The organism is Enterobacter sp. IF2SW-B1 (assembly GCF_001743375.1).
Lineage (GTDB): Bacteria > Pseudomonadota > Gammaproteobacteria > Enterobacterales > Enterobacteriaceae > Enterobacter > Enterobacter bugandensis.
Genome location: NZ_MJAA01000003.1, coordinates 344,790 through 458,271, shown reverse-complemented (window position 1 = coordinate 458,271; position 113,482 = coordinate 344,790). Strand labels below are relative to the sequence as shown.

Sequence of the window (113,482 nt, the reverse complement as noted above, 5' to 3'; positions counted from 1 at the left end):
AAGCTCACGGTACCGGATTTTGCCGTCAACTGGGATGAGGTCCGTGCGGCAATCACCCCGCGCACGCGCATGATCATCATCAATACGCCGCACAACCCGAGCGGCCAGGTCTTCTCCGCTAATGACCTGCAGCAGCTGGCGGCGCTGACGCGCAATACCGACATCATTATTTTGTCTGACGAAGTGTACGAACACGTCGTGTTTGATGAGGAACCGCACCACGGGATGGCCACGCACCCGCAGCTGGCGGAGCGTAGCGTGATTATTTCTTCTTTCGGAAAAACCTATCACGTCACCGGCTGGCGCGTGGGTTATTGTGTGGCACCCGCAGAGCTGATGGACGAGATATGTAAAGTCCATCAATTTTTGATGTTCTCTGCCGATACGCCAATGCAATACGCGTTTGCAGAACACATGACCGATCCGCAAACCTGGCTGTCGCTGTCGGCGTTTTACCAGCGTAAGCGCGATCTGCTGCACGGCCTGCTGTCCGATTCGCCGTTTACCCTGCTGCCGAGCGCCGGGTCGTTCTTTATGCTGGCGGACTACAGCCAGTTCAGCGACGAGCGCGACAGCGAGCTGGTGAAGCGGCTGATTGTTGAGTACGGTGTTGCCACCATTCCGCTGTCGGCGTTTTATGCCGACGGCACGGATAATAAATTGATTCGTCTCTCTTTTGCGAAAGATGAGGCGACGTTACGGGCAGGTGCCCAGGCCCTGTGTCGGGTTAAACCACGCTAAGGAGTATGAAATGAAATTACGCGCGTTAGTTGTCGGCATGGGATTGCTGTGTACCTTTTCCTCCTTCGCGGCCACCGAGCTGCGCTACGGTCTGGAAGCGGAATATCCGCCGTTTGAAAGCCGTAATGCGGCAGGCGAACTGGAAGGGTTTGACGTTGAGCTGGGAAATGCCATCTGCAAAGCGGCAGCGCTGAAGTGCAGCTGGGTCGAAACCTCGTTTGACGCGCTGATCCCGGGGCTGGTGGCGAAGAAGTTTGACGCCATCAACTCGGCGATGAATATCACCGAACAGCGCCGCAAGAGCATCGATTTTACCCAGCCGATCTACCGCATTCCGTCTCAGCTGGTCGGCAAGGCCGGTACGGCGCTCGAAGCGACGCCTGAAGGGCTGAAGGGGAAAACCATCGGCGTGCTGCAGGGGTCGATTCAGGAAACCTATGCCAAAGAGCACTGGGAAAAGCAGGGTGTCACCGTGGTGTCGTATAAAGATCAGAATATGGCCTGGGGTGACCTGCTGAATGGCCGCATTGATGCCTCGCTGGTCATGTCCGCGGCCGGGCAGGCGGGTTTCCTCAGCAAGCCGCAGGGAAAAGGGTTTGGCTTCATCGGCAAACCGGTGTCTGACGACACTATCCTCGGCAGTGGGATCGGCTTTGGGTTGCGCAAAGGTGACGAGGCCACCAAAAAGCAGCTTGATGCCGCCATTGATAAAGTACGTGCCGACGGCACGATCGCCAAACTCGCTGATAAGTACTTCCCGGGTATCGATGTCAGCGTAAAATAACCGCCTCATTGGCCCCGTCAGCTGATGTCCTGACGGGGCATTTTTCTACACATTTTCCAGGCTTTCTTTACACCACTTTCGGGCCGTTCTGGTCGACAGAAAATATTTCTCACTTTGTTCAGATAATCACCGGCCAACAATTGGATTCTTAACCATTTTTGTTTAGGCTGTGCGTTCTTTCTTGCCGTCATTTCGCCGAGCGCGAAACACATTCACACGACCATAAGGACGTTTTTCCAGGCATGAATCGCAGACGTTTTCTAAAAGGCTCGCTGGCTGTGGCAGCCCTGAGCGGCACCTCCGGCCTTGCTTCCCTGTTTTCCAAAGCGGCATACGCAGCTGACTCTGACATCGCTGACGGTCAGAGCCGTCGGTTTGACTTCTCCGTACTGCAATCCATGGCGCATGACCTGGCGAAAACCCCGTGGGGTGGCGCGCCGCGTCCGCTGCCGGAGACGCTGGCGACCATGACGCCGCAGGCGTATAACGCCATCCGCTACGATGAAAAACAGTCTCTGTGGAACAACATTGAAGGGCGTCAGCTGGACGTGCAGTTCTTCCATATGGGAATGGGGTTCCGCCGCCGCGTGCGGATGTTCTCGCTGGACCAGTCTACCTCTATGGCGCGCGAGATCCACTTCCGCCCTGAGCTGTTCAGCTACGGTGACACGGGTGTCGATACCAAACAGCTGGAAGGGCAAAGCGATCTCGGCTTCGCGGGCTTCCGCGCCTTTAAAGCGCCTGAGCTGGCGCGCCGCGATATCGTCTCTTTCCTCGGGGCGAGCTATTTCCGCGCGGTGGACGACACCTACCAGTACGGTCTTTCCGCGCGCGGTCTGGCGGTAGATACCTTTACCGACACCCCGGAAGAGTTCCCGGACTTCACCTCCTTCTGGTTTGAAACCGTCAAGCCTGGCGATACCACCTTTACCGTCTATACGCTGCTGGACAGCCCGAGCGTCACCGGTGCCTATAAATTCGTGATCCACTGCGAGAAGAGCCAGGTGATCATGGAGGTGGAAAACCACCTCTACGCACGTAAGGACATTAAGCAGCTGGGCATCGCGCCGATGACCAGCATGTTCAGCTGTGGCAACAACGAACGCCGCATGTGCGACACCATTCACCCGCAAATCCACGACTCTGACCGCCTGGCAATGTGGCGCGGCAACGGGGAGTGGATCTGCCGTCCGCTCAATAACCCGCAGAAGCTGCAGTTTAATGCCTATCTGGACAAAAACCCGAAAGGGTTCGGCCTGCTGCAGCTCGATCGCGATTTCTCCCACTATCAGGACGTGATGGGCTGGTATAACAAGCGCCCGAGCCTGTGGGTTGAGCCGCGCAACGACTGGGGGAAAGGATCTATCGCGCTGATGGAGATCCCAACCACCGGTGAAACGCTGGATAACGTGGTCTGCTTCTGGCAGCCGGAAAAACCGGTGAAAGCGGGCGACGAGCTGGACTTTAAATATCGTCTCTACTGGAGCGCGCAGCCGCCGGTGCGTTCCCCGCTGGCCAACGTTTACGCGACCCGTACCGGCATGGGCGGCTTCCCGGAGGGCTGGGCGCCGGGCGAACACTATCCGAAAGTGTGGGCCCGTCGCTTTGCAATTGATTTCGTCGGCGGCGACCTGAAGGCCGCTGCGCCGAAGGGCATCGAACCGGTGATTACGCTCTCCAGCGGTGAAGCGAAGCAGGTTGAGATCCTTTACGTTGAGCCGTTTGACGGGTATCGCATTCTGTTTGACTGGTACCCAACGTCGGATTCGACGGAGCCGGTGGATATGCGCCTGTTCCTGCGCTGCCAGGGCGATGCCATCAGCGAAACCTGGCTGTATCAGTATTTCCCGCCAGCGCCGGATAAACGTCATTACGTTGATGACCGGGTAATGCGTTAACGATCGATTCCCTCTCCCTGTGGGAGAGGGTTAGGGTGAGGGGCAATGACCGCAACACAATCCGAAACTATTCCCGTATCTGACGCTCTCGAGCTTCGCGCCGTCGAAGAGCGCTACACCGCCGAACTGCATAACCTCGTCGTCAAAAACAGAGCCTATCTGCAAACCGCCTTTGACTGGGCGCAGCACGTGGGGACTGAAGATGACACCCGACGCAACGTGCAGAGTAACCAGATGTTGCACCAGCGCGGCTACGCCAAAATGTTTTTGATCTTCAGGGAGGATGCGCTGGTCGGCGTACTGTCGTTTAATGCGATTGAGCCTGCCAACAAAGCCGCGTACATCGGCTACTGGCTGGATGAAGCGCACCAGGGGCAGGGGATCCTCTCGCAGTCGCTGCAGGCGTTTATGCGCTACTACGCTGAGCGCGGTGAGATCCGCCGATTTGTGATCAAGTGTCGGGTGGCGAATCAGCACAGCAACAGCGTGGCCCTGCGCAACGGTTTTACGCTGGAAGGGTGCCTGCGGGAAGCGGAATATCTGAATGGCGCCTATGACGATGTGAACATCTACGGCAAAATTTATACCCTATAGCGCCCCCAGCAGCGGCGTGCGGGTGATGCGCTGGTCGCCGTTGATCACCTTTTCACCGCGCAGGTGAATGCTCTCACCAGCAAAGGCCTCTATCACCGCATCGTCGGTGATTTCTACCCGATGCTCAATCAGCACGTCGCCGCTGATCCGCGCGCGTCCCTGAATCACCACTTTATCATCCAGCATGATCGGCCCGCCGCGCAGCCATGCCTGACCGCCGATCAGGACGTGGTGCTTGATGATGCAGTTTCCTTCCACCACGGCGTTCTCGGCAATCTGAGAGCTGTAGCGCACGGTAGGGATGGCGTCATCGTCGAAACCGGCTATCACGCGGGCGTTGCCGTACACTTTGGCGCAGTCGCACACCCAGACGTTGTTGAGTTCGTTACCTTCGAGGATCGCGCAGTCGAACACTTCGGCGCGGTGCTCAACAAACGCGTTATTTACCATCGCCTCGCCGTATATTTGTGCCTGATGCACAATGCGCGACCGGCTTACCGTCGCCTTGCCGTAAATTTGCAGGATCTGGTCGTGGTCCGGCGTGAGGCCTTTAGCGGCAATGATAACGCTGTTGTGCAGGACGCGCGCGTCGCCGTAAAGATGGCACTCACCCCGCACGCAGGAGTGCTGAATGGTGACGTTGTCACTTATTCGCGCCCCGTGGCTGACCTCTGCGGCGTCAAGCCAGCAGTTATCGCCGATATGCGCGTCATGGCTGACGGTGCACGGCAGGGTCAGGCGCGCGTTGCCGGACACGGTTGCGCCGGCGAATACCACGCTGTTTTCATCGTAGATCCAGCAGTCTCCGTCCTGCGCAAGGGCGCGCTCATCGTCAATCCAGCCGCCTTTCGTGCCGGCCTTCACATCGTTAAAGTCCACCGTAGCGATAATCTGCCGCAGCGTCGTTGAGTGGGATGTTTCGCCATTTTTCCATTGCCAGAGCCGGGTTTCATCGCTGAGCCGATACTTATTCATCGTTGGGTCCCTGATATGCGTCTTCACTAAACGTAGCAAACTTTCGGCTTTCCGTTGTGCTGGCATCCGTTGCTGAAACCCCTTAAAATGGCATTTAAAATACATTTTAAAAATTCAAATTAATGGATAAATTAAATAAACCTGAACAGGCGCTTAACCTTCCCGCCGGCTATTTTGGCATGGTGCTGGGCATCATCGGCATGGGTTTCGCCTGGCGATACGCCAGCACCCTGTGGCCGGTGACGCGCTGGCCGGGTGAGATTCTGGTCGCTCTCGCAGTTGCCTGCTGGTTTTTACTGACGACGGCGTTTATTACCCGTGCGATCCGTTTCCCGCACAGCGTGCTGGCAGAGATGCGCCACCCGGTAATGAGCAGCTTCGTCAGCCTTTTTCCGGCCACCACCATGCTGGTCGCCATCGGTTTTGTGCCCTGGTTCCGCCCGGTATCGCTGGCGCTGTTCGGCGTGGGTGTGGTGTTACAGCTTGCTTATTCCGCCTGGCAAAGCGCCGGGCTCTGGCGAGGCAGGCACCCGCAGGAGGCCACCACGCCCGGATTGTATCTGCCGACGGTGGCGAATAATTTCATCAGCGCGATGGCGTGCGGTGCTCTGGGGTTCAACGATGCAGGGCTCGTTTTTCTCGGCGCGGGCGTCTTTTCCTGGCTCAGCCTGGAGCCGGTGATCCTCCAGCGTCTTCGCAGCGCCGGGGAGCTTCCCACCGCGCAGCGCACCGCTTTAGGCATTCAGCTGGCGCCCGCGCTGGTGGCGTGCAGCGCCTGGTTTAGCGTCAACGGTGGGGAAGCCGACACCTTCGCCAAAATGCTGTTCGGCTACGGCCTGTTGCAGTTGCTCTTTATGCTGCGCCTGCTGCCGTGGTATGTGTCTCAGCCGTTTAATGCCTCCTTCTGGAGTTTCTCGTTTGGCGTGTCGGCTCTGGCTACTACCGGGCTGCATCTGGGTCACGGCAGTTCGTCTGGATTCTTCCACGCCATTGCCGTGCCGCTGTTTATCTTTACCAATCTCATCATTGGGATGCTGTTGGTCCGCACGTTTATTCTGCTGATTCAGGGCAAACTTCTGGTGCGCACTGATAAGGCACTGCTTATGCAATCTGAGGAAAAATAATGGCTGTCGATGAAAATTACTTCACAGAGAAATATGGCTTAACCCGTACGCATTCAGAGGTGCTGTACAGCGCGGGGATCGTAAAGCCCGGCAAGACATTGGATCTGGGCTGCGGAAATGGCCGCAACAGCCTTTACCTGGCGGCCAACGGCCACGAGGTGACCGCCTGGGATAAAAACCCGATGAGCGTTGATAACATTGAGCGTATCAAGGCGGCAGAAGGGATTGAGAATCTGCACACTGCCGTCAAAGATCTTAACAGCCTGAGCTTTGACGGCGAGTACGACTTTATTCTCTCCACCGTGGTGCTGATGTTCCTGGAGGCGAAAACCATTCCGGGCCTTATCGCCAACATGCAGCACTGCACCAAACCCGGCGGCTACAACCTGATCGTTGCCGCGATGGACACGGCGGATTACCCGTGCACCGTCGGCTTCCCGTTTGCGTTCAAAAGCGGTGAGCTGAGCAGCTACTACGAAGGCTGGGAGCTGCTCAAATACAACGAAGAGGTTGGCGAACTGCACCGCACCGATATAAACGGCAACCGCATCAAGCTGCGCTTTGCCACCATGCTGGCGCGCAAGCCCGCTTAACGGGCGGCCAGCAGGCAGATCTGCAGGGCAGTCTTGTAAGACGCCTCGAACGACGACAGCGGCAGGAACTCAAACTTCGAGTGGAAATTATGCGCGCCGGTGAAGAAGTTCGGGGTGAGTAGCCCTTTTGCCGACAGCGCCGCACCGTCCGTGCCGCCGCGCATAGGGATCGGTTTTGGGGTGATGCCGAGCGATTCCATCGCCTCAAACATCAGGTCGATGGCGCGCCGGTCTTCACCAATCGCATTGCTGATGTTGCTGTAGGTATCTTCAATGCGATAGTCGACCTTCGCCGTCGGGTGTTGGGCGGCAATCAGCGCGGCGACGTCCGCAATCTGCTGCTTGCGGGCGTCAAAGCTGTTTTTATCAAAATCGCGAATATTAGCCTTTAGCACGGCGTCGTTCTGTCCGGCCTGAATGCCGTTAAACCAGATATAGCCCTCGCGGCCTTCGGTACACTCCGGGGTTTGCTGGCGGTCGAAATGGCTGATGAAGTCGGTCGCCATCAATAACGGGTTCACCAGTACCCCTTTGGCGGACATCGGGTGCGCCGTCACGCCGGTGAAGTGGATCTCTGCCGCTGCCGCGTTAAAATTCTCGTAAACAATTTCTCCCAGCTCGCAGCAGTCGATGGTCCAGGCAAAGTCAACGTCGAAGCGTTTCAGATCCAGCGCCTTGGCGCCGTTCAGGCCAATCTCTTCGTCGGGCACAAACGCGACCACAATGTCGCCATGCTGATGCTCAGCGGTTAGGTTTTCCAGTACGGTCATTACCACCGTCACCGCCGCTTTATTGTCTGCGCCCAATACGCTGGTACCGTCGCTGAAAATAATCTCCTCATTCGGATAAGCCAGAATTTCCGGGTGCTCGTTCACGCGCAGCCAGATGTCTTTTTCCTTATTCAGACAGAGATCTTCACCATTAAACGTTAATATTTGTGGATGAATATTCGGTGATAAACCGACGTCAACGGTATCAATGTGGGTAATAAAGCCGATGCGCGGCGCGCCGGGCACGTTGCCTTTTTTCACTGCCGTCACGGTCGCGAATTCGTCAATCACGATGTCGTCTAACCCCAGCTGCGCCAGCTCCTGCGCCAGCTCTCGCGCCATGTCGTGCTGGCCCGGCGTCGAGGGCAGAGTTTTCACTTTCGGATCGCTCTGGCTGGTAATTGCAAGATAGCGGAAAAAACGGTGCGTTAATTGTCTGGAAAGCGGCGAGCCCATAGTGTTTTCTTCCTTATTTATTTTTCGGGTGTTTGCCACTTCACTTTAATGTTATTTATGAAATGGCAAAAGAATTAATTAGCCGTCGAATTAAAAAGACAGGAATAAATGATGACAAGCAAACGCACAACGTTAACGCTGGCACTCGCTGCGCTCACGGTCAGTTCCACCGTAGCCGCGAAAACGCTGGTGTATTGCTCCGAAGGGTCACCGGAAAACTTTAATCCCCAGTTATACACCTCGGGCACCAGCGTGGATGCCAGCGCAGTGCCGGTCTACAACCGGTTGGTCGATTTCAAACCCGGCACCACGGAGCTGGTGCCGAGCCTGGCAGAGCGCTGGGAGGTGAGCGACGACGGCAAGGTTTATACCTTCCATCTGCGTAAAGGAGTGAAGTTTCAGAGCAATAAATTCTTCACGCCGACCCGCGATTTTAACGCCGATGACGTGATCTTCTCGTTTATGCGCCAGAAGGACGTGAACCATCCCTATCACAACGTCTCAAACGGCAGCTATTCCAACTTCGAAAGCCTGGAGTTTGGCAGCCTGATTACCGCTATTGATAAAGTCGATGACCACACGGTGCGCTTTACCCTGGCGCACCCTGAAGCGCCGTTTGTTGCGGATCTGGCATGGTATTTTGCCTCGATCCTCTCCGCGGAGTATGCCGATGCAATGTTGAAAGCGGGCACGCCGGAGAAGGTGGATATGCAGCCCATTGGCACCGGGCCGTTTAAGCTGGCGCAGTATCAGAAGGATTCCCGCATTCTGTTTACGGCGTTTGCCGACTACTGGCAGGGGAAATCAAAGCTGGACAGGCTGGTCTTTACCATCACCCCGGATCCCTCCGTGCGTTTTGCCAAAATTGAGAAAAACGAATGCCAGGTGATGCCGTTCCCGAACCCGGCGGATCTGCCGCGTATGAAGGCCAATAAAGATATTACGCTGATGAGCAAGGCCGGGCTGAACACGGGTTTCCTGGCGTTTAATACCCAAAAGCCGCCGCTGGATAACGTGAAGGTTCGCCAGGCGCTGGCGATGGCGATCAATAAGCCGGCCATTATCGACGCGGTGTTCCACGGCACCGGCACCGCGGCGAAAAATCTGCTGCCGCCGGGCGTCTGGAGTGCCGACAGCGAACTTAAGGATTACGACTACGATCCTGAGAAGGCGAAAGCTCTGCTGAAAGAGGCCGGTTTTGCCAGCGGCGTCAGCATTGATTTATGGGCGATGCCGGTCCAGCGGCCCTATAACCCGAATGCGAAACGCATTGCGGAGATGATTCAGGCGGACTGGGCGAAAATCGGCGTGCAGACCAAAATTGTCACCTACGAATGGGGCGAGTACCTGAAACGCGTCAAGGGCGGAGAGCATCAGGCCGCGCTGATGGGCTGGACGACGGCCACCGGCGATCCGGACAACTTCTTTGGCCCGCTGTTTACCTGCACCTCGGCCAACGGCGGTTCGAATTCGGCGAAGTGGTGCTATAAGCCGTTTGATAAAATTATCGCGGAAGCAAAATCAACCACCGATCGCGACAAGCGCGTAGCGCTGTATAAAGAAGCGCAGCAGATCATGCATGACCAGATGCCGGCGGTTATGATTGCGCATTCAACGATCTTCGAACCGGTGCGCAAAGAGGTGACAGGTTACGAAATCGATCCGTTTGGTAAACATTTGTTCTGGCAGGTGGATATTAATCAGTAATTTTCTCTGCCCGGTACGCCGCCGGGCACTCTTTTCGCAATTTGTGCTCCCCACGTCATTTTTTGTCACAACAAACCCACCGAACTTTTGCTATAACTTCAAATGCATACTTGCAGATTACATGGAAAACTATCATGCGTACTCAAACTTTTTTTAAAGTTGCAGTGCTTACGGGTTTATTGGCAGTGGCGGGCTGTTCTTCAAAAGTCGCGGCTCCAGAACAATATTCAGGCTTTTTAAAAGATTATTCCGGCTTGCAGCAGACGACGTCTGCAACGGGTAAACCAACGCTGCGTTGGGTTGACCCTTCCTATAACGAAGCCAACTATGACAGCATTATCTGGACGCCAATCACCTATTATCCAACGCCAAAACCGACGACTCAGATCGGGAAACAAACCCTTGATGAGCTGCTGAATTACACCAATAACAAAATGAAAACGGCTATTGGTACCCGTAAGCCGATTGTGACCACGCCGGGTAAACACAGCCTGATTTTCCGCGGTGCTATTACCGGGGTGAGTTCGCAGAAAGAAGGCCTGCAGTTCTATGAAGTGGTGCCGGTCGCGCTGGTGGTAGCAGGTACGCAGATGGCTACCGGCCATCGCACCATGGATACCCATCTCTACTTTGAAGGTGAGCTGATCGACGCGGCCACCAATAAACCGGTGATGAAGGTGGTTCGTAAAGGTGAAGGTAAAGAGCTGAATAACGAAAGTACGCCGATGACCTTTGCGACGCTGAAGCAGGTTGTTGACGACATGGCGACGGACGCCACCATGTTTGACGTGCATAAAACAGCGAAATAACGTTAAGCGGCCTGCATTGCGCAGGCCGTTTTTTTACGCCGTACGCAGGCGCCTGAACCAGGTCTCTGGTTTCGTGAACATCACCATATTCCCGCCCAGAATCAGCAGCAAACCGACGATACCGTTGATGTGCCAGACGTAACCTTCATACACCGTTGAGATAGAGAGCGCCACCAGCGGGAAGAGCAGCGTACTGTAGGCCGCTTTCCCGGGGCCGATACGTCCCACCAGCGTGAAGTAGGCGCCAAAGGCAATCACCGAGCCGAAGAGGGCCAGATAGAGCAGCGCGCCCATATAGGTGACCGTCCATTCCGGGGTAAAACTGTCGCCTCTGAAGAGCGCAATACCCCCCATCACCAGCGTGCCGTAAAGCATAGCCCAGGCGTTGGTAGTCATTGTTTCCAGACCTCTGCGCTGATGGCGCATGCTGATCATATTGCCCAGCGAGAAGCCGTACGTGCCGAGGGCGGAAAGGCCAATGCCCGTCAGGAGCGATACGCTCCAGCCGCTGGCCAGCAGGTCGTCCCAGAAAAGGGTCACGATCCCTACAAGACCCAGCGCCGCCGCCGTCCAGAAACGCGCGGGCGGGCGCTGTCCAAAGAAAATAAAACAGTTAATGGCGTTGTAGAGCACCGCCATGGAGAAGATCACCGATTCCAGCCCGGTGTTGATGTGTGCCGCCGCGGTATAAAAACACCAGAAGTTAAAGCAGAAGACGCAGCATCCCTGAAGCATGCAGAACAGATGATCCCGCAGCGCCAGCTTACGCAACCGGCGCAGGGCAAGTAACACCACCATCATCGTGGCGCTGGCCACCGCGAAACGCCAGAAAATAGAGACGGGGGCGGGTACGGGACCCTGCTGCAGGAAAATGGCAATCCAGGTGGTTCCCCAGATGATCACCACCAGTCCGTATAATAACGCGTTCATATTTTTTCTCTTCTCAAACCACGGAAGCCCGCAGTATGGCGCTGTCATCGCTCTGGGGCTTTCACCGGCTTGCGGTAGACTTGCAAAATCTTGCGCTTTTTTCTTTTCCGGGGGCTGGCAACGGGGAACAACAGTTCTTAGACTGACAGTTCACTCAATAACGCGCTAACGGTTATGTCTCACGCTTACGATACCTTTGAAACGCTTCGCCAGCAGAATGCGGTCCTGCGGGAAACGGTCGCGCTCAATTCCGGCATTCAGCTGGCGGCCTGGTACAACAAGCACGATACGATAACGGTTAAAAGCAATCATCATACCCTTAGTCTGTACGTCGCCGACGGTTACGAGAGCTATCAAAAGACGCCGGGCGGCTGGAAGAACGGCGGGGGACCGGACCGTTTCTGTCTGATGCCGAAAGAGAGCGAATCGACGTGGGACATCCGCGATGACCTGTCGTTTGTCCATCTCTACTGCACCGATGAACACCTGCGCGATGTGGGCGAAAAAATCTGGGACAAGCGGCCCCTGTCGCTGACTCTGGACGAGCGCATTTTTGGCAGCGACCCGAAGATCACCGCGCTGTACCGCCAGTTTCTGCTCGGCTGCGACTGGCAGCAGCAGGCCAACCAGCTCACCCTGAGCACGGCCTCTACGCTGCTGTTGACCCACCTGCTGCAAAACTACGCCAACGTTCAGTGGAAGCTCCCGGTCGTTACCGGCGGGCTATCGCCGTTTGTTCTGCGCAACGTGCTGGCATTTATTGAAGAAAACCTCGGACAGCCCCTGACGCTGGCCGATCTGGCGGCGCAGGCTGCACTCAGCGAATACCATTTTGCCCGCATGTTCCGCCAGTCGACGGGGCTGGCGCCGCATCAGTACGTTATGCAACGGCGCATGGAAAAAGCGAAAAACCTGGTGCAGCATACCTCGACGCCGCTGACGGATATCGCGCTGGCCTGCGGGTTTAACTCCGCCAGCCACTTCAGTAACCGTTTTCGCAGCGTCATGGGCATCACGCCGTCACAGCTGCGCGCGGCGAGCGCGTGAAAACAGGGCATAGCTCACGCCGCCCAGCACCAGCCCCCAGAATGCCGAGCCGATGCCCAGGATCGTGACGCCGCTTGCGGTCATCAGAAACGTGACGATAGCCGCGTCGCGCTCCGCTTCATGATTCAACGCCTGATATAAACTCCCGCTGATGGTACCCAGCAGCGCCAGACCGGCCAGCGTCTGGATCCAGCTGAGCGGCAGCGCAGCCATTATCCCGGTGATGGATCCGCCGAACACTCCCGCCAGCAGATAAAACCCGCCGGCCGCGATGGCCGCCAGCCAGCGTTTACCGGCATCGGGGTGGGCATCCGGGCTTTGACAGATAGCGGCGGTAATGGCGGCTATGCAGATGGAAAAGACGCCGAAGGGGGACAGCAGCAGCGCCAGCCCGCCCGTAAAAATAATGAGCGGTGAGACCGCCAGCGGATAGCCGGACGCTTTCATGGTCGCGAAACCGGGCGCATTTTGCGAGGCCATGGTCACCAGGAAGAAGGGCAAGCCGATGCTCACCAGGCTGGTGAAGGTGAACGTGGGCGCAATAAACTCAGGTGTCACGAAGGAAATGGTGATTTTATCCGTGACAACGTCACCTCCCGCCCACGCCACGATCCCGCCCACCAGCAGCGTGACGACGATCGCATAGCGCGGTGCCAGCGCTTTCGCCAGCAGCCACGCGGCAATCATGCTGCCGCACAGCAGAAAGTGCCCGTCCAGATGGGCAAACGCATGCAGCCCAAACTGCAGGAGTACGCCTGCCAGCATGGCCGCAGCCAGTGAGTGTGGGATCAGCTTCATCATGCGGGCGAAAAGCCCGGTCATGCCGCAGAGTAAAATGACCGCGTTGGCGAAGATAAACACGCCTATTGTCTCGGCCAGCGTCACGCCGTGCAGGCTGGTGGCGAGTAGCGCCGCGCCGGGCGTAGACCAGGCGGTCAGCACCGGAGCTTTATACCACCAGGAGAGCGCCAGCGTGCTGACGCCCATCCCAACCCCCAGCGCGGTCATCCAGCCCGCAATCTGCTGCGCGCTGGCGCCTGCCGCCGCGGCGGCCTGCCAGATGATGGCTGCCGAACTGGCGTAACCGACCAGAACGGCGACAAATCCAGCCAGTACGACTGGAACGAGATGAGAGGTAGGGCGCATAGAAACTCCGCTGTGCGTTATAACGTCCGCGATAAGGTAACACTGTGCGCTATAGCGTACAAGTGGTATGCTCAGGGCCATCAGGAGGGAGCATGGACATTACACAACATCTTGCAGCAACGCTGAAAACGCTGCGCCAGGCGCGCGGCTGGAGTTTGTCGAAGCTGGCGGACGAAACGGGCGTGTCGAAAGCGATGCTCGGGCAAATCGAGCGCAATGAGTCCAGCCCGACGGTGTCGACGCTGTGGAAAATTGCCACCGGGCTGAACGTCCCGTTTTCCGCTTTCATTACGCCAGAGGCGGACAGGCCAGCTGTGTTTGATTCACAGCAGCAGGCGATGGTGGTCAAACCGCTCTTTCCCTGGGATGAGACGCTCCGGTTCGATCATTTCTCCATCACGCTGGCACCGGGAGCCCTGAGCGAGTCCACGCCGCATGAGGCAGGCGTGATTGAACATGTGGTGGTCATCAGCGGCGAGCTGGAGATGAACATCAACGACGAGTGGCAGACAGTGCATGCCGATTCTGGCGTCCGTTTTGCCGGCGATAAACCGCACGCCTACCGCAACAGCAGCGACCGGCCGGTGCATTTTCACTCTCTGATCCATTATCCCCGCTGAGGCTACGCAAAACTGTTTCGCTGGCGCATACTTCTGACTACAATAGCCGCCATTTTGACCATAACGGATAACGACGAAGTATGCGCCTGCAATCCCATCATCTTGAACTTTTAAGCCCGGCCCGCGACGCCGCCATTGCCCGTGAAGCGATCCTTCATGGTGCTGACGCCGTCTACATCGGCGGCCCTGGCTTCGGTGCCCGCCATAACGCCAGCAACAGCCTGCGCGATATTGCCGATCTGGTGCCGTTCGCCCACCGTTTCGGGGCGAAAGTGTTCGTGACCCTGAACACCATTCTTCATGATGATGAGCTGGAGCCCGCGCAGCGTCTGATTACCGATCTCTACCAGACCGGCGTCGATGCCCTGATTGTTCAGGACATGGGCGTGCTTGAGCTGGATATTCCGCCTATCGAGCTGCATGCCAGCACCCAGTGCGATATCCGCACGGTTGAGAAGGCGAAGTTTCTCTCCGACGTGGGCTTTTCGCAGATCGTTCTGGCCCGCGAGCTGAACCTCAATCAGATCCGCGATATTCATCAGGCAACCGACGCGACGATCGAATTCTTTATCCACGGCGCGCTGTGCGTGGCCTATTCCGGCCAGTGCAACATTTCCCACGCCCAGACGGGCCGCAGCGCCAACCGCGGCGACTGCTCGCAGGCCTGCCGTCTTCCGTATACCCTGAAAGACGATCAAGGTCGCGTGGTGGCGTTCGAAAAACACCTGCTTTCCATGAAGGATAACGATCAGACCGCCAACCTGGGCGCGCTGATCGACGCGGGCGTGCGTTCCTTTAAGATTGAAGGGCGCTACAAAGATATGAGCTACGTGAAGAACATCACCGCGCACTATCGCCAGATGCTGGACGCCATCATCGAAGATCGCGGTGACCTGGCGCGCGCCTCGGCCGGTCGTACCGAACATTTCTTTATTCCGTCAACGGACAAAACCTTCCACCGCGGCAGCACGGACTATTTCGTGAACGCCCGCAAAGGGGATATTGGCGCGTTTGACTCACCGAAGTTTATCGGTTTACCGGTCGGTGAAGTGCTGAAAGTGGCGAAAGATCACCTGGACGTTGAAGTGACCGAGCCGCTGGCGAACGGCGACGGCCTGAACGTGATGATTAAGCGTGAAGTGGTGGGCTTCCGCGCCAACACGGTCGAAAAAACCGGCGAGAACCGCTACCGCGTCTGGCCGAATGAAATGCCTGCCGATCTCTACAAGGCAAGGCCGAACGCGCCGCTCAACCGTAACCTGGATCATAACTGGCAGCAGGCGTTGCTGAAAACCTCCAGCGAGCGTCGCATCGCGGTGGACATTGAGCTGGGCGGCTGGGAAGAGCAGCTGATCCTGACCATGACCTGCGAAGACGGCATCAGCGTAACGCATACCCTTGATGGTCTGTTCGAGGTGGCAAATAACGCGGAGAAAGCGCTTAACAGCCTGAAGGACGGCGTAGCGAAGCTGGGCCAGACGATTTACTACGCGCGCACCATCGAGGTTAATCTGCCGGACGCGCTGTTCGTGCCGAACAGCCTGCTGAACCAGTTCCGCCGCGAAACGGCAGAGATGCTGGATGCCGCACGCCTGGCGCAGTATCCGCGCGGCAGCCGTAAGGCCGAATCCGTTCCTGCGCCTGTTTATCCGGACACCCATTTATCGTTCCTGGCCAACGTTTACAACCATAAAGCGCGTGAATTCTATCATCGCCACGGCGTGCAGCTTATCGACGCGGCCTATGAAGCGCACGAAGAGAAGGGCGATGTGCCGGTGATGATCACCAAGCACTGCCTGCGCTTTGCTTTTAACCTGTGCCCGAAACAGGCGAAAGGGAATATTAAAAGCTGGAAGGCCACCCCTATGCAGCTGGTCAACGGTGACGAAGTCCTGACCCTGAAGTTTGACTGCCGTCCTTGCGAAATGCATGTTATCGGAAAAATGAAAAACCACATTTTCAAAATGCCACCGCCGGGCAGCATCGTTGCGTCCGTGAGCCCGGACGATCTGATGAAAACCCTTCCGAAACGCAAGGGCAGTTAATTACCTTACGTGCGTGTCCGGTTTGCGCGATTTCTGCCACAGGTGGTGTTCGCGCAAACCCTCCGCTGACTCTTCCGCTACACTGCGTAACTCGTCACTGTCGGCCTCATGCCGCAGCTGATGCTCCACATTCTTTACCCAAACATATTCATGCCCTTTGTGCCCGGCCATCAGCTGGCCAGAAAAGAGGGCACAAATAAGCATGATAAAAGATAGCCCTTTTTTGAACATAAATTCACCCAATAAGAACAGCGCGGGGAAATCATGCCAATTATTGTTTAGGGTTATTATTCAAAATTTCAAAATAGCGCAAAGAAAATGTCAAATAACGTGGGTTCATAATACCGATTAGGATTTTTCTTAAAATATATGTGCGTTTTTGTAAACCTCCTATTTCTGGTCCATAGTTGGATGTTCGCTTTAAGGATAAATCCTATATAATAGTGAATCTCTGGCTAAGGAATGGGTCATTCATAAATGAAAAAAATAATAGCGTTTTCGCTTCTGGCTGTTGCGGTAGGTGCCGTTGCAGCGATTCGTTATGCAGGTAATGACGAACCAGAATATATTCAGTCCGCTGAAATTCGCGTTGGTTCCTATTTAACCAGCGACTATGGACGCGTAGCCTGCACTAGTAAAAGAGTAAATGAACAGCGCTGGGAATTAGACTGCACCCATCCGGCACGGGGAAAAACATTCCAGTTTGCGGTTTATCCCTCTGAAAAGGCTCCCTATGGCGTATCGCGATCGTTTTATCTCGAGGCCCTTAACGATGATGCCAGGCAGAGCGCTGAGCAGGGCCTGATGCGCTATTTGCAAATCAACACCAGCGCGAGTTAATCAGGCTGTTTAGCTTTCGTTGAGACAGCCAGTGTTAGTTTGTATGAGATCCGCTGCCCGACCATGGAGCGTCGGGGACGTAGAGACCAAAATACAAATCTATCCATGCAAGCATTTACCGCCAGATAATGGCGGTTTTTTTTGCGCTTTTGCCGCTAGCGGGCAGTATCAGAACGTGAAAATTGTTTGCGATACTGAGCCGGGGAAAGCGCAAACTGCTGACGAAAATGATGACGCAGCGTCGACGCCTGACCAAACCCGGTCTGTTCCGCGATGCTGTCGATGCTTAAACGGCTGCTCTCCAGATAATCTTTTGCTCTCAGCAGGCGTTCATTAAGCAGCCAGCGAGCAGGCGTCGTGCCCGTTGCCGCCTCGAAGCGACGAAGAAAGGTGCGCTGGCTCATGCCGACCCGACGAGCCAGGGAGTCGACGCTGTGCGGCTCGACAAGATGCGTGTGCAGAAAATCAAACAGCTGGCCCAGGCGCTGGCTCTCACGCAGTTGCGCCACCGGGCGGCTCAGCTGCTGCGGCTGTGAACCATCCCGGTGAGGGGGGATCACCAGCCGACGCGCCACGCTGTTGGCGGTTTCCATGCCATAGTCCCGCCGGACGACGTGCAGACAGAGATCGATCCCCGCCGCGCTGCCCGCGGAGGTCAGGATATCGCCCTCGTCCTGGTAGAGCACATCCTCAACCACCTCGATGTCAGGGTAGCGGACCTTAAGCGCGTCAATGTAGCGCCAGTGCGTCGTGGCTTTACGTCCGTTCAGCAGCCCCGTAGCGGCCAGCACGAACACGCCCGAGCAGATGGACAGCAGCTGACATCCGCGCGCGCTGGCCTGGCGCAGCGCCTCGCAGAGCGCCGGAGGAACCGCTGAGTCCAGCCCCCGCCAGCCGGGAACCACGATCAGGTCCGCCGACGCAAGCAGGCTCAAGTTCCCATCGGTAACGATGCGGATCCCGCCGGTCGCCCGCAGTTCTCCGCTATCCACGCTCGCCACCGCAAAACGATACCAGTCGTCGCCCAGCTCCGGACGCGGCAGGCCAAAAATCTCAACCGCCACGCCAAACTCAAAGGTACATAGCCCGTCATACGCCAGCACCACCACCTGCGGACGGGTAACCTGTCTTAAGTTTGTCATCTTTTTGCTGTTTTCTGGCATAAGCGAGCGCATTCACGGGCTGAATTTGTGGATAGAGTAGTGTTAACACAAACGCCAAAGATGAGGAAGGATCATGAGCTATGTTACTGAATTTCCGGCTGCCGAGCCGCAGGAAGCCGTTACCCATTTTCTGCGTCGCCTGAGCGTCGAAACCGACTGCGCCGACGTGCATCACGCCATCGCCAATAATGAGCAGGACTTCGTGCTGCTGCACGTGGTGGGGAGCCCGGAGCAGTTTGCTCGCCGCCATGTGCCGGGCGCACTGCATATGCCCTGGAGCCAGATGACCGCTGAGCGGATGTCTCAATGGCCGGAAGGGACGCTGTTTGTCGTCTACTGTGCGGGGCCACACTGTAACGGCGCGGACAGGGCGGCGCTGAAGCTGGCGCGTCTCGGGCTGCCGGTCAAAATCATGCTCGGCGGCATCACCGGCTGGGAAGATGAACGCTACGCCTTTGCCAGCCAGGCGCACGCTGACGCGCTGTGAAGATGAATTTTTTTCAACACCCGTGAAATTTTCTCGTTTGCCGGAAACGGTAAGGTATGACATCTTTTTTGGACATTTAGACATCCAGAAGTCTAAAAATTCAAATAATGAATTATCACTGCGGGCAATTAATACCGGTAGACTGAGGAGATTTCCATGCAACGACAGCACGCCCCATACCGCGCCGACGTAGTCGGCAGCTTTTTACGCCCGGATGCCATCAAGCAGGCTCGCCTGAAGTTCGCCAGCGGCGAGATTGATGCCGGACAGCTTCGCGCGGTGGAGGACGAGGCTATTCGCCACGTCGTCGAGCAGCAGTGCGCGTGCGGCCTGCATGTGGTGACCGACGGTGAATTTCGCCGTGCCTGGTGGCACTTCGATTTCTTCGACGGTCTTCAGGGCGTTGAGCGCTACGATTCACAGCAGGGAATTCAGTTCAACGGAGTACAAACCAAAGCCCACGGCGTGCGCGTGACCGGCAAGCTGGGCTTTGGCGACCACCCGATGCTGGAAGACTTCCGCTATCTGAAAAGCATCAGCGGCAATGCCCAGCCGAAGATGACCATTCCCAGCCCAAGCGTGCTCCATTTCCGCGGCGGGCGCAAAGACATCGACGCGACGGTGTACCCGGATCTGAACGACTATTTCGACGATCTGGCAACCACCTGGCGCGACGCCATCCGCGCATTCTACGACGCGGGCTGCCGTTATCTGCAGCTGGACGACACCGTCTGGGCCTATCTCTGCTCGGACGACCAGCGCCGTCAGATCCGCGAGCGCGGCGACGATGCCGATGAGCTGGCGCAAATCTATGCCCGCGTACTGAACAAGGCCCTGGAAGGCAAGCCGGAGGATCTGACCATCGGGCTGCACGTCTGCCGCGGTAACTTCCGTTCAACCTGGATTTCCGAAGGCGGCTACGAGCCGGTGGCGGAAGTGCTGTTCGGGACGGTCAACGTTGACGCATTCTTCCTGGAATACGATAACGACCGCAGCGGGGATTTCGCGCCGCTGCGCTTCGTTCGCCCGGGCAAGCAGCAGGTGGTGCTGGGCCTGATTACCACGAAAAACGGTGAGCTGGAGAACCCGGAAGGCGTGAAGGCCCGTCTGGAAGAGGCGGCGAAATACGTGGCGAAAGAGCAAATCTGCCTCAGCCCGCAGTGCGGTTTTGCCTCCACCGAAGAGGGCAACAGCCTGAGCGAGTCCCAGCAGTGGGATAAGGTCCGTCTGGTGACGCAGATCGCCAGCGAAGTCTGGTAAAAGCGCTTCCTCAGCGCTGCATTATAAAAGTGCAGCGCTGTGCCATTCTGAGTCGTTCTCTTTACATCCTGCCGTCTGTCTCCTGCAATAGCGCTTCCTCCATTCTGGCATCCTTTTTGCTCCTGCTTCGCTGACACCTTTTTTCCGCGTCCATGCCGTAACGGACGTTTTCGCACAGCGTTCTTTTTCAGGAGTGAAAATATGCAGCGTCGTACCTTATTAAAAGCCTTTGCGTTATCCGCGTCCGTCGTGGCGATGGGAATGAGTTTTGGCGTGCAGGCGGCCGACACCATCAAAGTGGGGATCATGCACTCTCTGTCCGGCACGATGGCCATCTCCGAAACCCCGCTAAAGGACGTCGCCCTGATGACCATCGACGAGATCAACGCCAAAGGCGGCGTGCTGGGTAAGAAACTGGAGCCTGTGGTGGTGGATCCAGCCTCAAACTGGCCGCTGTTTGCCGAGAAGGCACGCCAGCTACTGAGCCAGGATAAAGTGGCGGTGGTGTTCGGCTGCTGGACGTCGGTTTCGCGCAAATCCGTGCTGCCGGTGTTTGAGGAGCTGAACGGCCTGCTGTTCTATCCGGTGCAGTATGAAGGCGAAGAGATGTCGCCAAACGTTTTCTATACCGGCGCGGCGCCGAACCAGCAGGCCATCCCGGCGGTGGAATATCTGATGAGCGAGGACGGCGGCGGGGCGAAGCGCTTCTTCCTGCTGGGTACCGACTACGTTTACCCGCGCACCACCAACAAGATCCTGCGCGCGTTCCTGCATTCGAAAGGGGTTGAGGATAAGGACATCGAAGAGGTTTACACCCCGTTTGGTCACAGCGACTACCAGACCATCGTCGCCAGCATCAAGAAATTCTCCGCCGGCGGCAAAACCGCCGTGGTGTCGACCATCAACGGCGACTCCAACGTGCCGTTCTACAAAGAGCTGGCTAACCAGGGGCTGAAGGCCACCGACGTGCCGGTGGTGGCGTTCTCCGTCGGCGAAGAAGAGCTACGCGGAATCGACACCAAACCGCTGGTGGGTAACCTGGCGGCGTGGAACTACTTTGAGTCCGTGGATAATCCAACCAACCAGGCGTTCGTCGCGGATTACAAAGCCTATGCGAAGGCGCACAAGCTGCCGAATGCCGATACCGTGGTGACAAACGACCCGATGGAAGCGACTTACGTGGGGATCCATATGTGGGCGCAGGCGGTGGAAAAAGCGGGCACCACCGACGTGGATAAGGTGCGCGCGGCGATGGCCGGTCAGCCATTTAAGGCGCCGTCTGGCTTTACGCTCACCATGGATGCCACCAACCATCATCTGCATAAGCCGGTCATGATCGGTGAAATTGAAGGCAACGGCCAGTTCAACGTGGTCTGGCAGACGGAACAGCCGGTGCGCGCCCAGCCGTGGAGTCCGTTCATCGCCGGGAATGACAAAAAGCCCGACCAGCCGATAAAAACCGCCAGCAACTAGGCCATTGCCTCAGGGAGAAACGTCATGAACGCCATGCGCATGTTCATCGCTCTTGTATGGCTTTCCGGACTGCTGCCAGGGATGGCGCAGGCATCGGATGCCGATCGTTTTGTTGCCGCCAGCCGCGGCCAGCAGGCGGAGCTCCTCACGCAGTGGGCCGCCGCGCCGGATGCCGCCAGGCTTCCGCTGCTTCAGTCCCTGCAAAAGGAAAACCTGTATACCGACAGCCAAAAGCACGCCTTTGCGAAGCGTAATGGCGAAATGGTTTCGCTCGGTGACGCCCGCGCGGCAGTAGGGCAAACCAAAGCCGTACGCCTGACAAACCGGCTGCGCGTGCTGGCTGCAACGGCCATTGCCACGCATCAGCTTGTTAGTGACAGTGTCACCGAAAGGCGGGCGGCAGCCCGTCAGCTCCAGCGTGATGCTCAGCCCGACATGCTCGCTTTTCTGGAAAAGCGCGCCGGGGATGAAGCGGACGCTGTGGCGCGTCAGGCGCTGCTGCTGGCGGTGGCAAGCCTCCAGCTGGCGAGCCCGCAGCCGGAGGTGCGCCGCAGGGCCGTCGAACTGCTTGGCCAGTCAGACGATCCGGACGTACAGTCCAGACTCACTCCGTTTACCCAGGCGCAGACCGAGCCGGACGCCGGCGTGCGCGCTGCCGCAGAAGAGAGCCTTAGCCAGATTACGCATCGCCTGATGTGGGGCGATCTGCTGGGCCAGGCGTTTATGGGGCTTTCTCTGGGGTCGGTGTTGCTGCTGGCCGCGCTGGGGCTTGCGATCACCTACGGTCTGCTGGGCGTCATTAACATGGCCCACGGCGAGATGCTGATGCTGGGGGCGTACGCCACGTGGATGGTGCAGCAGGCAATGGCCGGGCTTGCCCCTCAGTGGCTGGCGCTCTATCCCGTTATCGCCTTGCCGGTAGCGTTCTGCCTGACGGCGGGCATTGGAATGGTGCTGGAGCGCACTGTGATCCGTCACCTGTACGGTCGTCCGCTGGAAACGCTGCTGGCGACCTGGGGCATCAGCCTGATGCTCATCCAGCTGGTGCGCATGACCTTTGGTGCCCAGAACCTCGAGGTGGCAAACCCGGCATGGCTTTCCGGCGGGGTACAGGTTTTTGCTAACCTGACCCTGCCGTGGAACCGCATTGTGGTGCTGGGCTTCGTGCTGCTGGTGCTGTTCTTCACCTGGCTGATTCTGAATAAAACGCGTCTTGGTCTTAACGTGCGCGCGGTGACGCAAAACCGCAGCATGGCCGCCTGCTGCGGGGTACCGACCGGGCGCGTCGATATGCTGGCGTTTGGGCTGGGCTCAGGGATCGCCGGGTTAGGCGGCGTGGCGTTATCCCAGCTGGGTAACGTCGGGCCGGAGCTTGGTCAGGGGTACATCATCGACTCGTTCCTCGTAGTCGTTCTCGGTGGCGTAGGCCAGCTGGCAGGCAGCGTGGCTGCCGCGTTCGGGCTGGGCATTTTCAATAAAATCCTTGAGCCGCAGATGGGGGCGGTGCTGGGCAAGATCGTGATTCTGGTGGCGATCGTCCTGTTTATCCAGAAGCGCCCTCAGGGGCTGTTTGCGCTAAAAGGGAGGGTGATTGACTGATGAGCCAGCCGCTGACCTTAACGCTGGCGCGTAAAGCGCCGCGAACGACACAGATTGCAGGCAGCCTGCTGGTGGCGTGTTTGCTGATTTTACCGTTTTTCGCCTTGCTGCCCGCGACGCATCCGCTGGCGCTGTCGACCTGGATGCTGACGCTCATTGGCAAGATCCTCTGCTATGCCATCGTTGCGGTGGCGCTGGATCTGGTGTGGGGCTACGCCGGCATGCTCTCTCTTGGACACGGCATCTTCTTCGCCCTGGGCGGCTATGCGATGGGCATGTACCTGATGCGCCAGGCGTCAGGCGACGGCCTGCCCGCGTTTATGTCGTTTCTCTCCTGGAGCGAGCTGCCGTGGTTCTGGTGGGGCACCCAGCACTTTGCCTGGGCGCTGGTGCTGATCGTGATGGTGCCGGGTTTGCTGGCGCTGGTGTTTGGCTGGTTTGCCTTCCGCTCGAAGATCAAAGGGGTTTACTTCTCGATTATGACCCAGGCGCTGACCTACGCGGGCATGCTGCTGTTCTTTCGTAACGAAACCGGCTTTGGCGGCAATAACGGCTTCACCGGTTTTACCACGCTGCTTGGGTTTTCGGTGACGGAAACGACCACCCGCATCGCGCTGTTCCTGGCCACCGTGCTGTTGTTGCTTCTGGCGTTGGGCACCGGATTTGCGCTGGCGAAGAGCAAGTTTGGCCGCATCCTGACCGCCGTGCGCGACGCGGAAAATCGCCTGACGTTCTGCGGGTACGATCCGCGCGGGTTCAAGCTGCTGGTGTGGACGCTCTCCGCCGTGCTGTGCGGCCTGGCGGGGGCGCTGTACGTTCCGCTGGTGGGCATCATTAACCCCGGTGAAATGTCGCCGACCAACTCGATAGAAGCCGCCATCTGGGTGGCGCTGGGCGGGCGCGGCACCCTGGTGGGGCCGGTGATTGGCGCGGCGCTGGTGAACGGGGCGAAAAGCTTTTTTACCGCTGCCATGCCGGAGTACTGGCAGCTGTTTCTGGGGCTGATTTTTATCGCCGTCACGCTGTTCCTGCCGCGCGGCGTCTACGGTCTGTTGCGTAAGGGAGAGAAATAATGCAGCCAACGGAAGAGTTATTTACCCGCCAGTTGCCCGGCGATCGCTACCGGGACCAGACTGACCCGGTGCTTCAGCTTGAGGCCATTAACGTCAGTTTCGACGGCTTCCAGGCGCTGACCGATCTCTCCCTGAATATCGGCGTGGGCGAGTTGCGCTGCGTGATTGGCCCCAACGGGGCGGGTAAAACCACGCTGATGGACGTGATCACCGGCAAAACCCGACCCAAAAGCGGGAGAGCGATTTACGACCAGTCCATCGACCTAACCGGGCTGGAGCCTGCGGCCATTGCCCGTCAGGGGATTGGCCGAAAATTCCAGAAACCCACGGTCTTTGAAGCGCTGACGGTGTGGGAGAACCTTGAGATCGCCATGAAAACCGATAAATCCGTCTGGGCGAGCCTGCGGGCAAAACTCAACGGCGAGCAGCGGGACCGCATTGACGAGATGCTGGTTCTTCTGCGTCTTGGTAGCGAGCGGGACCGTCGCGCCGGGCTGCTTTCGCACGGGCAGAAACAGTTCCTGGAGATCGGCATGTTGCTGGTGCAGGACCCGCACCTGCTGCTGCTGGATGAACCCGCCGCCGGGATGACCGATGCGGAAACGGAATACACCGCCGAGCTGTTCAAAACCCTGGCGGGCAAGCATTCCCTGATGGTGGTGGAGCACGACATGGGCTTTGTTGAAACGATTGCCGACCACGTCACGGTGCTGCATCAGGGGCGCGTGCTAGCGGAAGGCTCGCTTCGCGAGGTGCAGGCCAACGAGCAGGTGATTGAGGTCTATCTGGGCCGCTAAGGAGCGATGATGTTACAGGTTAACGAACTGAATCAGTACTACGGCGGCAGCCATATCCTGCGCGGCGTGAGCTTCGAAGCCGCTCCCGGTGAAGTCACCTGTCTGCTGGGGCGCAACGGCGTCGGGAAAACCACGCTGCTGAAGTGCCTGATGGGGCTGATCCCGGTGAAAACCGGGGAGGTCATCTGGCAGGGTAAAACGATCACCCACAGCAGGCCGCACCAGCGGGTGCAGTCCGGCGTGGCGTATGTCCCGCAGGGTCGCGAGATTTTCCCGCGCCTGACCGTGGAAGAGAACCTTTTGCTTGGGCTGTCGCGTTTTTCCGCCCGCGAGGCAAAGCAGGTTCCTGACGAGATCTGGCAGCTGTTTCCGGTTCTCAAAGAGATGAAGCACCGCCGCGGGGGCGATCTCTCCGGCGGGCAGCAGCAGCAGCTGGCGATTGGTCGCGCGCTGGCGAGCCGTCCGCAGCTGCTGATTCTGGACGAACCGACGGAAGGCATACAGCCTTCCGTCATCAAAGAGATTGGCCAGGTGATCCGCATCCTGGCAAACAGAGGCGACATGGCAATCCTGCTCGTCGAGCAGTTTTACGACTTTGCCGCCGAGCTGGCCGACAGCTATCTCCTGATGTCCCGCGGCACTATCATTCAGCGCGGGAGGGGCGAAAATATGGAGCAGGAGGGCGTTCGCGGGCTGGTTGCGATCTGAAATGTTATAATATAACATCCTCATTCTTATAAAACGGAATGAGGGCGTTACTTTGGCTGCACATATTGGAAAATTTGCCATGACTCTGGGGGCGCTGCTGGTCAGCGGCCAGCTGTTTGCTCACTCGCACGGCCATCAGATGACCGAAGCGGAACAGAAGGCGGCAAACGGCGTGTTTGAGGATAAAGACGTAAAGGACAGAGCGCTGTCCGACTGGGACGGCACCTGGCAGTCGGTGTATCCGTTCCTGCTGGACGGTTCGCTGGATCCGGTCTTCAAACAGAAAGCGCAGAAGGATAAAAGCAAAACCTTTGACGAGGTGAAAGCGTACTACCGCAAGGGATATGCCACGGACGTGGATGCCATCGGCATTGAAAATAACGTAATGGAATTCCACAGAGGCAAGGCGGTCAGCAGCTGTCAGTATGACTACAGTGGCTACAAAATTCTGACCTACGCATCGGGCAAAAAAGGCGTTCGCTATCTGTTTGAGTGTAAGGATGCCGACAGCAAGGCGCCGAAGTTCGTGCAGTTCAGCGACCACATCATCGGGCCGAAAGCCTCATCGCACTTCCATATTTTTATGGGCAATACCTCCCACGAGGCGCTGCTGAAAGAGATGGACAACTGGCCGACCTATTATCCAAACGAGATGTACAAAGAGCAGGTGGTGGAGGAGATGCTGCACCACTGATGCGTTATTGCCGGGGGGCGGCTTCGCCTTACCCGGCCACTATTTTTTACGCCGCTTTGGGGGATTCGTTCCACGCCTTCACGCTCATTCCCCGCAAAATCATCAGCCAGGCAACGACGATGGCAACCATCATGATTGCAAACAGCGACCAGTGCGGCAGGTTGGTCAGGATAATGCCGGTGATCATCGGGTTTGCCGCCGCGCCGAGCCAGCCCAGCGCCTGCGCGGAAAAATAGCTCGCCTTCATCCCCGGCGGGGCGATGTTGTCGATCAGCATGTATTCACCCGGTGCGTAGATAATCTCACCCAGCGTAAAGATGGCGGCGGCGATGCCCCAGTAAATCAGGTTCTCCCCGGAGAGCATAAAGCCTCCCAGACCCAGGATAAAAAACAGCGTTGCGGCGGTCATTAAAGGCCGAATATTGCTGGCGGAGATCTTCCGCCCCAGCGCGTACTGCAGCGTCACCACCACGGCGGCGTTAACGGGCAGCACCACGGCGACCACCTTCTGGGCAAAATCGCTGTCGGCATTGGCGGCCAGTACGTATTGCGAAATGCAGCTGGCGAACGATCCGCCCACGTAAGACGCGAGCAGGCCGGAGAGGGTGAACCAGAACAGGGCGCGATCTTTCAGCAGCACCGACGGCTGCCAGGGCATCTTCTCCTCGGCGGTATCCAGCGCGACGCTTTTTTGCACGAAGAAATGAATAAACCCGAGCGGCAGCGCGGCGCAGAAGGCCGCCAGCCAGAACGGCAGCTGCAGGCTGTACATCACCAGCAGGGTGCCAATCGGCGGCCCAATCGTCCAGCCAATGTTCAGAAAGCTGTAGTTGAGCGAGAAGACGCGCGCTTTCTGGCTGGAGGTCAGCACGTCCGAGAACCAGGCTTTCAGCACCGTCGAAAAGACGGAATAGGCGCAGTTAATCAGGGAAAAGAACAGCACTACCAGGGTGACGTTATCCACCAGCGGAATCGCGACAAAACCGGCGATAAAAGCCACGATCGCGATCAGCATATAGCGTTTTTTATCAAACTTATCGGCCAGAATACCAAATCCCAGGCTGAACACCACGCCAACGGTCAGCGCAATCGTCAGGGCATAACCAATATTCTCGACGCTCATATTAAACACGCGCGTGAGATAAATGGTCATGAACGGCAGCGTTGCCCCCCGACCGATGGTTAATAACAATGACGATGCCAGCAGCGCTGCGGTTGAGCGCCTGAGAGATGGTTTCATATTCCTTCCCGACGGTTGCTTATGCTTTTTTTAGACGAGTGTTAACAGGATTACCATGACATAAGGGGCTTGTATAGCACCCGATTTATCCCTAAGTGCTTCAGCTGCCTGCCAGAAATAATGATCTTCTCGCGGCACACTTTTTTCTGTTACCTTGAACTGTTAACAAATTATTAATAATTCAGGGGCAGGGTATGACGCGTAAAGACGGACTGCTGGCGTTGCTGGTGGTCGTGGTATGGGGACTCAATTTTGTGGTCATCAAGCTGGGATTGCACAACATGCCCCCGCTGATGCTGGCCGGTTTGCGTTTTATGCTGGTGGCGTTCCCGGCGCTCTTTTTCGTCGCCCGTCCGAAAATCCCGTTAAAACTGCTGTTGGGCTACGGTCTGACCATCAGCTTTGGCCAGTTCGCGTTTCTCTTCTGCGCCATCAAGTTCGGCATGCCGGCCGGTCTGGCCTCGCTGGTGTTACAGGCGCAGGCGTTCTTTACCATTATTCTCGGCGCATTTGTGTTTGGCGAACGCCTGCAGGGCAAGCAGCTGGCGGGGATAACGCTGGCGGTATTTGGCGTGCTGGTGCTGATTGAAGCCAGCCTGAACGGTCAGGATGTGGCGCTGCTCGGGTTTATGCTCACGCTGGCGGCGGGGCTGAGCTGGGCGTGCGGCAATATTTTCAATAAGTTGATTATGCAGCACGAGGCGAGGCCTCAGGTGATGTCCCTGGTGGTCTGGAGCGCATTGATTCCGATAATCCCGTTTCTGGTGGCGTCGTTTATTCTGGATGGCCCGGAGGTGATGCTGAACAGCCTGGTCGAGATCGATCTGACCACGATCCTTTCTCTTATCTATCTGGCGTTTGTCGCCACCATCGTGGGCTACGGGATCTGGGGTTCGCTGCTGGGACGCTATGAGACCTGGCGCGTCGCGCCGCTGTCTTTGCTGGTTCCGGTAGTGGGGCTTGCCAGTGCGGCGATACTGCTGGATGAAACGCTGAGCGCGCTGCAGCTGCTCGGTGCCGTGCTGATCATGGCCGGGCTGTACATCAACGTGTTTGGCCTGCGGGTTCGCCGGGCGGCGCGGGTAAGGGGATAGGGCATAAAAAAGCCCCGCGGCTGCGGGGCAAAAACGAATCAGAGGCCGTGCTGATTATAATAAGGCACGCCTAATTCGTCGGATTTGTCGCTACCAGCACCCATGTGGTTGAAATCATAAGGCGACTGGTCATGTGCTGACGGCAAAATCATCGTGTCATGATTATTTTGCTGCGTTGCACCTGGGGTTTGCTCCGCGAAGGTCTGGCTGGAAAACAGCACCAGCAAGGCGAGGGCGGCGGAGGCGGTAACTTTCATTTTTTCCTCGGTTACGTCTTTTACAGGCGATGATTAACTACAGTGTTTTAACGGATACAGGTAACGGGATTCACCCGGCACGCTGGTAATTCGGTACTTATGAGGCGGCACGTCAAAATAGTTCTTGAACGTACGCGTGAGGGTTTGCTGTGATTCAAATCCGTAACGCTCCGCCAGATAAAGGATCGGTTCATTGCTTTCTTTCAGTTTCTGGGCAATTTCCGTCAGCTTGCGGCTGCGAATATATTGACCTAATGAATGACCGGTCTCTTTTTTGAACATCCGTTGCAGGTGCCATTTGGAGTAACCTGAACGCTCAGACACTTTTTCAAGGGAGAGCGGCGATTCCAGGTTATCTTCGATCCAGTCCAAAATGCTATGAATAGTGATAGCGTCAGTATTGCGTCTGGACATCGTCATACCTCTTTTTCTGTTTACGGCAGTATTTTCTTCAGCAAAAGCTCAAGGGTAGCCACTTCATCTGCCGTTAAGTTTTTTGTTAGTTCCTGATGCAGTGTTTGTCCTACTAATTGATGACATTGCTCGCACATAGCCGCACCATCGCTGGTGAGCCTGACCAGTACGCCGCGTTTGTCATTCGGGTTAGGGCTTCGTTCTACCCATCCTTTGCAGACGAGACGATCGAGCATGCGGGTTAACGCACCCAGATCGACAGAGAGCACCTTTTTCAGCTCAACCGGCGTGATACACACTTCGCAGCGAATGGAACACAGCACTTTGAACTGTGTTGCGGTGATATCCAGCGGTGACAGGTAGTCATTGAGCAGGCGATCTTTTTTCTGGTTAACCATATGAATAAGACGACCCAGCGGAACAACGTCGTTAAAGATATCACTGGTGCTTTTCACAATGGTTGCCCTGGCAAGTAGTTTAATCACGGCAGATATTATTGCTCAGGCAAGTATAAGTCAACTGAATGAATCAGCCGATGCCACGAATTGCTAAAACGTTTCATGAACGATTTTTGCAACCTTTCAAATCAGGAAGATAACAAACGGGTATCGTTCCCAAAGGAAAACTATCGTTACGTTGCGCCGATGGCTGAACGTCACACTTTCACCCTATAATTGCGATGTTAAATGTGGATAAGGACAACGACGCACTATGTTGGATTTGATTAAAGCAATTGGTCTCGGGCTGGTGGTACTGCTGCCGTTAGCTAACCCGTTAACGACGGTGGCGCTGTTCCTGGGGCTGGCAGGGAATATGAACAGCGCCGAGCGCAACCATCAGTCGATGATGGCTTCGGTGTATGTGTTTGCCATTATGATGGTGGCCTACTACGCCGGACAGCTGGTGATGAACACCTTCGGGATTTCAATTCCCGGGCTGCGTATTGCGGGCGGGCTGATTGTAGCCTTTATCGGCTTCCGCATGCTGTTCCCGGCGCAAAAAGCGCACGAGTCTCCGGAGGCAACCAGCAAATCTGAAGAGCTGGAGTCCGAACCGAGCGCGAATATTGCTTTTGTACCGCTGGCCATGCCGAGTACGGCCGGGCCGGGTACCATCGCGATGATCATCAGTTCTGCATCGACGGTGCGCGACAGCTCTACCTTCCCGGACTGGGTACTCACCGTTGCGCCACCGCTAATTTTTGCGCTTATTGGGGTTATCGTGTGGGCGTCTCTGCGCAGTTCCGGTGCGATCATGCGCTGGGTGGGCAAGGGCGGTATCGAGGCGATTTCCCGTCTGATGGGCTTCTTACTGGTCTGTATGGGTGTGCAGTTTATAATTAACGGCGTGCTGGAGATTATTAAGACCTACCACTGATGTCATTGCCGGGTAACGGATTACCCTTACCCGGTATGTAAAGTATTTATTAAATGAATACAAATAAATTCCGGAAAAATACTTTTTTAATTCAAACCGGGTTAAATGAGCATAGCCAGACTTGTCGCTCGTTAGTTCTTAAAGTAATGTACTGCACTCATTTCTTTTCAGGATAGTGTCATGCGTGCAAAATATTCTTTTATCGTACTCAGTACGTTGCTGTTTTCATTTACTGCCACTGCAGGCTTGTTCGATTCTGCGCCCGAATTTAAATGTGGTCGTGAGGATGCCGTTGCTGCTATGCAAGCAAAAATCAGAGATGATGCAATGAGTAAATTGCAGGAAACGTATCTGGCAACGCCTTCGCAATTTTATGGAAAACCACTTAAATCATACCAGGAAAAAGCAAATCAAATAGCCATTCATCTGGAGAATGTTACAACTAAACCCTTTGATAAAAATGATTCAAACCGCAGTTGCTCCGCTAAGGTCACGCTCGCCATACCTACGGAAATCCTTGGGTTTATTGCAGCCTATCCTCAGAAACTAGAGCGGATAAATCAAGGTGGTGGCAAGGTGCTTAATAACAGTGTTCAATGGGATAATTTTGTATATATATTATCCCTGGCGGACAATGAGAAAGACATTTCAGCATCCTATGAATATTCTGACAGAGATTATGTCTCCCAGTCATTGGTCGATATGACTATGCTGGCCATGAATAAATCCGAATTTGAGAAAGCCGATCTCAACAACAAATTAAACGATGCAGTGCTGGCCTATTCTGAGAACGATAGTCAACTCAATAATCTCTGGAAATCTCTTCCAGAGTCAGTCAGGGCCTCTATGAAAAAAGAACAGAATCTCTGGATTAACGAGAAGGCTAAAAAATGCGGGAAGATCAGTGATGCGTCTTCCACTGCCACGCCTGTTGAAACAAGAATTAATATCTATCAGTGCCAGGCTGACATAACCCATGAAAGATATGTCTATCTGGGTGGAGAGGAAGAAAGACAGTATTAATACTTATACTGTGGGTCAATCTGACCTGCTGATGTTGTCGATACGGTTATGCCACGCAAGTAATTTCCCCATGCAGTGTGGCATCGTACGGGCGTCCTGATTTCAGGACGCCATGCGCCACCCGGCATAAATAAACCTCAACCGTGCTGCCCCTGTTCCTCCAGCGCCACCGGCCACTTGCGGAAGATGAGTACCGACCAGACGAGCGCGACGAGCGCCGGAATCGCCCCCAGATAGCCAATCGCCGACATCGATACGTGCAGGCTAATCTGATTGCCCACCAGCGCCCCTGCACCAATCCCCAGATTGAATATCCCCGAGAACAGCGACATCGCCACGTCCGTGGCATCCGGCGCCAGGGCCAGGACTTTCACCTGCATGCCGAGACCAATAATCATGATCGCCACGCCCCAGAACAGGCTCAGGATCGCCAGCTGGCTTTCGCTACCTGACGCAGGCAGCAGCAGCACCAGGCACGCCAGCAGCAGGCCGATGGCGCTGCTCACCAGCAAGGAGGCATGCTGGTTACCCAGTTTACCAAACAGCACGCTGCCAATAATGCCCGCGCCGCCGAGAATGAGCAGTAAGAGGGTGGCAAAGTTTGCGCTAAAGCCCGCGACCACCTGCACAAACGGTTCAATGTAGCTGTACGCCGTGTAGTGCGCGGTGACCACGATAACGGTAAGCAGGTAGATACTCAGCAGCGCCGGGCGACGCATCAGCAGCGGCAGGCTTTTCAGCGAGCCGGAGTGTTCGCTTGGCAGCGCGGGCAGCAGCTTAATCAGACACACCAGCGTCACCAGCGCGCCCATGCCGATGGCAAAGAAGGTGGTACGCCAGCCGAAGTACTGTCCCACGATGCGGCCAATGGGCAGCCCCAGCACCATCGCCAGCGCGGTACCGGTGGCAATCAGGCTCAAAGCCTGGGCGCGTTTACCCGCCGGTGCGAGCCGAATAGCCAGCGACGCGGTGATCGACCAGAACACCGCGTGGGCAAAGGCAATGCCGATGCGGCTAATGACCAGCACCGTAAAATTCCACGCCATAAACGACAGGACATGGCTGGCAATGAACAGGGCAAACAGGCCGATCAACAGCCTGCGCCGCTCCATCTGGCTGGTCAGCAACATAAACGGCAAAGACATCAGCGCCACCACCCAGGCGTAGATAGTTAACATAATCCCCACCTGCGCCGTTTCCATCTGGAAGCTTTCTGCTATGTCAGACAACAGCCCAACCGGAACAAATTCTGTGGTGTTAAAAATAAATGCGGCAATGGCCAGCGTGACCACGCGTAGCCACGCGACCCTGCGGGAAACTGTGTTCGTTGTCATAGGGATGTCGGAGATTCGTTGCTGGAAAGATGAGAAGGCGATCTTAAAACGCCATACGGCGAAAACTCAACCATTATGTGACGCAGATCTCAATATTTACCTTATGAAAGCGGTAGCCGGGTGCGTTGTTTTCATTGAATATAAAAGTACGACACAGCAAAAACAGGCGGTAAGACAATGCAGGAGATTGATTTTTATCTGGTAGATGCATTCAGCAATATCTCGTTCGGCGGCAATCCGGCAGCGGTTTGCCCGCTGAACAAATGGCTGCCGGATGAAACGTTACTGAAAATGGCGCAGCAGCATAATCAGTCGGAAACCGCATTTTTCGTCTGCACTAAGGGCGGCATTGAGCTACGCTGGTTTACCACGCTCACTGAAGTCAATCTCTGCGGTCACGCCACCCTGGCCGCCGCGTACGTTCTGTTTAATGAACTCGATTACCCCGACTCGCGGATCCACTTTGATACCGCCTCTGGCCGACTGACGGTCAGCCGGGAGGGAGAGTGGATGACGCTGGACTTCCCGGCGTGCCCGACCCGTGAAGAGACGCCGCCGCCGGAGATGCTCGCGGCGCTCGGTATCCGCCATTACGTTGAAGCCCGTAAAGGCCGCGCCTGGGTGATTGTGCTGGAAAATCCCCGGCAGGTTGAAGCGCTTGCGCCGCGCTTTTCGGCGATGACGCCGGGCGAGCATAAAGTGAGCGTGACTGCACCGGGTGAAGGGGAATATGACTTTGTCAGCCGCTTCTTCTCACCGGGCGTTGCCGTTCCGGAAGATCCGGTGACCGGATCCGCGCACACGATGCTGATCCCCTACTGGAGCGAAAAGCTGGGGAAAACGGCAATGTTTGCCCGTCAGGTTTCGGCGCGCGGCGGGGATGTGCGCTGCGAGCTGAAAGGGGAGCGCGTATTGATGAGCGGTCAGGCGTCGTGCTACCTGAAAGGCACTGTGTATCTGCGCTAAAACTGATAACAAAAGAGGAAGAGACAATGCGGGAAATTGATTTTTATCTGGTGGATGCCTTCAGCGACAAAACCTTTGGCGGCAACGCGGCAGCGGTATGTCCTCTGGAAGAGTGGCTGCCGGACGAGACGCTTCTCAAAATGGCACAGCAGCATAACCAGTCGGAGACCGCGTTTTTTGTGCGAACCGACGGCGGATTTGAACTGCGCTGGTTCACCACGCTGCATGAAATTAACCTCTGCGGCCATGCGACCCTCGCGGCATCACACGTCATTTTTGAGTATCTGGACTATCCGCACACGGAAATCCACTTTACCACGCGCTTCGTGGGGGAGCTGACGGTCAAACGCAGTGGCGACTGGCTGACGCTGAATTTCCCCGCATGGTCCACGGAGGTCGTCGATAACCCACCGCCTGCACTGTTTAGCGCGCTGGGCATCCCGGCGGCAAAAGAGGTGCGCGTCGGGCGAGACTACCTCGTGGTGCTGGAGAGCCAGCAGCAGGTGGAGGCATTAATGCCGGATATTGGCGCGATGGTTCCGCTGGGCAAAATGGTCTGCGTAACCGCGCCGGGCGAAGGGGAATATGACTTCGTCAGCCGCTTTTTCTGCCCGGGCGAAGGGGTGCCGGAAGATCCGGTTACCGGGTCCACGCACAGCATGCTGATCCCCTACTGGAGTGAAAGGCTGGGTAAGACGTCGCTCAACGCCCGCCAGGTGTCGTACCGCGGCGGGGATCTTCGCTGCGAGCTGAAGGGCGACCGCGTACTCATTGCCGGTCAGGCCACCCTGTACCTGAAAGGGCGGATCTTTTTACGCTAGCGGCTGCGCGATAAGTTAATACTATGAAGCAGCCTGGCAGGCCTGCGCTATGTTGACATTGAGTTTCACAAATAAAGCAAGGAGCCTGCCATGTATTCCATTACCTCTGAATCTGCACGTCACCCGGACATTCTTATGCTGATTGCGGCCCTCGACCGTTATCAGAGCGAACTCTATCCCGCCGAAAGCAACCATCTGCTCGATCTTTCAGAACTGCCCGCGACATCCCTTATCCTGATGATCGTCCGCGACCCGCAACTTCAGGCCGTTGGCTGTGGAGCTATCGTGCTCAACGGCGACGGAACGGGGGAGATGAAGCGGGTTTATATCGATCCGGCCCATCGCGGGCAACATCTGGCTGAGAAGCTGCTGGCCGCGCTGGAAGATGAGGCCCTGAGCCGTCACTGCCATACCGTACGGCTGGAAACGGGCATCAAACAGCATGCCGCGATTCGTCTTTATGAACGAAGCGGCTACGATCGGCGTCCGGCGTTTGCCCCGTATGTGGACGATCCGCTCAGCCTGTTTATGGAGAAGGCGCTGGTTGAAGACGTTCGTTTAGCAGCGCTATAAACGCTTCCAGCTGGCGGGTCATCGCCCCGCGTCTCCACACCAGCCAGGTAGTGAGCCAGCGCCAGTTTTCCGCCAGCGGCCAGGCTTCAACCTGATGGTGGCCCGGCATACTTTCCAGCATTGAGCGCGGCATCAGCGCGATGCCCGCGCCCGCGATGACGCAGGCGAGCATGCCGTGATAGGACTCCATCTCATGAATGCGTCCCGGGGCGGCTCTGTCTGCATGAAACCAGCTCTCCAGGTGTCGGCGATACGAGCAGTTTGCGCGAAAGGCATAAACATCGCTGCCGCTCACCTGCGCAGCGCGCGTTACCTCCGTCTGCCCGGCAGGGGTGACCAGCATCATCTCTTCCCGGTAGACCGGCATCCCCTCCAGCTCCGGGTGCGACAGCGGCCCGTCGACAAAGGCGGCGCTCAGGGTTCCCTCCAGTACGCCATCAATCATCGTCCCGGACGGCCCGGTAGAAAGGGCAAACTGGATGCGCGGATAGCGCTGGTTAAACTGCGCCAGCGTCTCAGGGATGCGTACGGCGGCGGTGCTCTCCAGCGCGCCGAGGGCAAACAGCCCCTGCGGCTCATCGCCCGCGACGACCATGCGCGCTTCATCCACCAGCGCCAGGATCTGCCTGCTGTAGCGCAGGAAGTTATGCCCGGCGGGAGATAAGCGCAAGCGCTGGTTCTCACGAATAAACAGCTCCACGCCAAGATCGGCCTCCAGCTGGCGGATGCGGGTCGTCAGATTCGAAGGAACGCGATGCACCTTCTGCGCCGCCTGGGTGATGCTGCCCGTCAGCGCGACGGCGTTGAACATTTCAAGCTGGGTTAAGTCCATAGCATTCTCGTTTCGTGAATAAGGTGGTCAGTATTATTCATTTTTAAGAAATAGCAGAGTGAGCCACACTTAATCAACCGAAATGCGTGGAGAACATCATGAAATATTCATCTGCTACACATGCTCTGTCCGTTAACCCTGCAACGGGCGAAACGCTCGCCTCGTATCCTTGGGCGACGCAGGAAGAGGTTGAACGTGCCATCGCGCTGGCTGATGCGGGCTTTCGTCACTGGCGGTGCGAAAGCGTAGCCCACCGGGCGCAGAAGCTGCGCGATCTCGGCACCGCGCTGCGCGGTCGCGCGGAAGAGATGGCCCGGATGATGTCCCGCGAGATGGGAAAACCCATTCAGCAGGCGCGGGCGGAAGTGGCGAAATCAGCGGGCCTTTGCGACTGGTATGCCGAACATGGCCCGGCGATGCTGAATGCTGAACCCACGCAGGTCGAGAATGACAACGCGGTCATCGAGTATCGTCCGCTGGGGCCAATTCTGGCGGTGATGCCGTGGAACTTCCCGCTCTGGCAGGTGCTGCGCGGCGCGGTGCCGATCCTGCTGGCAGGCAACAGCTATCTGCTCAAACACGCGCCCAACGTGCTCGGCTCGGCGGAACTTATCGCGCAGATTTTTGCGAACGCCGGCTTCCCTGAAGGGGTATTCGGCTGGGTGAACGCCACCAATGACGGCGTAAGCCAGGCGATTAACGATCGTCGCATTGCGGCGGTAACCGTCACCGGCAGCGTGCGCGCCGGGGCAGCCATTGGCGCGCAGGCAGGGGCGGCGCTGAAAAAATGCGTTCTTGAGCTGGGGGGTTCTGACCCGTTCATCGTTCTCAACGATGCCGACCTGGATCTTGCCGTGAAGGCGGCGGTAGCAGGGCGCTACCAGAATACCGGGCAGGTGTGCGCGGCGGCCAAACGGTTCATTGTGGAAGAGGGTATTGCAGACACCTTTACCCGACGCTTCGTTGACGCCGTCGCCGCGTTAAAGATGGGCTCGCCGGATGAAGAAGAGAACTACCTTGGCCCGATGGCGCGCTATGATCTGCGCGATGAACTGCATCAGCAGGTGCAGGCGAGCCTGGCAGAAGGGGCAACGCTGCTGCTGGGGGGAGAGAAAATCAGCGGTGAGGGGAATTATTACGCGCCAACCGTGCTGGCGAACGTCACCCCATCGATGACGGCCTTCCGCCAGGAGCTGTTTGGTCCGGTCGCGGCCATTACGGTTGCGAAAGACGCGGCGCACGCCCTGACGCTTGCCAATGACAGCGACTTTGGCCTGTCTGCCACGGTCTTCACCGCCGACGCAGCGCTAGCGGATAAATTCTCTCGCGAGCTGGAGTGCGGCGGGGTGTTTATCAACGGATACAGCGCCAGCGACGCGCGCGTGGCCTTTGGTGGCGTGAAGAAAAGTGGCTTTGGCCGCGAGCTTTCCCATTTTGGTTTGCACGAGTTCTGTAATGTGCAGACGGTGTGGAAGGATCGCGTGTAATTTATTCGGCCCTCATCACGAGGGCCGTTGTCATTTATCTGCAATGGTTCTGTCATTTTCGTTTCGTAGACTCGCACGCGTCTAACGTCTTGTTACTGAAGAAAATTATGAACCTAACGCAAATTTTTCGCCGTATTGCGCAGCGTCTTATCCCTCGCCAGTTTGGCCTGTTGACGGGTATCTTTTGTATTATTGGCCTTTTCTCCGCGCTGCAGCTTTCCTCATCCTTTCTGCTGAACGCCTCCCTGAAGGAAGCTCAGCGCAATGAACGACAAAACCTGCTGGCGTATCAGCAGCAGAGCAAGCTGGATCTGGCGCGCGTCTCCCTGCTGGCGGCGAGCGATCTGCTCAACCGCTCCGGCGTCTGGTTTATGCAGGATAAAGAAACCGGCTCGGAAGGAAGCTGGCACAGCCTGATGGACGACGCACAAAAGTCGCTGGCGGTTTCTCAGCAGGCATGGAAGGCCTGGCTGGCGCTCAGCCCGCCAAAAGATGAGGCGCTGATTAATAGTTACCAGCTTTTCTACGATGCCATTAAGGAGCAATCGGAAGCGCTTGTCAGAACCAATTCGATTGATGCCTTTTTTGCCGTGCCGGCACAGGCGTTTCAGACCGACTTTAACGACAACTACGCGCGCTATCAGCAGGCCAGCGAGAAGCAGGCCATGCAGGGGCGTCAGGCTTTAATGGCGCAGCTCTCCAGTCTGCAAACGTTGTTCCTGCTGGCACCGGTTCTGCTACTCGCCATCGCCGCAGCCGTCTGGTTCGGCATGTCCAGGTGGGTGATTACGCCGCTGCGTCGGCTTATTGCGCATATTAACCGGCTGGCCGCTGGAGATCTCTCCGGCACGCCGCCAAACGTGATGCGCTTTAACCGGGAGACGGGGCAGCTTAGCGACAGCGTTGCCACCATGCAGCGCGGCTTGCAGCAGCTGGTGACGCAGGTCAGCCACGCCACAGCCACGATGGTGGAGAACATTGGCTCCCTCGCGGAGGGAAACCAGAAGCTGTACCAGCAGTCGGCGCGTCAGGCAAAGGAGCTGGAGGAGGTTACAGCGCATATCGCGGCGCTGGAAACCCACGTGGAAGGGAATACCGGCTATGCCCGCCTCGCCAGCTCGCGCGCGGATGAAGCGCGTCAGGCTGCCGTAGGAGGCGACCAGATGATGTCGACCGTGAATGCCTCCATGCAGGCGATCGTCGAGCGATCGTCAGAGATGCGCGGGATCGTGGCGATGATCGACAGCGTGGCGTTTCAGACTAACATTCTGGCGCTCAACGCCGCCATTGAGGCCGCCCATGCAGGAAACCAGGGGCGCGGGTTTGCCGTCGTCGCCCGGGAAGTCGGGCTCCTGGCGCGAAAGAGCAGCCACTCGACGCAGACCATTCAGGAGTTGATCAACCGCTCCGTGCAGGGCATTGAAGACGGCTCCCGCGCCGTGAATCTGATGGAAGAGAACCTGCAGCAGGTCACCGGTCTGGTGGGCAATTTAAGCAGTTTGCTGAATGAAATCTCGACCGCCACGCTCAGTCAGGGAGAAAGTATTCACCAGATGACGCGCCAGCTTCAGGCGCTGAATCAGGTCTCGCGCCAGACGGATCTGCTGGTTTCTGACGCCTCGGAGGCCTCTGAACGCCTGCAAAAGCAGTCCGATCTTTTATTGCAGGCCGTTTCGCGTTTTCGTCTTAGCGCCTGACGCAATACATTAGCCTCTGTTATACTCGCAGCCCGTTTTAGCCTGAGGGCAAGGAGCAAAGAGTGGCTGCGGTCATCCATAATGAGATGCTGGACGAGATTCTGGCGCAGGTTCGTCCGTTATTAGGAAAGGGGAAGGTAGCCGACTACATTCCGGCCCTTGCCTCGGTGAGCGGGAATAAGCTGGGCATCGCTATCTGTACCATAGACGGACAGCGATACCAGGCAGGCGATGCCACTGAACGCTTTTCTATTCAGTCTATTTCTAAAGTGCTGAGTCTGGTCGCGGCGATGCGCCAGTATGAGGAAGAAGAGATCTGGCAGCGCGTGGGAAAAGATCCGTCCGGCCAGCCCTTTAACTCACTGCTTCAGCTCGAAATCGAGCAGGGTAAACCGCGTAACCCCTTTATCAACGCCGGGGCGCTGGTGGTCTGCGATATGCTGCAAAGCCGCCTCAGCGCACCGCGTCAGCGAATGCTTGAGATTGTTCGTCAGCTTTCTGGCGTGGACGACATTGCCTATGATTCAGTGGTGGCGCGCTCGGAGTTTGAACACTCGGCCCGCAACGCGGCTATCGCCTGGCTGATGAAATCCTTCGGTAACTTCCACAACGACGTGGCGACCGTGCTGCAAAACTACTTCCATTACTGCGCCCTGAAGATGAACTGCGTTGAGCTGGCCCAAACGTTTCTGTTCCTTGCGCACCAGGGGCACGCACCGCATCTCGATCAGGAGGTGGTTTCCCCGCTTCAGGCGCGTCAGGTTAACGCCCTGATGGCTACCAGCGGCATGTATCAGAACGCCGGGGAGTTTGCCTGGCGGGTTGGCCTTCCGGCCAAATCGGGCGTTGGCGGCGGGGTGGTGGCGATAGTGCCGCATGAAATGGCGATTGCCGTCTGGAGCCCGGAGCTGGATGAAACGGGAAATTCACTTGCCGGCGTGGCGGTTCTGGAGAAGCTGACCCAGCGCCTGGGACGTTCTGTATACTGATGTCTGACCTGGATCCCCTTTTTTCCCGCCTGGCGCGATCGACGTTTCGCTCGCGCTTCCGCTTAGGCAATAAGGAACGACAGTACTGCTGGGACAAAGGCCCCGAAACCATTGACCAGCATGCTGCCGATTTTGTCGCTAAACGCCTTGCACCCGCGCAACCCGCCAACGACGGCAAGCAGACGCCCATGCGTGGCCACCCGGTGTTTATCGCCCAGCATGCCACCGCGACCTGCTGCCGGGGCTGTCTGGCAAAATGGCATAACATTCCCCAGGGCGTGCAGCTGAGCGCGCAGCAGCAACATTATATCGTCAGCGTGATCCACCGCTGGCTGGTGATACAGATGAACGCCCAAAAATGATATTTAATGCGTTCTGCGCTTACCGCCTGCAGCTTCGTACCCGGCTGGCGGACGAGCAAATCGTCATAACGCATTGACGTGAAATGGATAGCGGCTTAACAGGACGTCGAACGCTGACAATGTCTCGGTTTAAGCTACGCTTTGAGTAACGCTTTACGTCAGGAGACATTATGAAAGCACCTGCAACACCTGAAAATGAAATTGACAGACTTAACGCGCTGCGCGAATCGGGTCTGCTTGAGATTGACAGTTCCCCGGCGTTTGACCGCTTAACGCGTCTGGCAAAACGCTTTTTCCAGGTGCCGCTGGCCATGGTCAACCTTATTGATGAGCATACGCTGATCGTTAAGTCGGCGGATGGGCATGCACCCGATTCCGTTCCGCGCAACATCTCTTTTTGTGGCCATACCATCCTCACCGAAGCACCGCTGATCGTCGGGGATATGCTTCAGGACGATCGTTTTGCGGATAACCCGCTGGTGGCCGGCGAACCTCGCGTGCGGTTTTACGCAGGCTTTCCGCTGCGCTTACGCAACGGCGCAAGCGTTGGCTCGCTTTGCCTGATTGACTACGCACCGCGGGAGTTCTCAGCGACCGATCTCGCCGTGCTGGGGGATTTGGGCGCGCTGGCTGAAGATGAGTTTGCGGCAATCAGCGCGGCGACCACGGATGAATTGACCGGATTATTCAACCGGCGGGGCTTTAACCAGCTCGTGCGGTTCACGCTCTCCATCGCCCGACGCCGGGCGGAGCCGTTAACGCTCGGCTGGCTGGATCTGGATCGTTTCAAGGAGATTAACGATCGCTACGGGCACGAAGAGGGGGATAAGGCGTTAAAGACCATGGCGCAGCTGATGCGCGCCTCTTTCCGCGAAGCGGATATGCTGGTTCGTTTTGGTGGCGATGAGTTTGCCGTGCTGTTTGCTGATACGGATGAGAAGGGCGCGTGGATTGCCATGCAGTATCTCGCCGAGCAGGTCGAAAACTACAATGCACGCAAGCTACATCCGTGGTCGCTTCTTTTCTCCTGGGGGCTGAGCGAATTCGATCATAACGGCAACGACCTGCAGCAGTGGCTCAAAGATGCCGATGAAAAAATGTATGCCATGAAGCAGCAGCGGCAGCGGGCCAGATGACATAACAAAAGCGTATGACCGTTCCGTTTGCGTTAATGAAATGTTAAATGCAAAGTGAGGGTATTCAACGTAAGGACAAAAAATGAATACCTCACTGCAAATCAAAAACCTCACCCGCGACGACATTCTCACCCATCTTGATGCGCTGGCCGGGATCCTCGAAAACTGCGTAAACGGCGGCGCATCCGTCAGCTTTATGCTGCCCTTTAACCTGGAGAAGGCCCGTTCATTCTGGCTCGGCATAGCTGACAGCGTAGGGCGCAACGAGCGCGTGGTGCTGGCCAGTATTGATCCGCAGGAGGGCGTCATCGGCACGGTGCAACTGATTACCGACCAGCCGGAAAACCAGCCGCACCGTGCGGACGTGGCAAAGCTGCTGGTTCATGAAAAAGCGCGTCGAAAAGGGGCCGCAATGGCGCTGATGGAAGCGCTGGAAGCTGAGGCCCGGGCCAGAAACATTTCGGTTCTGGTGCTCGATACCTCCACCGGCAGCGGCGCCGAAACCTTCTACCAGCGTGCCGGCTGGCAAAAGGTCGGTGAGATCCCGCGCTACGCCCTGATGCCGGACGGCGCTATGACGGCCACGTCGGTGTTCTATAAATTCTTATAATTTTTACACAACCACGCCGGGGATTGATCGAAACAGGGTTTCTGGTCGTAAAGTTTTGATAAGTTATCGTACCAATCTTATCAGGCTGTATGACTAATCATAAAAGGAACCCTCTTGTGAACACGCTCAACCGTCGTGATTTTCCCGGTGCGCAGTATCCCGAACGCATTATTCAGTTTGGCGAAGGCAATTTCCTGCGTGCGTTTGTCGACTGGCAAATTGACCTTTTGAATGAACATACCGATCTCAACGCCGGTGTGGTTATCGTTCGTCCTATTCAGAGCGACTTCCCCCCGTCGCTGAACACGCAGGATGGGTTGTACACCACCATCATTCGTGGCCTGAATGAGCAGGGCGAAGAGGTGAGTGAAGCCCGACTTATCCGCTCTGTTAACCGTGAAATCAGCGTCTACGACGATTACGACGCCTTTCTGAAACTGGCACACAGCCCGGATATGCGCTTTGTTTTCTCGAACACCACCGAAGCCGGAATCAGCTATCACGCGGGGGATAAATTCGACGATGCGCCTGCCGTCAGCTACCCGGCGAAGCTAACGCGCCTGCTGTTTGAGCGCTTTAGCCACTTTAACGGCGCGCCTGACAAGGGCTGGGTTATCATTCCGTGTGAACTGATTGACTACAACGGTGACGCATTGCGTGAACTTGTGTTGCGCTATGCCCAGGAGTGGGCGCTGCCTGCCGCCTTTATCCAGTGGCTGAACGAGGCAAACCACTTCTGCTCGACGCTGGTTGACCGTATCGTGACCGGTTACCCGCGCGATGAAGTGGACACGCTTGAGGCCGAGCTGGGTTATCACGATGGGTTCCTGGACACGGCTGAACACTTTTATCTGTTTGTCATTCAGGGGCCAGCCTCGCTGGCTGGTGAACTGCGCCTGGATAAGTACCCGTTAAACGTGCTGATTGTCGACGACATCAAGCCCTATAAAGAGCGTAAAGTCGCCATTCTTAACGGTGCGCACACGGCGCTGGTACCGGTGGCCTATCAGGCCGGGCTGGATACGGTTGGCGAGGCGATGAATGATGAAGACGTGTGCTCTTTCGTCGAAAAAGCAATTTATGAGGAGATTATTCCGGTTCTCGATTTGCCCCGCGACGAACTGGAGTCGTTCGCCAGCGCGGTAACAGGGCGTTTTCGAAATCCCTACATCAGACACCAGCTGCTTTCCATCGCGCTCAACGGCATGACCAAGTATCGCACGCGTATTCTTCCGCAGCTGCTGGCAGGGCAGAAGGCCTCAGGTCAACTGCCAGCGCGTCTGACGTTTGCGTTAGCGGCACTGATCGCATTTTATCGCGCGGAGCGTAACGGAGAGAACTATCCGGTGCAGGATGATGCGTTCTGGCTGGAACGTTATCAACAGCTATGGGCGCAGCATCGCGATAATCAGCTCGCTACCCGCGAACTGGTGCACGCCGTGCTGAGCGTAGAAGCGCACTGGGAGCAGGACCTGACGAAGGTGGACGGTCTGGTTGATCAGGTGACGCGGGATCTTGATGCCATTCTGCTGAAGGGCATGCGCTCAGCGGTGAAGCCGCTTTGCTAATTACGTGACCCGGCTTCGGCCGGGTTTAAACAGGCATTATTTTAGTTACAACATACTATTTACCCTGTTTTTAAAATCAAATGCAGCACCGTGCGGTTTTCGTTCTTCAGGTGAGAGAATGCAATGTTCCGTTAACATGCTTGCAACCGTGATGGGGATCACGTTTAATAGCCACGCTCTTTTCTTGCCTGAAACTCACTATGATTGTTCGTCCTAAACAGCACTGGCTACAACTGATTTTTGTCTGGCACGGTTCGGTACTTCCCAAAATCTATACCCGACTGCTGCTCAACTTCCTGCTTTCTATCGCCGTTATCCTGATGCTGCCGTGGTATACCTCGCTGGGCATCAAATTTACCGTGGCGCCATTTAGCATTCTCGGCGTGGCGATCGCAATCTTTCTTGGTTTCAGAAACAACGCCTGCTATTCACGCTACGTTGAGGCTCGCCAGCTGTGGGGGCAACTGATGATAGCGGCACGCTCGCTGTTTCGCGAGGTAAAAAACACCTTGCCGGACGATAAGCACCTGGGGGAATTTGTCCGCCTGCAGATCGCCTTTGCCAACTGCCTGCGCATGACCCTGCGCCGGGAAATGAACGCTGACCAGCTCTCTCGCTATCTTGCCCCGGACGTTTTAGCTCAGGTAATGGGCGCCAACTCGCCGGCGAACCGTATTTTGCTGGTCATGGGGGAGTGGCTGGCCGTGCGGCGGCGTAACGGGCAGCTTTCGGACATCCTGTTCCACAGCCTGAACAACCGCCTCAACGATATGTCCATCGTCCTTTCCGGCTGTGAACGGATTGCGACAACGCCAGTGCCGTTTGCCTATACGCTGATTTTGCACCGCACGGTGTATCTGTTCTGCATCATGCTGCCGTTCGCGCTGGTTGTGGATCTGCACTACATGACGCCGTTTGTCTCGGCGCTGATCTCATACACCTTTATCTCGCTGGACACCCTGGCGGAAGAGCTGGAAGACCCGTTTGGCACAGAAGATAACGACCTTCCGCTGGACGCCATCTGCAACATGATGGAACGCGATCTGCTACAGATGAACGATGAAGAGAACATTCCGGAAAGGCTGATGCCGGATAAGCACTATCAGCTGACCTGATGGGCGTTCCATTCGTCGCGGGTGATCTCCCACAGTTCGGAGTCCAATATCCCGCTGACGTAGGCTTTCTTTTCCGTTCTGATGAGCCGCATGCCGCTGCTGTCTGAAATACGACGGGAGCGGCTGTTCGCGGCGGCCTTCGGCGCCCGCAAAACGGGTTTGTTGAGCGTATTAAACCAGTAATCCGTCGCGGCAATGCTGGCCTCACGCATATATCCCTGTCCCTGAAACTCCGGCGCCAGCCAGAATCCTCGGTTATTATCGTCAACATCGTACAGACAGATAATCCCCATCAACGCATCCGGCACCTCACGACGGCGGATGCTCCAGATCCAGGCTATCCCTTTTGCCATATCCGGCAGCGCGACGTTATTCACATAGTTTTCCGCGCCATTATCCGGGTAGGGCCAGGGCACGGAAGAGACCAAATAGCGAACGATCTCCCAGCGCGGATACAGCTTTTGAATCTGAACCGCATCTTCGGCGACCAGCGGTTTCAGCAGGAGACGTTCTGTCGTGAGGGTCGGTATTGTCATCTGCGGATCTCCTTATTTAAGCGTTATGTTTTTGTTTGCGTTCTGGTATTTTCATCTCTATCACATTCTGGTGAGGCGTGCTGTGGTTATTCACTACCAAAAATGGGCAACGTCTCTTTAATGGCCAAATATTGAAGAGGTGATATGACGTTACGAACTGCTCATCCACAGGAAGCCGAAATACTCTGGAATATACGCAATCAGGCGATTCGTCACGGCTGCAAAACCAGCTACGACGCTGACGTGATTGCACGCTGGACGCCGGATCTTATGCCCGAGCATTACCGTCAAATGGTCATTGATTACCCTTTTTACGTGGTGGAAGACGAGAAGGGCGTCATTGCGGCTACCGGCTATCTGGATCTTGATACCCATTGTCTGGAGGCCATATTCACCTTGCCTTCAGCCACCGGAAAAGGCATGGCGACCCGAATTATCGAGGCGCTTACACACGAGGCGCGCAGCCGGGGGATAACCCGCCTGAGGCTGGATGCAACGCCTAACGCCCACGCCTTTTATCAGAAGCTGGGGTTTGTGACGCTGCGCGAAAACTATCATCACTCGCGTATGGCGGGGGCTGATTTACGCTGTTTTGAAATGGCAATCGACTTGTAATATGAGGAACGCATGGCTGTCACGATAAGACCTCTACGCGAAGACGACTATCCCCAGTGGCGACCGCTGTGGGATGGCTATACCCATTTTTATGATTGCCACCTCGAGGAGTCCGTTACCGCATCGACATGGGAAAGGGCGCTTTCAGCGCATTCACCGATGTTCTGCCGCGTGGTAGAGAAAGACGCAAAGGTCATCGGTTTCGCAATGTGTGTTCTGCACGAAGGAACCTGGTCAACCGCGCCCATCTGCTACCTGGAAGATCTGTTTGTTGATGCAGCCGAGCGCGGCGCGGGAGCGGGTAAGGCGCTGATTGATGCCTTGATAGCGGAAGGCAAGCGCGAAGGGTGGTCAAAGCTCTACTGGGTTACCCGGGAGAACAATCCGGCACGTAAACTCTACGATCGATACGGTGACGCTGACGATTACGTCCGCTATCGTCTCTCCCTTTAAGGCAACAGCGCCTGTGTTTGTATCACACTGTATCCGTGTTCCAGATACATACACAGGCTTGCAATAAACGCGTTTCCGCACATATCCGCTATACATTGAACTGTTGTTATATCCCCGTGAATTGTACTCAACCGGAGATACCAACATGTTCAGCAAACTCGCTTATTCAACGCTTGCTCTCACCGTTACCCTTGGCACCGTCATGTCATGTCAGGCCGAAGTCACCGGCACTAACTTAGCGGCGGCTTTCGATCGTCCACAGCAAATTAACGCCGGCGATCTTAACGTCGGGTATGTCGACATTGGTCCTAAAGACGGCCAACCGGTCATTCTGTTACACGGCTGGCCCTACGATATTCACAGCTACGCTGAAGTCGCGCCTGCGCTGGCGGCAAAAGGCTATCGCGTGATTGTGCCTTCTCTGCGCGGCTACGGCACTACGCGCTTCCTGTCGGCAAAAACGCCGCGCAACGGCCAGCCTTCCGCAATGGCGAAAGATATCGTGAACCTGATGGACGCCCTGAATATCAAGCAGGCGGTGTTTGCAGGCTATGACTGGGGTGCCCGTACGGCCGATATCGTTGCGGCGCTGTGGCCAGAGCGCGTTAAGTCGCTCGTTTCGGTAAGCGGTTATCTCATCAGCAGCCAGCAGATTGGTAAACAGCCGTTGCCGCCAAAAGCGGAGCAGCAGTGGTGGTATCAGTTCTATTTCGCTACCGAGCGCGGCGCTGAAGGCTATGCCAAAAACACGCATGACTTCGCTCGTTTGATCTGGTCTCAGGCCTCACCTGACTGGAAATTTAGCGACGCAGTCTTTAACGCCAGCGCCAAATCCCTTGATAACCCGGATCACGTTGCGGTAACGCTCAGCAACTATCGCTGGCGCTTAGGGCTGGAAAAAGGCGAGCACAAATACGACGCCTACGAACAAAAACTGGCCACGCTGCCGAATATCACCGTTCCGACGATCACCATCGAAGGCGGAAACAACGGGGCGCCGCATCCGGCACCGCAGGCCTACGCGGGTAAATTCACCGGTAAGTATGAACACCGTACCTTCGGCGCAACCGTGGGGCACAATCCGCCTCAGGAAGATCCGCAGGATTTCGTCAAGGCAGTTGTTGACGCTGACAAACTCTGAAATGTGCTATTTTCAGTACGTTACCCTTCGGTCTGGAGATTTCGGTGGAGCATATTGATCATATCCTTGTCGTCGATGACGACAGGGATATTCGTGAACTGATTATCGACTATCTCGTTAAGTCCGGTTATCGCGCCTCTGGCGCGGCAAACGGCAAAGAGATGCGCGTCGTGCTGGACAAGCAGCATATCGACCTGGTGGTGCTGGACGTTATGATGCCCGGCGACGACGGGCTTACGCTGTGTCGGCAATTACGCGTCGGGAAATATAAAGATCTGCCCATCCTGATGCTGACGGCGCGCAACGAGGAGACGGACAGGATCCTGGGTCTGGAAATGGGAGCCGACGATTACGTCGTAAAGCCTTTCGTCGCGCGAGAATTGCTGGCGCGTATCAAAGCGATTTTACGCCGTTTTCGCACGATGCCGCCCAATTTACAGGTGACGGAAGCAGGGCGGCTGGTGACGTTCGGCGAATGGCAGCTCGATACCGTTGCCCGCCACCTGATCGACCCGGAAGGGGTGATTGTGGCGCTCAGCGGGGCGGAGTATCGCCTGCTGCGCGTTTTCCTTGACCACCCGCAGCGGGTGCTGACCCGCGATCAGCTGCTCAACCTGACGCAGGGCCGTGACGCCGAGCTGTTTGAACGCTCAATCGACCTGCTGGTTAGCCGGGTTCGCCAGCGTCTGAATGAAGATGCCCGTACGCCCGCGTATATTAAAACCGTGCGCAGCGAGGGCTATGTGTTTACCATGCCGGTCACCATCATAGAGGCTAACGAATGACGCTCTGGCCTCGCTCGCTGCTGGCCCGCTTGCTGATCGTCGTGCTGCCCGGCCTGTTGCTCGCCAATGCCCTGAGCCTGACGCTGGTCATGATAGAGCGAATGCACAGCGCCCGAACGGTGATGCTCGGTAATCTGGAATACGATGTCGCGACCAGCGTGGCTATTTTAGACCGCTTACCCGCCAGCGAGCGCGCGGCCTGGCTGCCGCGACTTGAACGGGGTAACTATCGCTATATTCTGGGGCCGGGAGAGCCCGGGAACGCGCCGACGGATAAGCGTTCCCGGGACGCCATCCGAACCTTAAAAGCGACGCTTGCGGCACAGTACCCACTCAGCTTCACCGCCGTTCCCGGCGCCATTTCACATATCCAGGCGCATCTCACGCTACATGATGGCGCACCGCTGACCATTGACCTGATCCCTCGGATGCCGCCGGTCGCCAGCTGGCTGCCCGTTGTTCTTATTCTGCAGTTGCTCGTGCTGGCTGCCTGCTCCTGGATCGCCGTACGCCAGGTGATACGGCCTTTTTCACAGTTTACCCGCGCGGTAGACTCCCTGGACCCGGCCGCCAACACGCCAATGACGGAAAAGGGGCCGGTCGAGGTGCAGCGGGCAGCACATGCCTTCAACGCGATGCAGGCGCGCATTCAGTCCTATCTCAGGGAGCGGGCGCAGATCCTGGCATCCATATCGCACGATCTCCAGACGCCCATTACCCGCATGAAGCTTCGTGTTGAAATGGCGGATCAGCCTGACCTGCGCGACAAGCTCTTAAACGACCTTGATAATATGTCTCGTCTGGTGCGTGAGGGTATTGCGTATGCCCGGTCATCAGAATCACTGGAAGAGACCATGCTGAAGCTGGAGCTGAACGCCTGGATAAACAGCATCGCCTGCGATTATCAGGACATCGGTAAAAACGTGCAGTTTCAGGCAGGCGAAAACCGTTTGCCCATCGTCACGCGTCCACAGGCGCTGCGCCGGGTGATGACCAACCTGCTGGATAACGCCCTGAAATTTGGCGACTATGCCACCATTAGCATTGATGACTCGACTGCCGGAGAGGTGGTGATTCACATCATAGACGGCGGGCCTGGGATACCGGATGCCGAGCTGGAGGCGGTATTACAGCCGTTTTATCGGGTTGAAACATCACGCAACCGCGACACCGGCGGGACAGGACTCGGCCTGGCGATCGCAGCGCAGCTCACCGCTCAGCTGGACGGAAAGCTAAAGCTGGAGAACCGCGCAGAGGGCGGGCTGGACGTTTCGATTACTCTCCCGCGCCTTTAATTGTACGGTTCTGTATCTCCCCGCGTGGCCGATACAGAGCCAGACAAAAACCCACGCTTTTACACATATCCTGAACACATCCGCACGATGAAATAGCCTCACTGCAGCGTCGCAGGACTTGTATTGTGAGGTGTTTATGTTTCTGATAATTGCTTTCCTGGGCGGGATGATAAGCCTGCTCAGTCCATGTACGCTCCCGGTAATTCCTCTCCTGTTCGCCGGTTTTCAGGGGCAGCGGCGACATATTCTGGCGCTGCTCGCGGGGATGATCGTCATGTTCACCCTGGTGGCGATGGTCGTCACCGTCGCCAGCGAGTGGATAGCAGAGGCAACTATCGTCGGGCGCTGGGTCGCGCTTATCGTCCTGGCCACGGCCGCGCTGGCCTTAATTTTTCCGGCCTTTGCTCAGCGTATCGCCGGGCCGGCAGTCAGCGCGGGAAATGTCCTCAACACCCGAAGCGGGCAAACGCGTGGTATGGCATCGGCTTTTCTGGCTGGGCTTGCCGTCGGGCTGCTCTGGTCTCCCTGCGCGGGACCGATTCTGGGCGCCATTTTCAGCATCAATATTGCCGGACACTCGGCCATTGCCACAGGAGCCTTGCTGGCCGCCTATGGTAGCGGCTGCGCGCTGATGCTGGGCCTGCTCGTTTTCGGAGGCCGCACGCTGATGGCGCCGCTGAGAGCAAGATCGGCGCTGATGGAAAAATTACGACAGGGGGCAGGCGTGGTGATGTTAGCGGCCGTTGTCTTTAACGCAACGGGGATGACGTCTGTTCTGCAAGGCGCAAACGGCGTCGCGAATCGTCTTGAAACCGCGCTGCTGAATCTGGCAAAGCCCGCCGCGCAACCAGCGAAGCTTCAACCGGTCGTCATGACCGAGCCCAGCAGCCAGCTGCCTTCATTAAGCGGTGGGACAGGGTGGGTAAATGGTGACCCTGTCACGTCTGAATCACTGCGCGGGAAGGTGGTACTGATCGATTTCTGGACCTGGGACTGCATTAACTGCCAGCATACGCTTCCGCACGTGCGCGACTGGGCAACAAAATACCAGTCTCAGGGCCTGGTCGTCATAGGGGTACACACGCCTGAATACCCCTGGGAGAAACCGATCGCCTCGGTGAAAAACGCGGTAAATAAATGGCAGCTGCCGTACCGGGTTGTGACGGACAAAAACTATCAGATCTGGAACGCTTTCGGCAACCAGTACTGGCCCGCGCACTACTATTTCGATGCTAAAGGTCAGCTACGCTATACCTCGTTTGGCGAAGGGAATTATGAGCAGCAGGAAAAGGTTATCCAGCAGCTGCTCAAAGAGGCCCGTTCATAGCGCCGTTCAGGGCTGACGCTGGGCAACCATAAACAGTCGAGGAAAAGCCAGCAGTATCTGCCCGTTTTCCTGGAGCGGATACTGCTCTTCCAGCAGTTCATGGTAGCGTTTCAGGAAACGTTGCTGCTCGCTCTCGTTCAGTTCCTGGAGCCACGGGCGTAAACCGGTCGCGCTGACCCAGTCAATAATGGCCTGGTGCGAACTCATTTTATGGAAATAGGTTGTCCGCCAGATATCCACATCGCAGCCGGCCTCCGACAGGATATCGTAATAGGCATGCACGCCAGGCAGCGGCTCGCGGCCACGGTCCGGGTAGCCTTGCTCCAGCGCCACTTCACGCATCGCCACATGCGTGGGCTCAAGCCAGTTATCCGGCATCTGGATCGCCAGCACGCCATTGAGCGCGAGCAGTGACGCCAGATGCGGCAGGAGATCGTAATGGTCAGGTATCCACTGTAGGGATGCGTTCGCATAGATGAGGTTCAACGGCTGGCCTGGCCTGAACTGGCGGATATCGGCCTCAACGAACTGACAGTCGGGCAGTGCGCTGCGAGCCTCTTCCAGCATAGCCGGTGAGTTATCGACGCCGACAATCTGCGCTTTTGGCCAGCGATGCTGCAACAGCGCGGTGCTGTTTCCCGGCCCGCAGCCCAAATCGGCAATGGTGGCAACGTCACTCAGGGGAATTCTGGCAAGCAGCTCGGCGGCAGGGCGCGTTCGTTCAGCGCCGTATTGCAGATAAAGCGAAGGGTTCCAGTCGGCCATCTTCAGATCTCCGTTTTGCGTGTTTCAGCAAGGATAGCACAGGCCGACACCTGCACCGGGACAGGCGTCGGGCGAGCGGCAGGTTACAGAAGGCCTTTCAGTGCAATATGGTAGAGCAGCATGATGGTTTTTCCGTCGACGATTTTGCCCGTATCAATTCCCCGCAAGGCCTCTTCAAAGGGCATTTCCAGCACGTCGATATCTTCGCCCTCCGCTTTGATACCGCCGCCTGCGCTGGTTTTGTCCTTCGGCTGATACTCGGCAAGATAGAAATAGAGTTTCTCCGTTACGGAGCCTGGGCTCATGTAGGCTTCAAAGATTTTCTGCACGCTCGACACGTTAAATCCGGTCTCTTCTTCCGCCTCTGCTTTAATGCGGCTTTCCGGATCCATGTTATCAAGCAGGCCGGCCGCTGCCTCAATCAGATTGTCCTCATGGCCATTAATAAAGACCGGGAAGCGGAACTGGCGGGTCAGAATCACCGTTTTTTGGTCACGGTTGTAGAGCAGGATCGTGGCGCCGTTCCCCCGGTCATATACTTCACGCGTTTGCCGCTGCCATTCGCCATCGCGTCTTTGCAGGTCAAAGGTATATTTTTTAAGTAAGTACCAGTTATCGGACAGGGTTTCACTGTCAATGATGCGCACATTTGCACGTTTTGATTGCACGTTTTGTCCTCCTTATGTAGAGTAACTATCAATATCAGCATTATCGTGCATTTTCAAGATTAAACATGCAACATCAGGAATACATCATGCTCACCAGTCAGCGAAAACAGTTGATCCTTGAAAAGCTCGGCGCCGAAGGACAGGTCCAGTCAAAAGCACTTAGCGTTCTCTTCGACGTCTCTGACGACACCATCCGACGCGATTTGCGCGAGCTGGCGGCAGAAGGGCGTTTACAGCGGGTTCACGGCGGCGCGCTGCCGTCGTCCTCCGCTACTGTGCCTTTCGCGGAACGACAGTCCGTTAAAATGGATGCCAAAAGAAAGGTGGCGCAGAAGGGGGCGCAGCTGATTTCTTCGGGCCAGGTGGTGATCGTTGACGGTGGAACGACCACTTCAGAACTGATCGCCTTTTTACCGCATGACCTGCGTATTACCGTGGTGACGCACAGTCCGAGCGTTGCCCTGGGGCTTGTTAATCATCCTTTTATTGAGGTGATTCTGATCGGCGGCCGTTTGTATAAACACTCGATTGTCGCCGTCGGCGCGGCGGCCATCGAAGGTATCGAAAACATTCATGCGGATCTGTTCTTTATGGGCGTGACCGGTATCCATCCGGAAGCAGGGCTGACGACCGGAGATTTCGAAGAGGCGTGCATCAAACGTGCATTTTCCGGCAGAGCCGCCGAGACGGTTGTCCTGGCGTCGCCGGAAAAAATAAATACGGCGTCATCATTTGTTATTGGCGATGTGGAGCTGGCGAATACGATTGTCGTCGAAGGCGATACCGACCGCGACTGGGTCAATGCGGTATCGGAAAAAGGGGTATCGGTCGTATTGGCCTGAGCGTGAGCCAGCCAGAAAACTGGCTGGCGCGGGTACTCGCAAGCGGGTGAAATTAAGTTATCTTTCTTCGGGGGCATGGCATACCGCTTCGATATTATGACCATCAGGGGCAATGACAAATGCGGCATAGTAATTTTTACCGTAGGAGCGCAATCCCGGTGCGCCATTGTCGCGTCCGCCTGCGCGCAGCGCGGCATGGTAAAAATCATCAACCTGCTGGCGTGTCGTGGCCACAAAGGCCAGATGAAGCGGAGCGGGTTTATCATTCGACTGAAAAAGGCAAAGAGAAACATCGCCGGAACTCATTTCGACGCCATAGTCAGGAGAGCCTTCATCGACGAGTTCGACACCGAGCGGTTGAAGCGACATGAGGAAGAAGGTTTTACTTTTCTCATAATCGCTGACGCCGAATTTTACATGATCAAACATAATGGACTCCTCAAAAGTGATGGTGAAATGAGAAGTATAGAAAGAGAGTGGAGTCCAACACGATCAAGGGGTTGCGAATGTGACCGATATCAATACTCGCTACACAACAGACCGTTTACTCCCTACGAATGTCCAACGCAGATAATCATAGAGCCAGTTAAAAAGCATCGTGTATGGCAGGAAAAACAGTACAAGGCCAATCTCAACAAAAAATGCCTCCGCGATCGTTAAATTCAGCATGAACATGGCCACAGGGATTAAGGAGATGATAAGGCCCGTTTCAAACCCAACTGCATGGATGGCGCGAACGAGAAACGTTCGTTGAAACTGATGTTTTTTCTGCAGGGCGTCAAAGAACTTATTGAAGACAAAATTCCAGACCGTTGCGGTAAGCGCAGATATCACCGACAACGAACCCGACTGGAGTACCGAAACGTTCATCAGCCACGCAAGAGACAGAGCGATGATAACGTTGGCCGTCACTTCAAAAATGACAGCGTGGAAAATCCTTTCTTTAAAGCTTTTATTGAGTTCGATTTCCATAAGTCTACAGCAGCGGTGGTCAAAGCCAGGAGTATATCAAACGTCTTTTAACATTGGATAAACGTAGAAGTTGGGATTTCACAAGCTATCAATGAACCGGGGCAATCACGACCGTAGAAAGGCAGATTTTGACTGGCATTACATTGGTGCGCATAATGTATATTATGTTAAATAAGAATATTGCCGTGCCTCAGGAGATATCCCTCCTCAGTCTTGAGGATTCACCGTTGGCCACGCAGTTTGTATGTAAAACCCACTGACGATTACGCCCATCTGTGAAAAAAACTCATAACACCATTCGATGGCGCATGCTGGTTCCCTTCATGTCAGTGCAATACCCTTTCACATACAGAATTGCTGGCAATAAAAGAAGGAACACAGAATGAAGTATGTGAATCTGGGTCGTAGCGGTTTGCAAGTCTCCCGTCTTTGTCTCGGTTGTATGAGCTATGGTGAACCTGAACGCTTGCCTCAACCCTGGTCCCTGGATGAAAAGGCGTCACGTCCGCTCATTCGTCAGGCGCTTGAAGCGGGCATTAATTTTTTTGATACCGCGAATATCTACTCGGGCGGAAGTTCTGAAGAGATCACTGGAAAAGCGCTGAGAGAAATGGCCAGACGCGATGAGATCGTTGTGGCGACAAAGACCTTCTTTCCGTGGCGCAACTCCCCCAATACCGGGTTTCTTTCCCGCAAGGCCATTTTTCAGTCTATTGACGATAGCCTGATGCGCTTAGGCATGGATTACGTGGATCTCTTTCAGATTCACCGCTTTGACCACTCCACGCCTGTTGAAGAGACCATGGAGGCTCTGCATGACCTCGTTAAATCAGGAAAAGTACGTTACATCGGCGCATCATCTATGGAAGCCTGGCGCTTTGCAAAAATGCAGCATACGGCAGAGCGTAACGGCTGGACCCGATTTATTACGATGCAACCGCAATACAACCTGCTTTACCGGGAAGAAGAGCGCGAGATGCTGCCCCTGTGTGAAGACCAGGGCGTTGGTGTGATCCCCTGGAGTCCGATGGCACGCGGCAGGCTCACGCGCGACTGGAGTGTCACGTCCCGACGAACGCAAAACGATGCCTTTGCGTTAAAAATGTATGAGAACGCAGCCCTTCTGGATAAGCCTGTTATAGATGTTGTTGCCAGCATTGCTGAAAAGCACGATGTGCCAAGAGCCCATGTTGCAATTGCCTGGTTGCTATCAAAAACGGTCATCACAGCACCGATCATCGGCGCGACGAAACCAGAACATCTTTCCACGGCTATCAGCGCGCTGGACTTTTCACTTAGCGATGCCGAAATCATGGAACTCGAGGCACGCTATCTGCCGCACCCCGTCGACGGGATCATTCCCCCGCTTCCGGATATGCCACCTTCACTCACGCCGCCTTCAGCAATACAGGACTGTTAATGCCCTACCCTGGCCCGGCGTTGGTTCGGGCCCGCTGTTGGTGACAATGAACAACTCGTGATGTCAGGGTCGGATCGCCGACCGGGAGACTTTACCTACAGTCTCCCTGTGACAGTAAGTATAAAGGTGGCCATCACCGTTTAACTTTTATCAAACTGACTTTCGGTAAACGGATCTGCGCGACCGCCCTGCAATGGGATCCTGGCAAGCGCTGCATCGATTTCGCTTAACTCGCTGTCCGTCAACCGGACTTGCGGTGCACCGCTATTTTCTATCAGGTGCGGATATTGCGTCGTACCCGGGATGGGGACTATCCATGGCCGCTGAGCCATCACCCAGGCCAGCGCGAACTGAACCGGAGTGGTGTTTTTGCGGCGGGCCCACGACTGCGCGAATTCAAGCAGTACCATGTTTTTGGCCAGGGCATCGGGCTGGAAGCGTGGCAGGTTATGCCGCCGATCTGTGCTGTCGAACCGCTGGCTTGGATTGACTGCCCCGGCAAGGAAACTCCGGGCGGTCGGGCAGTAAGGTACAAAGCCGATACCCAGCTCTTCGAGCGTTGGAAATATCCGCGTCTCCGGTTCACGCCACCACATGGCATACTCACTCTGTACTGCAGTCACAGGGAGTACCGCATGTGCGCGGCGGATTGTCCTGGCACTCGCTTCCGACAATCCCCAGTGTTTCACTTTACCCTCCTGGATCAACGCCTTCACGGTTTCCGCCACATCCTCAATCGGCACATTCGGATCGGGGCGATGCTGATAAAGAAGATCGATATGGTCCGTTTTCAGACGCTTCAGCGAGCCCTCTACGGCACGGCGAATATGGTCAGGATGGCTGTTAAGGGAGGTTGACTTCCCCTCCTCCACGCCGAAACCGAACTTAGTGGCAATCACCACACGATCGCGAACGGGGGCCAGTGCTTCCCCGACAAATTCTTCACTGAGATGGGGGCCATACACCTCGGCAGTATCAAAGAACGTGATGCCTTGTTCGAAGGCGGCCCGGATGAGCGAAACCATGGCTTTACGATCGCGCGGACCACCGCCGTAATACCCCACCATAGGCAGACACCCGAGTCCCATACTTGAAACCTCCAGCGAGCCGAGTTTACGCGTGGTTAAGGTCTCCTTCTGGACGGGAACAGCACCCGAAAGGGCGCTCGACGTGTCCTGACCAGCCGGTTTAGCCATCACGGCTCCGCTCCTGCCAAGGGTGGTAGCGGCCAACGCCAGACCGGCGCCGGCGATCAGAAAATTGCGACGATCCCGGGAAGCGGGTACGGAAGCAGAATGCTGGTCATGCATCATCTTGCTCATAAACTGGAACTCCCTATATCGAAGAAAGGATTCATTAATTTGGTCATTACCAGGCATAAGCCTGGGGCGCTTCTCCCCCGGGTCCGGGCCAGATTTCGTCGAGACAGCTCATGGTGTCGTCTGATAGCGTGATTGTCGTTGCGTGAAGCGCCTGCTGGAGTTGTTCGACCGTACGAGGCCCGATAAGTGGAGCAGTAACGACAGGATTCTGCAGGAGCCAGGCAAGCGCCACATCGGAAGGGGTTTCGCCGAGGTCCTCACATAATCCTTCGTAGGCTTCCAGCTGCGGACGATACTGTTCGATTAGACGGGCAAACGCGGGCCTTGCACGGCGCCCGCTTGCCATCTTTTTCAGTACGCCGCCAAGCAACCCTCCGGCAAGTGGGCTCCAGGGAATCAGTCCCAGGCCAAAATGACGGCATGCGGGAATGACCTCCAGCTCAACGGTTCGGGCAGTCAAATTGTAGAGACTTTGCTCAGCAACCAGGCCCAGGGAATGACGGGCCGTGGCAACTGACTGCGCAGTCGCAATGTCCCAGCCTGCGAAATTGCTGCTACCGATATAAAGCACTTTTCCCTGATGAACAAGGAGTTCCATGGCCTGCCAGACCTCTTCCCATGGTGTATAACGATCGATGTGATGCATCTGATAGACGTCAATATGGTCGGTCTTAAGCCGTCGCAAACTGTCCTCGCAGGCCTTGCGAATATGGTAAGCAGAAAGACGGCGATCGTTCGGACCCGGTCCCATAGGCTGATAGGCTTTCGTCGCCAGAACGATACGGTCACGGCGGCCACCCTGCTGGAGCCAGCGACCAATAATCTCTTCAGACAGCCCCGAACCTTGCTGGATATCGGGTGATTGCTCGGTGCCATACACGTCTGCTGTATCAATGAAATTGATACCCGCCTCAAGCGCTTCATCCAGGATGCGGGCGCTGGTTTTCTCGTCGGTGACGTCACCAAAATTCATGGTTCCGAGACAAAGGCGGCTGACTTTCAGGCCGGTGCGGCCAAGATGCGTATAGTTCATACACGGCTCCGTTAGGTGAATGTTCCGCCCTGACCGACGGCCAGAGCGCATAATTTTCAAGAATAACGAAGCACAATGTGTTCAGTGAGAGGCGATGAGTGGATGGACTTGTGAAAAAAATTCAGCAACGGATTAGCCCTGGTCGGTCTATGGTGTATATCATTTCCGTATCAACACATTCGGGCCTTAACGCACAAGGAAAACGATTCTGTATGCAAATAAGCAGAGCTGATGTCGCCGATCTCATTTATTTCATGGCTATTGCACGTCATCGCAGTTTCAGCCGTGCGGCGATTGAATTAGGTGTCAGTGCATCAGCGCTTAGTCATGCCCTGAAGGGACTGGAAACCCGGCTCGGGGTTCGCCTGCTTAATCGCACGACCAAGAGCGTTACCCCTACGGCTGCAGGTGAAGAACTGGTTCAGTCTGTCCTTCAGCCTTTCGACAAGATAGAAGGCGCGCTTGAATCGCTTAACCGGTATCGTAATACGCCTACCGGGCGTATCCGCATCAATGCAGCCGTTGAAGCGGCCAATCTTTTGCTTGCGCCGGTTATGCCCGCGTTTATGGATCGCTATCCTGATATTGAAATCGATATTGTGGCCAGTAACCGTATGGTTGACGTCACTGATGCGGGCTTCGATGCCGGTATCCGCTATGGTGGCACCGTCCCGGAAGACATGGTTGCCCGGCGTTTATCTGCCGATATTCGCTGGGTTATCGCAGCATCCCCCGACTATCTTGAACGCTACGGAACGCCTGAACATCCTGATGATTTATTACACCATCGCTGTATAAGCAATCGTCTCGGCGACGATCGGATTTATCGCTGGGAACTTGAGCGAGACGGTGAAACGTACCAAATCACTGTGCCAGGCTCTGTGACGGTCAATCAGGCTGAAACGGGCCTTGTGGCCGTATTAGGCGGAGCCGGCCTGATGTATTTTCCGGAGCCTCTTGTTGCACCCTATGTGAAGGATGGACGGCTCCGCCTGGTGCTTACGGAATGGTCCCCGCTGGAGGAAGGTTTTTATATCTATTATTCAAGCCGCCGGCAACTGCCGACCGGGCTTCGCCTTCTGATTGAGTTCATACAGGAGGCCAGGCCGCTGGGGTTGTGAAATAGCGCTTCCATACGGGACGATGCGTTATCGCCTTTATCGCCCCGTAGCGGATATCAGAAAATCAATCAGGGCCTTCACTCTTTTCGTTTTGCCCGCGTTTTTGGGGTAATAGAGATAGACTGGCGGGTAGGTTTTCCAGTAGCTCTCCATCACGGGTATAAAGCGCTCCCTGTCCGGCTGTAACTGCCAGATGGGTTCAAACAAACGTCCAATTCCCAGGCCGTTACGGATCCCGTCTGCCATAACGTCAATATCGTTGCTGATTAACTGTCCGGGCATCTCAACCGTCAACTGCTCTCCGCGATCGTTCAGAATCAACGGAAGGATGCGGTTGTTAGTAATAAAACGGTAGCCAATCAGCTTGTGTTGACTGAGATCTGACGGCACCTCAGGCGTTCCATGCTCGCTGAGATAGGCTGAGGATGCATATAACCCTTCACGAAAGGGTTTCATTAACGGCCGCGCTACCACCCCACCCTCGAGGATATCGCCAAAACGGATCCCAAGATCAAAACGCTCTTCGATAACATTCACAGTACCGTCGTAAACCGAAATTTCCAGCTGTATACCCGGATATTGCTGACAGAATTTCGCCATTGCAGGCTTAAGAATTAACAGATAGGCAAAACGCGAGAGCGTGATTCGCACGATACCAGAGGGCTCCTGATTCTGGTCGCGAATGCTTTCAAGCGAATTTTCCAGCGACTCCACCGCCGCAGCGGTCTGTTCCAGCAACAGTTGCCCGGTTTCCGTCAGCTCAATACGGCGGGTCGTACGCACAAAAAGCGGATGGCCAATATGATCTTCCAGCAGCTTAAGCGCATTGCTGACGGAGGGAGGCGTAATTTCCAGTTTTCTTGCGGCTGCCGAAATATTGCCCTCACGTGCAATGCTCTGAAAGATCCGTATCTGGTTATACAGGGCGTTATTCATAATGTGTTCCTTAAGCAATCACTGCTTAATTGTTAACTACAGCCTAAAGATGCTTAAGTCAATAATATCCCTTTAGTTCGTTTTTATTGATGCTGCGATCCACTGTTAACCACGTATTTTGAAATACACCTGTACTCATTCAGATGACATTCACGGCACAGAATGGATTAAGGTATTCATGTTTTTTTACTTTTGTTTAGTGTGGGATAGTCAGTGTAGCCCACCGCATCGTTGTGTCCCGGCGCATAGAAGGTTGCAGGGTCCGGAACGTTGAGATCGCTGCCGCACGCAAATCTTGCGGGTAAATCGGGATTGGCAATAAATGGAACACCATAGGCGATGAGATCGGCCTCACCCTTGTTAATTGCATCCTCACCGGTCTGAGCATCATATCCACCATTCAGAATAAAAGTTCGCGAGAAACACTGACGAAGATAAGGTGCAATCCGCTGTGAACCTGCGACCGGAGCATCGGGCCCGGCAATACCTTCGGTAACGTGAAGGTAGGCGATGCCAATAGCGTCGAGTTGAGTCGCTAAATAACTGAATGTTTCAACCGGCGAAGAATCAGACATACCATGTAGCGACATGTTTGGACCAACCCTGAAACCAACGCGATCGGCGCCGAGCACTTCGCTCACTGCACTGACGACCTCCAGAGGAAAACGTGCACGGTTTATAATAGTCCCACCATAATGATCTTCTCGTTTGTTAGAACCGTCACGAAGGAACTGGTCAAGGAGATATCCTGAACTCCCATGTATTTCTACTCCATCGAAACCGGCTTCAGAAGCTTTTTCAGCACCCTGACGAAACTGTGAGACGACATCGGCGATTTCACTTGTTAAAAGCGCGCGAGGGACAGGAGTTTGTGCTATTCCAGTAGACGTAAAAACGTCTGCCTCTGCATTAATTGCAGATGGGGCAACCGGAAGGACACCATCATGGAACTCAGGATGCGAAACGCGTCCGACATGCCACAGTTGCGCAAAAATAATTCCCCCGGCTTCATGAACTGCATCTGTTACGCGACGCCATGCCTCAACCTGAGCGAGGGAATATATTCCCGGTGTTCTTATATATCCGGTACCTTGACGGCTAACCTGCGTAGCTTCAGATATTATCAACCCTGCCTGCGCCCGCTGCGCATAGTAAACAGGAGCCAGAGGGTTAGGTACATTACCGGTAACGGCCCGACTGCGGGTCATTGGGGCCATTACCATTCTATTTTTTAGAGTCAATTCCCCGATGTTATATGGGGATAAAAGCGTAAGGGGTGCATTTTTCAAGGAGCAGTACCTTTATTCTCTGTAAGAAACGAGTCGTTTTGTTTTGTAACCAGGGCTATATTACATACCGTTATTTTACCCGCAAGAAGGCACATTCATGATACCGTCAGATAAACGGACAGCACCCACCTGCAATATTTTCACCCGCGAATTGCTCAGTCGGATTGGTGATAAGTGGAGTATCTTAATCATTGCTCATCTTGCCGAGGGACCTTTGCGGTTTAATATACTCAGACGTACCATCGGTCAGGTCTCTCAGAGAATGCTGACGTTAACACTGAGAAGTCTTGAACGAGACGGATTAGTATCGCGGACGGTATTCCCTTCGATCCCGCCACGTGTTGAATATGAGCTAACACCACTTGGACGGACATTAATGGGGCCAGTTATGACACTTATAGACTGGTCCTTGATTCATCAGGGCGAGGTTGAAAAGGCACGTTCTGAATATGAAAGCCAGCCCGAGTTTTCGACTGATTAAGCCAGACTATTCATATACAGATGCAGGAACAGACATGTCTGGCATAGATTTACCCTGTCGCACTCCTCACCTGATTATTAAGTACAGGCTAAATATGCTTAAGCCAATGACCGCCTAATCTTCTCAAAATGGCGCTCATATACTCTTCTCTCTTTCCCTTTAAACCTGAGAACAAGAGACACTTATGCGAATTTTATGTCTGGATATCCCCGCACCTGGAGCATCGCTGGAAAAATATGCTCCACACCTTAACGCTGAAGCACTGCACGCCTGGGGATTGTATAAATCCGGCTTCATCCGCGACATCTACTTCCGTCAGGACAGACCTGGCGTCGCTATTTTTCTTGAATGTGACTCTGTCGATGAAGCGATGAACGTAATGGCCGAATTCCCGCTGGCAAAAGCAGGCTTATTAAGCTTTGAGTGCATTCCGCTTGGCTCCTTTATTAACTGGGAAAATCTCTTTGCCGCTGAATTTAAAAATAAAGAGTGAGGCCCGATATGAAACCTGCAGATAAACCCGTGCTGTGTGTCGTTTCCAGTCATCCGATTAAAGGCGCATCCGGTGTACCAACCGGTTTTTTCCTGGCCGAGCTGACGCATCCGCTGAAAGTACTGGAAGATGCCGGACTAAAAACGATGATCGCCAGCATTCGCGGGGGACAGCCGCCGGTGGATGGATTTGACCTCAGCGATCCTGTCAACGCCTGGTACTGGAACGAAACCGATTTTCAGCAGCGCCTGGCAACAACACCAGCGTTATCTGAGCTGAACGGTTCCGATTACAGCGCCGTTTTCTTTGCGGGCGGCCATGGAACCATGTGGGATTTCCGCGACAGCCAGGATGCCCAGCGTATTATCCGCGAAGTGTATGAAAGTGATGGGATTGTCTCAGCCGTCTGCCACGGACCTGCGGCATTGGTTGACGCAAAGCTCAGCAGCGGCGAATACCTGGTGAAAGGCAAAAACGTGGCGGCCTTTACCAACAAGGAAGAGGAAGAAGTTCACACCACAGATGTGGTTCCCTACCTGCTTGAGACTGCACTCCGCGAGCATGGCGCGCTTCATCATGAAGCCCCGAACTGGTCTGAAAATGTGGTTACTGACGGTCGCCTTATCACGGGGCAGAATCCCGCTTCAGCGCACGGTGTCGGTGTGGCGCTGTTAAATGCCCTCCGCCAGCCAACTTAATTCATTCATCTGTCTTTCATCTTTACTCACCCTCTTTGGCCGGTTTACGTCAGCAACGTTCCGGCTTTTTTCAGGAGCTGAATATGAAAACTCTTCCTCCAGTCGCGCTCGGCACATGGTCCTGGGGCACAGGCTTTGCCGGTGGCGACACCGTCTTCGGCAATCATCTTTCTGATACTCAGATGGCAGACGTGTTCACCACGGCCATGAGTAAGGGTCTGAATCTCTGGGATACCGCAGCAGTATATGGCATGGGGAGTTCCGAGGCAGCGCTGGGAGCATTAGTCCGTCAGTTCCCCCGCGAGGATATGATTTTATCCACCAAATTCACGCCGCAGATTGCGAACGAACAGTCAGCACAGCCTGTCAGCGATATGCTTGAGGCCAGCCTCGGACGCCTGGGTGTGGACGCGATTGATATCTACTGGATCCACAATCCCCTCGACGTTGAGAAATGGACGCCAGGACTGATCCCACTTTTACAAAGCGGTAAGGTCAAACGCGTCGGGGTTTCCAACCACAATCTCGCACAAATCAGACGCGCCAACGAAATCCTTAACGCTTCCGGTTATTCCCTCAGTGCAGTACAGAATCACTACAGCCTGCTTTATCGCGCCTCTGAAGAGGCCGGGATCCTTGATTATTGCCGACAAAATAACATCACGTTCTTTGCTTACATGGTCCTGGAGCAAGGCGCGCTCAGTGGTCGTTATGATTCAAATCATCCCATGCCTGCCGGGAGTGGCCGGGCCGAAAGTTATAACGCAGTACTGCCGCAGATAGAAAGATTAACCGCCGCCATGAAAAAAATGGGAGCCGAAAGGAATGCCAGCGTTGCACAGATAGCCATCGCATGGGCTATTGCAAAAGGTACCCTTCCCCTCGTTGGTGCGACTAAAGTCCATCACGTTCTGGACGCCGCATACGCTTCAGACATCCAGTTACGCGATGAGGAAATCATCCTGCTGGAACAACTCGCCACAGAGACCAGAGTGGATACACGAGGCGCTTGGGAAAAACCGATGGTGTAAACCCTGTCCGGGACAGACTGTCATGAATGACACTCACGAACGGGCTGTTCCGGGCGATCCTAATCTGCATCACTTTTACTGCTTTGTATGAAGGGTGAGAATATGAAAATCATTTGCCTCGAAGAACATTATCTCGACAGCGAGTTAGGGCGAGCGTGTATGCCTGTTGCGCTTGAGCAGGCACCTTTCCTTGGCGACTGGGGGAAAACCGTCGCTGATGGTCATAATCCTGACCGAAGCCGGCCGCAGATAGAAAAGAATGCGCTGATAAACGCGAAAGGCGCTGATTTGGAAAGCCGCCGCCTCAGGGATATGGATGAAGCTGGAATTACCCTGCAGATCCTCTCTGTGGGCGGATTTCCCCAGCTGGCACCCGGGGATGAAGCGGTAACATTAAATACGGCGGCAAACGACCGCCTTGCCGGGGCGGTAAGAAATCACCCGGATCGCTTTGCGGCATTTGCCACACTTCCCTGGGCACAGCCGGAAGAGGCTGAAAAAGAGCTTGTCCGCGCAGTTGAAAAACTGGGGTTTAAGGGGGCACTTCTGAATGGCCGACCCTCTTCATGCTTTCTCGATCATCCTGACTATGACTCCCTGCTTTCCCGCTTTAATAAACTGAATGTGCCACTCTATCTTCATCCCGGATTACCGGTTAAAAGCGTGCAACAGGCCTACTTCACGGGCTTCAATGCAGAGGTCAACGCCCGGCTCTCTATGTTTGGCTGGGGCTGGCATCACGAAGCCGGGATCCATTTGTTACGGCTGATGTTATCGGGCGCATTTGATAAATATCCCCACCTGCAGATAATCAGTGGCCACTGGGGGGAGATGCTGCCCTTCTGGCTGCAGCGTCTTGATGACAGCCTTCCGCTGGCTGCAACGGGTCTGTCACGCACGCTAACGAGAACCTTCCAGGAACACGTTTACGTTACCCCGTCAGGTATGCTGACACTGCCGCACTTCCAGTTTATCTACGCGTTAATGGGGGCAGACAGGATCCTGTTCTCCGTTGATTACCCCTATCAGACCCTGGACGGTGTAAAAACATTTATCGACAGTCTGCCCGTCAACAAGGCTGAAAAAGAGGCCATCGCGTTTCGCAATGCGGAACGTTTACTGGGCATCATGGCGTAGTTCACGGGTTCATGATGACCGGGCACAATGAGAACAGTCGACCATTATTAGTTTTTGTCTAAAAGTGAATGAGCCTTTACTGCTCTAAAAAAAATAATGGTGTCACTCTATACTGGACTAAAAATTCACCAGCCTCTTTAACGTATTGAAATGAAAAATATCCTTGTTATTTCAGGTCATCCTGAGCTGAACCATTCCGTCGCCAACGCCACTATCCTTGACGAAGTGGCGACCGCCCTTCCCGATGCTGAAATTCGTCGTCTGGACTGGCTCTATCCGGACGGCAAATTCAATATCGCTTCGGAGCAGGAAAGCCTGCTCAGGGCCGATGTGATTGTCTGGCAGTTTCCTTTTTCCTGGTATGGGCTGCCCGGGTTAATGAAACAATGGCTGGACGAGGTCTTTGTCCACGGCTTCGCGCATGGCTCAGCGGCGAAACTGGGCGGTAAAAAGCTGCTCCTCTCCTTCACTACAGGGGCGCCACAGGCGCTCTATACCGCTGACGGTTTCTTTGGCCATGCCATTGAAGAGTATCTTATTCCGTTCGAGACCACGGCAAGACTGTGCAATCTTGAGCTGCTGGCGCCGGTTTATACCTGCGGTATCAGCTATGCAGACCGGGATTCCGACAAAATCGCGCAGCAAAAAACGCTTGCCCGGGAACACGCTTCAAGGCTTGTCGATCTGCTCAATACCGTCGTGAATAATCCAGAGGGAGAATAACGATGCAGTATACCCGGCTCGGTAAAAGTGACTTACTGGTCTCCCGCATCTGTATGGGATGTATGGGGTTTGGCGACCCGTTAACGGGCCAGCATCGCTGGACGCTGGACGAAACAGCAAGCCGGGACATCATCCGCTACGGTCTCGAAAAGGGTATCAATTTTTACGATACCGCCATCGCCTATCAGAACGGCTCCAGCGAGCGATACGTTGGCCGGGCGCTGCGGGAGATGGCAAAACGCGAGGACGTGGTGCTGGCCACCAAGTTTCTGCCACGAACCGCCGCGCAAATTGCCGCGGGGATCGGCGGAAAAGAGGCAATAGCCCGATCGCTCGACCAGAGCCTGCAGAATCTTGGGATGGACTACATCGACCTCTACATCTACCACATCTGGGATTACAACACGCCAGTTATTGAGGTGCTTGAAGCGCTGCATGCCGCCGTTACTGCGGGCAAAGTGCGCGCTATTGGTATTTCCAATTGCTATGCCTGGCAGCTGGCGAAAGCGAACGCGCTTGCCGAACGCGAAGGGCTGACGCCCTTTGTTTCCGTGCAAAGCCACTACAACCTGATTATGCGTGAAGATGAACGAGAGCTCTTCGGTCTGTGCGCTGAAGATGATATCGCCATGACCCCCTATAGCGCGCTGGCCAGCGGTCGTCTCGCCCGGAAAGAAGGCCACACGCGGCGAGCCGCGGAGGATGATTATGCGCGCGGGAAATATGACAGCACGGCTGAACAGGATCGGAGCATTATCGAGCGCGTCGCCGAGCTTGCTAAACGACATCAGGTGTCCATGACGGAAATCTCACTCGCCTGGCTGCTGACAAAGGTCACGTCACCTGTCGTAGGGGCCACAAAAAAAGATCACGTTGATGGCGCGGTAAACGCCGTAAATCTTCAACTGAGCCTTGAGGAAATTCGGTTTCTGGAAGAAACCTACCAGCCGCACGTTCTGACGGGGATTATGGCGCAAAACACGCCGCAAACGAAAGACGTTAAGCAGGTCTGGACGCCGTAGCAAACAGTCATTTCAGTAAAAGGATCAACGTGAAAAAGCCCCTTATGCTTTTAATTTGCATGCTAATAAGCACCTCTGTCTTTGCAACAAAACCGGACGCACCGGATAAGGTAGTGATGAATATCTTTGAGCTCGGCGTCAGACCCGATCGGGACAAAGAGTTTGAAGACGTGGCCAGGCAGACGATTTCCGCTTCGGTTGATCATGAAGCAGGTACGCTGGCGATGTACGCCCTGCAACGAAGCGACAATCCACGTAAGGCATTCATGGTCGAACTCTATGAAAACGAGAGTGCTTACCGCAAACATCTGAATGCCGAACCATACAAGGCATTCGCTGCCCGGGCACCTGACATTATCGATCGGAAAAATAAAATCACTCTGGAGCCACAGTTTCTGGGGGACAAACACATCATACCGAATGAGCGAACCATTAATAATCTGGTGATCGTCGAGGTAAAGCCTGAATTTCAGACCGAATTTAAAAACATCGTCCTTCCTGAAATGGCCGAGTCGCTCAAAGTAGAGAAAGGCGTGTTAGCCATGTATGCCGCTACAGACTCACAGAGTCCGAACCGCTGGTATTTCTATGAGATTTACGCCAGTGAGGAGGATTATCAACTGCACCGACAAACGCCGCACTTCCTGGACTATCTCAAGCAAACGGCGCATATGAGCGCCAGGAAGGACGCTATCCCGGTAAAACCGGTATTTCTTCGTAACAAAGGCGGAATCAAACAGGATCCGCACCGTTGACCAGTGAGGATTAACATGAAAAGCGTAATTGCAGCGGCGGCCATGTCGCTTGTTATTTCTGATTTTGCTAATGCTGAGGAAACAAGAGGTAAAGCTATGATGAAAATTGAACCTTCAGCGATTCCTGAAGCTGATATTCGTTCCGTCTCACCGGCTCTTGCGCGCTTTGGTCGAGAAGCGATTACTGAAGATCTGTGGACACGCGATGCCCTCTCGCCCAGAGATCGTAGTATGGTGACCGTCGCCATGCTGATTGCCCGTAACCAGCCTGCCGAGCTTAAGCACTATATTGACGTCGCTCTCGATAGCGGCGTGACGCCAGCGGAATTATCAGAAATCATTACCCATCTGGCGTTCTACTCAGGTTGGCCAAATGCAATGTCAGCCGTCAGCGTGACCAAAGCAGTATTTGAAACTCGTGGCGTCACGGCAGATGCACTTCCTGAAGCTTCTCCGGACCTGCTTCCTCTCAATCAGGAAGCAGAAAAGCAGCGTTCAGAGACAGTGGAAAAAAATGTAGGCCCAATATCTCCAGGCCTGGTTAAATTTACTGCTGACCCCCTGTTCCTGGATCTCTGGCAAAGACCCGCGCTGAAACCCCGCGACAGAAGCCTGATTACGGTCAGCGCGTTAATCGCATCCGGACAGAGTGCGCAGATTGGCTATCACCTTAACAGGGCGATGGATAATGGACTTTCTGCTGAGGAAGCTGGGGAGATCGTTACCCAAGCCGCGTTTTACGCTGGCTGGCCAAACGCATTTACCGCTGCTCCTGTTGTCGGAGAGGTATTAAGCAATCGCTCATCGAGTAAAAGGTAATATTACTGAACACTAAAACCTGACGCACATCACACAATTAGAACGAACGTTCGCGTGGAATCGGATGCGGTATCGACGCGCTTCATTCTCTCCGTGCCGAAAAAAGTGGCCTGAGCCGTCAGCGTACAGCGCGGCACACCTCCAGCACCTTTTCCCTGAGCCAGCGATGCGCCGGGTCCTTTTCCATGCGCGGATGCCACATCTGTGACACCGTAATACTCCGGGTTTTAAACGGCAGTTCAAAGACGTGCACGCGCTCGGTCATCGGCTGATTGAGCAGATAGAGCGCCGGCACCATGGCAACGAGATCGGAGACCATCGCCACCGATAACGCCGTCGGGAACCCTGGCACCACGCTGGCAATTTTGCGCTTCATCCCGCGTTCCGCCAGCGCCTCATCGACAAATCCGTGTAACGAGCCGTCGGGCGAGGCCACCACGTGCCCCCAGGCGACATAATGCTCCAGGCTGACTGACGACAGCGAGGCCAGCGGATGCCCCTGGCGCACCGCGCCAACAAACCGGTCCTGAAAGAGCCGTTGCAGACGAATTTCAGGACCCATATTGCTCTGCACGCCGATCTCCAGGTCAACCAGCCCCTCTCGCAGATAGCGCGACGTTTTCTCAGGTTTCGGCGAAAAGCGAATGCAGACGTCGGGCGCCACCGCCGCCACTGCGGCAATGAGCAGTGGCCCAAACGCCACCACAAAGCCGTCGTTGGCTCGGATAGTGAACAGGCGCTCCATACGCTCAACATTCAGCGTTTCCGTGGAGGGTTGCAGTACCGCCCTTGCCTCATGCACAGCGTTTCTGGCCCGGTCCCGGGTGGCTTCGGCCCAGGGCGTCAGCACCATCTGCCGACCGGCCCGCACCAGAATAGAATCGCCTGTCACCTCCCGCAGCCTGCTCAGGGTGCGGCTCATGGCGGACGTGCTCAGGTTTAAGCGCCGCGCCGCGCCAGCCACGCTGGCTTCGGCCAGCAGAACGTCGAGCGCAACCAGAAGGTTAAAGTCAGGATCGGACACGATGGCTCCTCAGATAAGGCGTTAAATGCAACGATAAAGTGCAAGCGCTGCGTCTTCCGCCCTGTATACCCCATGATTATAGTTTCGTCATCACTATTCTTATGCGGAGTAACGACGATGACGCTCTTTTCAAACCAGCCCGGCGATGAAGGCTTACCCGGCCATGAACGCGCCCGGGTGATGGCCGCCGTCATGACCACCACGCTGATGGGCGTCTTTGACGGCACCATGATCAACATCGCGCTGCCCTCCATGGCAAGGGCGATGCAGGTTCCCGCGAACGTTGCGGTGTGGTTTGCCAACGGTTATCTACTATCGGCGGCAATGACGCTGGCCATCTTCGCGGCGCTGGCGGCGCGCGTGGGCTTTCGACCGGTTTTTCTTGCCGGGCTTGCCACCTTTACGCTCACCTCGCTCGGCTGCGCGCTGGCGAAAACGCCCGACATGCTGATCGGGATGCGTATTCTGCAGGGCATCGGCGGCGCGGCTACCCTGAGTATCGCCCCGGCGATCCTGCGTTCCGTTTTTCCGGGGCGACTGCTTGGCCGCATTCTGGGGCTGCACGCCCTGCTTATTGCCGCCAGCACGGCAATTGCCCCCGTGCTGGGCGGGACGATACTGGACGCGCTGAGCTGGCAGTGGCTGTTCGCCATTAACCTTGTTCCGGGCAGTATTGCCCTGTTGCTGGCATGGCAGGCGTTGCCGCGCCAGTCGGACGTTGACCGCTCCCCCTTTGATGCGCCGGGCGCCGCGCTCTCCGCCGTGCTGTTAGGTTCTGCAATCATGCTGGCCGACAGCCTTCAGCACATAACGCAAGGCATTAACCCGGCAGCCGCAGGCTGGGGGCTTCTCACGCTGGTCAGCGCTATCGCCTTCGTCTGGCGTATTCGGCGCGCGCGCAGTCCCATACTGCCGCCAGTTATGTTCAGAAACGGACGCTTCACCCTCGCCGCCCTGACCTCGCTGGCCTCGTTTGTCAGCCAGGGCATCACCTTTGTCGCGCTGCCGTTCCTGTTTCAGAGCGTGTATGGCTTCAGCCCGGTGGTTTCGGCGCTGCTGTTCACCCCGTGGCCAATTGGCATTGTGCTGATCGCACCGCACGCGGGGCGCTGGGCAGATACCCTTTCCGCGCCGCTGATCTCGACTATCGGCCTGATGATTTTTGTCGGTGGGCTGGTCCTGCTGGCGACGTTGCCGGAAAACCCGTCCGCATGGAATATCTGCCTGCGCAGTCTGGTTTGCGGGATTGGGTTTGGCTGCTTCCAGAGCCCCAATAACCGGGAGATGCTCGCTAACGTGGCGCGGGAATATGCCAGCTATGCCTCAGGGGTGTTGTCTATCGTCAGGACGTTCGGGCAATGTCTGGGGGCCGCCGCGGTGGGGGTGCTGCTTGCGACGACCGGATCAGACCACGATCGGGCCGTGCATCTGGCACTGTGGATCGCCGTCATCGCCTCAACAGGATCGGTTTTGTTTAGCCTGAGCAGGCTGCGCCCTGGGGTGCGGGCATCAGCGTAACGCTGTGCAGCGCCTCTCGGCGCTGCTTGTTTATAACAACTACGCTGTAGGACGTTCGTTCCACGCATCAGTGTACTGTATATTTCCGTCCAGAATTTTCCATGTGATTTTTGCATATCGTAAAGATACATTTTCCATGTGACCAGTACCGGGACAATCTCTTGTATCATGCATTATTGGAGTTATTGAAATGACTTTCACGCCTTCCATCAGGATGTTGAAGTATTCCACTTCCTGACCAGCATCATTGATGTGATAGAACTTTAATTCGGCACTTTGAAGCGTCTGACCTGTAGCCACTGCTTTGTATAGATAGGGTGAAGATGAGTCAATTGCCTTTGTTAAACTGAAGGCTGAATGTTGCCTTGTACCTGTAAGTTTACCTGTTGCCTCATCTGTTGGAATGCTCAGGTTATGGATCAGATCTCTAAGCTCTATGCTTCCTTCACGGTTTGCAACATCAGAACCACCACGGATCATTGCTCCGCCATCGTCTTTCAAAAAGAGGTGTACTGGTACAGCCATTTTTAAAACTCCTTATGTTAATTAATTTCTTATTCCATTGGCTATGAGATTAATTACAGGCATGATCGCTACACCATCGGCATAGAACAGATCAGAATTAGTGAATGAATAAACCTTGCCCGTGATTTTTACATTTACCGTGTTCCCATAAGCTGAAGCTGTGACATTGCTTGTATCGGCTTCCAGGAAGGGTGATCGTTCTTCAAGGGCTTTCATAATGTTCCCGCTGTTGTCTTTATCTAAATAGAAGCGGTAAACATCCGACACCGTAGCGTCTCCATCATCATACTTAGTTATGTACAGTGTGACGGTATCAGAGAGTTTCTGTTTGCTGACAAAGCTATCGTGAGGAGATGCATTAAAATAGTATTGATATGTCAGAAACCCACAAACAACGAGCAACAGAATCGTTGTGAGTAAGCAATGGAGCCGTTTAATAACCGTATTTCTTTGCATATTCTATACCTTGCCTTATCCAAAACTGATCGTGTGGATCATCCCCATAAGGCGGTTTTTGATACCAGTGCCCCCATTTCTTTTTGGAGGTTTTAGCTCTTTCCTGCGCCCATCCAGCACCCATCAATAGCGTTTCTGATGGTATCCCGGCAGCATAGCCAGCCGAACCATAATTGAAGTTCCCAAAATTTGCTAACTCCGGGTGTCCTTGCTTGTAATCCCACGGTCCCTTATTTCTTACTTTTTGATAAAACCAAAGATAGGTTGTAGGGATAGCCATGTTTCTGCTCATACCATGCGCTCTTGCAATCCTCATGTTTGCCAACACAAGAGCGATTCCTTCTTTGGGTAACAAAGGTATAACAGCCATATTAACCACCTATTTCATGTGGGTATATGGCCGCATATCGTACACCTTTGCGATGGTAAAAAAGATATCTGTTTACAGAGAAATGACGGAAAAATATCCGACTAAGGTATTAACCGCATTAAAAATCAAAAAAATTAAGGCGGCGCTACGCTTGCGCGGGCCTACAGGAATTGTGCATTTCACAATGTAGGGCAAATAAGCGCAGCGCCACCCGGCAGGAAAGACGGCGTATTTGTTTATTCCAGCGCCAGTAGCGCAAAGCTCGCCAGCCAGTGCCCGCCGCTGTAGTGGCTGCCCACCACGTGCCCGACGCTTGCCGCCAGGTGTTTCGCCACGGCATCACGCAAGGCCTGCTGGGCCGGGTGGTTTACCGGAAGCGCCCTGGCGATATGCTTCATACACCAGGCGCGGCTGAGGTTTAACCCATCCAGATGGGCAATTTTCGGGTCGGTACGGTCGCTCACTTCCGCCGGGTTCATCAGCGCCGCAATGGAGCCGATATCCGGCAGAAACGCGTCAAACCAGGCCGGGAAATTCTCTGCGACCTTGCTCATCAGCAGCGCTTCCGTCAGCGCACCAGAGATGTACTCATCGCCACCCGGCTCGTAGTGGGCCGGGTAGCGCGTGTCGGCGAGATAAAACCGCTCCGCCGCCGTCACAATCGCCTGCTCAAGTGCGCTATCTTCCACGGCTCGGGCGTAGTCCAGCCCCAGCGCGAGGGCAAACGCCGTGTTGTAGTGCGTTCCGACGCGGATCGGATAGGTGAGCTTGCTGAGGTAATCCACCAGCCGGTTGCGAATATCCTGGGTGAGCGGCTCCAGCGTCTGGTACCAGCCTGCGGCCTGCGGCAGCGACGATTGTTTCAGCTCCTGGGCCAGCGCCAGCAGCCATCCGTAGCCATACGGCCGCTCAAACGAGGCGCGGAACGGCGCGGTGAAATAGTCCAGCTCCTTCGCCACGTTCTCGTCGGTCAGGTGCTCGTCGAAAAGCGCGACGATGTTATTCCGACACGGTAGATCAGGATAGAGGCGCACGCAGCGCAGCAGCAGCCAGTAGCCGTGCACCGCCGAGTGCCAGTCGAAACAGCCGTAGAAAATCGGGTGCAGCTCGCGAGGCGGCAGAACGTCACCGTCATCATTCAGCAGATGCATGATGTGGTTCGGGTATTCCTGGCGCAAATAGGTTAAAGGCATGCGGGCAAACGCGTCAGCCTGATGTTGCGTCAATTCCATAACAGCTCCTTAGCGAAACACGAGGAAATACATGAGGAACACGTTCACCACCAGCAGGGTTAACGCGGTCGGGATCTGGATCTTGATCACCTGATATTTGTCTTTCAGCTCCAGCAGCGCGGCGGGAACGATATTGAAGTTCGCGGCCATTGGCGTCATCAGCGTGCCGCAGTAGCCCGCGTACATGCCGATCGCCAGCAGCGGCGCCGGGTTGCCGTGATGCACGTTAATCAGGAACGGCAAGGCGATCCCCGCGCTCAGCACCGGGAAGGCCGCAAAGGCGTTCCCCATGATCATGGTAAACAGCGCCATCCCCACGCAGTAAATGACCACCAGCATGAAGCGGCTGTCCGGGTTCACGAACAGGCTCACCACCTTCTGTACCGAATCACCGGTATTGGCCGCCACGAACACGCCGCCGAGCATGGCCAGCATCTGCGGCAGGATCACCGCCCAGCCGATGGTATCGACAAGACGACGGGACTGGCGAATGGCGTGCAGCGGCGTGCCTTTGGTCAGCCACCAGCCGGTAAGGATCGCCGCGACGCAGGCCACGCACAGCGCCGCCAGAGTGAGCTGTTTCTGGTCGAGAAGGTAAACGCCGCCAATCGACACCCCCTTCAGGAACAGCGTCCCGATTACCGTCACCACCGGGATCATCAGCGCGGGCAGGAACAGCCAGTTTTTAAGGCGGTTTGACGAGGCAATGCGCTCCTCGTCGGAGGCCATTTTATAGTGGCCTTTCCCGACCAGGCCAAAACCCGCCAGCAGCGCGATAGCGATAACGCAACCGCCAACGATCCGGTACGCCAGCGATTTGCCCAGCTCCTGAACCATCAGGTCACCGAACAGGAAGATACCGCCGAATAAAAACCAGAACAGCGCGGTGGTAAAACGCTTCGGATTAGCGCGGTCGCGCAGGGTCATGACAACCAGCAGCATCACAACAAAACCGATCAGGTAATACACCCGATTAATGGTGATAAGCGTCATCATTGCGCGGCCCCCTGCGTACCCTGCTCTGCACGCCAGGCCATGACGTCGCGGCGGATGCTGGCATCCAGGCGCAGCAGGCGCGTCATATGAATAATCAATGCCGCAATGGCGGTGGGAATGGCCCACAGGCCGATGTGCAGCGGTTCGATCCCTTCGATCCCGTTTTCCTTCAGAAACGCGTCAATCAACAGCACCGCACCGAAGGCGATAAAGATATCTTCCCCAAAGAAGACCGCGATGTTGTCGCACGCCGCGGCATGGGCCTTGATTTTGTCGCGAATGTGCTGCGGCAGTTCGCCGTATTCGTTCAGCGCTGCCCCTTCGGCCATCGGGGCCAGCAGCGGGCGTACCGTCTGGGCATGGCCGCCCAGCGACATCAGCCCCAGCGCGGCGGTGCCTTCACGCGCCACGAAGTAGAGCATCAGAATACGCGCCGAGGTGGCGCTGGCGATCTTCGCCACCCAGGCCTGGGCGCGCTCTTTAAGCCCATAATATTCCAGCAGACCAATTACCGGCAGGATCAGGATGAAGGTCGCCAGCGATCGGCTATTGACGAACTTCTCGCCAAAGGTCTCCAGCAGCATCCCGAAATCCATCCCGACCAGCAGGCCAGTTGCCAGCCCCGCCACCACAACGACCAGCAGCGGGTTGAAGCGCAGTGCAAAACCAATGACCACGATCGGTATCCCGATCAGCGGCAACAGCGTAGTACCGTCCATAACGTTTACCCTATCGAAAGTGAGCGTTGCGCGCCGACGGCTATTTTTTTAATTTGCGGCGAGCGATGTTGTGTTTTTCGCCAGGCTTCACAAAACCTGCGCTAAAAAGCTATATCTGAACCTCAAAAACATGTAAACAAATTATCAATAAAATGTTCTTATTTTATCGACGAGTTTACATTTCTGGCTAAGGAACGTTATGACCTCGAAAAAGAGTGCTTCACCCGATTGCAACGATATCAACGATGGCCGGATCGTCTCCTCCCGCCATCTGGTGTCGGAGCGCTGCGCGGAACTGTCAGAGCTGGAGTACGCGCTGATCATGACCGGCAACGCGTTTAACAAATGGATGGTGCGCTGCATGGCCGCAGCCGGAGAGCCGGATATGGGCGCTTTTGACGTCTCGCTGCTGCATCACGTGAACCATCGCGACCGCAAGAAAAAGCTGGCCGATATTTGCTTTGTTCTCAACGTGGAAGATACGCATGTAGTGACCTATGCCCTGAAAAAGCTGGTCAAAGCGGGCTACGTGACGAGCGAGAAAGCGGGTAAAGAGCTCTTTTTCTCCACCACGGAGGAAGGGAAAGCGTTGTGCATGAAGTACCGGGACGTGCGCGAAGCGTGTCTAATCGCCATTCATGCGGAGAGCGGCATTTCCGGGAAATCCATCGGCGAAACCGCGCAGCTGCTACGCGCGATCTCCTCCCTGTATGACACCGCCGCCCGCGCGGCGGCATCACTCTGAATTACGGACGTCTGAACAGGGTAATGCTGCGTCCGGCCAGTTCGTACTCTACGGTTTCGGTGAACGCTGTCCCGGCGGCAGCGTCATCCGCCGTAGAAAGCTCCAGCACCCATCCCCCTTCGCCAAACTGCGGGATATGGAACGGCACGGTGCCTTCAAACGGATTGAACAGCATCAGCACGTCGTGCCAGATGCCGTCCTCCTGCTGAAGATCCGGCCTGCTGATGGAGACCCCGAGCGTTGATCCTTCATCCCACTGCTCGGCCTGCTGCGGACCGCCTCCGGCATTGAACCAGCGGATCTCGAGCCCGTCGCGCCAGCTCTCACGACGCAGCAACGGCTGCTGCGCGCGCAGGGCAATGAGCCGGCGGGTGAACTCGCGCAGCGCCGCGTCGTTTTCGGACAGCCCCTTCCAGTCGATCCATGAGATCTCGCTGTCCTGGCAGTAGCCGTTGTTGTTACCCTTCTGCGTGCGGCCAAACTCGTCCCCCGCCAGCAGCATCGGCGTACCGTGGGAGAAAAGCAGCGTGGTCAGGAAATTACGCTTCTGCCGTTCGCGGGTGGCGATAATGTCCGGGTTCTCCGTCGGCCCTTCTTCGCCATAGTTGTACGACCGGTTATCGTTATGCCCGTCGTTATTGTCCTCGCCGTTGTCGGCGTTGTGCTTCTCGTTGTACGACACCAGGTCATTCAGCGTAAAGCCGTCATGGGCGGTGATAAAGTTGACGCTGGCCCACGGGCGACGCCCGCGCAGGTCGTACAGATCCCCGGAGCCCAGCAGACGCGCGGCAAAATCCGTCGAGACGTTGTCCCCCTTCCAGTACTCGCGCACGGTATCGCGGTATTTGTCGTTCCACTCTCCCCAGCCTGGCGGGAAGCCACCGACCTGATAACCGCCGGGGCCAATATCCCAGGGCTCGCCAATTAGCTTGAGCTTAGAGAGCACCGGATCCTGGGTAACGGCGTCGAAAAAGCCCCCGCGCGGATCGAACCCCTCAGGCTCGCGGCCCAGAATCGTCCCCAGGTCGAAACGAAAACCATCAATGTGCATGGATTCGGCCCAGTAACGCAAGGAATCCATCACCATCTGCAGCACGCGCGGGTGGGAGGTATTCACCGTGTTCCCCGTCCCGGTGTCGTTAATGTAATACCGGTGCTGGTCCGGCAGCGTGCGGTAGTAGCTGTAGTTATCAATGCCCTTGAATGAAAGCGTTGGCCCCAGCTCGTTACCTTCCGCCGTGTGGTTGTAGACCACGTCCAGAATCACCTCGATGCCCGCGTCATGATAGGCGCGCACCATGTCGCGAAAGCCCTGGATCCCCGCCGGGCCGTAGTAGCGCGACGCCGGAGCAAAAAAGCCGAGCGTGTTATAGCCCCAGAAGTTCTTCAGGCCACGGTCGAGCAGATGCTGGTCGTCCGGGAACCAGTGAACGGGCAGCAGCTCCACCGAGGTAATGCCCAGACTCTTGATGTAGTCGACCGAGGCTTTGTGTCCCATCCCCTCGAACGTCCCGCGCAGCTCGGGCGGGATGGCCGGGTTCATCTGGGTGAAACCCTTTACGTGGCTCTCATAGACGACGGTATGTGGCCAGGGCACGTTTGGCCGGTTGTTGTCCTGCCAGTCAAAAGCGTTCGGGTCGATAACCTTGCATTTCGGCGTAAACGGCGCGCTGTCCCGCGTATCGAAGCTAAGATCCAGTTCGTCGTGCCCCAGCTCATAGCCGAAATGGGCGTCGTTCCAGTCGATATCGCCCACCAGTTCACGGGCATACGGGTCAATAAGCAGCTTATGCGGGTTAAAGCGGTGACCGTTTTCCGGATCGTAGGGGCCGTAGACGCGATAGCCGTACAGCGCACCGGGTTTCAGGTCAGGCACATAGCCGTGCCAGACCTCATGGGTATACTCCGGCAGCTCCAGCCGGGCGATTTCTGTTTTCCCGGACGGGTCAAACAGACAGAGCTCCACCCGCTCCGCGTGCGCGGAGAACAGCGCGAAGTTAACGCCCTTCCCGTCATAATTCGCACCCAACTGCTGGCCATGACCGGCCCGAATTTCAAACGTAATTTCCTTTGCCATTTTCGTTCTCCACGATTATTCGCAGGTAAGCAGAACCAGTACACATCCCTTTTCTGACGTTAAATCCAGCGTCTCTTGCAGAATGCGGCTTTCACCGTTGAACAGATCCCGATAGCGCTTCCCGGCCAGTTCGTCGGGTATCGCTACCGTGGTATTGACCCACAGCTGATGATTATCGGTGATGCCAAAAACCAGACGCGGCACGGCAACGATCAGCGCCTCCTCGTCTTTAACGCGCGCATAGACAATCAGGTTCTCCTCGCGCTCACCGGAAACCTTGAGCGGCAGCCAGTCGCCGTAGCGGAAAAGCGCGTCGTAATGCGGTCGAAGCCGCAGCAGCGTGGCGGTGACAAACTGCTTTACCCTGCCGTCCCGCCAGCACGCCGGGTGTTCAAACACTGAAGCATCCGCCGCGCTGAGGTTTTGCACCAGCGCGTTGAAGTCCGGCTCCCGCCGGTTATCCGGGTCGACGAGGCTAAAGTTGAGCGCCTCGCTGCCCTGATAGATATCCGGCACGCCGGGCGCCGTCAGCTTGATGACCGTCTGGCTGAGGCTGTTCATCAGCCCGGCGCGGATAAAGGGCTGCATCGCCTCGCTGAAATCGTGCAGGAACGGGGCGTTATCCGGGGAAAGCAGATGCCGCGCATAGCTCAGCACCACGCTCTCATAGCTCTCGTTGCTGTCGATCCAGTCGGTGCGCTGCTTCGCCTCGCGAAGCGCTTTCTCAAGGAAGCCGAGGAAACGCGTCTCCAGCGATGCAAGCCCTTCGGCATCGTCAGGCGACAGCGTGGCGGGCCAGACGCCCGCCAGCGCCTGATAGATCATCCAGGTATCGGCGGCGTTCGGCGCGGTGCCGTCGTTGAGAAAACGCACCTGGGTCTGGTTCATCTGCCGCCAGCGAGCGAGATTTTCTCCCCAGCGTTCCGGCGCCTCCGTCAGGGTGTAGAGCCGCGCCCGGGCGTCTTCTCCGCGCTTGGTATCGTGCGTGGAGGTGCCCAGCAGCGCGTCGGGCTGACGGGCGAGACGAATGCGCATCTCCTGGTGAAAGCGGGATAACGAGAACGCGCGCGGCGTCGGGTCAGCGCCCACTTCATTGAGCGCAAGCTCAAGGTTCAGACGGAAAAACAGCGTATCTTCCACCGACTTCGCCATCAGCGGCCCGGTCAGCTGCTGGAAGCGGGTTCTGAAAAGCGCGGCGCAGTCGCGGCAATCTTCCGGCAGATCGCCGGTAAGAATGCGGACAATCAAGCTCAGGGCCGCTTCGGACGTATTTACGCTGGCGACTACGCGGTTAAGTAGCGCCACGTCAGGCGGGGTTAGTCCCTCGCGAGTGCCGTAGGTGCGGTACACCGGAAAGGCGATAAGCAGCTCGCGCAGCGCGTGGCGGATCTCCTCGCGGGGCAGCGCAACGTCATTGCGGCGGGCCAGATCGTCCGCAAGGTTTAGCAGCGTGGTGAACTCGCCCTCAAAATTACGATCGGTCATCAGACCCTTGGCATCGCGCAGTTCGGCGTGGCGATCGACCGTGACGCCCAGCGTCTCGTCGTGGATTGTCTCCAGGCGCGAGAGGTTATCGTCATCGACCAGCACCTCCGCCAGCGAGGCGATAAACTCGTAGCCGGTGGTGCCGGAAACCGGCCAGTCGGTGGGGAGCTGCTCTCCCTTCGCGAGAATTTTTTCGACCGTGATGTAACAGTCAGGTCCGGCTGCATGCCGCAGCTTCTGCAAATAACCCAGCGGATCGGCCAGGCCGTCAATATGGTCAATGCGCAGGCCGTCAACCACGCCCGCGTGAACCAGCTCAAGAATGAGACGGTGTGTATCGTCGAAGACCGCCTCGTCTTCAACCCGTACGCCTACAAGACCGGTGATCTCGAAGAAGCGCCGCCACGAGAGCTGCTTCGGCGCTTCCCGCCAGGACATCAGCCGCCAGCTCTGCGCCTCATGCAGTTCGGCGATGCTTTTATCCTCGCTGTACGTGCCCGGATTAAGCGGGTACGCCGTGTCGTAATAGACCAGAGAGGCTTTATTCGTGACAGGGTCACGTTTTAACGTAATGGCACCCTTCTCCAGCTCCGCCTCAAAGGTGTCGCCGAGATACGGCAGCGTAAGCGGGCGCGACGCGTCGATATCGAAATAGCGGAAATAGCGGCTCTGCTGGCCATATTCAATCACGTCCCGCCACCAGGCGTTTTCCAGCGAGGTGGACATATGGTTCGGGACAATATCCAGAATCAGCCCCATGCCAGCCTGCCTGAGCGCCGCGGCCATGCGGTCAAACCCTGCCCGACCGCCAATCGCGGGGTCAATTTCATTCGGGTTGGTCACGTCATAGCCGTGGGTGGAACCCGTTGTGGCGGTAAACACGGGCGAGGCGTAGAGGTGGCTGATGCCGAGGTCTTTCAGATACGGCACCAGCTCGACAGCGCGGTCAAACGTCATGCCGTTGCGGAACTGAATACGGTACGTGGCGGAAGGGATCATAACGATGCGTCTCCATCAGCAAAGCGAACGACAATACTGTTCGGCGGCAAAACGTCGTTTACCTCCGGCCAGGCGAAGCGCGTCTCCCCTGCGAGCGCGGGCACGTCGACAGGCTTAGGGCCGATATTGAGCGCCAGAGAAAGCGTCCCGGACGGGAAGCGCCAGCTCACCGCCACCATGCCGGGCGCGGTCTCGATCGCCTTGCCCTCAACGATGCCGCCCTGATGCAGAAGCGGCACGATATAGCGATGGCGCAACGTCAGCAGGTGGCGGGTGAAGCGCAGCCACGTTTTCCCTTCGTCGGTAGCAATCTTATGCCAGTCGAGCTTTGAGCGAACGAAGGTGTTAACGTCGTTCGGGTCCGGGACGGCTTCATCGTGCCCGGCGTGGCCGGTAAACTCTTTCGCGCGCCCTTCCCGCACCGCTTTTGCCAGGTCGCCGTGAAAATCGGTGAAGAACAGGAACGGGTGAGTTTCACCATACTCCTCGCCCATAAACAGCAGCGGGATATGGGGAGAAAGCAGCAGCGCGGCAAGCAGCACCCGCGTTCTGTCGGCCCCCGCGAGGGTGATGAGCCGCTCCCCCTGGGCGCGATTGCCGGTCTGATCGTGGTTTTGAATGAAATCGACGAAAAACTGCGGCGGCTGGGTACGGCACTCCACACCGCGAGATTCTCCGGTTTGCAGCGAAATCTCGCCCTGGTAGACAAACCCTTCCGCCAGCGCACGGGCGAACTTTTTCTCCGGCTCACACGCAAAATCCTGGTAGTAGGCGTGCGTTTCGCCGGTGGCAAACACGTGGGCAGCATTGTGGAAGTCATCATTCCACTCGGCGGTAAACAGCGGCGTGTTGCCCTGTTCATCGCGCGGATGCAGGAAAATCACGTTGCGGCTGTCTTCCGTTGTCAGATGAACGTGACGATGCGGGATCGCCTCGCGGATCTTCGCGGCAATCTCCTCCAGAATGTGCGTCCCGGAGCTGTCTTTAATCTGGTCGATGGCATCAAAGCGCAGGCCGTCCAGACGGTACTCCGTCAGCCAGTAGAGCGGTGCGTCGGTGATGTACTGCCTCACCGGCTCGCGCTCGTAAGCGATGCCGTTGCCCCACGGCGTCATCCGCTCCGCATCAAAAAACGCGGGCGACAGCAGAGGGAGATAATTCCCCTCCGGGCCGAAGTGGTTGAGCACGATATCCAGCACCACGGAAAGCCCCAGCCCGTGCGCGGCGTCGATAAACGCGTGAAAATCCTCCGGCGTACCATAGGCAACGTGCGGGGCATACAGCAGCACGCCGTCGTAGCCCCAGCCGCGGGTTCCGCCAAACTGGGAAACGGGCATCACTTCAAGCTGGGTGATACCAAGCTCCGCCAGATAGGGCAGCTTGTCGATGGCCGCCCGGAAGGTGCCCTCCGGGGTAAAGGTGCCGACGTGCAGCTCGTAAATGACCGTCTCTTCCCACGGCCGCCCTGCCCAGTCCCGGTTAACCGGCTGATAGCGTCGGGGATTGATAACAACCGATGGCCCGTTAACGTCGCCCTTTTGCGCGCGCGATGCCGGGTCGGGTACCGTCATGCCGTCCTGCAGGACAAACTGATACTCTGCACCGTGCATGACGCCGGGGACGTCTGCCTGGAACCAGCCGTGCCCCACCGCCGTCATCGGCACGTCGGTGGCGGCCAGACGTAGCGTAAGTTCTTTCTGTCCTTCTGCCCAGACGCGAAAACGTACCACGTCATCGGAAATAAACTCAGCACCCCACTGCTTTTGAAATGTCCTGAATTCCATTCATTGTCCTCGAATGACCCACATTTTACGCGGAACGAAGTACAAGCTTAGTTCAGGATCACAAGTGCGTGAGCTCAGCGGATTTAACCGCGTCGTCTATTCTTTATGAAATAACTCACTATCGGGAATACTATGCAGATTCGAAAAGGATTAAATACGGACCTCGTCCGTCTTGAATGTTGTGACTTTTCTTTCACCATTAGCCACATTGCGCGAGAGCCCTTTATCCATTGTGATTTGCATATTGAAGCCGTCGCCGAGCCCTGGATAAAAACCTACGAACTCGACATCCAAACGCTTGAAAACCATTGCGTTAATCCGGACGCCATATTTCTTGTTGCGGAAACCGATGACGGTGAATTAGCCGGATTTATTACCGCGTCAATCGGCTGGAATAAATTTATTTCAGTGGATTATATTGCCGTTGATCGCACCAGACGCAGAACCGGCGCCGCGCAAAAATTAATGGCTGCCGCGCACGTGTGGGCCCGCAGCGTAAACGCGCCGGGATTACGGCTTGAAACACAAAATGTGAACGTCTCTGCCTGTCTGTTTTACCGTAACTACGGGTTCACCCTGGGCGGGTACGATCGGTATCTCTACAACGCCTTACCGGAAAAAGACGAGGTCGCCCTGTTCTGGTATTACATGCTGGTGTAGCGCCGCTGCCTTCATATTTCTGTCATTGAACTTCATTACGCTTTCGGGATTTTAACCACGGTGTTGAGGAAAGAAGTGTGAATTCAATGGCTAAGGCATTACTGCTGGCATTACCCGTTTTGAGTGCAGCGGCGACGGCCGCTGAGCGCGAGCTGTGTGAACCCAAAGCGTACGAAATGGCGCTGCGCTATCAGCAGAAATCGGCAGAGATTCTGGCCCTTCAGCTGCAGACGTATCGGTTTGCCACCGAGCGTTTCAACGAAAAATTAAAAGATCTGAAAACACCTGAAAATTACGCCGTGGTGATGGACCTGGATGAAACGGTGCTGGATAACACCCCTCTGCTGGTGCGCGACATGGCGCAGTGTCACGACTATACGAAATGGGATACCTGGAGCGACTGGGAAAAACAGGGAAAACCCGGCTTAATTCCGGGAGCGAAGGCGTTTCTTGACCATGTGAATCAAAGCAAGGTCAGGATCTATTATGTTTCGGACCGTATGCAGGAAAACAAAGCCGACACGCTGAAGACGTTAAACGCTCTCGGCCTGCCGCAGGTATCTGACGAAAGCGTGCTGCTGGATACGGTCAGCAAGGAAGAGCGCCGTCAGAGCATCCTCAAAAAGCAGCAGATCGTGATGCTGTTCGGCGACAGCCTGCCGGACTTCGCCGTACAGTTCAAAAACAAAAAACCGAGCGAGCAGCAGCGTGAGCTGGTTGAGGCCAGCGCCGAACACTTCGGCAACGACTGGATTGTGCTCCCAAATGCCGCTTATGGTGCCTGGTCCAGGGCCACTCTGGATAGCTGGAACGCACCGCTGAAAAAATAACGCTTTACGGGCCGGGAAAGGCTTCACCACCACCCGGCTGTTGCGCTGTGCTATTTATCTCGTTTATAGGTCCTATCATTTCTGAGCAGGTTCTTATAATTTTACGGAGCAGTAAGATGAGCACTTTCAAAGGAGACTCGTATGCTTACCGTGAAAAAACTTGCTATTTCCACGCTGATTTCCAGTTCATTGCTGTTCTACCCTGCGCTGCAGGCCTCGGCAGAAACGCCGCAGCACGTCGTTAAACAACCAGCGGGCGGTTACAGCGTGCAGGTCGGTGACGTTCTGGTAACGTCGTTTACGGACGGGACCGTTGCGCAGGATCTGCACAAGCTGCTGCGCCGGACAACGCCGCAAAACATTGATGCACTGCTCGCGAAAAACTTTCAGACAAACCCGGCAGAAGTGTCCATCAACGCCTTCCTGATTGCGATGCCCGGACACAAAATCCTGGTGGATACCGGTTCCGGTCAGCTCTTTGGCCCCGGCAACGGCGGACGTCTGATTGAGAGCCTCGCCACCCAGGGAATCAAACCCGAGGACATTACTGAAGTTCTACTGACCCACGCCCATTCCGACCACGCGGGCGGCCTGGTGAAAGACGGCAAGGTGGTATTCAGCAACGCGCGCGTTTTCGTTGGCAAACCGGACGTCGACTTTTTCTTTAACGACGACAATCAGAAGAAAACCGGCTACGGCAAGAACTATTTCGATGTCGCACAGAAGACCTTAAAACCCTATCTTGACGCGGGTAAAGTGGTGCCGTTTAGCGGCACATCGGAGATTCTTCCGGGGCTGACCGGCAAGGTTCATCCCGGACACACGCCGGGTTCAGCCTTCTACACGCTGACAAGTAAAGGCGAGAAGATCACCTTTGTCGGCGACATCATTCACGCAGCGGCGGTCCAGTTCCCGCAGCCTGCGGTGACCATCACCTACGATGAAGATGAGAACAAAGCGGCAAGCGTACGCGAGCATGCGTTCGCTGACTTTGTGAAAAATAAAGACCTTATTGCCGCGCCCCATCTGCCTTTCCCGGGCATCGGCTATGTGACGAAAGGTGAGAAAGGCGGCTATGCCTGGGTCCCTGTCACCTATACCAACCGGGACGCCAGCGGCGTGAAGTAGAGTGATGTCGCGTATATCTGACATGGACATAGACCTGCTCCTGGCGCTGGACGCCCTGCTTCAGGACAGGAACATTACTCATGCGGCCACGCGGCTGGGCATCAGCCAGCCCGCGCTCTCTGCCCGACTGGCGCGTCTGCGCACGCTGTTTGGCGAACCGCTGTTTATTCCCTCCCCACATGGACGTGGGGTGTTACCCACGCCGAGAGCGGAGGCGTTGAGGCCACAGGTTGAAAGCGTGCTACGCGGCATCCGCGCGATGTTCGCCCCCACCACGTTTGAGGCGCACACCAGCAGCCGGACATTTGTTATCGCGCTACATGAAAACCCAGCGCTGATGCTGGGCACCGCGCTGCTTAACCAGGTGAGTACCGATGCCCCCGGCATCCGCCTGCGCTTCGCCCTGCCGGAGATGGTAGACCTGCCGCAGCAGCTGGAAAACGGTGATGTGGATATCTACATCGGCGTGAGCGCGGGCGCCCATGACGGATGGGTGAGGCGCAAACTTCTCGACGACGCGTTTGCCACCGCCCAGCGCAAAGCTCATCCGCGTGGAACAGGTCCGTTAGATTTGGAAAGCTACTGCGCGCTTTCCCATCTGGTGGTGTCGTCGGCGGGAGATCCCTTTACCGGATTTGTCGACCAAACCCTCGCCGGGCTGGGCTATCAGCGACACGTTGCCATGTCCACCCAGAGCTACGCTATGGCGCCTGCGCTGGTTGCCGGTACCGACCTGGTATGTACCCTGCCGGAACGGATGCTGAAGCAGTTTGCCAGCACGCTGGATATTTTCCCACCGCCGCTGCCGCTCCAGCCGATTACCATCAACATGTACTGGCACCCGAAAAACAGCCAGGATCCGGCGAACGCCTGGCTGCGCGGGCAGCTGCTGCGGGCTGCCGGACGTCAGGTGTGATCGAGCGTGACCAGAAACTTTTTAAGCACTTCTGAACGAATAATCCGGTGGCAAACCAGGGTGAGTTCGCTCTCCTGCAGCCGGTCGAGGATGTCCACGTAGACGACATTCTCAACGCTCACTGCCTTTGCCGACGCGGGCAGCAGCGCCAGCCCAAATCCGGCCGCAACAAGGCTTATCACCGTGGGCACGTCGGTCGCATTTTGCACCACGTCCGGCTGAAAGCCCGCCCCGCTGCAGGCGTCATAGAAGTACTGCTCCAGCCCCATTCCCTCCGGATCGCGCAGCGAGATCCATTTTTCGTCTTTCACCGACGAAAGCGTCAGCGCGGACGATCCGGCGAGCGGATGCTGACGAGAGAGCGCCAGCACCGTTTTCTCCGAGGTGAACGGCCGGCTTTGCAGATCGTCAGGCAGCGACGGCAGCGGCGCGCGGATGATGGCCACGTCCAGCTGGTTGCTCTGCACGGCGGCGTAGAGCGTCTGCACATTTCCCGTCATCAGGGACATGGTAATGGCCGGCCAGCGGCTGTGCATCTGGCGCAGCGCGGCGGGCAGCCTGCCGTCAAACATCGCACTCGACACGCACCCCAGGTTTAACGCCCCCTGCTCGCCCCGTGCCGTTTGTCTGGCATCCAGCACCGCCTGCTCGGTCAACGAGATGGCAAGCCGGGCTTTGACCAGAAACGCTTCGCCCGCGGGCGTCAGGGTTAAGCGGCGGTTCGCCCGGCTGAAAAGCGTGACGCCTAAACGTTCTTCCAGCGCCTTTATCTGCTGGCTCAGCGCCGGTTGGGCGATGTTCAGACGCTCGGCGGCCCGGTGCATGTGGAGCTCTTCGGCAACGACAATGAAGTGGCGCATCTGACGAAACTGCACGAGACGTCTCCCTGTATTGATATAAATTTACTTATCAATTTAACAGAAATGATGAAATTGATGCCATTGGTCTTTGCCATAAAAATGGAGGTATTCAACCGAGGGAGGAAAATATGGAAAACCAAGTCAACGATCTCCGCAGCGCCATCGCCTTACTGCAGCGCCACGAAGGCCAGTATATTGAAACCGATCATCCTGTCGCTCCCAACGCGGAACTTGCGGGTGTCTATCGCCATATCGGCGCAGGCGGCACGGTCAAACGTCCGACCCGCACGGGTCCGGCCATGATGTTCAACAGCGTGAAGGGCTATCCGGGCTCCCGCATTCTGGTGGGCATGCACGCCAGCCGCGAGCGCGCGGCGCTGCTGTTAGGCTGCGAACCGTCTGAACTGGCAAAACACGTTGGCCATGCGGTGAAAAAGCCGGTCGCACCGGTTGTCGTTCCGGCCTCGCAGGCCCCCTGCCAGGAACAGGTCTTCTACGCTGACGATCCTGACTTCGATCTTCGCAAATTGCTTCCGGCACCGACCAATACGCCAATTGATGCCGGTCCGTTTTTCTGCCTGGGGCTGGTGCTGGCAAGCGATCCGGAAGACAGCTCGCTGACGGATGTCACCATTCACCGCCTCTGCGTGCAGGAGCGCGACGAGCTTTCCATGTTCCTTGCCGCCGGGCGACATATCGAAGTCTTCCGTAAAAAAGCGGAGGATGCCGGAAAACCGTTGCCGGTGACGATCAACATGGGTCTCGACCCCGCCATCTATATCGGCGCATGCTTTGAGGCCCCTACCACGCCGTTTGGCTACAACGAGCTGGGCGTCGCCGGGGCGCTGCGCCAGCAGCCGGTCGAGCTGGTGCAGGGCGTGGCGGTCAAAGAGAAAGCCATCGCACGGGCGGAAATCATCATCGAAGGCGAACTGCTTCCGGGCGTGCGCGTAAGAGAGGATCAGCATACCAACACTGGCCACGCGATGCCGGAGTTCCCGGGCTACTGCGGTGAGGCGAATCCCTCCCTGCCGGTGATCAAAGTGAAAGCCGTGACCATGCGCAACCACGCGATCCTGCAGACGCTGGTGGGACCGGGAGAAGAACATACCACGCTGGCCGGACTGCCGACCGAGGCCAGCATCCGTAATGCCGTTGAAGAGGCAATTCCGGGCTTCCTGCAAAACGTCTATGCCCATACCGCGGGCGGCGGTAAGTTCCTCGGCATATTGCAGGTGAAAAAACGCCAGCCGTCAGACGAAGGACGCCAGGGCCAGGCGGCGCTCATCGCCTTAGCTACCTATTCGGAGCTGAAAAACATTATTCTTGTCGACGAAGATGTGGATATTTTCGACAGCGACGACATCCTGTGGGCGATGACGACGCGCATGCAGGGCGATGTGAGCATCACCAATATTCCGGGGATCCGCGGCCACCAGCTGGATCCGTCCCAGTCGCCGGATTACAGCACCTCGATTCGCGGCAACGGCATTTCCTGCAAGACGATCTTCGACTGCACGGTGCCGTGGGCGCTGAAGGACCGCTTCGAGCGCGCGCCGTTTATGGAAGTGGATCCACGTCCGTGGGCGCCGGAGCTGTTTGCCGATAAGAAATAAAATCACGCGCGTATGGCCCGTATGTCATACGCGTATTTTCTTTTCAAGCGTGGCGATATTTTCACCCGCCACGCGTTCAACAGTGAAACGATCGACGCTCAGCAATATGAGCATTAGCCCCCTGCCGCTCTCCAGCAGCGGCGACATTTCGCAGAAACGGTCTCGCCGGGCGATCTCAAGACGCTCCTGCGGGAACGCGTCACCCGCGTCGATAAAAACAAGGCTGACGTCATTGCCGCGGATGGCGAACTGTACGCTAAAGACGCACGAATTATCCTCATGAAGCGCGTAGCGGATGATATTCGTTGCCACTTCACAAACGGCGAGATCGAAGGCGAAACGCCACTCGTCATCGACGGGAAGCGCGCTCAGCCTGTCTCTCAGCCAGTCGGACAGCGGCGTCAGGGACGCGATCGCCGCCGGAAATTCAGCATGCTCTGGCCTCTGCATCTACTGCCCCAGCTGCGCAAGCGCGCTATGTTTATCCGGATAGATACGGAAGATGCGATCCATTCGGGTCAGGGTGAACATGTTCATGATCCCGGGGTTCAGAGAGCACAGCGCCATGTCGCCTTTCCCGTTCATCAGCTTAAACAACGACACCAGCATCCCCAGCCCGCTGCTGTCGATGAAATCCACTTTGCTAAAGTCGACGATTAAGGCTTTACGATCGCTGCCGATTTCCTCCGTCACGGACGCTTTAAACGTCGCAGCAACGGAGGCGTCCAGCCGTCGGACCGCGGGCGTGAGAATGTTGGCATGCGGTAATCGTTCAGTGTTAATTATCATTCTGTTCTCCCTGACGCTCAATCACGAGCAGTGACACGTCATCAGTTAAGGCGATCGGTTCATCACGGTTTGCATTGCGCCAGCCGGTCAGGTGGTCACCGAACCGCGGCAGGAGCTGGTCAACGGGGAGCCGGGCATGCTCATGAAGCCAGCGTTCGAGACGTTGCGGGCCAAACTGCTCGCCGCTGACGTTCTCACACTCGGTAATACCGTCACTGAATAAGCATAAGCGATCCCCTGGATGGAGGGTAAACGCGACGTCTTCCCAGTTCAGATCCGGGATTAGCCCGACCGGCGGTCCGCCATCACCCACGGACGTGACGGCGCTGTCCGCATTCACAATGAAGGGAGTAGGATGCCCGGCCTGGCACAGCCACCCTTCGCCAGTCTCTGGATCGATCACGCCGTAAATGAGCGTGAAATAACTGGTGATGTCGCTCTCTTCACTGCAAAAGCGGCTGTTCAACATCCTGACAACCTCCGCAGGTGACTGAATCCCCCCCTCTTCGGTAAACAGAAAGCGATCCACCACCCGGCCATGTAAAAACTGGCGAGCCACCGCGAGGGACATCATCGCGGCCCCCACGCCGTGACCCGAGACATCAACGCAATAGAATCCCAGATGTGAATCCAGAGGGAAAATATTGAACACATCGCCCGAAACCCAGGCTGACGGCAGGAAAAGCCAGTCGGAGAAGTAGTCGCCATAGCGTAAGCGGCGTGAAGGCAGCACCGAGTGCTGAACGCGCGCAGCCAGTTCCAGATCTTTTTCAATCTGATGCAACGCTTCACTCAGGCGCTTGTTGTGCGCCGCGAGGGTCGCCTCCAGCGTAAGAATACGGACCCCGGCATGGAGCCGCGCCCGCAGTTCAGCCTGCTCAACGGGCTTACTCAAAAAATCATCCGCTCCGGCATCAAACCCCTGCGTCACGTCCCCGGCATTCTCGCGGGCCGTCAACAGGATGATATACACGTAGCGGCCAAACTGACGGTTGCGGATGGTCTGACACAGCGTCAGTCCGTCCATTTCCGGCATTTCCCAGTCGCTTATCACCATGCTGACCGGCTGGCTGGACAAGATTTCCAGCGCGTCGACACCATTTTCCGCCTCGCTCACGATATATCCCCACTGGGTGAGCATTCGGGAGAGTAACCGACGATAAATCAGCGAATCTTCAACGATTAACACGTGCAGCGCCGACATACATCCCTCCTAAAGCGGTAAGAACCAGATGAGGCTCACGGTCCCTTCCCTGAATTTTGCATTCCCGTTGCCGTGCCCCGGATAGCGCGTTCCCGCATAGTTCGCGTACTGGATGGAGAACGAACCCGGCGTATAGCCGGCATAACCGAAGCTGTAGCTGTAATCGCCGTTCCAGGGCTGCTGCTGGCTGCTGTCCGGGAACCAGAATGCCGTCGCGCGAACGAAGAAATGTTGTTTGAAGGTGTAGCCGCAGCCGCCGAGCATGACGTTTTTATTTTTGCGGATGTCATCGCTGCTGAGGTCGTAGTAGCGCGGTACCCAGCTGTACCCGACCTGGCAAATGATGGAATCCCCTTTATTAATCAGGAGCGTGTTTTCAACCGGTTTCGGTAGCGAAAACTTATAAGCCAGCGTGAAGGCGCCCTGTTCGAAATAGGTGTGTCGTCGGCTGCCCGATGTCCAGAAATGGTTATCGCCGTAGTTGCTGTAAACCAGACTCACGGTGTTGGCGTGCCAGTCATCGTAGCCGAAGCTGTAGCGAAAATCGGCGGTGTAGCGGCTGGTGTCTCTGACCGGCAGTCGGGACGTAATGTTGGCAAACCAGAAGCTGTAGGGGGAATACTGAAGGCTGAGATTCAGCGTCTGGTTAATCTTTTTCTTTTCCGTGGCGGTGTCTGAACTGTTAGGAATGCTCATCCACTGCTCTTTCAGTCCCGAGCTAAAGCTCAGCGCACCTGAGAATTTCTTGTCGTTACCCGAGAACAGGCGCCCCCAACGGCTGGTAAAAACGCCTGCCTGAACGGGTTCACCGTTCTTATCGCGCAGGGTTTCTTTATCACTGCTTTGCGCCGCCTCCGCGGCGGGTATCGCGGCGAGCAGCACGCCCGCCAGAAGCCATTTTTCGCGCATAACCGCCATCCTTAGTTAGGTATCCAGCGTGCGCCGACGTCGTATTTTGCCATCAGCCACAAAATACCCAGTGCCGCCGCATGCACTAACGTGTTCTCTATCCAGGCGTGACGCCATAAATCGAAGGTGATGAACTGACTCAGCAGCAGCACCACGTAAACATGCAAAATAAAGGTATAGAGCGAGTGCTGCCCTAGCGGGATGAGGAACCATCCCAGCAGGCGGTTGAGCGGCGTCCAGCAATACGTCAGCACCAGGTAGACGGTGACCATCAGGGCGATATCGTTCAATACCCGCACCGGGCCAAGCCCATTCTTCGCCGCCCAGGTGTGATAAAACGAATTGAAGCTGTCAGGCGGGATGACGTGCATCAGCAGCGCGGGCGGCATAAACGGGTTGGTATGGTTCTGGGCAACAAATCCCAGCACCAGCGACACCATGACCAGCGCCACCACCACCCCTTTGCCCGGGGGCGTCCGGGCGAACGAGAGCAGTTCGGCTTTATACCAGCCGCTGGCCATGCCCAGCACAAAGATGAACTGCCAGGCGAGCAGCGGGAAGGCAAATTCGAATTCCGACGGCGTCAGCCGAAGCGGCCACCGCTGCCACAGGCTGTACACCAGCAGCGACAGCCCCAGCAGCCACCAGACTTTTCCTTTCTGCAGCATCCCTAAAAATAGCGGGCTGAGTAGCAGCAAAAAGATATACAGTCCGAGAATTTGCGTCTGGTGGGGGCCGATCTGCAAATAGAGAATAATGTTGAACCAGGTCTCTTTAATTTGCGGCGTCACAGGATAAAGCGACCAGCTTTGACCTGAAAAGCGGTCGGTAAAATGGGTGACCTCGAAAACGTTAATATGTGGGATATAGGCCAGCAGAATAAACGACACTATGATAATGATATTTACGCGATATATTTTCCATGCCCTGAGATAAAGTCCCCAGGAAACCGTAAGCAAAACCACTTTTTGCAGACGCGCGCGATTCAGCATACCCAGCATAAACCCCGAGAGAATGACAAAGCCTTCTGCACCTGTTGTTAACCCAAAACGCTCCCAGGAGAATATATTAAATATCGACATCACCTCCGTATGCGCCACGACCATCATGACGAGGGCAATGCCGCGCATAAAGTCAATTCTCAGGTCACGGGCACCTGCAACGGAATACCTCCATGTTATTGATTTAGCGTCATTTTCTTGCGCGACCGACGGCGCAACATGGCTCATAGGGTGTCCTTTGCCTGAAAACGAAAATTAAGGTCTAAATAAAGTAGATAGTCTAAAGGAATAGTAACTGCAATTTATCACCGGCAGATGAAACATATTAAGCAGAATTAAATCCAAATTAACCACCACTTCATATTAATAAAAACGACGCTGGACACTTTTATTCGGCGTTCTACACTTATCTTAAATCTTGTTTACTCGCTATTTTCTTTCGCTTTTGGGCAACTGTCTGCGCAGCAGAATGGGTCTGCATTTTCACGGAATCAGGAACGCCGGAACTATGGATTTTTATTTTTCCCGTTTTGAACATCGTCGTCCTCCGGAACCGTTAACAACACCGCGTTGGGTCATGATGACCTGGCAGGTATTAGCGGTCGCGGCACTTATTCTGGGTGCAAATTATATTTACTGGCGCTGGACCGCCTCCCTGAATACTGACGCACTATGGTATGCCATACCGCTGGTCCTCGCCGAAACGCTGGCGTGGATAGGGACCGTGCTGTTTACCATCAACTTATGGAAAGAACAGGATCCCCCCCAGTGTCCGCCCCCCGGCGAAATTAACGAATGCCTGTTTCCGGAAGAGGCCGTAGAATCTCGTCCTGTTAAAGTGGATTTGTTCATTGCCACCTACTCGGAAGACACCGAGCTGGTCAGGCTGTCCATTCGCGACGCCCTGAAGATGGCCTACCCGTACCCGATTGACTACCGGATCCACGTGCTTGATGACGGCCGCCGCCCGGAGATGAAAGCCGTCTGCGACGAGGAAGGCGTTAACTATATCAGCCGCCAGACCAACATCGGCTTTAAGGCCGGCAACCTGCGCAACGGTCTTGAACAAACCGACGGTGATTTCATTGTTATCTGCGACGCCGATACCCGCGTATTTCCCACCCTTCTCAGCCATACGCTGGGCTATTTTCGCGATCCGGACGTGGCCTGGGTGCAGACGCCGCAGTGGTTCTTCGACCTTCCGGAAGGAGAAAATCTTTCACGCTGGGGCCAGCGAAAAGCCGGAAAAGTGGGCTACGGTCTGGGCTGGCTGATTCAAAAGTGCGTTGGCCCGGTGACCGTAGGCCGCGACCCGTTTTTTAACGATCCGCGCATGTTCTATGACGTGATCCTTCGGCGGCGCAACTGGGCGAACGCGGCTTTCTGCTGCGGCGCGGCCTCCATCCACCGGCGCGAGGCGGTCATGCAGGCCGCGCTGAGAAGCTACGTCTGGTCCGTCGAAGAGGAGATCCATCGCCATACCCGCGACATCCGCAATGAAGAAACCCGCGAAGCGCTGCAGGAGGCGATGCGCCCGCACGTGGCGTTTGACACCGAGCTCACCCCCTACAAATTTCACGTCTCCGAAGATATTTACACCTCGGTGCTGCTGCACGGTGACGCCGCGCGACGCTGGCGCTCGGTCATGCATCCGCGGGTGGAGTCGAAGATGCTCTCTCCGCAGGATATGCTGACCTGGATGATCCAGCGCTTTAAATACGCCGCCGGCTCGCTGGATATTTTGTTCCATGACAATATCTTCAGCCGTCGCCGCTTCCGGCTTTCCCTCCCTCAGACGCTGATGTATGCCACCACCTTCTGGTCTTACATGGCCTGCGTGTGGAACACGGTATTTTTGATTTCGCCCATTATCTATCTGTTCACCGGCATTCCGCCGGTATCCGCATGGTCGACGCCGTTCTATCTCCACTTTCTCCCCTTTTTTATCTTCTCTGAACTGGCGTTTATGTTCGGGACATGGGGGATCTCGGCCTGGGACGGCAGGGCCTCTTACCTCTCCTTCTTTTCCATGAACCTGCGCGCGCTCAATACCGTGCTGCGGGGCGAGCAGATCAAATTTCACGTCACGCCAAAAGAGCGGCAGAGGGGCCGTTTTCTCTACCTGGTGAAGCCGCAGATTGCCATTGTGGTGCTGACCCTCGCAGGGCTTATCTGGGGCGGTATTCAGGTGGCGCGTGGACAGGTGGACGACCCCTCCGGCTACGTCATCAATATTTTCTGGGGAGGAGTGAACATCGCCGCCATGCTGCCGCTGATTTTCGCGGCCATGTGGACGCCCGCCGAAGAGGATGAGGTCACCCAATGAGGATATGTGATGCCCTGCTGCCCGCGCGCAGCTACCTCACCATTTTGCTCGGGTTCCTGCTCGGCTTTGCCATTGTGGTCTGGGTGGAGAAACAGATGCCCACGCGCGTTGAAAGCAGCGGCGGCATCGCGCTCAGCAAAGACTTCCCGCCGCTGCCTGCGAAACGCGCCCTGACCTATGACGAAGCCATCTGGGCGCGGGTCGCCTGGCAATACTACGTGAATAATACCCAGCCAAACGGCCTGCCGAATGCCAGCGACGGTGAACCCTGGCTGAGCCTCTGGAGCGTGGGAAGCTACCTGTTTGCGACCGCTGCCGCAGAGCAGCTCAACATTATTTCCGCCGATGAGTTCGACGAGAGGATCGGTACGGCCCTGTTCGCACTGGGGCAGCTGCCGCTCAACGAGCGAGGCCTCCCAGCCGCGTATTACCATGCCGACACCCTGAAAATCCTCGGCAAACCCGACGCCTCGGCAATTGGGCTGAGCCGCCTGCTGACGGCGCTTCAGACCCTCCTGTGGCGCTATCCTCAGCACGCGGCGGCTATCCACGAGCTCTTCAGCCTCTGGAACACCGGCGCTCTGATTGAACATAACGTCCAAAGCCAGGCGGCCGTGCCGCTCCATAACTGGACGCTGACCGATGACGAACAGCGGGACAGCTTTGGCTACCGTCTCTATGCCAGCCATACGCTGCGCCTGATTGACAGCGCGGCAGGCCTCGCGGTAACCAACCCGCCTGAAGGGCAAAAGATGATCGATCTGGACGGCGTGATGGTGCCGGATGAAGGGCTACGCACGCCCTGGGGCAAGCAAACCTCCCTGATCAGTCTCCCCTACCTGTTAACCGGCCTTGAACTGGGCTTTGACGCGCAGAGCGCTGAGATTGCGTGGCGGATTATGCAGATCCAGCAGCGGCGTCATAGCCTGCGCAGCCCAAAACAGCCTGTCAGCACGGATTACGCCGAACCGGCGCCGGATTACGTCAACGATCTGCCGAACAGGCAGCCGGTACAGGCGCGCAATCTGCGTGACGAGGTGCCGGAGAAAGTGGCAATTACCTCCACCCGCACCGCGTTTGCCTGGTATGCCCTGTTCCGCAACAGCTGGAGCGAAGCGCTGCGCCAGCAGGTTCTGCCGCTTCAGGTACCGGGTAAAGGCTGGCAGCGCGGATTAAATCTCAACAACAGCGTTAATGCCGTCGTGGACGCCGATACCAATGCCATTGTGCTGGAAAGTCTGTCTTACATCGCGCATGGTCAGATGCTCTGTCTGGCCTGCCTCTACACTTCCCCCTCAGCAGGAGCAACGCCATGAAGCCACGATCCCCGATCCTTTTCCACCTGCTCACGGGAATAACGATCTGCTGGCTGGCGTTATCGACCGTGCGTGCGGACACCGAGCTTCCTGCATCAGGTTACTCCCCGCGCAGCGGCGAGCTGACGGTCCGAGAGATGACCATCGCGAAAAACGCCTGGCAGTATTTCGTCACCAACTATCAGCCCACGACGGGCCTGGTGAATGCGGTCAACAAATTTCCCTCCACCACCATGTGGGACAGCGCCTCCTATCTGGCCGCCCTGACGGCGGCGCGCGAGCTCGGGATCATTGATAAAGCGGAATTTGACCGCCGGATGCTGAAATTTCTCGCCACGTTAAACACCCTGGTACTGTTCCGCAACGAGCTGCCCAACAAGGCCTATAACACCATCAGCGCCCAGAAGGTGGACTACACCAACAAGCCCGGCGAAATTGGCTTCTCGGCGCTGGATATCGGGCGAATGCTGGTTTGGCTGAAAATCGTCAAAGAGCGCTATCCGGAATACGGCAACAGCATTGATAACGTGGTGCTCGGCTGGGATTTCAGCCACGCGATCGACCCCTGCGGCACGCTGTACGGGGCCTATCTCGAGAACGGCCAGCCGAAGTACGTTCAGGAAGGTCGGCTGGGCTATGAAGAGTACGGCGCGGCCGGGTTCCAGCTTTGGGGGTTTAATACCTGTAAAGCCAGCCGTCCGCAGCCTTACGAGCTGGCCGAAATCTACTGCGTGCTGGTCCCGTACGATACGCGCGACCCGCGCAACACGTCGCAGCATAACTACGTGGTGACGGAATCCTACCTGCTCTACGGGCTGGAGTTCGGCTTTGATAAACCGACCGACCGGGATAACGCCCCGCGCGACTACTCCCTGACGTGGATGAAAAACTTTGCTGACCGCGTTTATCAGGCACAGGAGAACCGCTATACCATTACCGGCGTCCTCACCGCGCGCTCCGAGCACCAGCTCGATAAGGCCCCTTACTTCGTCTATGACACCGTCTTCAGCGACGGATACAACTGGAACACCATTACCGATAAAGGCCAGTTCGTCCCCAACGCTGCCGCGATATCGCTGAAGGCGGCGCTGGGCATGTGGGTGCTGTGGAACTCCCCCTATACCGACCGCCTGCTGAATACCATTGAGAATGCCAACGAAGAGGGAAAAGGCTACTACGAAGGGCTGTATGAAAACGGTGACGGCCCGATCAAAGAGTTCACCGCGAACAATAACGGCATCATGCTGGAAGCCCTGCTGTTCAAGAAAGAGGGAAAACTGCTGGCCTTCAACACCGACAACCCAAAGAGCAAGGATTTTGCCCCCTCGCTGTGGGATCGCAAGCTGCTCGATCAGTTTGAAGAGAACAACGCGCTGCGCAGCCGTCCGTTCCTTAGCAGCACACCGGCCATAAAAAGCTGGTGCGACCGGACCGGCGTCACGCAGCGAACCAAACCCGCCTGTCAGGCCTGTCAGTGCGCGTCATGCAGCGTGGACGAGCCCGTTAAACTGCCTCCGGTGACTGCGCAATGCTTAAAACCTTAGCCAGAGGGCTCGCGGGATTACTCCTTGCAGGCGGGGTCATCTTTGCCCTGTTTGGCCATCAGGGAGCAGGCTGGCGCTGGCTAATCCACGGCGGCTGGCACTCCAGCGCGCGTATCGCCGCCCTGACGCCGGAAGAGCAGACGTGGGCGACGATCGCCTGGCGCTATTTCGTCAATAATACCCAGCCGCAAACGGGCCTGGTCAACGGGAGCGACAAACAGCCCCGCGTCACGCTCTGGCAAATGGGCGATACGCTTATCGCCCTGCTGGCGGCAAAAGAGCTGGGGCTGATTGAGGACGCGGAGTATGACGCTCGCTTAACCCGTCTCATGGGCACCCTTAACCGCCTGATGCTGACCGATGCCCGAACGCCGGGTCGACTCTATTCCAGCCAGACGGCGACGCCAGTCGACTTTAGCGGCAAGCCCAGCAAAAACGGCTGGTCCGCGCGCGACATGGCGCGTCTGATGCTCGCCCTGCGCCTTACCGCAGAGCGGGAGCCGCAGTACAGCGAATACCTGGATAAAATTATCCTGCGCTGGAATTTCTGCCCGGTCATCGATAGCGAAGGCGAGCTATGGTCCTCTTCCCTGCAAAACGGTCAGCCGGTCGTGCGGGAGGAACTGCGGCTGGGCGAAAGTGAATATGCCGCGACGGCGTTTCAGCTGTGGGGATTTTCCCCGGATAAAGCGTTTACGCCCCCGGCGCACCACGTCATCATCGCCCAGCGGCGTCTGGCCGTCGATGCCCGCGATCCGCGCACCACGTGGCAGCCCTCTCTGATTACCACCCTTCCCTATATGCTGCCGGGCCTGGAGTTTGGCTGGGAGCCAGAAGGCGTTGCGTCCGATCTGCAACAGCGTCTGCGCAAGCAGGCCGAAAACGTCTGGCTGAGCCAGAAGACCCGCTGGGAGACCGATAAAATCCTGACGGCCAGGGCAGATTTCACGCTCTCTCAGGCGCCCTGGCATATCCAGGATACCGTCTGGGGAAATGGCTATGCCTGGAACTCTGTCGGAGACGATGGCCGGGACTACACCCGTTTCGCACAGGTATCGACCAAAGCGGTTTTTGCCCTGTGGGCCCTGTGGGACACCCCGTACACCGACGTGCTGATGACGGTCACCAAACACCTTAACGATCCGCAGAAAGGCTGGTATGAAGGCCGTCAGGAAGCCACGGGCGATACCAACGCTGCCTTAACCCTCTCGACCAACGCCACGGTGCTGGAAGCCCTCTTCTTTAAACACAACGCCGGGCCTCTTTTTGACGTGCGTCGGTCGAAGAAAGAGAGCTACTTCTCACGCCGTCTGGCGGAGCAATACACGCCCATCGGACACTGTCTGCCGGGCGAAAGCACCCTAAGGAGGACGCCGTGAAGTTCTATCGCGATCTGTTTGAATCCAGTCTGAACCGCGTCTTTCCGAATAATGAAAAAACCGCGTTTTTTCAGACGTTCTATGACGCCTTCGTCCATATGTCACCCGAAACCGAGGCACATTTTTCTCGTCTGCCGGATCGGGAGGGCCAGCAGACCCTGTTTAAAAGCTTCTTCGCCATGCTTGCGGTCGACGGCGCCCTGATCGTCCCTGATTTTCTCGAGCGCCTGGCGCGGGAGCAAAGCGACGACGGCCTCCACCTTCCCCCGCGGTTTTTTGCCCTTTGGCGCGAAGCGATGTTGAACGCGGTGAGCCTGCGCGATCCGCAGTGCGACGATGAGATCCTCACCGCCTGGGCCATGGCGATCGCGCCCGGGCTGGAATACCTTCGCCGACAGGCAGAACTGCACTACCGCGCGTAGGGGGAATCACGATGAGTTCATTCACGTACGATCTTAACGCGCTGCCGGCCGCCGTCATGATTTATGACCGTAATGAATGCCTGCAGGCCTGGAATCACAACGTTGCCCTGTTTTATCCGGTCATAACCCCGTGGCTGACGGTGGGAACCACTCTTGAAGCGCTGGCGGAACGCTTTATCGACGCCGTTTACAACGTCGATCCCGGCCTGCGCCAGACGCTGCGCGAGTCGATCGTGCGCAACTGTCGGCAGGATAAACACTGCGAGGTGCGCCAGGCGGGCCAGCGGCGGATCTTCGTCCAGCATCAGCGGCTTGCGGACGGTGGTATTGTCAGCCTGCACAGCGATGTTACGGAGCTGGATGAAGCGCAGCGCGCGCGCCACCAGCTGCATGACGACTTTCTGCTGACGGCGGAATCCATTCATATCGGGATCTGGGACTGGCAGGTTTCCGGCGACACGCTGCAGGTCAACGATACCCTGCTTGCCATGCTGGGCCAGTCGCGCACACAGTGGCGATATCCGGTGCGTTTTCTCCTCAATCAGGTCCACGAGGACGATCGCGCAGCGCTACGCAAGGCGCTGCACGCTTCGAAGCAGGATCATCGTCCGGTCTTTGAATGTGAAATTCGCGTGCATCACCCTACCGAAGGACTGCGCTGGATGCTGCTGTCCGGCCAGGTGGTTACGCTCTCCATTGAGGGAAACGCAGAGCGCGTTATTGGCACGCTGCAGGATATTACGCGGCGCAAAGAGGCTGAAATTCAGGCGTTCGCCTCGGCCATTGAGGCACAAAAAGCCAATGAGGCAAAAAGCGCGTTCCTGGCGAATATGAGCCATGAAATTCGTACCCCTATGAACGGCATTATTGGCATGACCCAGCTGTGCCTGGATACGTCTCTGAGCGCCGATCAGCGCGACTATCTGACCCTGGTGATGAGCTCTGCCCAGTCTCTGCTGCATATCATCAACGATATTCTCGACTTTTCCCGAATTGAAGCCGGCAAAGTGGAGCTGGAGTCGGAACCCGTACCTGTCCGCCCCTTTATTCAGTCGCTCATTCGCCCGCACATGCCGGGGGCGAGCGAAAAAGGCATCGAGCTGCTGGTTGATATTGCGCCCGACGTTCCCGACGTGCTGCTGGTTGACGGCGCGCGGCTGCGCCAAATCCTGACCAATCTGCTGGGCAACGCGCTGAAATTTACCCATCAGGGAGAAGTGATCCTGGTGGTTGAGCCCGGCGATAGCGCGAATCGATGGCGTTTTCGCGTGCGCGACAGCGGCATTGGCATACCGGCAGATAAGCAGAAGGCCATTTTTGAAGCCTTCAGCCAGGCGGATAACTCAACCACCCGCCGCTATGGCGGTACGGGGCTCGGGCTAACCATCTCGGCAAGACTGGTTGCGGCCATGGGGGGCGAATTAACGGTCTCCAGCGAGCCGGGAAAAGGAAGCGAATTTTCGTTCTCGCTGCCGCTGGCGGCGCAGCCCCTTGCGCCCGGAGAGCGCCCACATAGCCAGCGCTTTAACGGTGAATCCGTACTGGTGGTTGATGATAACGCGACCAACCTGCGACTGATGGCAGCGATGCTCAGCCAGATGGGACTGAAACCCACCTGCGTTAACAACGCCAGCGAGGCCATTGACCGGGTTAGAACGGGAACGGCGTGGCCCCTGATCCTGCTGGACGCGCAGATGCCGGATATGGACGGCGTGTCTCTGGCCCTTGAGCTTTCGGTTCTGCCGCAGGTTGCTGAAAGTCATATCATCATGCTGAGCTCCATGAGCCGACATTTTGATATCAATATGCTGAAGCGGATCGGAATCAAGAACTATCTGCATAAGCCTATCGCCCAGGATGAATTACATCAGGCGATTGCCGCCGCGTTTGAACGTTCGCCAGCACCCGTGGGTGAAAGCACGCCCACGCCTGTCGCCTCGCCTGCAGCCACGGGACTGCGGATCCTGCTGGCTGAAGATAATCTGGTCAACCAGAAGGTCGCCGCGCGCCTGCTCGAGCGGCTCGGCCATAGCTGTCAGATCGTCGACAATGGCGTCGCGCTGCTGGAACGCTGGCGCGCGGATACGTGGGACGTTTTACTGATCGACCTTCAGATGCCAGAGATGGACGGTGAGACCGCCATTCGCCTGCTTCGTGAAGAAGAGCAGTCCCGGCCCGGACCGCCTCAACCCACCGTCGCCATGACCGCACACGCCATGCAGGGGGATAAAGAGCGCTGCCTGAATATGGGGTTCGACGGCTACATTGCCAAACCCATCAGCCAGGAGCGTCTCGCTGAAGAGATTGCCCGCGTGCTCCAGCACCACGAAGACGCCTCCGGTTTTCCGGATGAAGCACGCCTGCTGAAGCAGTGCGCTGACGATCCCACCCTGGTACAGGAGCTGCTGGCCCTGTTTGGCGAAGGGCTAAATGAAGCAATCAAAACCATTACCCAGGCGATCGACAGCAACGACCGCGAGGCGCTGCGACGCGCGGCCCACAAGCTGCGCGGAGAAGCCGTCACCCTGGACTTCAGCACGCTCGCACAGCAGCTGCAGGTGCTGGAAAGCGACGCGCATACGCTGGATGGGCGCCAGCTTGCGGCCCTGAAAGAAAATCTTCGCCAGGAATCGCTGCGCCTGATGGCGTGGCTCAACGCGCGCGGGGTAAACAAATGAACGCTCGCAACTGCACGCTGCTCGTTGCCCTGTTGACCACCCACGCGGTGGCGAACTCTGCGCCGGTCAGCTGGTCTCTGGCCGGAGAATGGCAGGTTCAGGATGCCAATGACAGCGCACATCCTGCCGCATCAGGCTGGCACCCGCTTCAGGTTCCTGCCAACTGGTACAGCGCCGGGTACGATCATCAGGGCGCGCTGTGGTACAGGCACGCGTTTACCCTGCCCGTGCAGCCCCCCGACGTGATGAGTACCTTGGTGTTTGACGGCGTCGATTACCTGGCAGAGGTGACCCTGAACGACCAGCCGCTGGGCAAGCATGAGGGCTACTTTCAGCGCTTTTCGCTGGACGCCAGCCCGGCGTTACAACGTCACAATCGGCTCATCGTCAGGGTAGACAGCCCCTACGAAGATCCGCACAAGATCTGGCCTTTGCATAAAACGGTCATGAAGGGGGTTCTGAATCAGCATGATACGCGTCCCGGTGGCGCCTGGTCGCCGGAAGGACAGGACGCTAACTCGGGCGGCATCTGGGCACCGGTCCGGCTGCACCTTAGCCGGGGCGCTACCCTTGATGAGACCATCCTGCGGCCCGACTGGTCGCAGGGGCTGACTCGCCCGACGCTAAAAGCGGAGATTCGCTACCGCGCGCTCGGTCAGGGCCCGGCGACCGTGCGGCTCACCGCCACGCCCGCCAACTTCAGCGGCAGGCCCTATCAGGCTGACTTTCCGGTTACTCTCGAAAGCGGTGCCCATTCCGTGCAGGTGACGCTGCCCATGCCGAAGGCAAAGCTGTGGTGGCCCGTCGGTACCGGAAAACCCCACCTGTATAACGTTCGCGTGGCGTTGCGGGATGCAAACGGCTTAATGGACACGGCGGTAACCCGCACCGGGCTGCGCAAAATCGTCGAGCAGCCCGACAATAAGGGCTGGCTCATAAACGACAGGCGCCTTTTTATTAAGGGCAGCAATTACATCGGTTCCCCCTGGCTCGGTACCATGACGCGGAAAAAATACCGACGCGACCTTCGTCTGGTGGAAGCCATGAACGCCAACGCCATACGCGTGCACGGACACGTTGCCGGACGTGCGTTGTATGACGTGGCCGATGAGATGGGCATGATGATCTGGCAGGATGTTCCGCTGCAGTGGGGCTACAACAACAGTGCGGCTTTCACGGAAAATGCGGTTCGACAGACGCGGGAGATGATCGAACAGTTTGGCAATTCGCCCGCCATCATCGTCTGGGGCGGGCATAACGAACCGCCGTGGAATTCGCCGTGGATGGAAAAACGCTTCCCGGACTGGAATAAAGATCTGAATCGCGAGCTCACGAAGCGTGTAGCGGATACGCTTGCCGAAGATACCTCCCGCATCGTGCACCGCTTCTCCGCCGTTGAGGAGCATTACTGGGCGGGCTGGTACTTTGGCACCGTACGCGACCTGCTGGCACCAGCCAAAACGGGGATCATCACCGAGTTCGGCGCGCAGGCGCTTCCCCGCCTGTCAACGCTAAAAACCATCATCCCGGCGGCGTCGCTCTGGCCAAAAACGACCGCCGCCGACGATCCCGGCTGGACCGTCTGGAAATACCATAATTTTCAGCCCTTCCAGACCTTTAAGTTCGCCGGTATTTCGCGCGGGAAGAATATTCAGGCGATGATTCGCAATACCCAGGCGTACCAGTCTCAGCTGGTGGCCACGGCGGCCGAAAGCTATCGCCGACAGCGATACCAGCCGGTGACGGCCCTGTTCCACTTTATGTTTGTGGAAACCTGGCCCTCCATCAACTGGGGCGTAGTGGACTACCTTCGTAAACCTAAAGCCGGGTTTTACGCGCTCCAGCGCGCATACCAGCCTGTTTTGCCGTCCATCGAACCGGTCACCGCGCAGTGGCAATCCGGCGCGGCGGCGACCGTGCGTCTGTGGGCCATCAACGACACCTGGAAACCGTGCAGCGAATGCCGCCTGACCTGGCGTATCACGCAGCGCGACAAGGTGCTGGCTAAAGGCACGACGACGATGACGATCGCAGCAGACTCGGGAACGATGGTCAAAACGCTGACGGCTACGCCCGTGAGCCAGGACGACGTGTCGATTCGGTTTACGATTGAAAACAGCGCGGGAAAAATTGTCGGTGAAAATCAGCGCACGGAGTCCGTCATAAAGTGAGCGAGGGGAAAAGGAAAATTGCCGCTTCCCCTGCTTTCTTGTACCCTTTCAGCGTTTACCCCAATCCCCAAAAAATCGAGACATCCGGACGCCTATGACTGCACACATTTCCAAAGATCCTTTACATGGCGTAACGCTGGAGATGATGGTCAACGCCCTGGTGGCGAAGTATGGCTGGAGCGAATTGGGCGACCGCATCAAAATTAACTGTTTCAGAAAAGATCCCAGCGTTAAATCGAGCCTGAAATTCCTGCGCCGCACCCCGTGGGCGCGCGCGGAAGTTGAAGCCCTGTATCTGGACTCCCTCAACGATGAGGAAAGCGCAGAACAGGCGGCGCCCGCCTTTAATCCCTGGGCTAACAGTCGGATTATCAAGAGCTAATACGCAAATGACGCGACACGTAAAACGGATCGGTGCGCTGGCTGCCTGCGCGCTTTTACTTGTAAGCTGCTCCTCAAAACCACCTAAATCACTGGTTACCCCTCTTCCCACCGCCAGCAAACCAACGCAGCAGGCAAACGAGCCGATGCGCGGGGTCTGGCTGGCGACCGTCTCTCGTCTCGACTGGCCGCCGGTGGCCTCGGTGAATGGCCACAGCGCCGACCAGCGCATCACCATGCAAAAGCAGGCGCTGATCGGCAAGCTCGACAACCTTAAGCGCCTCGGCATCAATACGGTATTTTTCCAGGTGAAGCCGGACAGCACCGCGCTCTGGTCATCAAAAATTCTACCGTGGTCAGATATGCTGACGGGCAACATCGGCGAATATCCGGGTTACGACCCGCTGCAATTTATGCTGGATGAAGCGCACAAGCGCGGCATGAAGGTCCATGCCTGGTTTAACCCATACCGCGTGTCGACCAACACGAAGCCATCAACCATCGCCGCCCTGAACCGGACTTCATATCTGACCCCGTCCAGCGTCTATGTTCAGCACCCGGAATGGGTACGCGTCTCCGGCGATCGTTTTGTTCTCGACCCGGGCATTCCCGAAGTGCGTGACTGGATAACCAAAGTGGTGACCGAAGTGGTGGCGAACTACCCGGTAGACGGCGTGCAGTTTGATGATTACTTTTACGCTGAATCGCCGGGATCCGCGCTCAACGACGCGCAAACCTGGCGGCAGTACGGCCAGGGATTTGCCTCAAAAGCCGACTGGCGCAGACACAATACGCAGCAGTTGATCGTGCAGGTGTCCCGTGCGATCAAGCAGACCAGGCCCAACGTGGATTTTGGCGTCAGCCCGGCGGGCGTGTGGCGGAACCGCTCCTTTGACCCGGCGGGTTCGGACACGCGCGGCGCCGCGGCCTACGATGAATCCTACGCCGATACGCGTCAGTGGGTGCAGCAGGGCCTGCTGGACTACATTGCCCCGCAGATATACTGGCCCTTCTCCCGGGACGCCGCGCGCTACGACGTGCTGACCAAATGGTGGGCCGACGTCGTCAAGCCGACCCACACCCGCCTGTACATCGGCATTGCGTTCTACAAGGTGGGCGAACCGTCGAAGAATGAGCCGGACTGGACGGTTCAGGGCGGCGTGCCGGAGCTAAAAAAACAGCTCGACCTTAACGATTCGCTGCCCAACGTGAACGGCACCATCCTGTTTCGGGAAGATTACCTGAACCAGCCGCAGACCCAGCAGGCGGTGAACTACCTCAAAGGACGCTGGGGTAGCTAAGTGACTATCAGGCAGAAACGCCCCGTTTCTGCCTGATTTATTACGGCTTCGGCCCGAACATTGCCTCAAGCTGCTGCGCGTCCGGCATACCGACCACCTGCTGCAACTCGTTTTCCGCATTCAGATAGTAAATGGCCGGCGTGGCGTTTGCGCCCAGGCTGTCCATCAGCGCCTGATGTTTTTGCAGGATCGCTACCGTTTCGCGGGAAGCGTCCCCTTCAGGTTTTGGCAATTTTTTCCCACCGGAAAGCTCGTATTCGCGCCAGGCCGAAACCGGATCTTTCGCATTCAGGATCGCAGAGGCGTTGCGCCCGCTGTTGGGGTTAAGAAACGCCACCAGCAGCGTGTTGAGCTGAACCTTGCCCGCCTTCACCCACGGCTGCGCTTCGGCCCAGAACTGCTTGCAGTACGGGCAGAACGGATCGGCGAAGACAAAGACCTTACGCGGGGCGTTATCTGCCCCTTCCTTCAGGGGATGCGCCGCGTTGAGGTTCTTCCACATCTCGCGTCCCATCGGAGCGTAGATCTCTTTCTGGAAATAGCCTTCGCTGAGGTTTTTTCCTTTGTCATCGTACAGATAGCCCGAAATGACGTGCTTGCCGTCCGGCGTTAAAAACAGCGTCACGCCCATGTCCTGATATTGCCCCAGCCAGGCCGGTGCGCCGCCGGGGGCATCCAGTTTCTTAATGATTTTGATCTGCTGCTGCTCGCTGAACTGCTTCACCACATCCGGTATGGCATCAGCGGCCTGGGCCAGCCCTGAGGTCGCCAGCGCCGAAAGTAACAGTAATTTTTTCATTTCCCTCTCCGGTTTGTCGGGGGCATTCCGCCCCCTTCAGGTTAGCGGTTTTTCAGTGCGTCACTGACCATTTCGTCGAACTGTTCAAAAGGAACCCAGCCGGGCAGCAGCCCTTCGCCGATAAGCGTGGCGGGCGTGCCCTGAATTCCCATTTTTTCCGCGACGATCAGGCTGCGTTTGATCGACACCATGCTCTCATCATCCGGCGCGCTGACGCTCACCCCCGCGCGCTTTTGCGCCTCCTGAATGCTGGCGTCATCGTGGTATCCCTTTTTGGCCATCAGGGTATGGTTAAATTTCATAAACTGCTCGGGATCCGCGCGCCAGACGGTTAACGCGTCGCGCGCGGCGGTCAGCGAACTTTCCGAGCGGAAAGGTAAAAACTTAAAGACCACCGCCACATCAGGGTGTTTTTCGACGATCTTCTCCAGGTAAGGATCGAATTTCTTACAGTACGGGCAGTTATAGTCGGTAAACACCACCAGGGTGAGCTTTGGATTTTTCGCGCCAATACGCGGGGAATCCGGATCGTTAAACAGGAAATCAGCGATCATCTTCTGCGCGCGCTGTTCCTGGTCCGGAGTCAGCGGCTGGGCTGCCATGACCTGAGCCGAGGCCAGCAGGAGCATAAGCGTAATAAAGAATTTTTTCATGACACAGTTAGCCTTTTGCGTTGTTCAGGGTGGTGACCAGGGTGCGCTTGTCCAGCAGCGGCGAGAGGATTTCGCCATCAGGCGTGCCGGGTCCATAGACCTCATTAAAGGGAATGGCGTAGCGGTTTCGCTTCGCGAGAAACTCCGCGATAAGCGCGGAGGGCTGGCTCCAGTCTCCGCGCAGGGCCACCACGTCCGGCTGACTCAGCGCGGCAATAACGTCCGGCTGACGCAGTACCCGGTGCTCGTTAACTTTGCAGGTCACGCACCAGTCCGCCGAGATATCCACAAACACCCGTTTCCCCTGCGCCAGAGCCTGCTCAATGGCCTCCTCGCTGAGCGGCTGCCACGGGATGGTCTGTGCAACGCTTTGCGTGGTGGCGTCAGACGGTGAGTTGAGCAACCCGCGCAGCTGATACCCGCCGAACACCGACAGCGCGATGACCACGACCCAGAACAACGGCGAGGAGGTTTGCCCCTTCTTCGCGAACAACGCCAGCGCGATAACGATCAGCACCAGCATCACGATCTGGCTGACCGCCTCGCCGAGATGCAAGCTCAGCAGGGTGACCAGCCAGAGGCTGGAGGCCAGCATCATCAGGCCCAGGATCGTTTTGAGCGTGTTCATCCAGCGGCCGGGTTTTGGCAGCAGCATGGCCGTTTTCGGCACCAGGGCCACAAACAGCCACGGCAGGCTCATGCCCACGCCCAGCATCAGGAAGATAAGCCACAGGGCGTGCAGCGGCGCGCCAAGGGCAAAGGCAACCGCCGTGCCGAGGAACGGCGCGGAGCACGGCGTGGCAAGCAGCGTGGCGAACATCCCTTCGCAGAAACTGCCACCAAGCCCTGTGCCCCCTGCCGTTGCCAGCCGCCCGGCGGCGGCAGAAGGGAGCAGCATCTCAAACGCCCCAAACAGGTTTAGCGCAAAAAGGAAGGTCACGGCGACCATCAGGCCGATAAACCACGGGTTCTGGAACTGAATGCCCCACCCCAGCGACGCCCCGGTCAGCTTAAGCGCGGTCACCATCGCGGCCAGCAGCGCAAAGGAGGTGAGGATCCCGGCGCTGGTGGCCAGGAAGCGCAGCCTGATGGCGCGCCTGTCCGATCCCGCCTGCAGGATGCTGTTAAGCTTCATGCCCATCACCGGCAGCACGCAGGGCATCAGGTTCAGGATCAGCCCGCCAAGCAGGGCAAAAAGCACCATTTTACCCGTTCCTTCAGGCGCGGAAGGCTCTGCGGGAGTTGCCCCAACGGTCATGGTGGTTTGCTGCGCGTTACCGCCATTGGTCAGCACAAACGACAGCCTCTTGCCTTCCAGCGAGGCGGGTTTATCGCCCCATTCGTCGGTCACGGGTACCGTCACCCGAAGCGTGTTGCCGTCGTGCTTAATGGCCGGCTCGCCGGGCAGAATGTCACCCTCCAGCGGGTCAAAGTAGATCCCCGGATTGTTCCACTTCCCGTCCGTCGTACCGGTAATCACCAGCTTGTCGCCGGATAGCCATGCGGAAAGATCTGCGGATACGCCTGACGTACCGGGCACGGCGCGCATCGCTTGTTCGAACTCGCTACGGAAGCCCTCATCCACCGGCTGGGTAAAATCGAGATGCAGCGGGTAGTCCGTCAGCAGGCAGACGTTGCTGCAGGTGGAGAGCGTGAGCGTTCCATTGAGCGCGTCGCTCTTCACCCCGTCGAGAACGATCGGAATCGTGACCTTATCGTGATACCCCTGCGTGGTCATGCCGGAGATATCGAAGCGCGAAGGAACCGGCCAGGACCAGCTGTCCGTTACGCCTTCCGGCCAGCTGATTTTTGGCGCGACGCCACCCTCGCCCGGCGATCGCCAGTAGGTTTTCCAGCCGGGCTTTAGCTCAACGGTAAGCAGGCCCTTAATGTGCGTTTGTTCCCTCTCCGCCTGAAAGCGGATGCGGGCGTGATCGTTTTGTGGGGAGACCAGCCAGCCGGTGTCTGCCGCATGGGCAATGCCGATGCAGGACAGCCACAGGAGGACGAATCCCCTGAAGAGATTAACCATGTATTACTCCGTGAACAGTGAAAAATTATCGTGTGGTGACGATGATTTTCATTCACGGAAAACGCAGTTTTTAAGGTGTATTCGGGGAGGCGGTGCCTGAACCGGCTGTTCCGCGGGAGCGAATGCCCGCCCTTGCGTCAGCAGCTGTAACAGCGCGAAGAAGATAATGATAGCCGGCAGCGCGCCGTCGAAGAACAGCGGCTGGGCACAAAGAAGCGACTGGGCGCCCAGCTGGCAGGGCGATGGCCCGGACTGCTCGGTGCTACTTTGGGTTGGGGCATCTGCACTCAGTGAAATCTGCGGATCCAGTCCCTGTAAAAAATGGTTGAGCATCACCGCACGCTGCACGAGGCAAATCGCCATCGCGAGACAGGTGATGATCAAAAGCCATTTTCCGAGGAGCTGACGGTTGCGCATAATATTCCAGAGTAACAAGACGCCCCGATCATAAACGATAGTGATGAATCTACAAGTGCCGGAAGTGTAAGGTTTTGTCTGTCGCCGCTATTCCCCCGTCAGCGCGTCGTAGATATCCCGCAGCCTCGTGCGCAGAAACAGCACCGCCTTGTGCTTGCGGGATAGAAGCGCCTGCTCGCTGGCCCCCGTCTCCTCTGCCAGCATTTTAATGCTGTAGCCGTGGAGTTCGGTCTTTTCAAACACCTCCCGCTGCGGTGGCGGGAGTTCAGACAGCGCCTGCCCCAGCTCTTCCCACAGCAGCGTTTTGAGATACTCCTCCTCCGGCGTTTGCGGTACGCCGAACAGGGTTTCGGCCAGCTCGTCTTCCGGAAAACCCTCGTCATCTTCGCCCGTAAAATAGCCGGAGAGCGACACCTCGCGCTTTTTGCGCGCCCGGTCTGTCATCTCGTTACGCGCCGCGCGGAACAGCCAGGCGGCGACGTTTTCGACCGGTTGCTCCACTTTCATCAGCTGATACGTGACTTCCTGCAAAATGTCGTCGGCATCATCGCGAACGGACGTCCGTCCGCGAATGAAGGCTTTCAGCCGGGCGCGGCAGGCGTTGAGCGCCGACATCAGCATGGATCCGCCCGCCTCCCCGGCTTTCATTTCGCTCACTCTGCTTCCGGCGTTTTGGGCGCGGCGTCATCGCGCTTATCGTCACGATGACCGTGCCAGCCGCAGTGACCGCGACCGTGACGACCAAAGCCTTCGCGACGCTGCTGAATAAACGCCTCGCGCTGCTCGGGCGTCATGTTCATCCAGCGCTCGTGCATCCGCCGGTGCGCGCCAAACATCCCCGGGCGGAAACCTAACCCGCCAAACAGAATGCGGCTCAGCACCAGAATCCCCAGCGCCTGCCAGAAACCAATGGCCTTCACGCCGAGGATCGCCGGGAGCAAGGCGTTCCACAGGGACATCACCAGCAGACCGAGCACGATGAAAATCACCGCGCCGATGACTAAGCCCTTGCCCATACGGTGGCGCCCGAATCCGCGCCCGTGACCTCTGCCGTGCATTTCAAAATCTCTCATGGTGTTTACCTCGTTTGCAGTAACTGATTATGGCTTGTGATGAGGTAGACGGATGAGGGAGGGAAATATTGCTGAGGTGAATGAAATAATTACTCTGGCCGCACATTCGCGGTTATTGCCCGGCGGCGCGCTGACGCTTGCACGGGCCTACAGGTTTCGTAGGCCGGGTAAGCGTCAGCGCCACCCGGCACGTGTCAAAGACTTACGCCTGCACCGGCAACCTAAAACTCGCAATACTCCGCGAAAGCTGCTGCGCCTGCTCCTCCAGCGACGCCGCTGCCGCCGCGGACTGCTGCACCAGCGCGGCGTTCTGCTGGGTCACGCCATCCATCTCGGTTACCGCCTGCCCGACCTGGCCGATCCCGCGGCTCTGCTCTTCGGAGGCGACGGAGATCTGCTCCATCAGCGTATTCACCTTATTCACCGACGAAATAATCGAATCAATCACCTCGCCCGAGCGGCTGACCAGCTCCGCACCGTTTTTGACGCTGGAGACCGACTGCGCGATCAGGCTTTCGATATCTTTAGCCGCCACCGCGCTTTTCTGCGCGAGAGTGCGCACTTCGCTGGCCACCACTGCAAAACCGCGGCCCTGCGTACCGGCGCGCGCCGCTTCAACCGCCGCGTTAAGTGCCAGAATGTTGGTCTGGAAGGCGATGCTGTTGATCACGCTGGTAATGTCTTCGATGCGCTTCGAGTTCGCCGCGATGGTGTTCATCGTGTCGATGACTTCGCGGGTCACCGCTTCCCCGGTGTGGGCATTGTTCACCGCGTCCTGCACCAGTTTTCCGGCCTGATAGACATTATCGGTATTGTTCGCCACCGTCGCGCTCAGCTCCTCCATGCTCGCCGCCGTCTGGGTCAACGCGGAAGCCTGCTGCTCGGTACGCGAAGCCAGATCGATATTCCCGGCGGCAATCTCCTGCGCCGCGTGCGTCACGGTATGGCTCGCATCGCGCACCTGGGCGATGGTCGCCAGCAGTGCCTGACGCATCTGCTCCATCGAACCCATCAGGTGGTCGATTTCGTTGCTTGAACTCCCCTTCACCGGCACCGGAACATCCAGCTTGCCAGCTGCAATCTGGCTGCAGTGCTCGCGCGCCAGGTTGACCGGGGCAAAGACAAAGCGCTTCATGAAGATGCTGACTGCAACGATCACCACCACAAACAGGCAGGCAATAACGGCAATCATCACCAGGCCGGAGACGAAATTGCTGCTCGCATCCTCGTTCAGGCTTTTGGCGTATTTCTGGTGGACCGAAAGCACCTGGTCGAGAATGATTTCGTACTGACGATCGAGACGGGAAACTTCCGGGATCAGCGCGTCAAATTTGGCGACATCGTGCGCCGCAGCGGCATCGATCAGCGGCGCCAGCCCCTGGTTGCGGTAGTTTTGCCAGGCGTCCTGATAGGCACTCACCATCGGTGCTTCATCCGTCAGACGCGGCGAAGCCATAAACGCCGCAAAGGCATTGTCCGCTTTGGTCAGCGCCTCTTTCACTGCGGCAAGCTTTGCAGACTCGTCCGCCGCGTTGCCCGCTTCCACCATCTTCACGTACTCCATCACCCGCACGCGTAGCGTACGGCTGTGGTTGATGGGGTCAATAATCGACAGCACCACCTGGATCTCTTTGTTTACGTTATCCAGCGAGTTATTACTTTTAATGATGAGGCCAACGCTCGTCACGGTGCTGACGATAAAGAATAAAAGCAGCGAGAACAGGACAATCAGGGACGACTTTTTCAACGACATAAACCAATACCTCAAGGAGAATTATTCCTTATGGTTATCGGCGCTTCCAAAACTTAAATTAATTAAAGTTATTGATATATCGCCTGGGGCTATACCGCTGACTTATAGCGCCGCTGCAGGGTGGCATCCAGCTTGCGCTGCAATGGCTGCGGCGTCTCCCCTTCGATCAATTTGCCAATCAGATCAAAGCAGTGCCACGCCAGTTGGCGGTTGTCCTGACGAATGGTATCCACCGGGATCGTCAGTGAATCGTAGAGATAGTGATCGTCAAAGCTGGCTAATCTGATATCGCTTTGCAACAGGTTATGCTGGCCCATATAGCGCAGCACCCCTTCCAGCAGCCCGCAGGCGGCGGTGAAAAGCGCTTTTGGCGGACGCCCCAGGCGGGCGCAGAGTTCGGCAAACATCTCGTATCCGGAGCTCGGGTGATAGTTGCCGTGAATGATCCACTCGGGGCGAAGCTCCACGCCGGCCTCTCGCAGACCTT

113 protein-coding genes (2 of these 113 only partly in view) are annotated in these 113,482 nt (G+C 56.6%); 68 read left to right on the top strand and 45 right to left on the bottom strand.

The window, feature by feature from the left end; all coding sequences use genetic code 11:
- From A6013_RS09825 to rimL, 4 genes are all read left to right on the top strand, one after another.
- On the top strand, positions 1–741 hold the 3' portion of the coding sequence (locus A6013_RS09825; protein ID WP_069732979.1) for a pyridoxal phosphate-dependent aminotransferase. The gene continues 429 nt to the left of window position 1, outside the view; only the last 741 of its 1,170 coding nucleotides appear in the window; its start codon lies beyond the left edge, outside the window; it ends in the stop codon at positions 739–741.
- A gap of 10 nt (positions 742–751) precedes the next feature.
- Positions 752–1,525 (top strand): transporter substrate-binding domain-containing protein, encoded by a 774-nt coding sequence (locus tag A6013_RS09820; RefSeq protein WP_069732978.1) that lies wholly within the window; start codon positions 752–754, stop codon positions 1,523–1,525.
- A 242-nt stretch (positions 1,526–1,767) separates the two neighbouring features.
- Positions 1,768–3,423, top strand: coding sequence for a glucan biosynthesis protein D (locus A6013_RS09815; RefSeq protein WP_045260490.1), 1,656 nt, complete (start codon positions 1,768–1,770; stop codon positions 3,421–3,423).
- 45 nt (positions 3,424–3,468) lie between these two features.
- Positions 3,469–4,017, top strand: coding sequence for a 50S ribosomal protein L7/L12-serine acetyltransferase (gene rimL / locus A6013_RS09810; protein WP_045260491.1), 549 nt, complete (start codon positions 3,469–3,471; stop codon positions 4,015–4,017).
- On the opposite strand, the gene ydcK is transcribed toward rimL, so the two are convergent.
- On the bottom strand, positions 4,012–4,992 hold the full coding sequence (ydcK, locus tag A6013_RS09805; RefSeq protein WP_041910038.1) for a YdcK family protein: 981 nt from the start codon (positions 4,990–4,992) through the stop codon (positions 4,012–4,014). The genes rimL and ydcK overlap by 6 nt on opposite strands.
- A 122-nt stretch (positions 4,993–5,114) precedes the next feature.
- Between ydcK and tehA the strand changes: the two genes are divergently transcribed.
- Together tehA and tehB are read left to right on the top strand one after the other, a co-directional pair.
- A complete protein-coding gene (gene tehA / locus A6013_RS09800) occupies positions 5,115–6,116 on the top strand; it encodes a dicarboxylate transporter/tellurite-resistance protein TehA (RefSeq protein ID WP_041910036.1) in 1,002 nt (333 codons plus the stop codon).
- Positions 6,116–6,709: a tellurite resistance methyltransferase TehB gene (gene tehB / locus A6013_RS09795; RefSeq protein WP_069732977.1), complete on the top strand. Its 594-nt coding sequence runs from the start codon at positions 6,116–6,118 to the stop codon at positions 6,707–6,709. Before tehA ends, tehB begins: the two co-directional genes overlap by 1 nt.
- Here the strand turns inward: tehB and pepT are convergent.
- Entirely contained in the window at positions 6,706–7,935 is a 1,230-nt protein-coding gene (pepT, locus tag A6013_RS09790; protein ID WP_069732976.1) for a peptidase T, read from the bottom strand. The two genes, tehB and pepT, sit on opposite strands and share 4 nt — an antisense overlap.
- Before the next feature lie 111 nt (positions 7,936–8,046).
- On the opposite strand from pepT, the gene A6013_RS09785 reads away from it, so the two are divergent.
- Both A6013_RS09785 and A6013_RS09780 read left to right on the top strand, forming a co-directional pair.
- Positions 8,047–9,642 carry an ABC transporter substrate-binding protein gene (locus tag A6013_RS09785; protein ID WP_069732975.1) on the top strand — a complete coding sequence of 532 codons (1,596 nt, stop codon included), beginning with the start codon at positions 8,047–8,049 and terminating at the stop codon, positions 9,640–9,642.
- A 134-nt stretch (positions 9,643–9,776) separates the two neighbouring features.
- Positions 9,777–10,451, top strand: a complete 675-nt coding sequence (locus tag A6013_RS09780) for a DUF3313 domain-containing protein (RefSeq protein ID WP_028013119.1) — start codon at positions 9,777–9,779, stop codon at positions 10,449–10,451.
- A gap of 33 nt (positions 10,452–10,484) precedes the next feature.
- Here the strand turns inward: A6013_RS09780 and A6013_RS09775 are convergent, their stop codons facing one another.
- Complete coding sequence (locus A6013_RS09775) at positions 10,485–11,381, bottom strand: DMT family transporter (protein WP_047365193.1); 897 nt, start codon at positions 11,379–11,381, stop codon at positions 10,485–10,487.
- A gap of 174 nt (positions 11,382–11,555) precedes the next feature.
- On the opposite strand from A6013_RS09775, the gene A6013_RS09770 reads away from it, so the two are divergent.
- A complete protein-coding gene (locus A6013_RS09770) occupies positions 11,556–12,428 on the top strand; it encodes a helix-turn-helix transcriptional regulator (RefSeq protein ID WP_047365191.1) in 873 nt (290 codons plus the stop codon).
- On the opposite strand, the gene A6013_RS09765 is transcribed toward A6013_RS09770, so the two are convergent.
- Positions 12,402–13,574 carry a benzoate/H(+) symporter BenE family transporter gene (locus tag A6013_RS09765; protein ID WP_069732974.1) on the bottom strand — a complete coding sequence of 391 codons (1,173 nt, stop codon included), beginning with the start codon at positions 13,572–13,574 and terminating at the stop codon, positions 12,402–12,404. The two genes, A6013_RS09770 and A6013_RS09765, sit on opposite strands and share 27 nt — an antisense overlap.
- A 92-nt stretch (positions 13,575–13,666) precedes the next feature.
- On the opposite strand from A6013_RS09765, the gene A6013_RS09760 reads away from it, so the two are divergent.
- Together A6013_RS09760 and A6013_RS09755 are read left to right on the top strand one after the other, a co-directional pair.
- Positions 13,667–14,194, top strand: coding sequence for a helix-turn-helix domain-containing protein (locus A6013_RS09760; RefSeq protein WP_045260498.1), 528 nt, complete (start codon positions 13,667–13,669; stop codon positions 14,192–14,194).
- 80 nt (positions 14,195–14,274) lie between these two features.
- On the top strand, positions 14,275–16,239 hold the full coding sequence (locus tag A6013_RS09755) for a U32 family peptidase (protein ID WP_048960234.1): 1,965 nt from the start codon (positions 14,275–14,277) through the stop codon (positions 16,237–16,239).
- On the opposite strand, the gene A6013_RS09750 is transcribed toward A6013_RS09755, so the two are convergent.
- Positions 16,240–16,470, bottom strand: coding sequence for a DUF2554 family protein (locus A6013_RS09750; RefSeq protein WP_047368536.1), 231 nt, complete (start codon positions 16,468–16,470; stop codon positions 16,240–16,242).
- A 246-nt stretch (positions 16,471–16,716) separates the two neighbouring features.
- Here A6013_RS09750 and A6013_RS09745 point away from each other — a divergent pair, with 246 nt between their 5' ends.
- Positions 16,717–17,079: a hypothetical protein gene (locus A6013_RS09745; protein ID WP_045260501.1), complete on the top strand. Its 363-nt coding sequence runs from the start codon at positions 16,717–16,719 to the stop codon at positions 17,077–17,079.
- 155 nt (positions 17,080–17,234) lie between these two features.
- Here A6013_RS09745 and ftrA read toward each other — a convergent pair whose 3' ends face one another.
- The gene (ftrA, locus tag A6013_RS09740; RefSeq protein ID WP_069732973.1) at positions 17,235–18,242 is read right to left on the bottom strand and encodes a transcriptional regulator FtrA; all 1,008 of its coding nucleotides are present in this window, start codon (positions 18,240–18,242) and stop codon (positions 17,235–17,237) included.
- Positions 18,243–18,315: 73 nt separating this feature from the next.
- Here ftrA and A6013_RS09735 point away from each other — a divergent pair, with 73 nt between their 5' ends.
- The 8 genes from A6013_RS09735 to zinT all read left to right on the top strand — a co-directional run bounded on the left by A6013_RS09735 (position 18,316) and on the right by zinT (position 26,333).
- Complete coding sequence (locus A6013_RS09735; RefSeq protein WP_047365183.1) at positions 18,316–18,729, top strand: rhodanese-like domain-containing protein; 414 nt, start codon at positions 18,316–18,318, stop codon at positions 18,727–18,729.
- Between the two features lie 156 nt (positions 18,730–18,885).
- Positions 18,886–19,989: a cobalamin-independent methionine synthase II family protein gene (locus A6013_RS09730; RefSeq protein WP_041910011.1), complete on the top strand. Its 1,104-nt coding sequence runs from the start codon at positions 18,886–18,888 to the stop codon at positions 19,987–19,989.
- A gap of 201 nt (positions 19,990–20,190) precedes the next feature.
- Entirely contained in the window at positions 20,191–21,462 is a 1,272-nt protein-coding gene (gene urtA, locus A6013_RS09725) for an urea ABC transporter substrate-binding protein (protein WP_069732972.1), read from the top strand.
- Between the two features lie 24 nt (positions 21,463–21,486).
- Positions 21,487–23,061, top strand: a complete 1,575-nt coding sequence (gene urtB, locus A6013_RS09720; RefSeq protein WP_069732971.1) for an urea ABC transporter permease subunit UrtB — start codon at positions 21,487–21,489, stop codon at positions 23,059–23,061.
- On the top strand, positions 23,061–24,134 hold the full coding sequence (gene urtC / locus A6013_RS09715) for an urea ABC transporter permease subunit UrtC (RefSeq protein ID WP_069732970.1): 1,074 nt from the start codon (positions 23,061–23,063) through the stop codon (positions 24,132–24,134). Before urtB ends, urtC begins: the two co-directional genes overlap by 1 nt.
- Positions 24,134–24,931, top strand: a complete 798-nt coding sequence (gene urtD, locus A6013_RS09710; protein ID WP_041910005.1) for an urea ABC transporter ATP-binding protein UrtD — start codon at positions 24,134–24,136, stop codon at positions 24,929–24,931. The genes urtC and urtD overlap by 1 nt, the downstream gene beginning before the upstream one ends.
- A gap of 9 nt (positions 24,932–24,940) precedes the next feature.
- Positions 24,941–25,639 carry an urea ABC transporter ATP-binding subunit UrtE gene (gene urtE, locus A6013_RS09705; protein WP_069732969.1) on the top strand — a complete coding sequence of 233 codons (699 nt, stop codon included), beginning with the start codon at positions 24,941–24,943 and terminating at the stop codon, positions 25,637–25,639.
- Between the two features lie 52 nt (positions 25,640–25,691).
- Complete coding sequence (gene zinT / locus A6013_RS09700; protein ID WP_041910003.1) at positions 25,692–26,333, top strand: metal-binding protein ZinT; 642 nt, start codon at positions 25,692–25,694, stop codon at positions 26,331–26,333.
- A gap of 46 nt (positions 26,334–26,379) precedes the next feature.
- On the opposite strand, the gene ydeE is transcribed toward zinT, so the two are convergent.
- Positions 26,380–27,573 carry an efflux MFS transporter YdeE gene (ydeE, locus tag A6013_RS09695; protein WP_028013136.1) on the bottom strand — a complete coding sequence of 398 codons (1,194 nt, stop codon included), beginning with the start codon at positions 27,571–27,573 and terminating at the stop codon, positions 26,380–26,382.
- A gap of 194 nt (positions 27,574–27,767) precedes the next feature.
- On the opposite strand from ydeE, the gene eamA reads away from it, so the two are divergent.
- On the top strand, positions 27,768–28,667 hold the full coding sequence (gene eamA, locus A6013_RS09690; RefSeq protein ID WP_028013137.1) for an O-acetylserine/cysteine exporter: 900 nt from the start codon (positions 27,768–27,770) through the stop codon (positions 28,665–28,667).
- 38 nt (positions 28,668–28,705) lie between these two features.
- Here eamA and marB read toward each other — a convergent pair whose 3' ends face one another.
- The 3 genes from marB to marR are packed head-to-tail and all read right to left on the bottom strand — an operon-like array spanning position 28,706 to position 29,793.
- On the bottom strand, positions 28,706–28,924 hold the full coding sequence (gene marB / locus A6013_RS09685; protein WP_028013138.1) for a multiple antibiotic resistance protein MarB: 219 nt from the start codon (positions 28,922–28,924) through the stop codon (positions 28,706–28,708).
- Positions 28,925–28,957: 33 nt separating this feature from the next.
- Positions 28,958–29,338, bottom strand: coding sequence for an MDR efflux pump AcrAB transcriptional activator MarA (marA, locus tag A6013_RS09680; RefSeq protein ID WP_008502237.1), 381 nt, complete (start codon positions 29,336–29,338; stop codon positions 28,958–28,960).
- A gap of 20 nt (positions 29,339–29,358) precedes the next feature.
- Positions 29,359–29,793 (bottom strand): multiple antibiotic resistance transcriptional regulator MarR, encoded by a 435-nt coding sequence (gene marR, locus A6013_RS09675; protein ID WP_028013139.1) that lies wholly within the window; start codon positions 29,791–29,793, stop codon positions 29,359–29,361.
- A 256-nt stretch (positions 29,794–30,049) separates the two neighbouring features.
- Here marR and A6013_RS09670 point away from each other — a divergent pair, with 256 nt between their 5' ends.
- The gene (locus tag A6013_RS09670; RefSeq protein WP_041909999.1) at positions 30,050–30,715 is read left to right on the top strand and encodes a MarC family NAAT transporter; all 666 of its coding nucleotides are present in this window, start codon (positions 30,050–30,052) and stop codon (positions 30,713–30,715) included.
- Positions 30,716–30,895: 180 nt separating this feature from the next.
- Positions 30,896–31,738 (top strand): lysozyme inhibitor LprI family protein, encoded by an 843-nt coding sequence (locus tag A6013_RS09665; protein WP_069732968.1) that lies wholly within the window; start codon positions 30,896–30,898, stop codon positions 31,736–31,738.
- A gap of 137 nt (positions 31,739–31,875) precedes the next feature.
- On the opposite strand, the gene A6013_RS09660 is transcribed toward A6013_RS09665, so the two are convergent.
- Positions 31,876–33,072: a sugar transporter gene (locus tag A6013_RS09660; RefSeq protein WP_041909997.1), complete on the bottom strand. Its 1,197-nt coding sequence runs from the start codon at positions 33,070–33,072 to the stop codon at positions 31,876–31,878.
- Positions 33,073–33,249: 177 nt separating this feature from the next.
- Here A6013_RS09660 and A6013_RS09655 point away from each other — a divergent pair, with 177 nt between their 5' ends.
- From A6013_RS09655 to A6013_RS09645, 3 genes are all read left to right on the top strand, one after another.
- A complete protein-coding gene (locus tag A6013_RS09655; protein WP_028013142.1) occupies positions 33,250–34,038 on the top strand; it encodes a PhzF family phenazine biosynthesis protein in 789 nt (262 codons plus the stop codon).
- 26 nt (positions 34,039–34,064) lie between these two features.
- Positions 34,065–34,859: a PhzF family phenazine biosynthesis protein gene (locus A6013_RS09650; RefSeq protein WP_048999560.1), complete on the top strand. Its 795-nt coding sequence runs from the start codon at positions 34,065–34,067 to the stop codon at positions 34,857–34,859.
- A 90-nt stretch (positions 34,860–34,949) separates the two neighbouring features.
- On the top strand, positions 34,950–35,432 hold the full coding sequence (locus A6013_RS09645; RefSeq protein WP_047368544.1) for a GNAT family N-acetyltransferase: 483 nt from the start codon (positions 34,950–34,952) through the stop codon (positions 35,430–35,432).
- Here A6013_RS09645 and A6013_RS09640 read toward each other — a convergent pair.
- Positions 35,386–36,264, bottom strand: a complete 879-nt coding sequence (locus A6013_RS09640; protein ID WP_028013145.1) for a LysR family transcriptional regulator — start codon at positions 36,262–36,264, stop codon at positions 35,386–35,388. The two genes, A6013_RS09645 and A6013_RS09640, sit on opposite strands and share 47 nt — an antisense overlap.
- Before the next feature lie 98 nt (positions 36,265–36,362).
- On the opposite strand from A6013_RS09640, the gene sad reads away from it, so the two are divergent.
- The 8 genes from sad to A6013_RS09600 all read left to right on the top strand — a co-directional run bounded on the left by sad (position 36,363) and on the right by A6013_RS09600 (position 45,228).
- Complete coding sequence (gene sad / locus A6013_RS09635; RefSeq protein ID WP_069732967.1) at positions 36,363–37,751, top strand: succinate-semialdehyde dehydrogenase; 1,389 nt, start codon at positions 36,363–36,365, stop codon at positions 37,749–37,751.
- Between the two features lie 107 nt (positions 37,752–37,858).
- Positions 37,859–39,448: a methyl-accepting chemotaxis protein gene (locus A6013_RS09630; RefSeq protein ID WP_069732966.1), complete on the top strand. Its 1,590-nt coding sequence runs from the start codon at positions 37,859–37,861 to the stop codon at positions 39,446–39,448.
- A gap of 62 nt (positions 39,449–39,510) precedes the next feature.
- Positions 39,511–40,437 carry a glutaminase B gene (gene glsB / locus A6013_RS09625; RefSeq protein WP_028013148.1) on the top strand — a complete coding sequence of 309 codons (927 nt, stop codon included), beginning with the start codon at positions 39,511–39,513 and terminating at the stop codon, positions 40,435–40,437.
- Complete coding sequence (locus A6013_RS09620) at positions 40,437–40,799, top strand: DUF4186 domain-containing protein (protein ID WP_045260515.1); 363 nt, start codon at positions 40,437–40,439, stop codon at positions 40,797–40,799. The genes glsB and A6013_RS09620 overlap by 1 nt, the downstream gene beginning before the upstream one ends.
- Before the next feature lie 170 nt (positions 40,800–40,969).
- Entirely contained in the window at positions 40,970–41,935 is a 966-nt protein-coding gene (locus A6013_RS09615; RefSeq protein WP_069732965.1) for a sensor domain-containing diguanylate cyclase, read from the top strand.
- Positions 41,936–42,017: 82 nt separating this feature from the next.
- The gene (locus A6013_RS09610; protein ID WP_045260516.1) at positions 42,018–42,545 is read left to right on the top strand and encodes a GNAT family N-acetyltransferase; all 528 of its coding nucleotides are present in this window, start codon (positions 42,018–42,020) and stop codon (positions 42,543–42,545) included.
- Positions 42,546–42,661: 116 nt separating this feature from the next.
- A complete protein-coding gene (locus A6013_RS09605; protein WP_069732964.1) occupies positions 42,662–44,113 on the top strand; it encodes a tagaturonate reductase in 1,452 nt (483 codons plus the stop codon).
- Between the two features lie 200 nt (positions 44,114–44,313).
- On the top strand, positions 44,314–45,228 hold the full coding sequence (locus tag A6013_RS09600; protein ID WP_028013153.1) for a bestrophin family protein: 915 nt from the start codon (positions 44,314–44,316) through the stop codon (positions 45,226–45,228).
- On the opposite strand, the gene A6013_RS09595 is transcribed toward A6013_RS09600, so the two are convergent.
- Complete coding sequence (locus A6013_RS09595; RefSeq protein WP_028013154.1) at positions 45,216–45,764, bottom strand: GNAT family N-acetyltransferase; 549 nt, start codon at positions 45,762–45,764, stop codon at positions 45,216–45,218. The two genes, A6013_RS09600 and A6013_RS09595, sit on opposite strands and share 13 nt — an antisense overlap.
- A gap of 144 nt (positions 45,765–45,908) precedes the next feature.
- On the opposite strand from A6013_RS09595, the gene A6013_RS09590 reads away from it, so the two are divergent.
- The 6 genes from A6013_RS09590 (at position 45,909) to A6013_RS09565 (ending at position 51,380) form a co-directional block, all read left to right on the top strand.
- Positions 45,909–46,379, top strand: a complete 471-nt coding sequence (locus A6013_RS09590; protein WP_047368551.1) for a GNAT family N-acetyltransferase — start codon at positions 45,909–45,911, stop codon at positions 46,377–46,379.
- A gap of 12 nt (positions 46,380–46,391) precedes the next feature.
- Positions 46,392–46,832 carry a GNAT family N-acetyltransferase gene (locus tag A6013_RS09585; protein ID WP_069732963.1) on the top strand — a complete coding sequence of 147 codons (441 nt, stop codon included), beginning with the start codon at positions 46,392–46,394 and terminating at the stop codon, positions 46,830–46,832.
- 145 nt (positions 46,833–46,977) lie between these two features.
- On the top strand, positions 46,978–47,973 hold the full coding sequence (locus A6013_RS09580) for an alpha/beta fold hydrolase (protein WP_069732962.1): 996 nt from the start codon (positions 46,978–46,980) through the stop codon (positions 47,971–47,973).
- A gap of 44 nt (positions 47,974–48,017) precedes the next feature.
- Positions 48,018–48,758, top strand: coding sequence for a response regulator (locus A6013_RS09575; RefSeq protein ID WP_049137820.1), 741 nt, complete (start codon positions 48,018–48,020; stop codon positions 48,756–48,758).
- Positions 48,755–50,053 carry an ATP-binding protein gene (locus tag A6013_RS09570; RefSeq protein ID WP_069732961.1) on the top strand — a complete coding sequence of 433 codons (1,299 nt, stop codon included), beginning with the start codon at positions 48,755–48,757 and terminating at the stop codon, positions 50,051–50,053. Before A6013_RS09575 ends, A6013_RS09570 begins: the two co-directional genes overlap by 4 nt.
- A gap of 136 nt (positions 50,054–50,189) precedes the next feature.
- Positions 50,190–51,380, top strand: coding sequence for a cytochrome c biogenesis protein/redoxin (locus A6013_RS09565; RefSeq protein WP_069732960.1), 1,191 nt, complete (start codon positions 50,190–50,192; stop codon positions 51,378–51,380).
- 6 nt (positions 51,381–51,386) lie between these two features.
- Here the strand turns inward: A6013_RS09565 and tam are convergent, their stop codons facing one another.
- Both tam and A6013_RS09555 read right to left on the bottom strand, forming a co-directional pair.
- A complete protein-coding gene (gene tam, locus A6013_RS09560) occupies positions 51,387–52,145 on the bottom strand; it encodes a trans-aconitate 2-methyltransferase (protein ID WP_045260523.1) in 759 nt (252 codons plus the stop codon).
- Between the two features lie 83 nt (positions 52,146–52,228).
- Entirely contained in the window at positions 52,229–52,813 is a 585-nt protein-coding gene (locus A6013_RS09555) for an NUDIX domain-containing protein (RefSeq protein ID WP_069732959.1), read from the bottom strand.
- 86 nt (positions 52,814–52,899) lie between these two features.
- Here A6013_RS09555 and A6013_RS09550 point away from each other — a divergent pair, with 86 nt between their 5' ends.
- Positions 52,900–53,655: a DeoR/GlpR family DNA-binding transcription regulator gene (locus tag A6013_RS09550; RefSeq protein WP_069732958.1), complete on the top strand. Its 756-nt coding sequence runs from the start codon at positions 52,900–52,902 to the stop codon at positions 53,653–53,655.
- Between the two features lie 57 nt (positions 53,656–53,712).
- Here the strand turns inward: A6013_RS09550 and A6013_RS09545 are convergent, their stop codons facing one another.
- Both A6013_RS09545 and A6013_RS09540 read right to left on the bottom strand, forming a co-directional pair.
- Entirely contained in the window at positions 53,713–54,084 is a 372-nt protein-coding gene (locus A6013_RS09545) for a VOC family protein (protein ID WP_028013164.1), read from the bottom strand.
- A gap of 99 nt (positions 54,085–54,183) precedes the next feature.
- Entirely contained in the window at positions 54,184–54,627 is a 444-nt protein-coding gene (locus A6013_RS09540) for a PACE efflux transporter (RefSeq protein ID WP_069732957.1), read from the bottom strand.
- Between the two features lie 382 nt (positions 54,628–55,009).
- Between A6013_RS09540 and A6013_RS09535 the strand changes: the two genes are divergently transcribed.
- Positions 55,010–56,047 carry an aldo/keto reductase gene (locus A6013_RS09535; protein ID WP_048958799.1) on the top strand — a complete coding sequence of 346 codons (1,038 nt, stop codon included), beginning with the start codon at positions 55,010–55,012 and terminating at the stop codon, positions 56,045–56,047.
- 140 nt (positions 56,048–56,187) lie between these two features.
- Here A6013_RS09535 and A6013_RS09530 read toward each other — a convergent pair whose 3' ends face one another.
- Entirely contained in the window at positions 56,188–57,369 is a 1,182-nt protein-coding gene (locus tag A6013_RS09530) for an aldo/keto reductase (RefSeq protein WP_069732996.1), read from the bottom strand.
- 46 nt (positions 57,370–57,415) lie between these two features.
- A complete protein-coding gene (locus tag A6013_RS09525; RefSeq protein WP_069732956.1) occupies positions 57,416–58,402 on the bottom strand; it encodes an aldo/keto reductase in 987 nt (328 codons plus the stop codon).
- 212 nt (positions 58,403–58,614) lie between these two features.
- Here A6013_RS09525 and A6013_RS09520 point away from each other — a divergent pair, with 212 nt between their 5' ends.
- Positions 58,615–59,523 carry a LysR family transcriptional regulator gene (locus tag A6013_RS09520; RefSeq protein WP_014831948.1) on the top strand — a complete coding sequence of 303 codons (909 nt, stop codon included), beginning with the start codon at positions 58,615–58,617 and terminating at the stop codon, positions 59,521–59,523.
- A 36-nt stretch (positions 59,524–59,559) separates the two neighbouring features.
- Here the strand turns inward: A6013_RS09520 and A6013_RS09515 are convergent, their stop codons facing one another.
- Positions 59,560–60,459 carry a LysR family transcriptional regulator gene (locus A6013_RS09515; protein WP_047368561.1) on the bottom strand — a complete coding sequence of 300 codons (900 nt, stop codon included), beginning with the start codon at positions 60,457–60,459 and terminating at the stop codon, positions 59,560–59,562.
- 176 nt (positions 60,460–60,635) lie between these two features.
- The gene (locus tag A6013_RS09510; protein ID WP_069732955.1) at positions 60,636–61,748 is read right to left on the bottom strand and encodes an alkene reductase; all 1,113 of its coding nucleotides are present in this window, start codon (positions 61,746–61,748) and stop codon (positions 60,636–60,638) included.
- Positions 61,749–61,845: 97 nt separating this feature from the next.
- Here A6013_RS09510 and A6013_RS25180 point away from each other — a divergent pair, with 97 nt between their 5' ends.
- The 9 genes from A6013_RS25180 (at position 61,846) to A6013_RS09470 (ending at position 68,907) form a co-directional block, all read left to right on the top strand.
- A complete protein-coding gene (locus A6013_RS25180) occupies positions 61,846–62,229 on the top strand; it encodes a helix-turn-helix domain-containing protein (RefSeq protein ID WP_072032014.1) in 384 nt (127 codons plus the stop codon).
- A 184-nt stretch (positions 62,230–62,413) separates the two neighbouring features.
- On the top strand, positions 62,414–62,722 hold the full coding sequence (locus A6013_RS09505; RefSeq protein WP_014831950.1) for a hypothetical protein: 309 nt from the start codon (positions 62,414–62,416) through the stop codon (positions 62,720–62,722).
- Between the two features lie 8 nt (positions 62,723–62,730).
- Positions 62,731–63,420, top strand: a complete 690-nt coding sequence (locus A6013_RS09500) for a type 1 glutamine amidotransferase domain-containing protein (RefSeq protein ID WP_028013171.1) — start codon at positions 62,731–62,733, stop codon at positions 63,418–63,420.
- An 83-nt stretch (positions 63,421–63,503) separates the two neighbouring features.
- On the top strand, positions 63,504–64,451 hold the full coding sequence (locus tag A6013_RS09495) for an aldo/keto reductase (protein WP_048958796.1): 948 nt from the start codon (positions 63,504–63,506) through the stop codon (positions 64,449–64,451).
- A 102-nt stretch (positions 64,452–64,553) separates the two neighbouring features.
- Positions 64,554–65,588, top strand: coding sequence for an amidohydrolase family protein (locus A6013_RS09490; RefSeq protein WP_069732954.1), 1,035 nt, complete (start codon positions 64,554–64,556; stop codon positions 65,586–65,588).
- A 150-nt stretch (positions 65,589–65,738) separates the two neighbouring features.
- On the top strand, positions 65,739–66,311 hold the full coding sequence (locus tag A6013_RS09485; RefSeq protein ID WP_069732953.1) for an NAD(P)H-dependent oxidoreductase: 573 nt from the start codon (positions 65,739–65,741) through the stop codon (positions 66,309–66,311).
- Between the two features lie 2 nt (positions 66,312–66,313).
- Positions 66,314–67,333, top strand: a complete 1,020-nt coding sequence (locus A6013_RS09480) for an aldo/keto reductase (protein ID WP_069732952.1) — start codon at positions 66,314–66,316, stop codon at positions 67,331–67,333.
- Positions 67,334–67,392: 59 nt separating this feature from the next.
- Positions 67,393–68,088: a putative quinol monooxygenase gene (locus A6013_RS09475; RefSeq protein WP_175437383.1), complete on the top strand. Its 696-nt coding sequence runs from the start codon at positions 67,393–67,395 to the stop codon at positions 68,086–68,088.
- 15 nt (positions 68,089–68,103) lie between these two features.
- On the top strand, positions 68,104–68,907 hold the full coding sequence (locus A6013_RS09470) for a carboxymuconolactone decarboxylase family protein (protein ID WP_049137962.1): 804 nt from the start codon (positions 68,104–68,106) through the stop codon (positions 68,905–68,907).
- A gap of 118 nt (positions 68,908–69,025) precedes the next feature.
- Here A6013_RS09470 and A6013_RS09465 read toward each other — a convergent pair whose 3' ends face one another.
- On the bottom strand, positions 69,026–69,931 hold the full coding sequence (locus A6013_RS09465) for a LysR family transcriptional regulator (protein WP_069732950.1): 906 nt from the start codon (positions 69,929–69,931) through the stop codon (positions 69,026–69,028).
- 117 nt (positions 69,932–70,048) lie between these two features.
- Here A6013_RS09465 and A6013_RS09460 point away from each other — a divergent pair, with 117 nt between their 5' ends.
- A complete protein-coding gene (locus A6013_RS09460; RefSeq protein ID WP_069732949.1) occupies positions 70,049–71,449 on the top strand; it encodes an MFS transporter in 1,401 nt (466 codons plus the stop codon).
- Between the two features lie 39 nt (positions 71,450–71,488).
- On the opposite strand, the gene A6013_RS09455 is transcribed toward A6013_RS09460, so the two are convergent.
- From A6013_RS09455 to A6013_RS09430, 6 genes are all read right to left on the bottom strand, one after another.
- Positions 71,489–71,974 carry a type VI secretion system tube protein TssD gene (locus A6013_RS09455; RefSeq protein WP_048999579.1) on the bottom strand — a complete coding sequence of 162 codons (486 nt, stop codon included), beginning with the start codon at positions 71,972–71,974 and terminating at the stop codon, positions 71,489–71,491.
- 21 nt (positions 71,975–71,995) lie between these two features.
- Positions 71,996–72,430, bottom strand: a complete 435-nt coding sequence (locus tag A6013_RS09450) for a hypothetical protein (RefSeq protein ID WP_048958788.1) — start codon at positions 72,428–72,430, stop codon at positions 71,996–71,998.
- Entirely contained in the window at positions 72,408–72,800 is a 393-nt protein-coding gene (locus A6013_RS25175) for a polymorphic toxin type 44 domain-containing protein (protein ID WP_032623152.1), read from the bottom strand. Before A6013_RS25175 ends, A6013_RS09450 begins: the two co-directional genes overlap by 23 nt.
- Positions 72,801–73,036: 236 nt before the next feature.
- Positions 73,037–74,032: a DUF2891 domain-containing protein gene (locus A6013_RS09440; protein WP_069732948.1), complete on the bottom strand. Its 996-nt coding sequence runs from the start codon at positions 74,030–74,032 to the stop codon at positions 73,037–73,039.
- Between the two features lie 9 nt (positions 74,033–74,041).
- Complete coding sequence (locus A6013_RS09435) at positions 74,042–75,028, bottom strand: DUF979 domain-containing protein (RefSeq protein WP_041909955.1); 987 nt, start codon at positions 75,026–75,028, stop codon at positions 74,042–74,044.
- Positions 75,025–75,747 carry a DUF969 domain-containing protein gene (locus A6013_RS09430; RefSeq protein ID WP_028013182.1) on the bottom strand — a complete coding sequence of 241 codons (723 nt, stop codon included), beginning with the start codon at positions 75,745–75,747 and terminating at the stop codon, positions 75,025–75,027. The genes A6013_RS09435 and A6013_RS09430 overlap by 4 nt, the downstream gene beginning before the upstream one ends.
- 199 nt (positions 75,748–75,946) lie before the next feature.
- Here A6013_RS09430 and A6013_RS09425 point away from each other — a divergent pair, with 199 nt between their 5' ends.
- Positions 75,947–76,492 carry a winged helix DNA-binding protein gene (locus tag A6013_RS09425; RefSeq protein WP_041909953.1) on the top strand — a complete coding sequence of 182 codons (546 nt, stop codon included), beginning with the start codon at positions 75,947–75,949 and terminating at the stop codon, positions 76,490–76,492.
- A gap of 1 nt (position 76,493) precedes the next feature.
- Here the strand turns inward: A6013_RS09425 and glgX are convergent, their stop codons facing one another.
- The 3 genes from glgX to treZ are packed head-to-tail and all read right to left on the bottom strand — an operon-like array spanning position 76,494 to position 82,837.
- Positions 76,494–78,569: a glycogen debranching protein GlgX gene (gene glgX / locus A6013_RS09420; protein WP_069732947.1), complete on the bottom strand. Its 2,076-nt coding sequence runs from the start codon at positions 78,567–78,569 to the stop codon at positions 76,494–76,496.
- A gap of 15 nt (positions 78,570–78,584) precedes the next feature.
- Positions 78,585–81,053, bottom strand: coding sequence for a malto-oligosyltrehalose synthase (gene treY / locus A6013_RS09415; RefSeq protein WP_069732946.1), 2,469 nt, complete (start codon positions 81,051–81,053; stop codon positions 78,585–78,587).
- The gene (gene treZ, locus A6013_RS09410) at positions 81,050–82,837 is read right to left on the bottom strand and encodes a malto-oligosyltrehalose trehalohydrolase (RefSeq protein WP_069732945.1); all 1,788 of its coding nucleotides are present in this window, start codon (positions 82,835–82,837) and stop codon (positions 81,050–81,052) included. Before treZ ends, treY begins: the two co-directional genes overlap by 4 nt.
- Before the next feature lie 132 nt (positions 82,838–82,969).
- On the opposite strand from treZ, the gene A6013_RS09405 reads away from it, so the two are divergent.
- From A6013_RS09405 to A6013_RS09390, 4 genes are all read left to right on the top strand, one after another.
- Positions 82,970–83,497 (top strand): N-acetyltransferase, encoded by a 528-nt coding sequence (locus A6013_RS09405; protein WP_041909946.1) that lies wholly within the window; start codon positions 82,970–82,972, stop codon positions 83,495–83,497.
- An 86-nt stretch (positions 83,498–83,583) separates the two neighbouring features.
- Positions 83,584–84,327 (top strand): 5'-nucleotidase, lipoprotein e(P4) family, encoded by a 744-nt coding sequence (locus A6013_RS09400; RefSeq protein WP_180216685.1) that lies wholly within the window; start codon positions 83,584–83,586, stop codon positions 84,325–84,327.
- 141 nt (positions 84,328–84,468) lie between these two features.
- Positions 84,469–85,455 carry an MBL fold metallo-hydrolase gene (locus A6013_RS09395; RefSeq protein ID WP_069732944.1) on the top strand — a complete coding sequence of 329 codons (987 nt, stop codon included), beginning with the start codon at positions 84,469–84,471 and terminating at the stop codon, positions 85,453–85,455.
- A gap of 4 nt (positions 85,456–85,459) precedes the next feature.
- Positions 85,460–86,371 (top strand): LysR family transcriptional regulator, encoded by a 912-nt coding sequence (locus A6013_RS09390; protein ID WP_049137971.1) that lies wholly within the window; start codon positions 85,460–85,462, stop codon positions 86,369–86,371.
- Here the strand turns inward: A6013_RS09390 and A6013_RS09385 are convergent.
- The gene (locus tag A6013_RS09385; protein WP_069732943.1) at positions 86,362–87,246 is read right to left on the bottom strand and encodes a LysR substrate-binding domain-containing protein; all 885 of its coding nucleotides are present in this window, start codon (positions 87,244–87,246) and stop codon (positions 86,362–86,364) included. The genes A6013_RS09390 and A6013_RS09385 overlap by 10 nt on opposite strands.
- Before the next feature lie 113 nt (positions 87,247–87,359).
- Between A6013_RS09385 and A6013_RS09380 the strand changes: the two genes are divergently transcribed.
- Positions 87,360–88,847 (top strand): UbiD family decarboxylase, encoded by a 1,488-nt coding sequence (locus tag A6013_RS09380; protein WP_069732942.1) that lies wholly within the window; start codon positions 87,360–87,362, stop codon positions 88,845–88,847.
- A 24-nt stretch (positions 88,848–88,871) separates the two neighbouring features.
- Here the strand turns inward: A6013_RS09380 and A6013_RS09375 are convergent, their stop codons facing one another.
- The 5 genes from A6013_RS09375 to opgC are packed head-to-tail and all read right to left on the bottom strand — an operon-like array spanning position 88,872 to position 92,978.
- Positions 88,872–89,297, bottom strand: coding sequence for an ATP-binding protein (locus A6013_RS09375; RefSeq protein ID WP_069732941.1), 426 nt, complete (start codon positions 89,295–89,297; stop codon positions 88,872–88,874).
- The gene (locus A6013_RS09370) at positions 89,298–89,636 is read right to left on the bottom strand and encodes an STAS domain-containing protein (RefSeq protein WP_028013194.1); all 339 of its coding nucleotides are present in this window, start codon (positions 89,634–89,636) and stop codon (positions 89,298–89,300) included.
- The gene (locus A6013_RS09365) at positions 89,626–90,840 is read right to left on the bottom strand and encodes a PP2C family protein-serine/threonine phosphatase (RefSeq protein ID WP_069732940.1); all 1,215 of its coding nucleotides are present in this window, start codon (positions 90,838–90,840) and stop codon (positions 89,626–89,628) included. Before A6013_RS09365 ends, A6013_RS09370 begins: the two co-directional genes overlap by 11 nt.
- Before the next feature lie 9 nt (positions 90,841–90,849).
- Positions 90,850–91,749 carry a hypothetical protein gene (locus A6013_RS09360; protein WP_028013196.1) on the bottom strand — a complete coding sequence of 300 codons (900 nt, stop codon included), beginning with the start codon at positions 91,747–91,749 and terminating at the stop codon, positions 90,850–90,852.
- Between the two features lie 11 nt (positions 91,750–91,760).
- A complete protein-coding gene (gene opgC / locus A6013_RS09355) occupies positions 91,761–92,978 on the bottom strand; it encodes an OpgC domain-containing protein (protein WP_069732939.1) in 1,218 nt (405 codons plus the stop codon).
- 280 nt (positions 92,979–93,258) lie between these two features.
- On the opposite strand from opgC, the gene A6013_RS09350 reads away from it, so the two are divergent.
- From A6013_RS09350 to A6013_RS09310, 9 genes are all read left to right on the top strand, one after another.
- Positions 93,259–95,076: a glycosyltransferase gene (locus A6013_RS09350; protein ID WP_069732938.1), complete on the top strand. Its 1,818-nt coding sequence runs from the start codon at positions 93,259–93,261 to the stop codon at positions 95,074–95,076.
- Positions 95,073–96,392 carry a DUF3131 domain-containing protein gene (locus A6013_RS09345; protein ID WP_069732937.1) on the top strand — a complete coding sequence of 440 codons (1,320 nt, stop codon included), beginning with the start codon at positions 95,073–95,075 and terminating at the stop codon, positions 96,390–96,392. Before A6013_RS09350 ends, A6013_RS09345 begins: the two co-directional genes overlap by 4 nt.
- Positions 96,389–97,936, top strand: a complete 1,548-nt coding sequence (locus A6013_RS09340; RefSeq protein WP_028013200.1) for a DUF3131 domain-containing protein — start codon at positions 96,389–96,391, stop codon at positions 97,934–97,936. The genes A6013_RS09345 and A6013_RS09340 overlap by 4 nt, the downstream gene beginning before the upstream one ends.
- The gene (locus A6013_RS09335; RefSeq protein ID WP_069732936.1) at positions 97,921–99,315 is read left to right on the top strand and encodes a DUF3131 domain-containing protein; all 1,395 of its coding nucleotides are present in this window, start codon (positions 97,921–97,923) and stop codon (positions 99,313–99,315) included. The genes A6013_RS09340 and A6013_RS09335 overlap by 16 nt, the downstream gene beginning before the upstream one ends.
- A complete protein-coding gene (locus A6013_RS09330; protein ID WP_028013202.1) occupies positions 99,312–99,737 on the top strand; it encodes a hypothetical protein in 426 nt (141 codons plus the stop codon). The genes A6013_RS09335 and A6013_RS09330 overlap by 4 nt, the downstream gene beginning before the upstream one ends.
- 11 nt (positions 99,738–99,748) lie before the next feature.
- Positions 99,749–102,415, top strand: coding sequence for a response regulator (locus A6013_RS09325; protein ID WP_069732935.1), 2,667 nt, complete (start codon positions 99,749–99,751; stop codon positions 102,413–102,415).
- Positions 102,412–104,586 (top strand): glycoside hydrolase family 2 TIM barrel-domain containing protein, encoded by a 2,175-nt coding sequence (locus tag A6013_RS09320; RefSeq protein ID WP_069732934.1) that lies wholly within the window; start codon positions 102,412–102,414, stop codon positions 104,584–104,586. Before A6013_RS09325 ends, A6013_RS09320 begins: the two co-directional genes overlap by 4 nt.
- 94 nt (positions 104,587–104,680) lie before the next feature.
- On the top strand, positions 104,681–104,968 hold the full coding sequence (locus A6013_RS09315) for a VF530 family DNA-binding protein (protein ID WP_041909918.1): 288 nt from the start codon (positions 104,681–104,683) through the stop codon (positions 104,966–104,968).
- A 7-nt stretch (positions 104,969–104,975) separates the two neighbouring features.
- The gene (locus A6013_RS09310; protein ID WP_069732933.1) at positions 104,976–106,268 is read left to right on the top strand and encodes a glycoside hydrolase family 10 protein; all 1,293 of its coding nucleotides are present in this window, start codon (positions 104,976–104,978) and stop codon (positions 106,266–106,268) included.
- A 40-nt stretch (positions 106,269–106,308) separates the two neighbouring features.
- Here A6013_RS09310 and dsbG read toward each other — a convergent pair whose 3' ends face one another.
- The 8 genes from dsbG to A6013_RS09270 all read right to left on the bottom strand — a co-directional run.
- Complete coding sequence (gene dsbG / locus A6013_RS09305) at positions 106,309–107,067, bottom strand: thiol:disulfide interchange protein DsbG (RefSeq protein WP_059357572.1); 759 nt, start codon at positions 107,065–107,067, stop codon at positions 106,309–106,311.
- 41 nt (positions 107,068–107,108) lie between these two features.
- Positions 107,109–107,720, bottom strand: a complete 612-nt coding sequence (locus tag A6013_RS09300) for a DsbA family protein (protein ID WP_069732932.1) — start codon at positions 107,718–107,720, stop codon at positions 107,109–107,111.
- Between the two features lie 7 nt (positions 107,721–107,727).
- Positions 107,728–109,752 (bottom strand): protein-disulfide reductase DsbD, encoded by a 2,025-nt coding sequence (locus A6013_RS09295; protein ID WP_069732931.1) that lies wholly within the window; start codon positions 109,750–109,752, stop codon positions 107,728–107,730.
- 48 nt (positions 109,753–109,800) lie between these two features.
- Positions 109,801–110,169, bottom strand: coding sequence for a hypothetical protein (locus A6013_RS09290; RefSeq protein ID WP_028013210.1), 369 nt, complete (start codon positions 110,167–110,169; stop codon positions 109,801–109,803).
- An 87-nt stretch (positions 110,170–110,256) separates the two neighbouring features.
- Positions 110,257–110,817, bottom strand: a complete 561-nt coding sequence (locus A6013_RS09285) for an RNA polymerase sigma factor (protein ID WP_083264082.1) — start codon at positions 110,815–110,817, stop codon at positions 110,257–110,259.
- A gap of 5 nt (positions 110,818–110,822) precedes the next feature.
- Positions 110,823–111,242: a hypothetical protein gene (locus A6013_RS09280; protein ID WP_028013212.1), complete on the bottom strand. Its 420-nt coding sequence runs from the start codon at positions 111,240–111,242 to the stop codon at positions 110,823–110,825.
- Between the two features lie 202 nt (positions 111,243–111,444).
- Positions 111,445–112,995: a methyl-accepting chemotaxis protein gene (locus A6013_RS09275; protein ID WP_069732929.1), complete on the bottom strand. Its 1,551-nt coding sequence runs from the start codon at positions 112,993–112,995 to the stop codon at positions 111,445–111,447.
- 89 nt (positions 112,996–113,084) lie between these two features.
- Positions 113,085–113,482 carry the 3' portion of a LacI family DNA-binding transcriptional regulator gene (locus A6013_RS09270; RefSeq protein ID WP_069732928.1) on the bottom strand. 619 nt of this gene lie beyond the right edge of the window, so only the last 398 of its 1,017 coding nucleotides appear in the window; the start codon falls outside the window, past its right edge; the stop codon is at positions 113,085–113,087.

Bases quoted from the DNA above. Each gene is read 5' to 3' on its own strand.
- A6013_RS09295 (WP_069732931.1), bottom strand. From the start codon at position 109,752: ATGGTTAATCTCTTCAGGGGATTCGTCCTCCTGTGGCTGTCCTGCATC.
- A6013_RS09285 (WP_083264082.1), bottom strand. From the start codon at position 110,817: ATGAAAGCCGGGGAGGCGGGCGGATCCATGCTGATGTCGGCGCTCAAC.
- A6013_RS09590 (WP_047368551.1), top strand. From the start codon at position 45,909: ATGACGTTACGAACTGCTCATCCACAGGAAGCCGAAATACTCTGGAAT.
- A6013_RS09745 (WP_045260501.1), top strand. From the start codon at position 16,717: ATGAAAAAAATAATAGCGTTTTCGCTTCTGGCTGTTGCGGTAGGTGCC.
- A6013_RS09440 (WP_069732948.1), bottom strand. From the start codon at position 74,032: ATGGAATTGACGCAACATCAGGCTGACGCGTTTGCCCGCATGCCTTTA.
- A6013_RS09540 (WP_069732957.1), bottom strand. From the start codon at position 54,627: ATGGAAATCGAACTCAATAAAAGCTTTAAAGAAAGGATTTTCCACGCT.
- A6013_RS09505 (WP_014831950.1), top strand. From the start codon at position 62,414: ATGCGAATTTTATGTCTGGATATCCCCGCACCTGGAGCATCGCTGGAA.
- opgC (WP_069732939.1), bottom strand. From the start codon at position 92,978: ATGAGCCATGTTGCGCCGTCGGTCGCGCAAGAAAATGACGCTAAATCA.
- treY (WP_069732946.1), bottom strand. From the start codon at position 81,053: ATGATCCCTTCCGCCACGTACCGTATTCAGTTCCGCAACGGCATGACG.
- A6013_RS09530 (WP_069732996.1), bottom strand. From the start codon at position 57,369: ATGAGCAAGATGATGCATGACCAGCATTCTGCTTCCGTACCCGCTTCC.
- A6013_RS09610 (WP_045260516.1), top strand. From the start codon at position 42,018: ATGAATACCTCACTGCAAATCAAAAACCTCACCCGCGACGACATTCTC.
- A6013_RS09405 (WP_041909946.1), top strand. From the start codon at position 82,970: ATGCAGATTCGAAAAGGATTAAATACGGACCTCGTCCGTCTTGAATGT.
- A6013_RS09300 (WP_069732932.1), bottom strand. From the start codon at position 107,720: ATGAAAAAATTCTTTATTACGCTTATGCTCCTGCTGGCCTCGGCTCAG.
- A6013_RS09665 (WP_069732968.1), top strand. From the start codon at position 30,896: ATGCGTGCAAAATATTCTTTTATCGTACTCAGTACGTTGCTGTTTTCA.
- A6013_RS09650 (WP_048999560.1), top strand. From the start codon at position 34,065: ATGCGGGAAATTGATTTTTATCTGGTGGATGCCTTCAGCGACAAAACC.
- A6013_RS09475 (WP_175437383.1), top strand. From the start codon at position 67,393: ATGCTAATAAGCACCTCTGTCTTTGCAACAAAACCGGACGCACCGGAT.
- A6013_RS09375 (WP_069732941.1), bottom strand. From the start codon at position 89,297: ATGCAGAGGCCAGAGCATGCTGAATTTCCGGCGGCGATCGCGTCCCTG.
- eamA (WP_028013137.1), top strand. From the start codon at position 27,768: ATGACGCGTAAAGACGGACTGCTGGCGTTGCTGGTGGTCGTGGTATGG.
- A6013_RS09670 (WP_041909999.1), top strand. From the start codon at position 30,050: ATGTTGGATTTGATTAAAGCAATTGGTCTCGGGCTGGTGGTACTGCTG.
- A6013_RS25180 (WP_072032014.1), top strand. From the start codon at position 61,846: ATGATACCGTCAGATAAACGGACAGCACCCACCTGCAATATTTTCACC.
- A6013_RS09460 (WP_069732949.1), top strand. From the start codon at position 70,049: ATGACGCTCTTTTCAAACCAGCCCGGCGATGAAGGCTTACCCGGCCAT.
- A6013_RS09815 (WP_045260490.1), top strand. From the start codon at position 1,768: ATGAATCGCAGACGTTTTCTAAAAGGCTCGCTGGCTGTGGCAGCCCTG.
- A6013_RS09780 (WP_028013119.1), top strand. From the start codon at position 9,777: ATGCGTACTCAAACTTTTTTTAAAGTTGCAGTGCTTACGGGTTTATTG.
- A6013_RS09570 (WP_069732961.1), top strand. From the start codon at position 48,755: ATGACGCTCTGGCCTCGCTCGCTGCTGGCCCGCTTGCTGATCGTCGTG.
- A6013_RS09370 (WP_028013194.1), bottom strand. From the start codon at position 89,636: ATGATAATTAACACTGAACGATTACCGCATGCCAACATTCTCACGCCC.
- A6013_RS09820 (WP_069732978.1), top strand. From the start codon at position 752: ATGAAATTACGCGCGTTAGTTGTCGGCATGGGATTGCTGTGTACCTTT.
- A6013_RS09595 (WP_028013154.1), bottom strand. From the start codon at position 45,764: ATGACAATACCGACCCTCACGACAGAACGTCTCCTGCTGAAACCGCTG.
- A6013_RS09515 (WP_047368561.1), bottom strand. From the start codon at position 60,459: ATGAATAACGCCCTGTATAACCAGATACGGATCTTTCAGAGCATTGCA.
- A6013_RS09730 (WP_041910011.1), top strand. From the start codon at position 18,886: ATGCAACGACAGCACGCCCCATACCGCGCCGACGTAGTCGGCAGCTTT.
- A6013_RS09545 (WP_028013164.1), bottom strand. From the start codon at position 54,084: ATGTTTGATCATGTAAAATTCGGCGTCAGCGATTATGAGAAAAGTAAA.
- A6013_RS09750 (WP_047368536.1), bottom strand. From the start codon at position 16,470: ATGTTCAAAAAAGGGCTATCTTTTATCATGCTTATTTGTGCCCTCTTT.
- urtA (WP_069732972.1), top strand. From the start codon at position 20,191: ATGCAGCGTCGTACCTTATTAAAAGCCTTTGCGTTATCCGCGTCCGTC.
- A6013_RS09645 (WP_047368544.1), top strand. From the start codon at position 34,950: ATGTATTCCATTACCTCTGAATCTGCACGTCACCCGGACATTCTTATG.
- A6013_RS09585 (WP_069732963.1), top strand. From the start codon at position 46,392: ATGGCTGTCACGATAAGACCTCTACGCGAAGACGACTATCCCCAGTGG.
- A6013_RS09620 (WP_045260515.1), top strand. From the start codon at position 40,437: ATGTCTGACCTGGATCCCCTTTTTTCCCGCCTGGCGCGATCGACGTTT.
- ydcK (WP_041910038.1), bottom strand. From the start codon at position 4,992: ATGAATAAGTATCGGCTCAGCGATGAAACCCGGCTCTGGCAATGGAAA.
- A6013_RS09425 (WP_041909953.1), top strand. From the start codon at position 75,947: ATGACCTCGAAAAAGAGTGCTTCACCCGATTGCAACGATATCAACGAT.
- A6013_RS09450 (WP_048958788.1), bottom strand. From the start codon at position 72,430: ATGCAAAGAAATACGGTTATTAAACGGCTCCATTGCTTACTCACAACG.
- A6013_RS09320 (WP_069732934.1), top strand. From the start codon at position 102,412: ATGAACGCTCGCAACTGCACGCTGCTCGTTGCCCTGTTGACCACCCAC.
- A6013_RS09360 (WP_028013196.1), bottom strand. From the start codon at position 91,749: ATGCGCGAAAAATGGCTTCTGGCGGGCGTGCTGCTCGCCGCGATACCC.
- A6013_RS09735 (WP_047365183.1), top strand. From the start codon at position 18,316: ATGAGCTATGTTACTGAATTTCCGGCTGCCGAGCCGCAGGAAGCCGTT.
- A6013_RS09565 (WP_069732960.1), top strand. From the start codon at position 50,190: ATGTTTCTGATAATTGCTTTCCTGGGCGGGATGATAAGCCTGCTCAGT.
- A6013_RS09280 (WP_028013212.1), bottom strand. From the start codon at position 111,242: ATGAGAGATTTTGAAATGCACGGCAGAGGTCACGGGCGCGGATTCGGG.
- A6013_RS09390 (WP_049137971.1), top strand. From the start codon at position 85,460: ATGTCGCGTATATCTGACATGGACATAGACCTGCTCCTGGCGCTGGAC.
- A6013_RS09520 (WP_014831948.1), top strand. From the start codon at position 58,615: ATGCAAATAAGCAGAGCTGATGTCGCCGATCTCATTTATTTCATGGCT.
- A6013_RS09660 (WP_041909997.1), bottom strand. From the start codon at position 33,072: ATGACAACGAACACAGTTTCCCGCAGGGTCGCGTGGCTACGCGTGGTC.
- tam (WP_045260523.1), bottom strand. From the start codon at position 52,145: ATGGCCGACTGGAACCCTTCGCTTTATCTGCAATACGGCGCTGAACGA.
- urtD (WP_041910005.1), top strand. From the start codon at position 24,134: ATGCAGCCAACGGAAGAGTTATTTACCCGCCAGTTGCCCGGCGATCGC.
- A6013_RS09600 (WP_028013153.1), top strand. From the start codon at position 44,314: ATGATTGTTCGTCCTAAACAGCACTGGCTACAACTGATTTTTGTCTGG.
- A6013_RS25175 (WP_032623152.1), bottom strand. From the start codon at position 72,800: ATGGCTGTTATACCTTTGTTACCCAAAGAAGGAATCGCTCTTGTGTTG.
- A6013_RS09630 (WP_069732966.1), top strand. From the start codon at position 37,859: ATGAACCTAACGCAAATTTTTCGCCGTATTGCGCAGCGTCTTATCCCT.
- A6013_RS09765 (WP_069732974.1), bottom strand. From the start codon at position 13,574: ATGCGCCCTACCTCTCATCTCGTTCCAGTCGTACTGGCTGGATTTGTC.
- ydeE (WP_028013136.1), bottom strand. From the start codon at position 27,573: ATGAAACCATCTCTCAGGCGCTCAACCGCAGCGCTGCTGGCATCGTCA.
- A6013_RS09615 (WP_069732965.1), top strand. From the start codon at position 40,970: ATGAAAGCACCTGCAACACCTGAAAATGAAATTGACAGACTTAACGCG.
- A6013_RS09470 (WP_049137962.1), top strand. From the start codon at position 68,104: ATGAAAAGCGTAATTGCAGCGGCGGCCATGTCGCTTGTTATTTCTGAT.
- A6013_RS09785 (WP_069732975.1), top strand. From the start codon at position 8,047: ATGACAAGCAAACGCACAACGTTAACGCTGGCACTCGCTGCGCTCACG.
- A6013_RS09495 (WP_048958796.1), top strand. From the start codon at position 63,504: ATGAAAACTCTTCCTCCAGTCGCGCTCGGCACATGGTCCTGGGGCACA.
- A6013_RS09480 (WP_069732952.1), top strand. From the start codon at position 66,314: ATGCAGTATACCCGGCTCGGTAAAAGTGACTTACTGGTCTCCCGCATC.
- A6013_RS09315 (WP_041909918.1), top strand. From the start codon at position 104,681: ATGACTGCACACATTTCCAAAGATCCTTTACATGGCGTAACGCTGGAG.
- marB (WP_028013138.1), bottom strand. From the start codon at position 28,924: ATGAAAGTTACCGCCTCCGCCGCCCTCGCCTTGCTGGTGCTGTTTTCC.
- dsbG (WP_059357572.1), bottom strand. From the start codon at position 107,067: ATGAAAAAATTACTGTTACTTTCGGCGCTGGCGACCTCAGGGCTGGCC.
- urtB (WP_069732971.1), top strand. From the start codon at position 21,487: ATGAACGCCATGCGCATGTTCATCGCTCTTGTATGGCTTTCCGGACTG.
- A6013_RS09525 (WP_069732956.1), bottom strand. From the start codon at position 58,402: ATGAACTATACGCATCTTGGCCGCACCGGCCTGAAAGTCAGCCGCCTT.
- A6013_RS09345 (WP_069732937.1), top strand. From the start codon at position 95,073: ATGAGGATATGTGATGCCCTGCTGCCCGCGCGCAGCTACCTCACCATT.
- A6013_RS09340 (WP_028013200.1), top strand. From the start codon at position 96,389: ATGAAGCCACGATCCCCGATCCTTTTCCACCTGCTCACGGGAATAACG.
- A6013_RS09400 (WP_180216685.1), top strand. From the start codon at position 83,584: ATGGCTAAGGCATTACTGCTGGCATTACCCGTTTTGAGTGCAGCGGCG.
- rimL (WP_045260491.1), top strand. From the start codon at position 3,469: ATGACCGCAACACAATCCGAAACTATTCCCGTATCTGACGCTCTCGAG.
- A6013_RS09535 (WP_048958799.1), top strand. From the start codon at position 55,010: ATGAAGTATGTGAATCTGGGTCGTAGCGGTTTGCAAGTCTCCCGTCTT.
- A6013_RS09430 (WP_028013182.1), bottom strand. From the start codon at position 75,747: ATGGACGGTACTACGCTGTTGCCGCTGATCGGGATACCGATCGTGGTC.
- A6013_RS09455 (WP_048999579.1), bottom strand. From the start codon at position 71,974: ATGGCTGTACCAGTACACCTCTTTTTGAAAGACGATGGCGGAGCAATG.
- A6013_RS09365 (WP_069732940.1), bottom strand. From the start codon at position 90,840: ATGTCGGCGCTGCACGTGTTAATCGTTGAAGATTCGCTGATTTATCGT.
- A6013_RS09325 (WP_069732935.1), top strand. From the start codon at position 99,749: ATGAGTTCATTCACGTACGATCTTAACGCGCTGCCGGCCGCCGTCATG.
- A6013_RS09580 (WP_069732962.1), top strand. From the start codon at position 46,978: ATGTTCAGCAAACTCGCTTATTCAACGCTTGCTCTCACCGTTACCCTT.
- A6013_RS09770 (WP_047365191.1), top strand. From the start codon at position 11,556: ATGTCTCACGCTTACGATACCTTTGAAACGCTTCGCCAGCAGAATGCG.
- A6013_RS09310 (WP_069732933.1), top strand. From the start codon at position 104,976: ATGACGCGACACGTAAAACGGATCGGTGCGCTGGCTGCCTGCGCGCTT.
- treZ (WP_069732945.1), bottom strand. From the start codon at position 82,837: ATGGAATTCAGGACATTTCAAAAGCAGTGGGGTGCTGAGTTTATTTCC.
- A6013_RS09435 (WP_041909955.1), bottom strand. From the start codon at position 75,028: ATGATGACGCTTATCACCATTAATCGGGTGTATTACCTGATCGGTTTT.
- urtE (WP_069732969.1), top strand. From the start codon at position 24,941: ATGTTACAGGTTAACGAACTGAATCAGTACTACGGCGGCAGCCATATC.
- A6013_RS09500 (WP_028013171.1), top strand. From the start codon at position 62,731: ATGAAACCTGCAGATAAACCCGTGCTGTGTGTCGTTTCCAGTCATCCG.
- A6013_RS09655 (WP_028013142.1), top strand. From the start codon at position 33,250: ATGCAGGAGATTGATTTTTATCTGGTAGATGCATTCAGCAATATCTCG.
- A6013_RS09275 (WP_069732929.1), bottom strand. From the start codon at position 112,995: ATGTCGTTGAAAAAGTCGTCCCTGATTGTCCTGTTCTCGCTGCTTTTA.
- ftrA (WP_069732973.1), bottom strand. From the start codon at position 18,242: ATGCCAGAAAACAGCAAAAAGATGACAAACTTAAGACAGGTTACCCGT.
- A6013_RS09290 (WP_028013210.1), bottom strand. From the start codon at position 110,169: ATGCGCAACCGTCAGCTCCTCGGAAAATGGCTTTTGATCATCACCTGT.
- sad (WP_069732967.1), top strand. From the start codon at position 36,363: ATGAAATATTCATCTGCTACACATGCTCTGTCCGTTAACCCTGCAACG.
- A6013_RS09380 (WP_069732942.1), top strand. From the start codon at position 87,360: ATGGAAAACCAAGTCAACGATCTCCGCAGCGCCATCGCCTTACTGCAG.
- A6013_RS09395 (WP_069732944.1), top strand. From the start codon at position 84,469: ATGCTTACCGTGAAAAAACTTGCTATTTCCACGCTGATTTCCAGTTCA.
- A6013_RS09335 (WP_069732936.1), top strand. From the start codon at position 97,921: ATGCTTAAAACCTTAGCCAGAGGGCTCGCGGGATTACTCCTTGCAGGC.
- A6013_RS09640 (WP_028013145.1), bottom strand. From the start codon at position 36,264: ATGGACTTAACCCAGCTTGAAATGTTCAACGCCGTCGCGCTGACGGGC.
- A6013_RS09550 (WP_069732958.1), top strand. From the start codon at position 52,900: ATGCTCACCAGTCAGCGAAAACAGTTGATCCTTGAAAAGCTCGGCGCC.
- tehB (WP_069732977.1), top strand. From the start codon at position 6,116: ATGGCTGTCGATGAAAATTACTTCACAGAGAAATATGGCTTAACCCGT.
- A6013_RS09350 (WP_069732938.1), top strand. From the start codon at position 93,259: ATGGATTTTTATTTTTCCCGTTTTGAACATCGTCGTCCTCCGGAACCG.
- A6013_RS09485 (WP_069732953.1), top strand. From the start codon at position 65,739: ATGAAAAATATCCTTGTTATTTCAGGTCATCCTGAGCTGAACCATTCC.
- tehA (WP_041910036.1), top strand. From the start codon at position 5,115: ATGGATAAATTAAATAAACCTGAACAGGCGCTTAACCTTCCCGCCGGC.
- urtC (WP_069732970.1), top strand. From the start codon at position 23,061: ATGAGCCAGCCGCTGACCTTAACGCTGGCGCGTAAAGCGCCGCGAACG.
- glgX (WP_069732947.1), bottom strand. From the start codon at position 78,569: ATGGCAAAGGAAATTACGTTTGAAATTCGGGCCGGTCATGGCCAGCAG.
- marA (WP_008502237.1), bottom strand. From the start codon at position 29,338: ATGTCCAGACGCAATACTGACGCTATCACTATTCATAGCATTTTGGAC.
- pepT (WP_069732976.1), bottom strand. From the start codon at position 7,935: ATGGGCTCGCCGCTTTCCAGACAATTAACGCACCGTTTTTTCCGCTAT.
- A6013_RS09775 (WP_047365193.1), bottom strand. From the start codon at position 11,381: ATGAACGCGTTATTATACGGACTGGTGGTGATCATCTGGGGAACCACC.
- A6013_RS09760 (WP_045260498.1), top strand. From the start codon at position 13,667: ATGGACATTACACAACATCTTGCAGCAACGCTGAAAACGCTGCGCCAG.
- A6013_RS09755 (WP_048960234.1), top strand. From the start codon at position 14,275: ATGCGCCTGCAATCCCATCATCTTGAACTTTTAAGCCCGGCCCGCGAC.
- A6013_RS09490 (WP_069732954.1), top strand. From the start codon at position 64,554: ATGAAAATCATTTGCCTCGAAGAACATTATCTCGACAGCGAGTTAGGG.